Below are 112403 nucleotides of genomic sequence, written 5' to 3' on the forward strand. Positions count from 1 at the left end.
GGCTTTCGCTTGGTGATCCGCGCCACCGCGCGCACATCGCTCGTCCTGTTCCTCGCCGCCTTTGCCGCGTCGGCGGTGGTGAAGCTGTGGCCCGGCCCCGTCACGCGCTGGCTGCGCCGCAACCGGCGCCAGCTCGGGCTGGGCTTTGCGATGTCGCACTTCATCCACGCGCTCGCGATCATCGCGCTGTGGAAAACCGATCCCGGCACCTTCTGGGTGCTGACGAACCCCAAATCGATCGCGACGGGCGGCACCGCCTATGTCTTCATCGCGCTGCTCGCCGCGACCTCGTTCGACCGCATGGTCAAGGCGCTCGGCCCTAAGGCATGGGGCCGCCTCCACTGGTGGGGCGTATGGATCGTCGCGCTCAGCTTCATCTTCACCAACGGCAAACGCATCCCGGTGAGCGGCTGGTACGCGCTGCCGGTGGTGCTGGTCCTGGCGGTGATCGTACTGCGCGTCGTTGCCGGGCGGAAACAGCGGCGCGCGGCGGCGCTGGCGTAGGCGCGGTGCGCTCCCCCCCTCGACTTCGCGGTGGCTCGGCGACAAGGTACCGCCAAACCACCGCGAACGAGAGGCTGCGCATGACGCTTACCACCACCAGTAGCTGGCCCGCCGAGGCCGAAACGCTGCTCGACGATCTTGTCGACCTGCGCCGCGCCATCCACCGCGAGCCTGAACTCGGGCTGCAAAACCCCAAGACGCTGGCGAAGATCAAGACCGCGCTCGCCGGGCTGCCGCTCGAGTTTCGCGAGGGGCCGTCGACCACCGGGCTGGTCGCGATCCTGCGTGGGCCGGCGAACGGGCGGACCGTGCTGCTGCGCGGCGACATGGATGCGTTGCCGCTGCTCGAGGAAACCGGGCTCGATTTCTCGTCGGAGATCAGCGGCGCGATGCATGCCTGCGGACATGACACGCATGTTGCGATGCTCGTCGGCGCGACCAAGCTGCTCTGCGCCGCGCGCGACCGGCTGCCGGGGACGGTGATGTTCATGTTCCAGCCGGGTGAAGAGGGCCATCATGGGGCGCGCTTCATGCTGGATGACGGGATCATCGATCCGTTGCCCGATGCCGCCTTTGCGCTCCACATCATGCCCAACGCGCCGCACGGGATTTTCGCCGGACGCGCGGGGCCGCTGCTTGCTTCGTCCGACGTGCTGTCGATCACGGTCAAGGGCGCGGGGGGCCACGCGTCGATGCCGCACGATGCGGTCGACCCGATCCCCGTCGCCTGCGCGATCCTCACCGCGATCCAGACGATGGTGACGCGCCGCATCTCGGTCTTTGACCCCGCCGTCGTGACGATCGCGAAGATCGCGGCGGGGACGACGAACAATATCATCCCCGAAACCGCCGAGATGCAGGGCACGATCCGCACCCTGTCGCCCGAGCGCCGCGCGATGGTCGCGCGCGAGCTGAAACGCCTCGCCCCCGCGATCGCCGAGGCGCATGGCTGCACCGCCGAGGTCGAAATCGTCGAGGGCTTCCCCGTCACCGTCTGCGACGCGCGCGCGGTGAGTTTCGGCCAGTCGGTCGTCGAAGCGACCTTTGGCGAAGCGGCCTGGCTGACGATGGACCATCCGGTGATGGGCGCCGAGGATTTCTCCTACGTGCTCGAAAAGGTTCCGGGCGCGATGTTCTGGCTCGGCGCGAGCGAGGCGGGGAGCGACTGGCGGCAATGCTGCGGGCTGCACAGCAACCATATGGTGCTCGACGAAAAAGTGATGGCGCGCGGCGCGGCACTGCACGCGGCGCTGGCCGAGCGGTTTTTGCATGAAGGGTTTGGCACATGATCAACATCATCGGCGCGATCATCTCGGGCCTGATCATCGGCGCGCTGGCGCGCTTCCTTTATCCGGGCGCGGTCGAGATGGGATGGATCGCGACGATCCTGCTCGGCATCGGCGGCTCGCTGCTCGCGGGGCTGGTGACGACGCGCGGCGTTCGCGGCGAATTCCACCGCGCGGGATGTTTCGCGTCGGTGATCGGGGCGATTGTGTTGATTCTGGTCGGGCGGTTGTTGGGGATAGGTGGGTAGAAAATTATCTCACACAAAGACACAAAGCCACGAAGAAGATCAGCGGGCCAAATTACCGTTGGCGATCCGGCAGACACCCTCTTTGAAGGTGGCACCGCCAAAATTCATTAAGAGCCCTAGAGGCAAATCGAGAAGGCGAAGGTAGGTCAGGACTTGTTTTTGATGAAGTGGCGAAAGCCGTTCAACAGATTTTAGTTCGATCAGCAGCTTGCCATTCAACAACAGGTCCGCGCGAAACCCTTCGGCGAGTTCGATTCCGTCATAATGTATCGGGATCGGTCGTTGGCGCTCTACAAACAGCCCCTTTCGGGTTAGTTGATCGGCAAGGATCGCTTCATAAACAGATTCGAGCAGACCCGGTCCCAAGTCGCGGTGCAGCCGAAACCCGCAATCCACTGCAATTGTCGCGAGCGCTTCGGTTTCGGAGCTCATCCCAACCCTTCTTTGTGCCTTTGTGTCTTTGTGTCTTTGTGTGAGATAATTCTTTTTACGGCACCAGCACCGTATCAACCGCCTCCGCAAGCATCGCCGGATAATCCAGCGTGTAATGCAGCCCGCGGCTTTCCTTGCGGTGGAGCGCGCTGCGCACGATGAGCTCGGCGCATTGGAGCAGGTTGCGGAGTTCGATCAGGTCGGTGGTGACGCGGAAGTGGCCGTAATAATCCTCGACCTCGCCGGTCAGCAGGCGGATGCGATGCTGCGCGCGCTCCAGCCTTTTGGTGGTGCGCACAATGCCGACATAATTCCACATGAAGCGGCGGATTTCGGTCCAGTTCTGCTTGATGATCACCTCTTCATCGGAATCAGTGACGCGGCTTTCGTCCCACGGGCGGATCGCGGGCGGCGGCTCGAGCTGGTCCCAGCGCGCGATGATGTCCTTGACCGCCGCCTCGCCGAACACGAAACATTCAAGCAGGCTATTCGATGCGAGGCGATTAGCGCCGTGCAGGCCACTTTCGGTGCATTCGCCCGCGGCATACAGCCCCGGCAGGTCGGTGCGGCCGGCGAGGTCTATCAGGATGCCGCCGCAGGTATAATGCTGCGCGGGCACCACCGGGATCGGCTGCTTGGTCATGTCGATGCCCAGCGTCAGCAGCTTGTCGTAGATGTTCGGAAAATGCCCGGCGACGAAATCGCGGTCGAGGTGGCTGATGTCCAAGTGGACATAATCGAGCCCGAAGCGCTTGATCTGGTCGTCGTTGGCGCGCGCGACGATATCGCGCGGCGCGAGTTCGGCGCGGGCGTCATAATCGGGCATGTAACGATGGCCGGTGACGGGATGCTTGAGGATACCGCCCTCGCCGCGCACCGCCTCGGTGATCAGGAAATTCTTGACGTCGAGATTGTAGAGGCAGGTCGGGTGGAACTGCATCATTTCCATGTTCGACACGCGGCATCCCGCGCGCCAGGCCATCGCGATGCCGTCGCCGGTGGCGCCCCGCGGTGCCGTAGAGAATTGATAGACGCGCCCCGCGCCGCCGCTCGCGAGGATCGTCGCGCGACCGACATGGGCGTGGACCTTCCCGGTTTTTTCATCGAGCGCATAGACGCCCCAGACGCGGCCCGAGCCCGAATAGCGCTCCTCGTGGCGGCCGGTGATCAGGTCGATGCACGCTTGCCCCGGCAGCAGGGTGATATTCGGATGCGCCTCGGCGGTCTTCAATAATGCCGCCTGCACCGCCCAGCCGGTCGCGTCGTCAACATGGACGATGCGGCGGTGCGAATGCCCGCCCTCGCGCGTCAGGTGCAGCGCGTCGCTGTCCTTGTTGAACGGCACCCCCATCTCGACGAGCCGCTCGATCGACGCGGGGGCGTTCTCGACGACGAACTCGACCGTCTCGCGCCGGTTGAGCCCGGCGCCCGCGACCATCGTGTCCTCGATATGATTCTCGAAGGTGTCGCCGGCATCGAGCACCGCGGCGATCCCGCCTTGCGCCCAGGCGGTCGACCCGCCGGTGAGCTCGCCTTTCGCGAGCACGAGCACGCGACAATGATCGGCGAGCGCGATCGCGGCGGTGAGCCCGGCAGCGCCCGAGCCGACGATGATGACGTCGTGTGAAGAATCAGCGGCCATCAAAATTCCGTTCGTGTCGAGCGAAGTCGAGACACCCCGCTGCCTCGCGCCATTCCGAAGGGCATCTCGACTTCGCTCGATGCGAACGGAAAAGAGAGGCTAGGCATTCGCCGCGCGCGTCAGGTTGAGGAAGACGTCCTCGAGATCGGCCTCGCGGGTCGAGACGTCGACGATGCCATGGCCCATCGCATTGACTGCGGCGAGCACCTCGCCCGCGTTCATGCGGTCCTTGTTGTAGCTGATCGCGAGCCCGCGCTCGCCCTCGCGCTCCACCTTGTCGAAGGCGGGATGCGACGGCAGTTGGACGATATCCTGGTCGAGCGTCACCACGACGATCTTCTCGCGCGCCATGTCGACCAGCTCGCGGGTCGGCTTGTTCGCGATCAGCTTGCCATGGTTGATGATCGCGATGCGGTCGCACAGCTCCTCGGCTTCCTCCAGATAGTGCGTCGTCAGCACCACGGTGACGCCGCGGTCGTTCAAGGACTGCACATATTCCCAGAGCTGCTGGCGCAGTTCGATATCGACCCCCGCGGTCGGCTCGTCGAGCACGATGATCGGCGGCGAATGCACCATCGCCTTGGCGACGAGCAGGCGGCGCTTCATGCCCCCGACAGCGTGCGCGCATAGGCATCGCGCTTGTCGGTCAGATGCACCGCGGCGAGCAGCGCGTCCGAAATCCGCTTCGCCCTGGGCACGCCGTACAGGCCGGCCTGATTCTCGAGCGTCTCGAACGGCGTAAAAAACGGATCGAAGACGATTTCCTGCGGCACGATGCCGATCGAATATTTGGCGTTTCTGGGATCGGCGTCGATGTCGAAGCCCCAGATGCTCGCGCTGCCACTCGTCTTGTTGACCAGCCCCGCCAGGATATTGATCAAAGTCGACTTGCCCGCCCCGTTCGGCCCCAAAAGCCCGAAAATCTGGCCGCGCGGGACGTCGAAGCTGACATTGTCGAGCGCCTGCTTGCCGCCGGCATAGGTTTTGGAGACGGCGTCGATGCGGATGGCGGCTTCGGTCATGGCCGCTTCCATAGCCGCGCACCCCGGCCTGTAAAAGCCTTCATCGCTGCCGCCGCTTTTCGTGGGCGCGGCGTTAACGCTATGTTGGATAATCGCCGCTAGGACCAATGTTGTGAGGACCAGACACACCCAAAACCCGCAGTTCATGCTGCGCGGCATCGCCGCTTGCGCGCTGCTGATGGCCCCGGCCATTGCGGCGCCGGCCCATGCCCAGCAAACGGCGCAGGCGCAAAGCGAAGCCATCGTGCTGCGCCCCCTATCCTTCTTCAAGGTCAACGACCTCAGCTTTGGCGACATCATTCCGTCGAACGTCGCGGGAACGGTGACGCTGGCGCCCGACGGGTCGCGCAGCCGCACCGGCGGCGTCACGCTGGCCGGTAACGGCGGCGAACCGGCGCGTTTTGCCGGGCTCGGCACGGTCAACCGCCAGGTCAATATTTCGCTGGGGTCGAACACGATCTGGCTGACCGGACCGGGGGTGCGCATGCGCGCCCGCACCTTTGAAATCGGCAGCACCCCGACCGCGATCCTGTCGACATCGCCGACGCGGTTCCGGATCACGTCGGCGCTCGGCAACTACAACTTTCCAATCGGCGCGACGCTGGAAGTCGGCGCCAACCAGGCGCCCGGCGACTACAGCGGGACGTTCACGGTCACACTCAACTATCTCTAGAGCTTCTGTGGGGGAAGAAGCGGCACCGGATGACCACCTGTATTCGCAAGAATATTGGCCGGTGCCGCATGTCCCCTGCCGGTCGTTCGACGGCGCAGACCCCGATTGCTCCCGCCCCGCGCGCTTGCTATGGGCGCGATCGATGACCCAGCCCGCGCCCGAAACCATCCGCACCCCGAAAACCCGCATCGCCTGCGACGGCACCGGCGACGGCCTTGCCAACGCCGCGCTCGGCCACCCGCGCGTGTGGCTGGAAATCGACCCCGACGCGGGGTTCGCCGACTGCGGCTATTGCGACCGGCGCTTCATCCTGATCGGCGGGGTCGCCGATAAAGCTTAGGCATCGGCGGGGTCGCCGACGGGACTCAAGCGGCGCGGCGCGCGACCGGCGCGCGCAGGTGTAAACAGCCGCTTTACCACGCCCGTGCATCAACCACTCACGTCCCGCTGGCATAAATGTGCCAGACAGGAGCAGAATCTGTGGGGATTCGAGGGACCAGAAACTGTCGGGATGGCGCACGCGCCCTGACCATTGCCGCCGCCATTGCGGCAGCCATGTCGTGCGCGCCCGTACAGGCGGCTGACACCAACGTCACCGCCAATGCGGCGATCGTGCGCCCCAACACGCTGATCAAGACCGACGATCTGAACTTCGGGACGCTGGTCAGCGGCCCGACCGGCGGTACCGTCACCGTCAACCCGGTCACCAATGCGCGAACCTCGGGCGGCGGCGTGACGCTCGTCGGCACCACTGCGCAGCGCGCCACATTCCAGGGAACCGGGGGGATTTTCCTGATCACCGTATCGGGCAGCACGTCGGTGACGCTGGCGCGGGTCGGCGGCGGCGCGCCCAACATGACCGCCAGCCTGGTGCGCGCCGCCAGTACCAGCGGCGGCGGCATCGCGCTGCTGGGCGCAACGCTGCTGCCCAGCGGGGTGCAGACCTATTATATCGGCGGCACCCTCACGGTCCCGGCAAACCAGCCCGCGGGCGATTACAGCGGCACGTTCACGCTCACCGTCAATTATCTCTGACGGCGGTTTGCGCGCGCGACGCGCCATGCCTATATCGGCCGCATGACCAGTCTCTCCGACCCCCGCCGCTTCCTCTACCGTGCCGACGCGCTCGACCCCGATCTGGCACAGGCGCTCGCGCGCGAAGCGCTCGCCAAGGCCGACGACGGCGAGCTTTACCTGCAATATCGCGCGACCGAGAGCTTCGGGTTCGACGACGGGCGGCTGAAGACCGCCGATTATTCGACCGACGCCGGGTTTGGCCTGCGTGCGGTGTCGGGCGAGATGACGGGCTTTGCCCATGCCAGCGACATCAGCGCCGGGGCGATCCGCCGCGCCGCCGAAACGCTGGCGCTGCTCGACCCCGCCAGCCAGCCGCACGCTGCGCCGCCGCCGCGCACCAACCGCCATCTCTATGACGAAGCAAACCCGCTCGACCTGATCCCCTTCGCGAAGAAGGTCGCGCTGTGCCAGGAAATCGACGCCGCCGCGCGCGCGCGCGACCCGCGCATCGCGCAGGTGTCGGTCAGCCTAGCGGGCAGCTGGTCGGTGGTCGAAATCGTTCGCGCCGACGGGTTCCTCGCGACCGACATCCGCCCGCTCGTCCGCCTCAACGTCTCGATCGTGGTCGAGGAAAATGGCCGCCGAGAGAGCGGGGTTTTCGGGCTCGGTGGGCGTTACATGTACGACCATCTGTTCGAGCCCGCGCTGTGGAACCGCGCGATCGACGAGGCGCTGGCACAGGCGCTGGTAAACCTGCGCGCCGTCGACGCCCCTGCGGGCGAGTTTACCGTGTTGCTCGGCCCCGGCTGGCCCGGCGTGCTGCTCCACGAGGCGGTCGGCCACGGCCTTGAAGGTGATTTCAACCGTAAGGGCACCAGCGCCTTTTCGGGCCGCATCGGCGAGCGCGTCGCGGCGCCCGGCGTCACCGTGGTCGACGACGGCGCGATGGAGAGCCCCGTCGGCGGCGGTCGTCGCGGGTCGCTCAGCATCGATGATGAAGGCACCCCGACCGGGGAGACGGTGCTGATCGAGGACGGCATTTTGAAGGGCTATATGCAGGACCGCCTCAACGCCCGCCTTATGGGGGTCGAACCGACCGGCAACGGGCGGCGCGAGAGCTTTGCCCACGCGCCGATGCCGCGGATGACCAACACCTTCATGCGCGGCGGCAACGACGATCCCGCCGAACTGCTCAGCCGCGTCAAGAACGGCATTTTCGCCAAGAGCTTCGGCGGCGGCCAGGTCGACATCGTGTCGGGCAAATTCGTCTTCAGCTGTACCGAGGCGTATAAGGTCGAGAATGGGAAGCTGGGCGATTCGATCAAGGGTGCGACCCTGATCGGCGACGGGCCGAGCGTGCTGACCAAGGTGATGGGCATCGGCAACGACATGGCGATCGACGAAGGCATCGGCATCTGCGGCAAGGGCGGCCAGAGCGTCCCCGCGGGCGTCGGCCAGCCGACCTTGCTCGTGAACGGGCTGACCGTCGGCGGGACGGCGTAAATTCCTTCTCCCTTGATGGCAGAAGGATACGGAGCCTCATCGCGAAGCGATTAGGCGGAGTTGGATGAGGGTGAAGGCGCGTCCATTCGCCCCCTGTTTCAGGACGCGAGAGCACCCCCACCGCGGCGACTAGCCAGCAGGCTGGCAAGTCTCGCTGCCTCCCCCATCAAGGGGGAGGATTTGTTAGGTGTGACGCACCTCACTTGGCGGGCCGCTTTTGCGCGCCTATAGTCCCTTCAAACAGAAAAGAAATCGGGCCGCATTGTCCGCCGGGTCTTCCCCGGCAACAGGGAGGATATTCATGCGTTCGAGTCTGCGTTTCGTTTCCGTCGCCGCCATTGCCGCGATGCTCGCCGCCGTGCCGGGTTCGGCGCAAAAGACCACCGGCCCCGTCGAGCGCTATGAAATGGACGTCGCAACCGCGTCGGGCTTTGCCGCGATGGCGGCGGGCGGACGCGGGGTCGGCAACATGATGGGGATGATGTTCGGCGGCGGCCCCGACGGCAAGGTCGCGCACACGCTGGAGCTGCGGCTGGGGTCGAACCAGACGCCGACCGCGCCCCCGGTCAAGGCCGATCATTTCTTCCTGCCGCAGGCCAAGCTGGGCAAGTCGGTGCCGCTGCTCGGCCCCGAACCCGGCAAGCCGCGCGAGCGCGAGGATGGCAATGAAATGCCGAAGGATTTTGAGCGTCCCAAGGGCCGCCTGCTGCTGTTCTGGGGCTGCGGCGCCAAGGCCGGGCCGGGGCAGCCGGTGATCATCGATTTCGCCAAGGTCGCCGCGGGGCAGATGCCGCCCAACCTGTTCACCACCACCGTCCCGCGCATCCGCGAGGTGATGGCGTCGAACGGCAAATCCTACGCCAGCTGGCCGAACAGCAAATCGTCGAAACAACCATCGTCGGGATCCTCGCTGCTCGGCGCGCACCGGATCGCGGGCAACGTCGGGCCCGAGATCAACTTCACCCTCGCGCAGGATTATATGCCCGGGCTGAATGCTTCGACGACGATGCAGGGCGACGGATCGGTGATGATCCGCTGGAACCAGCTGGTTCCCGCCACCGGCTATGTCGCCTGGGCGTTCGGCGGCATGGACCGCGGCAGCGCGGGGGGCGACATGGTGTGGTGGACGAGCAGCAACGCACGCGAGTTCGGCGGCGGACTGTGGGACTGGCTGCCGCCCGCGACGGTCGCGGGACTGGTGGCGAAGAAGGTCGTGATGCCGCCCGCACAGACGAGCTGCGCGATCCCCGCCGAGGTCAAGAAGGCTTCGGGGGAGATGATGATCGGCAACCTCAATGCCTTTGGCCCCGAGGCCAATTTCTCCTATCCGCCCAAGCCCGCGGGCAATGCGGTATGGAACATCGACTGGACCGCCAAGGTGCGCTTTCGGTCGCACACCATGCTGATGGTCGGTGCCGATTTCGGCGGCATGGGCGGGTCGGGCAGCAGCAGCACCCCTGCCGAGCCCGCGAAGAAGAAGAAATGCAAAGGTCCGCTCGGCATCCCGTTGCCCGACGGGGCGTGCTGATCCGCGCCGGTCAGCCCCTGTTCACGCGCGTTGGCGTAGGGCGGCGGCGGGTAGGATATGTTGAAGACAGGAGTCGAACCATGCGTCTGCACATTCCGATGATTTTGGCCGCTGCCGCGCTCGCCGCAATCCCCGCGACAGCCAGCGCGCGCGAGCGGCTCGCGCCCGAAGATCAGCTGGCCAAGCTGCTCGAAGGCCGCGTCGCGGGCGAACCGCAAAATTGCATCCCGCTGTCGATGGCGCGCAGCAGCCAGGTGATCGACAAGACCGCGATCGTCTATCGCGTCGGCAGCACGCTGTGGGTCAACCGGCCGGAAGGCGGGGCGTCATCGCTCGACGACGACGATATATTAGTCACCAGATTGTCGGGCAGCCAGCTGTGCAGCATCGACGCGGTCCAATTGCACGATCGCAGCAGCAACATGTACAGCGGCTTTGTCTCGCTCGGCAAATTTGTGCCGTATCGGCGCGTGAAGGGCGAATAGTCGCTCCACCTGTCATCGTCATCCCGGCGCGGGGTGTTGGGAGGCACGTGACTCCCAACACCCTGCGCCGGGATGGCGAATGTCTCTAGCTGAGGATTTGACGGCGCGTGACGCAAAGTAATTCCACCCCGCCCGCCGACTGGCCGCAACAACTCCTCGCCTTCTGGTTCAACGCGCATGGGATGGACGACTGGTACGGCGGCGGCCCCGATTTCGATGCCGAAGTGCGCGACCTGGCCGAGGAATGGCACACAGCGCTCCGTTCGCAGCCCGCCGAAACCTTCCTTGCCGACCCCGACACCGCGCTCGCCGCGGCGATCCTGTTCGACCAGGTGCCGCGCAACATCTATCGCGACCACGCCGACGCCTTTGCCACCGATTCCCTCGCCCGCGCCATCGCGCGTGGGATTGTGGCCAATGGATGGGATCAGCAATGGTCCGACGAGCGGCGCCAGTTCGCTTATCTGCCCTTCGAGCATAGCGAAGACATCGACGACCAGCGCGAATCGCTGCGGCTGATGAACCAGCTCGCCGATCCGGTCTTTCATGATTATGCGCAAAAGCATTTCGATATCATCGACCGGTTCGGCCGCTTTCCGCACCGCAATGACGCACTGGGTCGTACGACCCGGCCCGAGGAGGAAGCCGCGATAGAAGAGGGCAAGAATTGGTGATAGGACGGCGCCGACACGGAGACGAGCCATGGCCGAATTCACCGATACGCTGACCGACAAACATATCGCTTTCATCGAAAAACAGCCGGTTTATTTCACCGCGACCGCCGCTGCCGACGCGCGGATCAACCTGTCGCCCAAGGGCTATGCCGACAGTTTCCGCGTGCTGTCGGAAAATCAGGTTGCCTATCTCGACCTTGCCGGGTCGGGCAACGAAACTCACGCGCACCTCGCCGCCGACGGGCGCATCACGATCATGTTCTGCGCCTTTGATCGCAGCGCGCTGATCCTGCGCATCTATGGCCGCGGCCGTCCGGTGTTGCCGCAGGACGATGAATGGGACGCGCTTGCGGCACATTTCACCCTGCTGCCCGGCACCCGCCAGATTTTCGTGATCGATGTGGAAAGCGTCCAGACCAGCTGTGGCTGGGGGGTGCCGATGATGGAGCTGCAACAGGAGCGCGACACGCTGCAAAAATACCATCGCCAGGCCGATCGCGCGCTGTGGGTCGAAAAGACGCTCGGCCGCACCAAAAGCATCGACGGCCTGCCGACGCGTCCGACCGACCGCTTCATCGAGGGCGAGACCGCCTGATGCCGCTGGTCGAACTCGTCCGCATTCCGAACGGCGCCGAGGCCGAGCTGCTGCGCGGGCGGATCGAAAGCGCCGGGGTGCATGCGGTGTGTTTCGACGCCGGGATGAATATCGCCGAAAGCGTCGGCCTGATGATCCCGGTGCGGATCATGGTGCTCGACGAGGACCTCGACGAAGCGCGCGCGTTGCTGGCGGAATTTGAGGATCCGGGGAACGGCTTGGCGGCTGGAGCGCTAGACCGCTGAGACCATGATCAAAGTTGCCAGTTACAATATGCGCAAGGGCATCGGGCTCGACCGGCGCCGCGATCCCGGGCGGGTGCTGGCGGTGCTCGGCGAGCTCGACGCCGACATTGTGGCGTTGCAAGAAGCCGACCGCCGTTTCGGCACTCGCGCCAGCGCGATCCCGCCGCATATGCTGGACGAGCATAGCGATTATGTCGCGGTCGCCCTCGACAATCGCCCGCACAGCATCGGCTGGCACGGTAACGCGCTGCTCGTCCGCAAGGGCGCGGAGGTCGAGGAAAGCCATGCGCTCCACCTGCCGACGCTCGAACCGCGCGGCGCGGTTGCGGCGACGATCCGCATCGGCGGCACAAGGTTGCGGGTGGTCGGCATGCACCTCGACATTTCGGGGCTGCGCCGCCGCCATCAGGCGCGCGCGATCCTGAACCATGTCGCGGAGGGCGAAGATCTGCCGACGATCCTGATGGGCGACTGCAACGAATGGCGCGCGACGGGCGGCTGCCTGCATGATTTCGGCGAGCGCCACCGGCTGGTCGACACCGGCCACAGCTTCCACAGCCGCCGCCCGGTGGCGCGGCTCGACCGCATCTTCGCCTCGCCCGATCTGGAAGCGGTCGACGCCGGGGTGCATCGCAGCGCGCTCGCCGCGCGCGCGTCGGACCATCTGCCGATCTGGGCGCAGTTCAGGGCGGCGGGGTAAAGCCGACGGCTTTGGATTGCTGCTTTGGGATGGGAGCGGACGGTCAATTTTTTGTCGTCACCCCGGCGAAGGCCGAGGTCTCACCCTCTCGGTTTACCGCACCGGCGAGATCGTGTTTCAGAGTCACGTGCCTCTGAACACCCTTCGCCGGGATGACGATGCTATGGATCCTCCCTGTGGCGAAGCCATGGGGAGGGGGACCGTCGCCGTAGGCGATGGTGGAGGGGCGGCGACGTTGCGCGAGAGCCCCTCCGTCAGCGCTTCGCGCTGCCACCTCCCCATCGCTGCGCGACAGGGAGGATCGATGTCCGCAACCGGTCGCTACCAGACCCTCGTCATCCCGGACTTGATCCGGAATCCATCGCAGCGCCGAAATCATGGATCCCGGATCAAGCCTGTCCTGAGCTTGTCGAAGGGCCCGGGATGACGATGTTTGAGGGGCTATCTTCGGTCTGGGGCTGTCATTGCCAAGACGTGAACTATCGTCGCACAATGCCTAAATTTTAGGCAAACCCCTGCCTCACCTGCCCAGTAAACGACCGATTATTCGTCTGATCGCAGAAAACCCGTCACAAAATGTTAACTTTTCCGCGCCGTGCGTAATCTGGCACGGCTGTTGCACTGCAACATGATGCTATTGGGCAAAAGGGGGCATCATGAAGCTGATCCTGGCAATCATTAAACCATTCAAGCTCGACGAGGTGCGCGAAGCGCTCACCGGCTTGGGTATCGCCGGCATGACCGTGACCGAGGTCAAGGGGTTCGGTCGGCAAAAGGGGCAGACCGAAATCTATCGCGGCGCCGAATACGCCACGAACATGGTGCCGAAGGTGAAGATCGAGCTCGTCTGCGATGACGCGCTTGCGCCGCGGGTGGTCGAAACGCTCCAGCAAAGCGCCGGCACCGGGTCGATCGGCGACGGCAAGATTTTCGTTCTCGACGTGGGTCAGGCGGTGCGCATCCGCACCGGCGAGACCGGCGAGGCGGCACTGTGATGACAAAGGGGGAAAGTATGACGTTCGCAAATAAATTTGCGGCGGGCGCCGGGGCCATGGGCCTCTCGCTGTTCGCCGCGCTGCCCGCCTGGGCGCAGGAAGCCGCGCCTGCGGTCGCCGAAGCCGCCGCGCCGACGCCCGACAAGGGCGACACCGCATGGATGATCACCGCGACCGTGCTGGTCATGGCGATGATCGTCCCCGGCCTCGCGCTCTTCTATGGCGGCCTCGTCCGTACCAAGAATATGCTGTCGGTGCTGACCCAGATCATCGCGGTCGCCAGCTTGGCGATGATCATGTGGGTGATGTTCGGCTACAGCCTGGCCTTTGGCGGCGACGCCAACCAGTTCATCTCGTCGGGCAAGCTGTTCCTCGCCGGGGTGACCGCCGATTCGACCGTCGCGACCTTTACCGACGGCGTCGTCATCCCCGAATTCGTCTTCATCGCGTTCCAGATGACCTTTTCGGCGATCACCGTCGCGCTGGTGCTCGGCGGACTCGTCGAACGCATGAAATTTTCGGCGGTGATGGTCTTTGCGATCGTCTGGCTGTCGATCGTCTATTACCCGATCGCGCACATGGTCTGGTATCTGGGCGGCACCGACGAAGCCACCGGCCTGATCTTTGGCTGGGGCGCGCTCGACTTTGCCGGCGGCACCGTCGTCCACATCAACGCGGGCGTCGCGGCGCTGGTCGGCTGCCTGATCATCGGCAAGCGCAATGGCTATCAGAAGGACATCATGGCACCGCACTCGCTGACCATGACGCTGATCGGTACCGGTCTCCTGTGGGTGGGCTGGTTCGGCTTCAACGCCGGCTCGGCGCTCGAAGCCAATGGGTCGGCGGGTCTGGCGCTGATCAACACCTTTACCGCCACCGCCGCCGGCGTGCTGTTCTGGATGCTCACCGAACGCGCCCTCGGCCACAAGGGGTCGCTGCTCGGTGCCTGTTCGGGGGCGATCGCCGGCCTGGTCGCGGTTACCCCGGCGGCGGGCAATTCGGGCCCGTTCGGCGCGATCCTGCTCGGCGCCGTCGCGGGTGTCGTCTGCTGCATCGTCGTGATGAAGCTGAAGGCCAAGCTCGGCTTTGACGATTCGCTCGACGTGTTCGGCATCCATGGCGTCGGCGGCCTGATCGGGTCGGTGCTGACCGCGGTCACGATGCTGCCCGCGCTCGGCGGTCCGGCAGGCGACGATTATGTCCTTGGCAGCCAGCTGTGGATCCAGATCAAATCGGTCGGCGTCGCCGTCCTCTGGTCCGCCGTCGGTTCGGCCATCGCCTTCTATATCGCCAAGGCCGTTACCGGCGGACGCGTCGCGGCAGAGGTCGAACGCGAAGGCCTCGACCTCGGCGAGCATGGCGAGCGCGCCTATAATTATTGACGAGACAGGATACCCGTCGCCGCACGTCTCTCTCTCCTTTCAAACGGCGGCGGCGGGATCCTCACCAGGTTCCTCCTGCGAACCACTGGCCGGGGTTTATCCCCGGCCATTTTTTGGGTGCGGACGCCCCAAGCTTGCATTCTACTACTGTGGCCGCCGCGCAACAGCCCTCGGTAATTTTGTTGCGCGGGGGTTCGCGGACCATTGCGAATTTGCGGCAAGAGGCGCACCTCTTGCCTCGCGACGCGGCAACATAGCCGCGCGCAGTACAGAGAGGATATCACCATGCATGCTCGCACTATGCTGCTGGCCGGGCTTTCGACGCTCGCGCTGGTGCCCATTGCCACGCCCGCCCTCGCACAGGAGGCCGGCGCTGCCGAAGACGACAGCAACATCATCATCGTCACCGCGACCAAGCGCGACGCCAATCTTCAGGACATTCCCTTCTCGATCAACGCCCAGACCGCCGAAGACATCCAGAAATCGGGCGCGGTGACGCTGGAAGACCTGTCCCGCAACGTCGCCGGCCTGTCGGTGCAGAACCTCGGCCCCGGCCAGAGCCAGGTGTCGGTGCGCGGCGTCTCGGCGGGGCAGGTCGTGCGCGACCAGCCGGGGGTCAAGGAACAGGTCGGCGTCTATCTCGACGAAAGCGTCATCTCGCTCTCGCTGTTCACCCCCGACATCGACCTTTACGACCTCAACCGTGTCGAAACGCTGCGCGGGCCGCAGGGCACCTTGTTCGGATCGGGTTCGGTCGGCGGCACCATCCGCTACATCACCAATCAACCCAAGATCGGGGTGATGGAGGGCAGCGTCGAGGCGAACCTCAACCTTGTCGACGGCGACGACTTCGGCGGCCATTTGAAGGGCGCGGTCAATGTGCCGATGGGCGACACCGCGGCGCTGCGCGCGGTCGGCTATTACACGCGCTATGGCGGTTTCATCAACGCGATCGGCCCGGCGGGCGGCGATGACGTCAACAGCGGCGAGCGCTACGGCGGCCGGCTCGCGCTGACGTTCGAGCCCAGCGACAATTTTTCGATCACCCCGCGCGTGGTGTATCAAAAGGTCACCGCCGACGGCTTCAATCGCCAGGACATCTATAATCTGTACGGCAACCGCTTCACGACGACGCGGCCGCAGGTGACCTTCGACGAGCGCGAGCAATATCTGTTGCTGCGCGAAGGGTTCGAGGACGAAACGCTGATCGCCGACCTCAACCTCAACGTCGGGCTGGGCGGCGCCAAGCTGACCTCGGTCACTAGCTATATCAACCGCGACATATTGGTCAGCCGCGACGCAAGCGCGCTCACCGGGTCGGTGTCGGTCGATCTCGGCTTCCCGGCCGCCGGTGTCCTGCTGCCGTCGAACCTGGTCGACACCACCGACCTTGAAACCTGGTCGCAGGAAGTGCGCATCGCGTCGGACAATGACAGCCCGTTCCAGTGGGTGCTCGGCGCCTTCTATTCAAAGGTCGACCGCGTCTATAGCCAGACGCTGCCTACCCCCGGTTATGACGCGGTGACCGACGCGGTGCTCGGTGCCGGAACGTCGGCGGCGGTCGCGAACGGCTTTGCCGCAAACTCGCCGTACAACGCCTTGCTGCCCTATGACATCAAGCAGTTCGCGCTGTTCGGCGAGGTCAGCTTTGACCTCAGCGATGCGTTCACGGCGACCGCGGGCGGGCGCTATTACGACTTCAAGGAAACGCGCAGCTTCAAATCGGGCGGGCTGTTCGCCAATGGCGACAACCGCACCGACAGCACCAAGTCGAGCGGTTTCACCCCTCGCTTCCTCTTGTCCTACGACCTCAGCGACAGCGTGACGGTCAACGCGCAGGCGTCGAAGGGCTTCCGCCTTGGCGGGGTCAATGATCCGCTCAACCTTCCGCTCTGCACCCCCGCCGACGCGGCGCTGTTCGGCGGGTTCCAGGACTATGACGACGAAACGCTGTGGAACTACGAGCTGGGGATCAAGTCGCAGGGTCGCGGCTTCACCTTCAACGCCGCGGGCTTCTACAACGACATCAAGAATCTGCAGGTCACGCTCGATGCCGGCAGCTGTTCGTCGCGCATCGTGTTCAACGTCGACAAGGCGCATTCGATGGGGGTCGAATTCGAACTCGGCCTGTCGCCCGCCGACGGGCTCGATTTCAACCTGTCGGGCAGCCTGATCGAGGCCGAATTCGACACCACCCTGCCCGGCGTCCTCGCGACCGCGACGGGGATTCGCGAAGGCAATCGCCTGCCGTCGGTGCCGAAATTCCAGCTATCGGCGTCGGGCAGCTATGAATGGCCGATCGGCGATGCCGCGAACATGTATGTTGCGGCATCCTTCCAACATGTTGGCACCCGCTACACCCAGCCCGCCGATCAGGAAAACAACCCGCGGACCTTCGTCCACGGCTTGCCGTTCGGCGGTGCACCGGCGGGGTCGTCGACGACGGTCGACCTGCAATTGCCCGATTATCAGTTGGTCAATCTGAGCGCCGGGGTCGACTTCGAGGGCGGCCTGTCGCTGATCGCGTACGTCAACAATCTGTTCGACGAAAACGCGCTGCTGTCGTTCGATCGCGAGCGCGGCGGACGGGCCCGGCTCGGCTATACGGTCGGTCAGCCGCGCACATTTGGCATCACTGCGCGCAAGACGTTCTGAGCGCTATCGGACGCAAAAAAGGGGGTCGGTTCGGCAACGAACCGACCCCCTTTTTGCTGCACGCTGCGCTGCACAATAAATAGGCAGGCTTGCCGCAAATTTAGGCCTTCCCAACATGACATTAATATGGCATTCATTGCGTCAACAGTTTCAGGAGGGGAGAGCCTGAAAGGCTGGGCCGGGACGCAAGTCCCGGCCCTCTTTTTTTGCCCGTACTATGGAGTTCGCCAGAACGTGGCGGTTTTCAAGGGGTTCGCTGAAAGCGAAGCGTCGCGAACACGCGCCAGCTGCCGTCATCTTTTAGAACCGAATCGGTGACAATCATCTGATCGGGTGTTTCCAGCACATAGGTCGAGCGGCCAATCTCGACGTCGGCACTGCCCCAATGATTGTGCCATTCGGACCCGGCAACCCGTCCCCCGATCGGCCGCGTCCGACCGCTGCCGTCGGTCCAGCCGCCGCGCACCCGGCTATTGGCATCGACGCGGTAAATCGCTTCCGCCACGTAATCGATCGGCGGCGTTCCGGGCACCGCCAGCCGATAGGCGAGCGCCGTCGCTTCGCCATCGGGCGTCGCCTTGATGATCAGCGTCGCGGTCGCCGCTTTTCCGAACGCGGTTCCCTCACCGCTCCAGCTTCCGTGCCATGCGGCCAACGAAGATGCCGGATCCTCGGCCGCAGCGGGGGCCGCGATCGGCAGCAGCGCCGCAACGACCCAGCGCGCCGTCATGCCGCCGCCTCCGAGCGCGAAAACATGAAAGCGTTGCCGTCGGGGTCATAGAAGGTGATCAGTTTGACCAGCCCCGGGATATGCTGGATATCGCCGTCCTGCCGCACGCCTTCGGCATCGAGATGCGCTTTGGCAGCGTCGATGTCAGCGACCTCGAACACATTGGTCGCGCCGCCGCCCTGCACGACGCTCTCGACCTGGCTAAGGCCGATATTGACCCCTGCCATCGGCGTCGCGAGCTCGCACCAGCCGATCTCGTCGGCGCGGTAGAGCAGCCTGCAGTGCATTACGCGCTCGTACCAGGCGATCGCCGCGGTCATGTCGGTCACCCCCATCGAACAGGTGAGTTCGGATCCGAATTCGAGTGTCATGTCGTTCCTCCCACAGCCAAGGCGCTTGCGCCTATAGTCTGGTTTGTATAGTTACTGGCAAATGCCGTCAAGCGCGCCCGATCCGCTCCTGCTCCAGCTCGGCAGCCACCGCTGGCTGGTGCCATTGCTCGCCGATCTGGCGGCGCATCGCGGCGCGCGCTTTGTCGAGCTGCTGCACCGGTTGGAACTATCCCGCGACAGCCTGACACGGACGTTGAATGCCGCCGCCGCGCAGGGCTGGGTCCAGCGCAACCCCGGCCACGGCCACCCGCTGCGACCCGAATATATCCTGACCGAAGCAGGCAAGGCCGCCGCGGCGCGCGCGGCGACGATCGCTGCGGCGCAAGGCGCGATCGGCCTGCCCCGCGGCGCCACGACACGCTGGAGCCTGCCGCTAGTCGCCGGGATTGGTGCGGGTCACGACCGCTTCAACGCGCTGTCGCGGCTGCTCACCCCCGCGACCCCGCGCGCGCTGTCGCAGGGGCTGGCGGCGCTCAGCGAGCAGGGGCTCGTGCGGCGCGAGGTGATCGATATGCGGCCCCCGACGAGTCTGTACGGGCTCACGGGGAAGGGACGGGTGCTGGCAGAGGCGTGCTTGATTTAAGCTCCCCTCGCTGAAAGGGAGGGGCTGGGGGTGGGTTGCGAGGTATAGCCTCGCTGCTCCCTTCAAGCATGAGAGTGCGCCTGCGGCGACCCACCCCTAACCCCTCCCTTTCGGGGAGGGGAATCAGGTCAACGCCGCCTTCACAAAATCAGCCGCGCGCTCGCCGATCATGATGCTCGGCGCGTTGGTGTTGCCGCTGACCAGCCGCGGCATGATGCTGGCGTCCGCCACCCACAGCCCGTCGATGCCGTTGAGTTTCAGCGTCGGATCGACCACCGCATCGCCGTCGCTGCCCATCCGGCATGTCCCCACCGGGTGATAGACCGTGTCGGCGCGGCTGCGGATCAGCGCGTCGAGCGCCGCGTCGTCGTCCAGGTCGACCGGATGGCGATCAACCCCGGCATAATCGGCCAGCGGCGGCGCCGCGACGATGCGGTGCATCATCCGCACCCCGGCCCTGAGCGTCGCCATGTCGCGCCCGTCGGTCAGGAAGCCCGGATCAATCGCGGGGGCCGCCGCGGCGTCAGGCGATGCCAGCCGGACCGTGCCGCGGCTTTCGGGGCGCAGCACACAGGCGTGGCACGAAAAGCCATGCCCCTTGACCTTGGTCCGCCCGTGATCCTCGAGCATCGCGGGCACAAAGTGATATTGGATGTCGGGCGCGGGCAGGTCGGGACGCGATTTCCAGAAGCCCCCCGCCTCCGCAAAACAGGTCGTCATGATGCCGGTGCGTTTGGTGCGGTGCTCGAAGATCGCCTTCACCATCCGCCAGGTGCCGCCCAGGCTGTTGCCGAGCGGGTCGGTCGAACGCGTTTCCCAGCTCGACACATAGTCGATATGGTCCTGCAGATTGTCGCCGACCGCGGCGCGGTCGAGCGTTACCGCGATCCCCTGCTGCGCCAGGTGCGCGGCGGGGCCGATCCCCGAGAGCATCAAGATCTGCGGGCTGCCGAACGCCCCCGCCGACAGGACAACCCCGCCGCGCGCGCGCAGCGTTTCGCGCTGCGATCCGCGCCGAATCACGACGCCCGCCGCGCGGCCATCCTCGACGACGATCTTCTCGACCAGCGCGCCGGTGCGGATGTCGAAATTGGCGCGGCCGCGCAGCGGCTCGACATAGGCGCGTGCTGCTGACCAGCGTTCGCCCGCTTTCTGCGTCACCTGATACAGGCCAAAGCCTTCATTGTTTGGCCCGTTGAAGTCGCCGGTCCGCGGCAGTTGCAGCGCTGCGGCGCTTTCGATGAAGCGGCGGCTCGTCACATTCGGCCAGCGCTGGTCCATCACATTCAGCGGTCCGTCGTGCCCGTGATGCTCGTCGCCGCCGCGCTCATTACCCTCGCTGCGCTTGAAGTACGGCAGCACGTCGGCATAGCTCCACCCGGTCGCGCCAAGCGCCGCCCACTGGTCGTAGTCGAACGCGTGGCCGCGGATATAGACCATCGCGTTGATCGCGCTCGACCCGCCCAGCCCGCGCCCGCGCGGCTGGTACCCGATCCGCCCGTTCAGCCCCTTTTGCGGCAGCGTGTCATAGCGATAATTCGACTTTTCGGGGATGAAGGACATGAACCCTGGCGTCTTGACCCGCACATCATCATTGGTCCCGCCCGCCTCGATCAGGCACACGCTGCGCGTCCCGTCCTCGGCGAGCCGCCCCGCCGCCGCGCTCCCCGCGCTGCCGCCGCCGATGACGATGATGTCGAACTGATCCATATCCGCCGCTCCCCTCGCCACCGGTTCGGTGGTCAATCGCGACTTACATGAATGTCATTAAGCGGTGTGGCAAGCCCATACGTCGCCCCCGCGAAGGCGGGGGCCGCGATCGGCTTTGGTCGGCGAGGAAGGCGTAAACCTCCAGCGGCCCCCGCCTTCCCGGGGGCGACAACATTACTCTACAGGTTCCTCAGGCCGCCCCGCCGCCCAGCGTTCCTTGATCATCGCGCTCGTCGCGCGGCTGCCGTCGTGGCTCCAGCCGGGCTCGCGCCACAGATAGCTGAGCTTGTGCCGCCACGGCGCCGCCCACACATCCTTGGCAATCCCGACCCACTCATGCACCGCGGCCCACAATATATTGAAGCTGCCGAGCTGTTTGACGATCCCGTATCGCACCGGTTCGTCATCGCGCTCGGCAACGAAACTGCCGAACATCTTGTCCCAGATGATGAACACGCCCGCATAATTGGCGTCGAGATAGCGCGGGTTCACGCCGTGATGGACGCGGTGGTGCGACGGGGTGTTCATCACCGCCTCGAACCATTTGGGCAGCCGCTTGATCGCCTCGGTATGGATCCAGAACTGATAGATCAGGTTGAGCCCCGCGCAGAAGAACACCATCGCCGGCGGAAAACCGATCATGAACAAGGGCAGGCGGAAAATGAACGCAATGCTGATGAAACCCGTCCAGGTCTGCCTGAGCGCCGTCGACAGATTATAATGCTGCGAGCTGTGGTGAATGACATGGCTCGCCCAGAACCAGCGCACCCGGTGCGCGCTGCGGTGAAAGACATAATAGGCGAGGTCATCGAGGACGAAGCAGAGGATCCACGCCCACCACCAGCCCTTGAAGTCGATGCCGATGTCGAACAGGCGGAACTGGTGCAGCCACACCGCCAGCGCGACCACGATCCCGCCGACGAGCGCGCTCGCGACCTGGCTCCCCGTGCCCAGCATCAGAGAGTTCAGCGTATCGCGTGCCTCGTACCGGCTTTTGTCGGCGCGGCGCGATACGATCATTTCGGCAATCAGCAGCAGGATGAAGGCCGGAATCGCATAGGTGACCGGATCGGGCAGCTTATCCACAGCGCAGCTCCCGCATCCGCGCCGCCCACATCCCGGCATCCTTGCCGAGGTGCAAAGTCACCGCGCCGAACGTCCGTTCGGGCATCGTCAGGGTCAGGAAATCCTTGTCGAGCCGTCCGATCACCTGTCCGTCGATCGGCCGCGCGGCAAAATGATTGCCATGCGCGCGCACCAGCATCTGCCGCCCCTCGGCATTGCGGACGATCGCGGCAAAACCCGCCCGGTCGCGCGCGACTTCGATCCCGCCAAATCCTACCTCGGCCTCTTCGGCGAGGCGAATTGCATGCGCATCATCCTCGATCCGCGGATCGGCGCCGAGCCCCATCTTGCCCACCAGCCACACCACAAGCAGCACCGCGACCACCGAGCCGCCAAGCTGGATCAGCTCGGCCAGCGTCACCGCTCGCCCGCCAGCGCATCCAGCATCGGGCGCAGCCCCGCCAGGTCGTACCCCGCGCCCGCCGCGGCCGCGCAAATCGCATCGACATCCTCGCCCGCCCGCGCGCGCGCCAGCGCCCAAAGATGGGTCGATCGCGTCCCCGACCGACAATAAGCGAGCACCGGCCCCGTCGCCCCCGCCAGCACCGCGTCGAGCGCATCGAGCTGCGGATGGCTGAACCCCGCATGGCCCACCGGGATCGCGGCATAGGCGAGCCCTTCAGCGGCGGCGGCCTCGGCGATGTCGCCGCCTTGCGGCGCAGCGGGTTCCTCGCCGTCGGGCCGGTTGTTAACGATCATCGCAAAGCCCGCCGCCTTTGCCGCGGCGACATCCTCGATGCTGATCTGCGGGGCGACGCTATAGTCGGCGGACAGGGGTCGAAAATCGTTCATGGTCGCGATGTATAGGACAGCCGGTTTCGCTGACAAGCGCGAAAGCGGCTGGCCTCAGACGGCGGCGGCGCGCTCGTCGCTCGCCATCGGCTGCGTCGTTGGCCCGGACACGACGGCGTGAAAACGCTCCACATAATCGGGATGCTCGGTCCCCATCATCCGGTCCCACCAGGTGAAGTAGAGCCCGTAATTGCGGTTGAAGCCGCCGCTGTGGTGCAGGTCGTGGTGCGTCGTCGTGTTGATCCAGCGGGTCAGCGGCGTCGATAGCCACCAGCGCGGGTGCAGCTCGAACCCCGCATGCCCCATCGCGTTGCGGATGATCTGAAACGATATCCAGGTCAGCATCACCCACACCGGGGTCGCGACGAAGGCCAGCCAGATCGGCACGAAGGCGATCATCACAAAGGCTTCGGGAATGGCGAAGCTATATGCTGCCCAAGGCGTCGGAGTGATCGAGCGGTGATGCGCGCGGTGAAAGATCTTGAACAATCTGGGATGGTGCATCGCGCGGTGGACCCAATAGAAATAGGCGTCGTGGGCAACGATCAGCACCGCGAGCAGCGCCAGATCACCCGCCCAGCCATAGCTGCCCTCGAACCGGTGCAGCACCCCGGTGTCGACGCCCCAGATGATGAACGCCGACACCAATGTATAGACCCCCACCGTCTGGACCGACTGCGCGAATTCGCGGCGCTGATCGGCCCGAGTCGCCTCGCGCGTCTGGATCTTGCGCGTGCGAAGCGGGGTGCGGCGCAGTCCCCAGACAATCGCCGCGACCACTGCCGCCGCGACCAGGTAGCGCCCAAAGTCGAAGGCGAACACGAACGGTCCCTTGGTCAGCAGGATGTGGAGCGGCGGAAAGGCGTCGAGCATCGAACAATCCTGTCGGTGGCGGATGCCGCGGTAGAGCACGCCCGCTGCGTCCCCGCTCCGCGATGGTAAAAATCGGCTAGTCGATTTCGGAATCGCCCAATCGCGCCGCCGCGGCCCGGGCGCGATAATCGGTTGGCGTCATTCCCTCGGCATCGCGAAAGGCGCGGTTGAACGGGCCGAGCGACCCGAACCCCGCGTCGAGCGCGATGGTCAGGATCGGCACCTCGCGCTGCGCCGGGTCGGCCAGCGCCGCGCGGATCTCGTCGAGGCGAAAGCTGTTCAGAAAGGCGGTGAAATTGCGAAAGCCCATCTCGCCATTGATCGCGCGGCGGACGCGATATTCGGGTTCGCCCAGCCGGGCGGCGAGCATCGCAATCGAGAAGCCTTCGGCGCGATAGGCGCGCTCCTCGGCCATCAGCGCGCGCAGCCGCTGCGCGAGCGGCGACGGCGCAGCGGGCGGTCTGGCTGGCTTGGGAGGCGGCCCCATCGCCGCGAACAGGTCGGGCGAACGAAAACGATAGAGACCGATCGACACGATCAAGGTCGCAACATGGATCGCGGTCAGCATGACCATGTGCCAACGATCGCTGTGGCTGTTGGAGCCTTGAAACATCTCGACGAAGGTGGCGAGCAGGATGAAGACGCCAATCGCACACACCAGCCCGACGCGAAAACGGCGGCGCATCTCGATCAGGTCGTTGGCGCGCCCGCGCCACGCCACCCACATCGCCGTCACGGCAAAACCGAACATGCCGATGCGCACCAGCACCCAGATTTCGATGCTGAACGATCCCGTCGCGACAATCATCACCGTCTGGATCAGCAGCGCGGCGCAAAACGCCGTGACGAGTAGCCAACTGCGCCAGCCGATCCGTTGCTGGTCATCGAACCACAACCGCACAAACAGCCAAAAAAGTGCTGGCACCATGGCCGACAAGGCATCGCAGATCGCAAAAGGAAGGAAGCTGCGATCGTCAGAATGAAAGCCGTGCGACAGCAGATAGGCGATGATCGCCACATGCATCGCGATTGCCACGCGCGCCGCCAACGCCGCGCGGTGGTCGCGCCACAGGATCGCGATCCACAGCAGGAACAGCGCGATGGCGCCGCCACGAATCATCGGATCGAGGATCAGCAGCGCCGTCATCGCGCCCTGCTACTGCAAGCAGTGCCGGGGCGCCACCATCGGCACCGCGCCCGGCATCGATGGGCGCCGATCATTGCGCGGCGAATTGCGGCTGCTGCCGGGCGCGCAGCTTTTGCAGCGCCAGCCCGCGCATCGTGTCGCGGCACTCGCGCGCCGACTGGCGCGCCTTGATGGTCAGATGCTCGATATCGTTCCGGCACGCCGCCTTTACCGCGCGCGCGATCCGGCGCTGCGCCGTCGCCACATCGGCGGGCGCGCTGAGATCGAGCGCGCGCATATCGACGCGGACGGTCGTGGAAGCGTCGGACGCCTGCGCGGTCATCGGCAGCGCAGCAAGGCAGGCCGCGGCCAGGGCGCAAAGGAGGGGAGAGCGCATGGTCATGATCCTTTCATTGACCGGCGCCGCAAAAGGAGCGCGACCCCGATGAAAGGCGAGATGACGGCGGCAGCGGCGGCGATCGCGCCGCGTTCCGAATTTGACTAGTCGTTTGCGAAATCGACCAGCCGCGCGCGCAGCGAACCTGTCAGAACTGCCGGATCACCGCCAGAAACGCATCGCCCCACGCCTCGAGTTTCTTGGCGCCGACCCCCGGGATCGTGCCCATCGCTTCCAGTGTCGCGGGCCGCTCGGTCGCCATCGCGCGCAGCACCGCGTCGTGAAAGATCACATAGGGCGGCACATTCGCTTCGGCAGCCAGCTCGCGCCGCGTGGCGCGCAGCGCGTCGAACAGCGGATCGCCGATCGGGTTGGCGGCACCCGCGCCACCGCGCGCTTCCCGCCGCGTACGCTTCACCGGCGGCTCGGCGATCAGCACCGCCGCTTCGCCCTTCATCATCGCGCGCGCGGTGGGGCCGAGCATCAGCCCGCCATGCTCGGTCGTCTCCAGCGCCTCGCGCGCCACCAAGGTCCGCACCAGCGGCTTGATCAACCGCGCCTCGTCGCCTTCGACGATGCCGAACACCGACAATTTGTCATGGCCACGCTGGGCGATCCGCTCGTCGCTGCGCCCGGTCAGCACCGCCTCGATATGCCCGGCGCCATAGCTTTGCCCGGTGCGATAGACCGCGCTGAGCAGTTTTTGCGCCAGCACCGTCGCGTCGATCTGCGCCGCGGGGTCGAGGCAATTGTCGCAATTGCCGCAACGCGGCGGCGGGCTTTCGCCGAAATGACGCAGCAATTGCGCGCGGCGGCATTCGACCGTTTCGACCAGCGCCGCCAGCGCGTTGAGCCGCACCCGCTCGCCCGGCACCCGCGCCTCGGGCAATTCGGACAGCCGCATTCTGGCCTTGGCGAAATCGTCGGCACCCCACAGCATCATCGCCTCGGCGGGGTCGCCGTCGCGGCCGGCGCGGCCGGTTTCCTGATAATAGCTTTCGATCGATTTGGGCAGCGCGGCGTGTGCGACAAAGCGCACATCGGGCTTGTCGATGCCCATGCCGAACGCGACCGTCGCGGTGACGATACCGTCCTCCGACGCGACAAAATCATGCTGGACCCGCGCGCGCACCTCGGCATCGAGCCCGGCGTGATAGGCGGCGACCGGCCGCCCGGTCGCCTTCGCCAATTGTTCTGCCAGCCGCTCGGTGCCGCTGCGCGTCGGGCAATAGACGATCCCCGGCCCGGGGTTGGCGGCAATGAATTCGACCAGCTGGCGCGCCGGGGTGATCCGCGGGCGGATCGCATAACGGATATTCGGCCGGTCGAAGCCCGCGAGGATCAGCCCGTCGTCGGGAATCCCGAGCTGAACCAATATGTCCTCGCGCGTATGCTTGTCGGCGGTGGCGGTCAGCGCCAGCCGCGGTACCGCCGGAAACGCATCGAGCAACGGGCGCAGCAAGCGGTAGTCGGGGCGGAAATCATGCCCCCATTCGGACACGCAATGCGCCTCGTCGATCGCGAACAGCGCCGGGGTGCGTGCCTCAAGCAGCGAGCGAAACCCCTCGCCCGTCGCGCGTTCGGGCGCCACATAAAGCAAGTCGAGCTCGCCGTCGCGGTACCGCTGCCGCGTCTCGGCGCCATCGGCATCGACGCTGGTCAGGCTCGCCGCGCGAATCCCCGCCGCGCGCGCGCCGCGCAGCTGGTCGTGCATCAGCGCGATCAGCGGTGACACGACGACGACGCAGCCATCGAGCGCGACCGCGGGCAGCTGGTATGTCAGCGACTTGCCCGCGCCGGTCGGCATCACCGCCAGCGTCCGCTCGCCCGCCATCACGCGGGTGACGACGTCGGCCTGCCGACCGCGAAAGGCGTCGAAACCGAAGGTGGATTTCAGGAGGGGGAGAAGCGCGTCGGCGGACATTGGGACGGGCGATAGGAAGTTTGACGCGGTGGGGGAAGCCCCGACCTCAACCATTCCAATCCTTTTCCCGTTCGCATCGAGCGAAGTCGAGATGCCCTTCGCCCTCGCGCGCCGCTGAGGGGTGTCTCGACTTCGCTCGACACGAACGGAATGAAGGTTGGGTTATACCAAAGTCAGCATCGCCCGTTCCGCCATCCGCGCCGCCGTCTCGCGTTCGGCCATCACGACATGGTCGGCGCCGCGCCGCACCAGATCGTCGACCTCTTCGTCCGAATGCGCGCGCGCGACGATCACCAGCTTCGGATTGATCGCCCGCGCCCGCCGCACGATCGCCCCCGCCTCGACCCCCTCGGGGATCGCGATCAGCAGCGTCGAGGCCTCGTCGAGCCCGGCCTGCCGCAACACGCTTTCCTTGGTGGCGTCGCCGACGATCACCGTCGCGCCCGCCGCGCGCGCCGCCGCCGCCATGTCCTTCTGGTCCTCGATCACCGTCAGCCCTTCGCCGCGCCCGCAGATTAGCCCGCCGATATGGCTGCCGACGCGGCCATAGCCGATCAGCACCACCCCGGCGTTGCACGGCGCGGGCGTTTCGGCCTCGCCCGCCGCGACCGGTTCGGGCACCGCATCGGTACGGATCCGCTTGACCGCCAGCGTGAACAGGATCGGATTGACCAAGATCGACAATAGCGCGCCCGCCAGGATCAGGTCGCGCCCGGTTTCGGGCAATACCTCCAGCCCGACCCCCAGCCCCGCCAGAATGAAAGAAAATTCACCGATCTGTGCGAGACTTACCGACACCGTCAGCGCGGTCTGGTTCGTGTGACCGAAGGCCCGGACCAGCGCGAAGGCGGCGAGCGATTTGCCGACCACGATGATCGCGACGGTCGCCAGCACCGGCCCCGGCTGTTCGACCAGCACATTGGGGTCGAACAACATGCCGACCGACACGAAGAACAGCACCGCAAAGGCATCGCGCAGCGGCAGCGTTTCCTCGGCCGCGCGGCGGCTCAATTGCGTTTCGCCGAGGATCATCCCGGCAAAGAACGCACCGAGCGCGAACGACACGTCGAAAATCACCGCCGCGCCGAACGCCACCCCCAGCGCGATTGCGAGCACCGCCAACCGAAACAGCTCGCGCGATCCGGTGTGCGCGACCCAGTGCAACACCCAGGGCAGGATGCGCCGCGCGACGACAAACATGAAGGCGACGAAGCCGACAACCTTGAGCAGCACGATCGCCGCCGATTGCAGCAGCCCAGCACCGCTGCCCTCATCTCCCCGGTCGCCGAACATCGCGGGGAGCAGCACCAGCGCGAGCACCATCACCAGATCCTCGACGATCAGCCAGCCGACCGCGATCCGTCCCTTTTCGGTCTCGACCATGTCGCGCGCTTGGAGCGCGCGCAGCAGCACGACGGTCGATGCCACCGACAGCGCCAGCCCGAACACCGCGCTGCCCGCGACCGACCAGCCGAGCCAGAGCCCGAGCATGATGCCCAATGCCCACGCCACCGCGATCTGCGCGATTGCCCCCGGCACCGCAATCTTGCGAACCGACAGCAGGTCCTTTAGCGAAAAATGCAGGCCGACCCCGAACATCAGCAGGATGACGCCGATCTCGGCCAGCTGCATCGCCAGCCCGGTGTCGGCGACGAACCCGGGCGTGAACGGGCCGACGAGGATGCCCGCGAGCAGATAGCCCGCAATCGGCGAAATCCGCAGTCGCTGTGCCAGCGCCGCCATCAGGAATGCAACGCCAAGCCCCGCAACGATGGTTCCGATCAGGGTCGTGTCGTGCGGCATGGTTTCTGCCTAGGGGGCGGGAGCGCCTGGGGTCAACCCGTGCGCCTGATTGGGGCGGCGCTATACGCCGGTGGCCGCTTCGTCGTCCCCCGCCGCGAACAGCCAGCGTCCGCACGCCCAAGCCGCGACGGCGCCACCAAGCTGCGCCGCGATGAACGCCGGTACGTCGGCGGGCGCAATCCCCGCGAAACTGTCCGAAAGGCTCCGTGCGATGGCGATCGCGGGGTTGGCGAAACTCGTCGAGGAGGTGAACCAATAGGCCGCGGTGATATAGAGCGCGACGCTCGGTGCGATCCAGTCGGGGCGATGCCGCACCGTCCCAAGGATGGTCAGGATGAGGCCAAAGGTCGCGACAAACTCGCCCGCCCATTGCCCGCCGCCCGTCCGCGCCCTTGCCGAAAATTGCAGCAGCGGCAGGTCGAACATCAGATGCGCCGCCCACACGCCGAGGATGCCGCCCGCCAGCTGTGCGGCAACATAAAGCAATGCGGTGCGGGGCACGATGCTTCGGCCCATCGCCATCACCAGCGTCACTGCCGGGTTGAAATGCGCGCCCGATACCGGACCCAGCATCGCGATCAGCACGAACAATATCGCCCCGGTCGCGAGCGCGTTGGCGAGCAGCGCGACCCCGACATTGCCGCCCGACAGCGTCTCGGCCATGATTCCCGACCCGACCACGGTCGCGAACAGGAAAAAGCTGCCGATCGCCTCGGCGGCGAGCGCGCGCGTCACGCCGCGCCCTCCATCGCGCCGATGCTGTTCAGTGCCGCGCGCCGCTCGGCCGCCGACATGGTTTCGAGCGGCAGCGCCAGCATCGCGCGCACCCGCATGTCGAGCAGGCGCCAGGTTTCGGCAAAGGCGGCGTCGACCGCTGCCTCGTCGCCCGCGACATCGGCGGGATCGGGCAAGCCCCAATGCGCGCGCACCGGGGCGCCGATGAACAGCGGGCAGGCCTCACCCGCCGCATTGCCGCACACGGTGATCGCGATGTCGATGCGCGGCGCGCCCGGAACGGCAAATTCGTCCCAGCTTTTCGAGCGGAATGCCGCCACGTCATAGCCTTCGCGCGCCAGCAGGCGCAGCGCGCCGGGGTGCGGCGCGCCCTTGGGCTGACTACCCGCACTGAACGCGCGCACCCGTCCCGCGCCCTTGCGGGCGATCAGCGCCTCGCCCAATATGCTGCGTGCCGAATTGCCCGTGCACAGCACCAATATGTTCAACCCCCCGGTCGCACTCATGTCAGCAGCAGCCGACCTTGACCGGCGCCGCCTGTGGCATGGTCGGAACGCAGCACGCGCCCTCGGCGGCATTGTCCGACGCCAGGGGGGCAAAGTCGGGGCTGTCGCCGTACACCGTCGCCTCGCCATTGGTCAGGAAGGCTTCCCACACCACGCCGTCGGGATCGGCGATCCAGCTTTTTTCCGACTTGGCGTAACAACAGGTCGTCGCGCCCTCCTCGAGCACCGGCGCCCCGGCATCCTTCAGGCGGCCATAGACTGCCGCCAGTTCGGCCTCGTCTTCGACTTGCAAGCCGACATGCTCGATCCCGCGATGCGCCCCGTCGCGCACCGAAATCGCAAAATTGATCCGCGGATCGTCGAGCATCCATTTGGCATAATCGGGCTTGGTCACGCTTGGCGACGTGCCAAACAGCCCCGAATAAAAGGCGATCGACTTGTCGAGGTCAGCAACCCCGACATGCATATGAAAGCGGCTCATGCAGCAGTCCTTTCCGTCTTGTCCTTGGTGTCACAGGGTACAGCGGGCGCACAGACTGCGCCGCCGCAGCAATTTTCCATCAGGAAGCCGAGCAGCGCGGTCATCGCGCCATAATCGGCGCTATAGATCAGCGACCGCCCGTCGCGGCGCTGCGCGATCAGCCCGGCGTTGGTCAGCTGCGCGAGGTGAAAGCTGAGCGACGATGCGGGGACACCCAGCGCCTCGGCGATCGCCCCCGCGGCAAGCCCATCCGGACCCGCCTGCACCAGCAGCCGGAACAGCGCGAGCCGATGCTCCTGCGCCAGCGCGCCCAGCGCGCGAACAACGGTTTCCGACTCCATCGCAGCCTCCATGATTCGATAATCATCGAAATATGGAAATCAGGGCCGGGCGTCAACAGATATTTCGATAATGTTCGAAATGAAGAGCCGGTCTTAAACCGTCCCCTCTTCCTTTTCCGCCTGCTGCCGCGCCCACATGTCGGCGTACAGCCCGCGCATCGCCAGCAATTGGTCGTGCGTCCCTGTTTCCGCCACGCGGCCCTTGTCCAGCACGATGATCCGGTCCGCCCCCGTCACTGTCGAAAGGCGGTGCGCGATCACCAAGGTCGTGCGCCGCGCGGCGATCCGCTCGAGCGTGTCCTGGATCGCCGCCTCGGTGCGGCTGTCGAGCGCGCTCGTCGCTTCATCCAGGATCAGCACCGGCGGGTTCTTCAGCAATGTCCGCGCAATCGCGACGCGCTGTTTCTCGCCGCCCGACAGCTTCAGCCCGCGCTCGCCGACCTCGGTGTCATAGCCCTGCGGCAGGATCGCGATAAAGCCGTCGATCGCCGCGCCCTCGGCCGCCGCCGCAACCTCGGCAGCGCCGGCGCCCTCACGGCCATAGGCGATATTGTAACCGATGCTGTCGTTGAACAGCACCGTGTCCTGCGGCACGATGCCGATACTGGCGCGCAGGCTGGCCTGCGTCACCGCGGCAATATCCTGATCGTCGATCGTGATCCGCCCGCCCTGCGGATCATAGAATCGGAACAGCAGCCGCGCGATCGTCGACTTGCCCGCCCCCGACGGTCCGACGATCGCCAGCGTCTCGCCTGCGCCGACCGCAAAGCTGACCCCGTTCAGGATCGTGCGGTCCGCCTCATAACCGAAGACGACATTCTCGAACGCCACCGCGCCGCCGTTGACCGCCAGCGGCGCCGCGTCCGGCGCATCCGAAATCTCCGGCGGCGTATCGATCAGGCGGAACATCGCCTCCATGTCGATCAGCCCCTGGCGGATCACGCGGTACACCATGCCGAGCATGTCGAGCGGGCGGAACAGCTGCGCGAGCAGGGTGTTCACCAGCACCACGTCGCCGACCTTATACTCGCCGACCGACCACCCCCACACGGTATAGGCCATCGCCCCCGCCAATGCGGCGTTGGTGATCAGGCTCTGCCCGATGTTCAGCCACGCCAGGCTGTTCTCGCTCTTGACCGCGGCGCGCGCGTAGCGATCGGCAACGTCGCGGTAGCGCGCTTCCTCGCGGGCTTCGGCGCCGAAATATTTGACCGTTTCGTAATTGAGCAGGCTGTCGACGCTGCGCCCGATCGTCAGCGTGTCGAGGTCGTTCATCTGGGTGCGCAGCGCGTTGCGCCAGTCGGTCACCTTGCGCGTGAAGATGATATAGACGACCACCATCAGCGCGGTGGCGCTGGCGAGGCCAAAGCTGAACTTGGTCCAGAAGATGATCAGCACCGCAGCCAGCTCGATGATCGTCGGCGCGATGTTGAACAGCAGGAAATAGAGCATCGTGTCGATACTCTTGGTCCCGCGCTCGATCACCTTGGTCACCTCGCCGGTCCGCCGCGCGAGGTGAAAGCGCAGGCTCAGCGCGTGCAAATGGCTGAAGGTCGCGATCGCCAGCTCACGCGTCGCATCCTGCCCGACGCGCTCGAACACGACGTTGCGGAGATTATCGAACAACACCCCGGCAAAGCGCGCCCCGGCATAGGCGAGCACCAGCCCGATCGCCAGCGCGACGCCCTCTTCCATCCCCGGCGCCATCCGGTCGATCGCCGCGCCATAGAGAAAGCCCATCGACAGCTGGACGCCTTTCGACGCCAGCACGATCAGCCCGGCCCCGATGATACGAACCTTGTGCCCGCGGTGCCCCGCTGGCCACAGATAGGGCAGGAAACGCTTCAGCGTATCGAGAACGGGGGGTTCCTTGGCCGCATCGGCGGAAGTGAGCGTATCGGGCGGCATGTGCGCCCCATGTAGGGGGGCGGGGGCGGAACGCCAAGCAAACTGAATGACAAAGGGAAGCAATCCCTAATATTCGTCATTCCGGTGAAGGCCGGGATGACGACTGTGGGAGCCGCCTTGCCAGGGTATGTCCTGCTGAGGTTGAATCAAGTCACCCTAGCCCTGAGCCTGACGAAGGGCGCTTCTCGCCGATAAACGCCCTTCGACAGGCTCAAGGCTACGGATCAATTTGAACAGGACAGACTCTAGAGTTTCTCGCGCGGCCCCAGATGCCGCATGATCCGTTCGATCAGGCGCCGTTCCTCGCTCGTCGGGGTCGGGATGATTGCCGCGGGCGGCTCGGCGCGGCGGCCGAATGATGGACGGCGCGGGGGAACAAGCGGGGAGAAGCGCATCGGGGGCTCGCCTTCAATGTGCGGCGTCGCCCCCCGGCACCGCGATGGTTCTGGTCCCGCCGCCCATGGTGAAGGCACATGGTTGCAGAACCGTATAAGGCGCTGGTTACTGCTTTCTTTCCGGTACCGTGAAGGTGCCGGTGACGCGCCCGCCGGTGCCGCCCGCGATCGGATTGCCGTCGGGACCGCGCGCCGCGCCGCGCCCGTCGACCGTCGCGCGGCCACTGTTGAGGTCAATCACCAGCCGCCCGCCGCGCAGATTGTTGCCGCGCTGGCGCAGCTCGACATTGCCGACCATCGTGATCAGGCGGCGGTCGAGATCGTAGATCGCGACATTGCCCGACGCGCGCTCGTCGCCCTTGGTCACCACCACCCCGCCGGTGGCGTCGATGCGGTTGACGTCGGTACCGCCACTACGGGTGTAAGCCGCCGTCAGCCGGGCTGCCGTCAGCGTCAATCCCGCCTGATCCACCCGCACGTTGCCCGAAAAAATGGCGCGATCGGCGCGATCCTGGACCTCGAAGCGATCGGCTCCGAACGTCACCGGCGCGTTGCTGTTGTGATTGGCAAGCGCCTGCGCCTGCGCGACATCCCCGCCGCTGCCCGTCGACAACAGGGCCAGGCTGGTGAGCGAAAAGCCTGCCCCAACCAAGGCCACGCTTTTCATCAACGATAGCCGGTTCATTTGATCACTCCCTGATTGATCCGCAGCCGCGCATTGCCTTCCAGCCGCACGATCCGCTGGTCGAGGTCAGCCGAAAGGCGGTTGGCGGAAAACGTGCCGATGTTCAACGCCCCTTGGACTCCGCCCTGTCCGGTCAAGGTTCGTGTCTTGAGGTCGATCGAAACATTGCTGGCATCGATGCGATATCCGTTGGCACCCCTGACCTGCACCATGCCCGGCACCGCGACCTTTTCGGTTTCCATATTATAGGCGCTGTCGCGCGCGACGATCGTCGCCGGGCCGTCGTCGAGCCGGATCGCACCCGACAGGTCGGTCATCCGCACCACCGGTTCGGCCGAACTTTTCTGCACCGCGCTGCCCGCGAGCAGGGCAAAGGGCTGGCCCTTGGCATCCTGGCCGCGATATTCGGCGCGCGTCACCTTCATCCGCTCGCTCGCCATGTCGACCTTGTCCTTGGCGAGCAGGAAGCTGATCTCGGCACGCTGGGTAAAGGGCGAAAAGACCAGCACAGCCGCGACGACGCCGATCACCAGCGGCAGCCCGTAGCGCAGGATGCGCACCACGCGGTCATGGCTCGATCCGCTGCGCGCCCACATCTGGCGCATCGTGCGGTCAAGGTCGGCGCGTTCGGACATCGAATCGGTTTCCGTCAGCTATGCGCGAAAATGTCGGTTTCGGGCCAGCCGGCAAGGTCGAGCGCGGCGCGCGTCGGCAGGAAATCGAAACAGGCCTGCGCCAATTCGGTGCGCCCCTCGCGCGCCAGCCGCATATCCAGAACCTCTTTCATCGCGTGCAGGAAACGCACGTCGCTCGCAGCATAATCGCGCTGCGCGTCGCTGAGTTCGGCGGCGCCCCAGTCGCTCGACTGCTGCTGTTTCGAAACTTCCTGACCCAGAAGTTCGCGCACCAGCTCCTTCAGCCCGTGGCGGTCGGTGTAGGTGCGGACCAGCTTAGATGCGATCTTGGTGCAATAAACGGGCGCGGTAACGACGCCGAGCGCCTGTTGCAGCGCCGCAATGTCGAAACGCGCAAAATGGAAAAGTTTCAACCGGTTGGGATCGGTCAAAATAGCCTTCAGCACTGGCGCGTCATAACGGCTGCCGGGCGCGAAGCGCACCAGATGCTCGTCGCCCGATCCGTCGCTGATCTGGACCAGGCACAGCCGGTCGCGCAGCGGGTTCAGCCCCATGGTTTCGGTGTCGATCGCGACGGCGCCCGGACCCAATGCGCCGGCGGGCAAATCTTCTTCGTGGAAATATACGCTCATTCGCCCGCCTTAGGCCAAGCCGCCTTGCCGCTCAATGACTGGTTTTCCCGGCGCTGGCCGATCCGCCGCCAGCCCGCGGCAAAGCGCGGTTCGTCCGGCATCGGCGGCTTGAATTTTCCGTTCGCAGATGCAGAATGTTTAAGCTATATATTGCGTCGTTAGCGGCATGGGGCGAGTCTGTGCCCGTGGTGAAGTGCGTCCCCGTCCGACGCAAGGCGCCGATCATATGGGGTATGGACGAACCGAAAGCGACTATTAGACAATGAGTTTCAACAAGGATCGCCGCGGCCAGCGGGGGCGCGGCAAGCGCGATGATTTCGGCAATTTCGACAGCTTCGAACCTGCACCTTATGGCGGCGACAGCTACGGTGGCGGTAACCGCGGTGGCGGTTATGGCGACCGCGGCGGCTTCGGCGGCGGCGATCGCGGCGGTTTTGGCGGTGGCGACCGCGGCGGCTTCGGCGGCGGCGATCGTGGCGGCTTCGGCGGCGGACGTGGCGGCGGCATGCCGGCGCAGGTCGTTGGCGAAGGCCAGGGTACGGTCAAATTTTTCAACGCTTCCAAAGGTTTTGGTTTCGTTGCCCGTGACGATGGCGGCGAAGACGTGTTCGTGCACATCAGCGCGGTCGAACAGGCCGGGCTGCAAGGTCTGGCCTCGGGCCAGCCGCTCGGCTTCACGCTGGTCGAACGCAACGGCAAGGTGTCGGCCATCGATCTGAAGATCGAAGGCGAACCGATGCCGGTCGAAGAATTCGCGCCGCGCCAGCGTGACGATCGCGGCGCGCCGGGTGGCGCCCGCGGGCGTCGCCAGCTGACCGGTGAACGCACGTCGGGCACGGTCAAATTCTTCAACACGACGAAGGGCTTCGGCTTTATCGCGCGCGACGACGGACAGGCCGACGCCTTTGTCCACATCAGCGCGGTGCAGCGCGCCGGCATGGCGGGCCTCGACGAAGGCGACCGCGTCGCTTTCGACATCGAAGTCGACGATCGCGGCAAGTTCGCCGCGGTGAACATCCAGCCGCATCAGGACTGATCGGCCGATAACCGGATATGAAAAGGGCGGCTTGCGGGCCGCCCTTTTTTGTTTGGCTGCGGTTGGGTTTCCGGCCGAAACTAGCCGTCGCCCCCGCGCAGGCGGGGGCCGCTGTCGGTTTACGCCGCTATGCAGAAATAGGCCGCTAGAGTTCTGTCCAGTTCAAATTGATCCGTAGCCCTGAGCCTGTCGAAGGGCGCTTCTCGCCGATAATCGCCCTTCGACAGGCTCAGGGCTACGGTGACTTGATTCAACCTGAGCGGGTCAGACGCTAGCGGCCCCCGCCTTCGCGGGGGCGACGGTTTAGGTGCGTCCGCTCCCCACCCCCAAATCCGGCGGGTCTCAATAGCCCAGCGTCGCCTCCAGGAACCAGATCCGCTGCTGCGTCTCGTCGGCCCAGGTGTCGACCAGCCCGCTCGTCGCGATGTCGCCGTCGGCCTCCGCCGCGGCCTTGACCTCTTTCAGCTGGCCCAGCAAAATCTTGTTGTCGTCGGCCAGCGTCCGGATCATCGCCTCGGCATCGGCGCCCGCCGTATCATCGTCGCGAATCGACGCACGGCGGCCGATGTCGCCGATCGACTGGAGGGTCCGCGCGCCATTCTTGCGCACCCGTTCGGCGATCAGGTCGGTGGTCGCGAAAATCTGTGCCGCCTGTTCGTCGAACAGCAGATGCAGTTCGCGAAAGCGCGGCCCCTGCACGTGCCAGTGATAATTTTTGGTCTTGAGATAGAGAGCAAAGCTGTCGGCGAGCAGCGCGTTGAGCGCGTCGGCTACCGCCGGTTGGTTGTTCTGGGACATGGGAATATCCTTTCTGCTGCCCCTATATAGGGACTGCCGCGCCGTTTGCCATGAAAGCTGTCGGTTGCACTCATCGGCAAAAGCGATGAAGCATGGACTGCAAAACGCGTCAGCCGATCAAACCAAATGCGCCCATCGCGGTGCGCAGCCCCCAGATCGTCAGGATCACGGCGCTCGCCCAGCGCACGACATGCGCCGCACGCCGATCGGCCAGCGTCGGGCCAAAAGCAAGGAATGGCAGCATCGCCAGCGTCCAGCCGACCAGCGCGCCCGCCGCCGCCCATTGCCCCGCGCCGCTGGTCGCCGCCAGCGCGCCGATCAGGAAATGGCTGCGGTCGCCGAACTGCGCAATCAGCAGCCGCCCCGCCAGCATCGTCGGGGTCGCGGTCAAAGCCTTGTCGTCAAACGACAACCCCCGCCCGCGCCACAGCAGCGCCGCGGCGGCCGAAAGCATCGCGAAGGCCACCAGCAGCGCCGCGACGCCCTGTCCGATCATCCGGTTGGCGATCGCCCCCGCGGTTGCCGCGATGATGGCATTGAGCAGGAAGGCGCCAAAAGCGATGCCGAAGACGACACGCCGGTCCGGGCGCGCGCTGAGCAGCCGCGACAGCAAAATCCCGCTGCGCCCGTCGGCATTGGCCAGCAGCACCGCCACCAGCGCGAGCATGATTGCATCCATGAAAACCCGTCTGAATTGTCAGGCGGGAACCGTCAATGACCGAGCCGCATCGCGACCGATGCCAGCCACGCCTCTTGTGCGGCAGCAGGCAGAGGGCCGCGGGGCACCGTCGCGGCGTCGCTCATCGCGTCAAGATAGGTCAGGATCGCGGCGCGATAGCCACCACCGGCGACCGCCGATTCGAGCCGGCTCGCCAGCGTTTCGACCGCAGCAAAGCCGTTGTCGCGCGCCAGGCAGCGGATGTCATCGATGCCCTGGACGATCTGGGCCAGCGCGCAATGCGGCAGCGCTTCGGCCAGCGCGCCGATCTGCCCGGTAATCCGGTCCTGAATGTCATGATATGGGTCGGCTTGGGTACGCATCACTCACCCCCCTTTTCGGACAATGAATGTCCTGACGGGACGATGCGCTCATTTGGTTAATGGCGGGTTAGCGGTGACCGAGGGCCGAACCCTGCCCCTGCTTGTTGCGATACATATCACGGTCGGCGGCAGCCAAAATGTCCGATTCGGTCATCCCCGACTGGAGCATCGCGATCCCGAAACAGGCCGACAGCGCGATTTCGTGCCCGTCATACGCCGCGGGTGCCGCCGTCAGCACATCGCCCAGCCGCGCGATCTGAGCGCGCGCGCCGTCTTCGCTCGACTGGTCGAGGATCAGCCCGAATTCGTCGCCGCCGATGCGCGCCGCAACGTCGGTGGCGCGGATCGATTCGGCGAGCCGCTTGGCAATCTCCATCAGGGCGAAGTCGCCCGCGGCATGGCCAAAGCTGTCGTTGATATATTTCAGCTGGTTGACGTCGACAAACACCACTGCGGCGCGCTCTGCATGGCGCTCGAAACGTGCGATGCGGTGATGGATCGCGGTCAGGAAATAACGGCGGTTGAACAAGGGGGTCAGCGTGTCCCGTTCCGACACGCGCTCCAGTTCGGCCACGGCGATCTTCAACACGCGGTTTTCGCGGCGCAGCGCGTCGCGTTCCCGGCGGATCTCCCGCAACTGATCTTCGATGGAGTCGACGGCGACGGAGCCGAACTGGTCGACCGCGATCCGTGCCCCCCCTACGCTATCCATTCAACGTCCCCGCAAACGAACCCTTATTCATCGGCCCGATGCCGACGGATATTGCGCGGCAACCCTAGCTGCGACTTGATACCAATCGGTAAACGCGCGAGTCAGTATTGCATGTTCGGTGCCGTTGCCCGCGCGCGGCGCAGTCGCTAGGGGGGTGCGGCGGCGATTCATCGCGCGAATAACGGCCGCTGTGTGGAGGGTTGGGTGATGGGCGACGAAGCGCCGCAAGTCGGTGTTATCATGGGCAGCCAGTCGGACTGGCCGACGATGGCCCATGCGGTCCAGATCCTCGAACAATTCGGCATCGCGCACGACGTCCAGATCGTGTCGGCGCACCGCACCCCCGATCGCCTCGTCGACTATGCTAAAGGCGCGGCGGCGCGCGGCCTGCGGGCGATCATCGCCGGCGCGGGCGGCGCCGCGCATCTGCCCGGCATGGTCGCGGCGATGACGCGGGTGCCGGTGCTCGGCGTCCCCGTCCAGTCGGCGGCCCTGAATGGGGTCGACAGCCTCTATTCGATCGTCCAGATGCCCGGCGGCGTGCCCGTCGCGACCTTTGCAATCGGCAAGGCGGGGGCGACCAACGCGGGCCTGTTCGCCGCCGCGCTGCTCGCCAATAATGACTCCGATCTGGCGCAAAAACTCGATGCCTGGCGCGCCGAACAGACCAACAGCGTCGCCCCCCACCCAGTACGCGAGGGCTGATCGCTTGCTCGCACCCGGTTCGACGATCGGCATCCTCGGCGGCGGCCAGCTCGGCCGGATGCTCAGCGTTGCGGCGGCGCAGCTTGGCTATCAGGTGCATATCTACGCCCCCGACCATGAAAGCGTCGCAGCCGAGGTCGCGGCGCATCACACGCAGGCGGCATGGGACGACGAACCGCGCCTCGCCGCCTTTGCCGCGGGTTGCGACGCGGTGACGATCGAGTTCGAAAATGTTCCGGTCGACACGGTGCGTTTCCTGTCGGGGCATGTGGCGGTGCGCCCCGGCGCGCAGGCGCTCGAGATCGCGCAGGATCGGCTGACCGAAAAGCAGTTCGTGACCGGGCTCGGCGGGCGCCCCGCCCCCTTTGCCGCCGTCCCCGACCGCGCTGCGCTGGGCGCCGCGCTCGCCGAAATCGGCGCGCCCGCGATCCTCAAGACGCTGCGCATGGGCTATGACGGCAAGGGGCAGGCGCGGCTCGCGACCCCCGCCGACGCCGACGCCGCGTGGGACGGCATCGACCGCCATGCCGCGATCCTCGAAGGCTTTGTCACCTTCGCGCATGAATTTTCGGTCATTCTGGTGCGCGGCATCGATGGCGAGACGCGCTTCTGGGACAGCAGCGTCAACGTCCACGAAGGCGGCATCCTCGCCACCTCCAGCCTGCCGCCGCCGCAAATCGTCCGCGACCAGCAGGACGAAGCGCGCGCGCTGATGGCGCGCATCGCCGACGATCTCGACTATGTCGGGGTGCTGACCGGCGAGTTTTTCGCCACCGTCGACGGCCCGATCTTCAACGAGATGGCGCCGCGCGTCCACAACAGCGGTCACTGGACGATCGAGGGGGCGGTGACCAGCCAGTTCGAAAACCATATCCGCGCCGTCGCCGGTCTCCCGCTTGGCAGCACCGCGACCACCGCGCTGCCCGTCACGATGCGCAACCTGATCGGCGCCGACATCGGCGCCGTCCCCGCGCTGCTCGCCGACGGCGCGTGCCACGTTCATCATTATGGCAAGACCGACGTGCGTGCCGGCCGCAAGCTCGGCCACGCAACCTGGGTCGGAATTACGCCGGCATGAATCACCCCGAAATCACCCTGATCCTCGCGCGCGCCGCCAATGGCGTGATCGGCGCGGATGGCAAGATGCCCTGGCACCTGCCCGCCGACCTCCGCCGGTTCAAGCAGCTCACCATGGGCCGCCCGATGATCATGGGGCGCAAGACCTTCGACAGCCTGCCCGCAATTCTGGAAGGGCGCCGCCACATCGTCCTCACCCGCGATCCCGACTGGCAGGACGAGGGCGCCGAGCCCGTCGCGACGATCGAGGAAGCCCTGAAGCTCGCCAATGCGCCGCACGTGATGGTGATCGGCGGTGCCGAAATCTATCGCCTGTTCCTGCCCCAGGCCGACCGCATCGAGCTGACCGAAGTCGGGCTCGAACCGAAAGGCGACGCGGTCATCGCCTATCCCGACCCCGCCGAATGGCGCGAAGTCGCGCGCGACGATCATCCCGCCGACGACGCCGGGCGCCCCGCATACAGTTTCGTCACATTGACAAGGATCTAGACCGATGCGCCGCTGGCTGACCGGAATCCTGCTCGTCATCGCTCTCGCCGCACTCGCCTTTTTCGCGCTCGCGCCGGGGATCATCGAGCGCGGCACCAACCAGATCGACGGCAAGCCGCTGTCGCAAGTCAGCGAGCGCGCCAAGGCGCTGCACAAAACGCTGACCATCGTCGACCTGCACAGCGACACCCTGCTGTGGAAACGCGACATCCTCGACCGCGCGACCCGCGGCCATATGGACCTGCCGCGGCTAGAGGACGGCAATGTCGCGCTGCAAATCCTCGCCAGCACGACCAAATCGCCCAAGGGGCAGAATTATGACGCCAACAGCGGCGACACCGACAATATCACCAGTCTGGTGATCGCGCAGCTCCAGCCGGTGCGGACGTGGAACTCGCTGCGCGAACGCTCGCTGTGGCACGCCGAAAAGCTGCACCGCGCGGTGGCGGCGTCGGACGGCAAGCTGCGCGCGGTCGCCACCGCCGCCGATCTCGACGCGCTGCTTGCGGCGCGCAGGGGCAAGCCGCTGACCACCGGCGCGCTGCTCAGTATCGAAGGCCTGCACCCGCTCGAGGGCAAGCTCGCCAATTTGGGCAAGCTCTACGCCGCGGGCTTCCGCATGGCGGGGCTCACCCATTTCTTCGACAATGACCTCGCGGGATCGATGCACGGGCTCAAGAAGGGCGGGCTCACCCCGTTCGGGCGCCAGGTCGTGACCGCGATGGAAGCGAAAGGCATGATCGTCGATATCGCGCATTGCTCGAACGCCTGCGTCGCCGACATCTTAAAAATGGCGCGGCGCCCCGTCGTCTCGAGCCATGGCGGAGTGCAGGCGACGTGCAAGGTCAACCGCAACCTCTCCGACGAACAGATCCGGGGCGTCGCCGCAACGGGTGGCCTCGTCGGGATCGGCTATTGGGACGCCGCGATCTGCGACACGTCGCCCGCGAGCATCGCGAAGGCGATGAAGCATGTCCGCGACCTCGTCGGCATCGACCGTGTCGCGCTCGGCAGCGACTATGACGGCGCCACCACGGTGCGCTTTGACACGTCGAAGCTGGTGCAGGTGACGCAGGCGCTGATCGACGCTGGGTTCAGCGACGCCGAAATCCGCGCCGCGATGGGCGGCAATGCGGTGCGCGTGCTCAAGGCGGGGCTGGTTCCGCTGACGCCGCCCTCGCCATGACCGTGCGGCGTATCGGTGCAGCGCTGATCAAGCCCCTCCCCTTCAGGGGAGGGGTTGGGGTGGGGGCCAGCGGTCTTGCGCAGCGTTCGCAGCCCACCCCGCTGCGACTAGCGAACAAGTCCGCAAGTCTCGCTGCCCCTCCCCTGAAGGGGAGGGGTTGGCGATGATCCGCCTCGACGGCCACGCCCGCATCGATGCTCCGCTGCGCGGCGGCGTCCTTGCGCTCGGCAACTTCGACGGCTTCCACGCCGGGCACCAAGCGGTCGTCGGCCGCGCCGTCCGCCACGCGAAGGACGAAGGCCGCCCCGCGATCGTCGCGACCTTCGATCCGCATCCGGTGCGCTTCTTCAAACCCGACGTCCCGCCCTTCCGCCTCACCACGCTCGACCAAAGGCAGGAACTGTTCGCCGCGGCGGGCGCCGACGCGATGCTCGTCCTGCCCTTCGACGCCGCACTTGCGGGCACCACAGCGGAGAATTTCATCACCGGCCTGCTGCTCGACCGCTATGGCGCCGCGGGGGTCGTCACCGGCGCCGACTTCGTGTTCGGCAAGGGCCGCGGCGGCGATGTCGTGACGCTGGCCGACCACGCCCGCCGCCTCGGCTTCTTCACAGAGATGGTCGCGCCGGTCGAGGACGACGCGGTGATCTCGTCGAGCCGCATCCGCGAAGCGCTGCAGGCAGGTGACTGCACGACCGCCGCGCGCCTGCTCACCCGCCCCTTCACCGTGCGCGGCCGCGTCGAGCATGGAGACAAGAACGGGCGCCTGCTCGGCTTTCCCACCGCCAATATCGACATGGGCAATTATCTGCGCCCGAAATACGGCATCTATGCCGTAACCGGGAAACTGCCGGACGGGCGGATCCTGAAAGGCGCCGCCAACCTCGGCATCCGCCCGAGCTTCGTGCCCCCGAAGGAATTGCTCGAACCGCATTTCTTCGATTTCGCCGAAGACTTGTACGGACAGGAAATCGACGTCGCTTTTCGCGCCTTCATCCGGCCCGAGGCAAAGTACGACAGCATGGACGCGCTGATGGCGCAGATCGCAGCGGATTGCGACGAGGCGAAGGCGCTGTTGGCTGACCTATAATTCTTCGTCACCCCGGACTTGATCCGGGGTCCATGCGGCGCGGCGGGAATGGACCCCGGATCAAGTCCGGGGTGACGATTGGGGGGACGAAATGACGCACGACGACTGGGCCACCGCCCTCGAAGGCCCACCGAAAAAGCCCCTGCGCCGCCGCACCAAAATCGCGCTGTGGCTTTTCGCCGCGCTCGTCGCCTGGCTCACCCTCAGCAACGCGAGCTGGCTTGCACCCGCCCCCGCCGGCAAGCCCAAACTCATCGCCCACCGCGGCGTCTATCACCTCTATGACAAGCGCGCCGCGGTTGGCCGCGACACCTGCACCGCCATCCACGCCTATCCGCCCGACCATGAGGTGTTCGAAAACACACCCGAATCGATGCGCTGGGCGGTCGGGCTCGGCGCCAACATGGTCGAGGTCGATGTCGCGCCGACGAAGGACGGGCGCATGGTGCTGTTCCACGACTGGACCGTCGATTGCCGCACCGACGGCAAGGGGGACACCCGCGACCTGACGCTGGCCGAGCTCAAGGCGCTCGACATCGGCCATGGCTATACCGCCGACGGCGGCAAGACCTTCCCCTTGCGCGGCAAGGGCGTCGGCAAGATGCCGACCGTCGAGGAAGGGCTGGCGGCGCTCCCCGTCCATCCGATCCTGTTCAACTTCAAGTCGAAAAATCCCGCCGAGGCCGACCAGCTGTTCGCGATCCTCCGGGCATCGGGCCGCGACAGCCAAAAGCTCGGCGACGCCTTTTACGGCCACCAAGCCCCGGTCAAGCGGATGCGCGAGCTGCTCCCCGCCAACTGGTCGTTCGACCTTAAGCGCGAGGGAATGGCCTGCACCAAGGATTATGTGATGTACGGCTGGACCGGCATCGTCCCCGAAAGCTGCCGGAACGGCGTTCTGGGTATCCCGATCAATTATCAATGGGCCTTCTGGGGCTGGCCCGACCGGCTGATCGCCCGCATGGACAGCGTCGGCGCGCGCGTCATCGTCTTTGGCCCCTATGAACGCGGCAAATCGAACGAAGGCCTCTCCACCCCGCAGCAACTCGCCAAGATCCCGGCGAGCTTCAACGGCTATATCTGGGTAGAAGACATCCGCGCGGTCGGCCCGGCGCTGCACCCGCGACAGAAATAAATCCCCTCTTCCCTTGTGGGAGAGGGTTGCGCAGCCTTGGCAGCTCGCTGCCTAGGCGAAGCTGGGTGAGGGGTTCATTCCTCGCGACAGCACCCGCCCCCCTCACCCGCTGCGACTAAGCCAGCAAGCTGGCAAGTCTCGCTCCCTCTCCCACAAGGGGAGAGGGGTGTTTGCGCCCGCGCAAAACTGCGCTAAGCGCCGCGCACCATGACCGACAGCACGCCCACCGCCGAACAGCGCGACTACCGCGACACCGTCTTCCTGCCCAAGACCGACTTCCCGATGAAGGCCGGCCTGCCGCAGAAGGAGCCGCTGATTCTGGCGAAGTGGCTAGAGGGCAACCTCGAAGGGCAGATTCGCGAAAACCGCAAGGGCCGCGACCAGTTCATCCTCCACGACGGCCCGCCCTATGCCAATGGCGACATGCACATCGGCCATGCGCTCAACCATATCCTCAAGGACATGGTCGTCCGCACCCAGACGCTGAAGGGCAAGGACGCGCCTTATGTGCCCGGCTGGGACTGCCACGGCCTGCCGATCGAGTGGAAGGTCGAGGAGCAATATCGCAAGAAAAAGCTCAACAAGGACGAGGTTCCGGTCGAGGAATTCCGCGCCGAATGCCGCGCCTATGCGCAGCATTGGGTCGACACGCAGCGCGAGCAGCTCAAGCGCCTCGGCATCGGCGGCGACTGGGATCATCCCTACCTCACGATGGATTATGAGGCCGAAGCCACCATCGTCCGCGAGCTGCTCAAATTCGCCGCGAACGACATGCTCTATCGCGGCGCCAAGCCGGTGATGTGGTCGCCGGTCGAAAAGACCGCGCTCGCCGAGGCCGAGATCGAATATGAGGACATCGTCTCGACACAGATCGATGTCGCGTTCGAGATCGTCGAGAGCCCGGTTCCAGAACTGGTCGGCGCACATGCGGTGATCTGGACGACGACGCCGTGGACGATCCCGGTCAACCAGGCTTTGGCCTATGGGCCCGAGGTCGAATACACCCTCCTTCAGGTCGTGGTGAACTATGAGGAAGGAGCCACGGGTAACCTTGCCGAGGGCGGCAAGTATCTCGTCGCTTCGGCTTTGCTGGACTCGTTCAAAAATCGTCTCCAGCTTCAGTCGCCCGACCTGTTCGATTGGATCGAACTTAAGACGATCAAAGGATCCGACCTCGCCGGCACCATCGCCCGCCACCCGATGCACGCGCTCGGCGGCTTCTTCGCGCGCCCGCGCCCCTTTCTGCCCGGTGATTTCGTCACCACCGACAGCGGCACCGGGCTCGTCCATATGTCGCCCGACCATGGCGAGGATGATTTCGACCTCTGCAAGGCGAACGGCATTGACCCCGTGTTCGCGGTCGAGGGCGACGGCAAATATCGTGAGGACTGGGGCTGGCTCGGCGGTCAGGGATCGGTGATCAACCCGAAGTTCAACGCCCCCGACGGCCCGATCTGCACCGACCTGCGCGAAGCCGGCGGGCTGCTGGCGGCGTCGGCCGACTATAAGCACAGCTATCCGCACAGCTGGCGCTCGAAGGCGAAGGTCATCTATCGCTGCACCCCGCAATGGTTCGTGCCGATGGACAAGGTGATGACGCATATCGAGCCCAAGGCGCCGCGCGAGCAGCGCTGGGAAAGCGAAGGCGGCGCGATCAACCCGGCCGAGGAGGATCTGTGCGCCGCGCCAACGCTGCGGCAGGCCGCGATGCACGCGATCGACCGCACCCGCTTCGTCCCAGAAAAGGGGCGCAACCGCATCGGTAGCATGGTCAAGGACCGCCCCGACTGGGTGCTGTCGCGCCAGCGCGCGTGGGGCGTGCCGATCACCCTCTTCGTCGATCGCAAGACCGGCCAGTATCTCAATGACCCGCTGGTCAACGACCGCATCGTCAATGCGGTGAAGGAAGGCGGCGTCGACGCATGGAACGACGCGCGCGCGCAGGAATATCTGGGCGATAGCTACAACGCCGCCGATTACGAACGCATCACCGACATCCTCGACGTCTGGTTCGATTCGGGCTGCACCCACGCTTTCGTGCTCGAAAGCGGCAAATGGCCCGCGCTCGTCCGCCACGACGGCGGCACCCACAGCGCCGACCTGTATCTCGAAGGCAGCGACCAGCATCGCGGCTGGTTCCAGTCGTCCTTGCTCGAAAGCTGCGGCACACGCGGGCAGGCGCCGTACAAGGCGGTGCTCACCCACGGCTTCACGATGGACTCCAAGGGTCTGAAGATGTCGAAGTCGCTCGGCAACACGATCAGCCCCATCGACCTGATGCGCGACTATGGCGCCGACATCCTCCGCCTGTGGGCGCTGTCAGTTGACTTCACCGAGGATCACCGCATTGGCAAGGAAATCCTCGCCGGCGTCGCCGACCAGTATCGCAAGCTCAGGAACACCTTCCGCTACCTGCTTGGCGCGCTCGAAGGGTTCAGCGATGAAGAGCGCGTCACCGACGTGTCGGCGATGCCCGAGCTGGAGCGCTATATGCTCTCGCTGCTCGCCGATCTCGACGCCAAGCTGGCGCAGGCGGTCGATGATTTCGACTTCAACAGCTACACGCGCCTGCTCGCGGATTTCTGCAACGAAGACCTGTCGGCCTTCTATTTCGATATCCGCAAGGACAGCCTCTATTGCGACATCGGCCCCGCCGCGCCGCTCGGCACCGACAAGCGCCGCGCGTACCGCACGGTGCTCGACACGCTGTTCCACGCGCTGATCCGCTACGCCGCGCCGGTGCTGGTGTTCACCAGCGAGGAAGTGTGGGGGACGCGCTATCCCGACGAAGGCAGCGTGCATCTGCTGGAGTGGCCCGAGCTTCCGGCATTCGAGCGCGACAAGGCAATGGTGATCCGCAATACAGAGCTGCGCGCGCTGCGTGGACAAGTTACGGAAGCGATCGAACCCTTGCGCCGCGATAAGCAGGTTCGATCAAGCCTTGAAGCCGAAATCACGATGAGCGATCTCGACGTGATTCTTCGAGACTTGGATCGCGATCATCTCGCGGAAACATTCATCTCAGGGACTGTGCATCTGGTTCCGGGCCATGAAGGCATCACCATCACCCCCACCACCGACCACAAATGCGGCCGCTGCTGGCGCCACCTCCCCGAAGTTACCGAGGACGGCAACTTGTGCAATCGCTGCGAAACAGTATTGAACCCGGCATGACAAATTCCCGTTCGCCGCACCTGCGCTTTGGCCTGTTGGTTGCCGCCTTCGCCTTCATCCTCGATCAGGTGACCAAATGGGTGATCATCACCCCGCTGTCGCTGGAAGCGAAGCGCGAGATCGAGCTGATGGACATCTTCAACCTGACCTGGGCCGAAAATTGCGGCATTTCGCTATCGATGTTCGCCAATTGCAACGACACGACGCGCTGGACGCTGGTAGCGGTCACCGCGCTGGTCGCGGGCGCGGTCGCGATCTGGATGACGCGCGAACAGGCCAAGGGCGACGTGATCGCGCTCGCGATGATCCTCGGCGGCGCGCTTGGCAATATCGTCGACCGGGTGCGCTACGGCTATGTCGTCGATTTCGCCGACCTGCATTTCGGTGATTTCCGCCCCTTCATGATCTTCAACGTCGCCGATGCCTGCATCTCGATCGGGGTGCTTTTGCTGGTTGCGCGCGCGCTGCTCTTCGGCGAAAAGGCCTCCGATGCGGACGCCAAACCGTCCGCGAAGTAAACGGGGCGCATAGGAGTTATTTGCAGTGAACCGGACCAAAGTCATCCTGGCCGCCTCGATCCTGGCCACCACCCTGTCGGCCTGCGGGTCGAACAATTTGTTCAGCCGCGACCGGCCCGATGAATTTGCCGTGTCGCGTCAGGCGCCGCTCGTCGTGCCGCCCGATTTTGCACTGACCCCGCCCGCCCCCGGCACCGCGCGACCGGGCGGCGAAACCACCGCGGAACAGACGCTGCGCGCGCTGTTCGGCGGCCCCTCGGCGCGCAGCCCCAATGAAGCCGCGGTGATCAGCAGCGCCGACGGCGCCCGCGCCGACCCCGGCATCCGCAGCCAGGTCGGCAGCCCCGACACGCAGGTCGTCGACAAGGGACTGGTCGTCCGCGATATCCTCGCCGCCCCCGAAGGCGACGGCCGCGACGCACAGGCGGCGATCCCCGGCGCTTAAGCCAGCGTTTCCCGATCAATAGATTCCCGGCCCGGCATCGCCCGGGCCGTTTTCTTTTGGCGCCCGCGGCAGCCATGTATCGCCCCACGTCTTGATCGCGTCATAGGTCGGGCGCAGCGCCTCTCCCGCAGCGGTCAGACGATAGGCGGCGCGCTTGCCGTCGGGCGGCACCCGCTCCATCACCCCCGCCTCGACCATCCAGCCGAGCCGCGAGGTCAGCGCCGCGCGCGAGATGTCCAGCCGGCTCACGAAATCCTCGAAACGGTCGAAGCCCAGGAAGGCCTCGCGCAGGATTAGCAGCACCCAGCGGTCGCCGAGCAGCCGCGAGGCGCGGCCGACGGCGCAGGGAGAACGCGATGGCACATATTCCTTCACAAGTCTGGATTTAAGACTTGACGCCGTGATGCGCAAGCGACGATAAGGTCTGTAATTCAGACTAAACAAGGCTCTCCCCATGCGCGGACACCGTTTTGCCAGCAACGACGAAGCTGTCGCCTATATGAAAAGCGTCGCGGTCGACGCATCGGGTTTTACCGCCTTCCTCGGTGTCGAGCCGATCCGCTGTTTCGACGGCGAGGCCGAACTGCTGCTCGCGCTGCGGCCCGACATGACCCAGCATCACGGCTTTGCCCATGGCGCGATCGTCGGGCTGATGGCCGACAATGCGTGCGCCTGGGCGGCGTCGAGCGTGATCGGCGACGTCGTCACCGGCAGCTACACGATCAACTTCCTCGCCCCCGCCAAGGGCAGCCATCTGCGCTCGCGCGGTACGGTGATCAAGGCGGGCAGGCGTCAAGCGATCGTCCGCGCCGACGTCTGGGCCGAAGGGGGCGGCGAAGAACCGCGCCGCTGCGCGATCGCGCAGGCGACGATCGTCCCGGTCAGCTAGCGGAAAAGCTGCGACACAATAGTGAACAGCACCAGCGCCTCGACCATCGCGCGCGAAGCATGACCGGCGGCGCGCCAGTAACCGGTGCGCAAATGGTGCGCGAACCACAAAATCTGCAACGTGCCGAACCACAGCAGCGCAAAGACGAGCAGCCCGAGCCCGGCCACCGCCCACACCCCGTCCATCCGCATCAGGATCGACGCGCCGCTGACCATCATCGCGAATGGCGCGGTGACATAGCATTGGCTGTAAAAGGGCGGCTTGAGCGGTCCGCGGTCCAGCTTCATATGCCGCGCGCGCACCATCCGCGCCGCCATGATCAGCGGGAAAATACTGAAAAAGGCGACGCGCACCAGAATCAGGCTGCTGTCGTCGCTGACAAAGGCGCTGAGCCCGGTCTTTCCCGTGACCAGCTCGTCCTGCCCGACCAGCGACAGTTCGGCGGCGTGGGTCAGCGCGATCGTCAGCAGCAGGAACAGCGGCGGCGACAGCGTATCGGTATATTGCCGCGCCGCCGGATCGCCGAGTTCGCTGTCGGCATAATCCATCATCTTGAGCGGCTTCGTCAGCGCGCGCCACAGCGTGACCGGATAAAAGATCAGCCACGACATGATCTCATAGAGCAGCTCGTCGAGCGACTGGATGAGTTTCAGGAAATCCATGCGCTCGACAATCCCCTCAATGCCGTTCGCCCTGAGCTTGTCGAAGGGCCGTCCTTGTCTCCGGCCGCATCAACTGAGAAAGCGGTGCTTCGACAGGCTCAGCACGAACCGGGCATTTGAGATACGCCGCCGCTCAAGCCCGCGCACCCGCTTCCTCGACCCCCGCGCTGTTGTGGCGCAGCGCCTTCAGCACGCAATCGACAATCTGCGGCGCGTTGAGCCCCGCGGCGTCATATTGCAGTTCGGGCTTGTCCTGATCCTGGAACATGTCGGGCAGGCGCAGCGTGCGCAGTTTCAGTCCCGCGTCGATCAGCCCCACGTCGCTCGCCAAGGTCAGCACATGCGCGCCGAGCCCGCCGATGCTGCCTTCCTCGACCGTCACGCACACTTCATGGCTCGCGAGCGTCTTGCGGATCAGCTCCTCGTCGAGCGGCTTGGCAAAGCGCAGGTCGATGACGCTCGTCGACAGTCCGCGCGCTTCCAGCGTATCGGCGGCCTTCAGCGCTTCACCCAGCCGCGTGCCGAGCGAGAAGATCGCGACCGTCTTGCCGCTGCGCACCACCCGGCCCTTGCCGATCTCCAGCTTTTCGGGAACCGCGGGCAGCGCCACGCCGGTGCCGTTGCCGCGCGGATAACGGAACGCGATCGGCCCCGCGTCATATTCGGCGGCGGTATAGGTCATATGCACCAGCTCGGCCTCGTCGGCCGCCGCCATCACCACCATATTGGGCAGGGTCGCCAGATAGGTGATGTCGAACGAGCCCGCGTGCGTCGATCCGTCCGCGCCGACCAGCCCCGCGCGGTCGATCGCAAAGCGCACCGGCAGATTCTGGATCGCCACGTCATGCACGACCTGATCGTAAGCGCGCTGGAGGAAGGTCGAATAGATCGCCGCGAACGGCCGCATCCCCTGCGCCGCCAGTCCCGCGGCAAACGTCACCGCATGTTGCTCGGCAATCCCGACGTCAAAGCTGCGCGTCGGATGCGCCTTCGCGAATTTATCGACGCCCGTCCCCGACGGCATCGCCGCGGTGATCGCAACGATGCGCGGGTCGGTGTCGGCGAGCTTTGCCAGCGTTTCGCCGAAGACATTCTGGTACGCGGGCGGACCCGGCGGCGCCTTTGCCTGCTCGCCGGTGATGACGTCGAATTTCTGCACGCCATGATATTTGTCGGCGGCGGCCTCGGCGGGGGCATAGCCCTTGCCCTTCTTGGTCACCGCATGGATCAGCACCGGGCCATGTTCGCTGTCGCGGACATTTTCCAGGATCGGGATCAGATGGTCGAGATTATGCCCGTCGATCGGCCCGACATAATAAAAGCCGAGTTCCTCGAACAAGGTGCCGCCCATCGCCATGCCGCGGGCAAATTCGTCGGTCTTTTTCGCCGCCTTGTGCAGCGGTTCGGGCAGCTTGCGCGCAAAGCGCCGTGCGATTTCGCGCAGCTCGATAAACGGCCGCGACGACACCAGCTTGGCGAGATAGGCCGAGAGTCCCCCAACGGGCGGCGCGATCGACATGTCATTGTCGTTGAGGATGACGATCAGCCGGTTGCCCGCCTGCTGCGCATTGTTCATCGCCTCATAGGCCATGCCCGCCGACATCGACCCGTCGCCGATCACCGCGATCGCGCGGCCCGGCTGGTCCTTCAGCTTGTTGGCGATCGCAAAGCCCAGCGCGGCGCTGATCGAGGTCGACGAATGCGCCGCGCCGAACGGATCATATTCGCTCTCGCTGCGCTTGGTGAAGCCCGACAGCCCGCCGCCCTGGCGTAGCGTGCGGATGCGGTCGCGGCGCCCGGTGATGATCTTGTGCGGATAGCATTGGTGCCCGACGTCCCACACGATCTTGTCGCGCGGCGTGTCGAAGACATAGTGCAGCGCGGTCGTCAGTTCGACGACGCCCAGCCCGCTGCCCAGGTGCCCGCCGGTGGTGCCCACGGCAGAAATCATCTCGGCGCGCAGCTCGTCGGCGAACTGGCGGAGGTCTTCGGGCTTCAGCTTGCGGAGGTCGGCGGGGACATCCACCGTGTCGAGCAGCGGCGTATGCGGTCGATCAGTCATCGGGCGGTCATACTGGTAACCACCGATACTGTCGAACGAAAAGGATTTACCCTTCGCCGCCCTCGTCGCGTTTCGCCGCATCGACCTGCGCGTAAAGGCCGCGCACCATCAGGTCGGTGAACACGAGCATCACACCGATCATCCCGACCAGCAGCGCGACCGCGGCAACCGGGAATGGCCCCAAACTGTCGATCGCGCCGCGCCGCAACGCGACCGCCAGCCCCGCCGCCAGCACCATCAGCGCATAACCGATCAGCCTCGGCGTGCGGTTCATGCGCGTGCCACCGCGGGCGCGCCATATTCGCAGAGGTCGATCGCCCCAATATCGGCGAAAATGTCGCGTTTTGCGATATAGCGCGTCGCCTGCGTCAAATCATGGGCAAGGTGCGGTTTGAGATAGGGCGCTGCCGCCATCGGGTCGCGGCCTGCGAGCGTCTCGCTGATCGCGAGCGCGGTCATCAGCGCCCGCTCGCACAAATAGCCCTGCGAACCCGCGACGAACCACCCGCCGTATTGGGTGCCGAGTTCGCCTTGCGTGTGATGGCTAAAACGTGCGGCGTTGCCGAGAAAGATGCCGAAACCGAAGAACACAGCCGCCAAGTCGGTCAGCAGCTCGTGACAATCCTCGCCGCCCGGGACCGGCCGTTCGGTGCTGGAGAGCAAATAATGCACGACCTCGTGCGCCAGTGTCGCAACCAGCGCGGCCTCGTTGCCGATTTGCTGGCGACTCGCCACAATCTCGGCAAGCCAGCCGCCCGCGCCATCTTCGACCATCTGGAATGTCCCCATCGCCCAGCCGGTTTCGGGGGTCAGCGCATGCATTTGCGACACAGCGCGCAATTCGGGTTCGCCATCGTCCAGTACCAGCCGCACCGGCCAGTCGGCGATGTCCGCTATCGTCATGATCTGGGCGAGCAATTCTGCCGCGCGCGCGTCGCCGGTCTGTTTGCTGTCGGGGAAACAGGCGCCATCAGGCGTTGCGAGTATGCCCGCGCGATGCTTGTCGAGTCCCTCGAACTCCTCGAGCAGCCAGCGAAAGCCTGCCAGCTGCCATTCCCATTCTTCTGCCGCCAAGGGCCGCTTCGGACCGAACAGGTTCATGCGCGCGACAGCATGGCTTGAGCAGGATCGATCGCCACGCGCCGGGAACCAATGGCGACGCGGCGCGATAGGCAAGCGGAAGGACCGTAGTGATGCATGAAAAGCACGATGCGGCCAAAAGCTTGTTTGGGCAAGACGAAGCCTTTGCAATATCTGGACCTTCACCTACACCCCGGGGCAAGAGGGGCAAGAATATAGGATGAATATGCCCGTTTTGACTTCGCGCTCCCGCCCGCTTCGCATCGCTTCCCTGCTTCGGCTGTTTGCTGCACTGGCGCTCGGCGGCGGCGCTGCGGCACCCGCGATGGCGGAAGAGGCGCCAGTCCCCGCGGCACCCGTTGAAACGCCGGCCGACGGACTGATCCCGGACGCCGACGAGCCGGCACGCCATCTGCAGGACGTCAGCGACATCGACGACGAAATCCTGCTCCCCGCGGCGCGCGACGACGATGACGACGGCGAACGCAAATGGTCGCGCAACTATATTTCGGTGGCCGGGGGCATATTGAGCTCGCCCGACTATAACGGCTCGGACGAGCGCCGCCTGCTCCCCGCCTTTTACGTTCGCGGTCGTTATGACGGCTATTCCTTCTCGACCCGCGGCACGAATCTTCAGGTCGACCTGATCCGCCATCGCCGCGGACAAAAGACCGACTTCAAATTCGGCCCGATCATCAGCCTGCGCGCCGACCGCACCGGCAGCATCAAGGATCCGCAGGTCGAGGCGCTCGGCAAGCGCAAGCTGGCGGTCGAGGCGGGCTTTTTCACCGGCGTCACCCACACCGGAGTGATCACCAGCGACTATGACCAGATCGGCCTGCGCATCGTCGCATTGAAGGATATTTCGGGCCGCCACGGCAGCTGGGCGGCATCGCCGACGATCGATTATGGCACCCCGCTGTCGAAACGCGCCTTTGTCGGCGTGTCGGCGTCGGTCAATTTCTACGGCAAGGGCTTTGGCCGCTATTATTACGATATCGACGCGCTGGGCAGCGCGGCGAGCGGCCTGCCCGTCTATACCGGCGCCAGCGCCAAGGCGGGCGCGGGCAAATATACGATCGGGATGGCGGGCGCCTATGCGCTGTCGGGCGACCTGCGCAAAGGATTCGTGCTGATCGGCGGCGCCCAATATGGCCGCCTCCTCTCGCGCCTCGCCGATTCGCCGATCGTGAAGGACGTCGGCAGCGCCGATCAATGGCTGTTCGGCGGCGGGCTGGCGTATCAGTTTTGACGAATGGCGGACGTTAATCCTCCCTGTGGCGTAGCCATGGGGAGGTGGCAGCGCGAAGCGCTGACGGAGGGGCTATTGCGCTGACGTCGGCGCCCCTCCACCATCCCCGCTTTCGCGGGGACGGTCCCCTCCCCATGGCTTCGCCACAGGGAGGATCAGGATAGATGCCTCACCCCAAACCCGCGGCCCGCATCCGCCCCTTCATCGCCTCGACGAACGACCGCACCGCGGGCAAAGCCGCGCGCGACGGTTCGAACAACAGGTGCACGGGCAGCGCCGGCGGCTGTTCGTCGGTGAGCAGCGCGATCAGCCGCCCCGCCGCCAGCGCATCGGCCAGCTGGTAGCTCAACAGATTGGCGATCCCCAATCCCGCCTCGGCCGCCGCCAGCGCGCCATCGACGGTGTTGAGCACCAGTCGTGGGCGCGGGTCGAGCCGCCATTTGCCGCGCGCGAGCTGCCATTCGCCCGCCGCGCGCGGCCCCATCGTCCCGATCAGGTCATGCTGCGCCAACTCACTCATCGCCTGCGGCGCCCCACGCCGCGCCAGATAGGCAGGGCTCGCCACCAGCATCTGGCGCACCCACCCGATCCGCACCGCTTTCAACCCCGAATCGGCGAGCGCGCCGATCCGCACCGCAACGTCGATCCCCTCCTCGACGATCCGCACATTGCGGTCGATCAGCATCATCCGCACCATCAGCTCGCGGTGCTCGGCCATCAGCTTGCCGACAACGGGCAGCACGTGCAGCCGCCCGAACATCACCGGCGCGGTCACATACAGCTGGCCGCGCGGCTGCGCTGCCGCCCCGCGCAGCTCGCGTTCGGCCCCGGCAAGGTCAGCGAGGATACGCCGCGCCTGTTCCAGAAACGCCGTGCCTTCGTCGGTCAGCGCGACGGCGCGCGTCGAACGGTGGAACAAGAGCGTCCCCAGCCGCGCCTCGAGCGCCGCGATCCCGCGCGTCACCGCCGGCGGCGAGCTGTTCAGCTTGCGCGCGGCGGCGGCAAACCCGCCCTCGCTCGCGACCGCGACGAACATTTCCAGCGTCAGCAAGCGGTCCATTGATTATTCCACTTTTCGGAACAGAGTCGTTCAATATTTGCCCGTTATCGCATCCATTGCAACGATCTAGATCGGGTGCGGCGAACGAAGCTGTCCCCTCTCGGGCTTCGTTCGCCCCCCACTTGCGAAGGATCGGTCATGGCCCGCAATTACCGGCACACCCTGTTCAGCGACGCGGTCAAGGCGCTCCAGGAACGCCATGGCTCGCGCGCCTCCTATCTGAAGATGGACGCGGGCGCCGACGGCACCCCCGACGCGCTGACCGCGAAGGAACTGGATTACATTGCGCTACGCGACAGTTTCTACATGGCCAGCGTCACCGCGCATGGGTGGCCCTATATGCAGCATCGCGGCGGCCCCGCGGGGTTCCTGCGCCACATTGCGGGCAACCGCATCGGCTTCGCCGATTATCGCGGCAACAAGCAATATATCAGCACCGCGAACCTCGCTGGCGACGACCGCGTCTCGCTGTTCCTGATGGATTATCCGAACAGGGACCGGCTGAAACTGGTCGGCCATGCGCACAGCGTCGAGCTCGCCGACGATCCCGCGCTGGTGACGTCGCTGATGCCCGCGGGCTATCGCGCCACCCCCGAACGCGCCTTTCTGATCGATGTCATCGGCTGGGAATGGAATTGTTCGCAGCACATCACCCCGCGCTTTACCGAGGCCGAAATTTCCGCCGCGATCCAGCCGATGGCCGCCGAACTGGGTCAACTGCGCGCCGAAAACGCCGCGCTCCACGCCCGCCTGTCCGGAGACCGCCGATGATCATGCTCTACGCCACCCCCCGCTCGGGCAACGCCCACAAGGTCCGGTTGGCGCTCGCCTTCCTCGGCCTGTCATGGGAGGAGCAGCCGACCGACGCCGCGGCGCGCCAGTCCGCCGCCTTTGCCGCGATCAATCCGATGCGCCAGATTCCCCTCTATGTCGAAGGTGATCGCACGCTGCGCGACAGCCAGGCGATCCTCGCATATCTCGCGGCGCGCCACCGCCCCGGAGACTGGGACGGCCGCACCCCTGAAGAACGCGGCGAAATCGCGCTCTGGCTGTCACACGCCGCCAATGAAATCGCCAATGGCCCCGCGACGCTCCGGCTCGCGCGCCAGTTCGGTACGCCGATCGCCGAGGAGCATGCACAGGCGGTCACCGCGCGCTTCCTCCCCGTCATCGAGGCACGTCTGGCGGCGCACCGCTGGCTGGTCGGCGACCGACTGACCATCGCCGACCTTGCCGCAAGCCCCTATCTGGCGCTCGCGGGCGAGGCCGACATCGACCTTGCCGACTGGCCGGCAATCGGCGAATGGACGAGCCGGATCGCCGCACTGCCCGGCTTTCCCGCAATGCCGGGCTGGCCCGCGCAAATCGCCAGCTGAGGAGCCCACCGATGCCCTATGTGAACATCAAGATTACCCGCGAGGGCGCGACGCCCGAACAAAAGGCCGAACTGATCGGCGGCGTCACCGAATTGCTCCAGCGCATCCTCGGCAAGAACCCCGCGACCACCGTCGTCACCATCGACGAGGTCGACCTCGAAAATTGGGGCATCGGCGGGCTGCCGGTGGCCGAATTTCGCGCCGCGCAGGCGGCCAAGCTGCCCCCGCAATGACCAGCAGCAACGCCCCCACCTTTGCGATCGTCATGCTGCTCACCGGCATCGGCATCCCGATCCTCGCCGCCTTGAACGGCGGGCTTGGCGCGCGGCTCGGCAGCCCGCTGGCGGCATCGACGATCCTGTTCGGCCTCGCCTTCCTGATCGCCGCGACCGGCGCGCTGGCGACCGGGACGCTCGGCCAGATCCGCTTTTCGTCGGACATCCCGTTTCATTTCTATTTCGGCGGGCTGTTCGTCGCCTTCTATGTGATTTCGGTGACCTTCATCGCCCCCAAATTCGGCGTCGGCAACGCAATCTTCTTCGTCCTCGTCGGCCAGCTCGCCAGCGCCGCGGTGATCGACCATTTCGCGCTGTTCGGTTCGATGCGTTTTCCGGTCGACGCGAAGCGCCTCGCCGGCATCGCACTGATGGTTGCGGGGGTCTGGCTGGCGCGGCGGACCGGTTGAGGGGCTAGCGGAAGGAATTGTCGCCCCCGCGCAGGCGGGGGCCGCCATCGGCCTTATACCACATCTCCAGCGGCCCCCGCCTTCGCGGGGGTGACGGATATCCCGCGAACGCCCCCGTCACATATGCCCCGTCACCTCCGGCGCATTCCACCAATTATTCCCCGCGCCGTCCATATGCTGCACCGGCAGCGCCGCCATCGCGGCATGATCCAGATCGTCAAGGCACGCGATCGCGACCGACACATAGGCGCCGCCGATCTCCTCGACATATCCCTGGCCATAGGGCGAAACCCCGCACGTCTTGCAGAACAGGTGATGCACGCTCGCCGATCCGAACTGATAGTCGGAAAGCGCTGCCGGATCGGTCAGCAGGCGAAAGGCGTCGGGCTTGATCTGCGCGCTCCAGCCGCGCTTCTTGGTGCAAATCGAGCAGTTGCACTTGCCCGTCCCGGCGTCGAGGTCGATGTCGGCTTCGAATTTGACCGCGCCGCAGTGGCACGAACCATGGTGGGTCTTGAGCATATTCTATCCTCCGGTCTGGCGGCGCGGTGCGCCCTCACCGGCGAATAGCCCAACCCCCTGACAGAAATTGTCAGGAGGCCGCCTCCAGCCCATTCTGCCGCCACCAATCGGCCATCAGCACCGCGCGCCGCCTACCGAAACCTTCGCTGCCGATCCGCGCCGACGCCACCCGGTCAATGCGAAAACTGCGGAAATCCTCGCGCAGCAGGCACCAGGCAGCGATCACCTGCTTGTCCTCGAAATAGGCGAGCGCCGCAGGCCAGATCGCGCGTTCGGTGGCCGCGCCGCTTTCATCGGCATAGGCGATGTGCAGCGTCTTTTCGGCGCGCATCGCCTCGCGCACCGTCGCCAGCAGCGGCGCGTCGGTTTCGCGCCAGCGGCTGTTCACCGGCCACAGCCCCGCCTCGTCGATGCGCTGCTTCAGCGCATCGGGGCTCGCCGCCGCGATCTTCGCCAGCGCCAGCCCCGCGGCGCGCGACAGGCTGCCGTCCTGCCGCCCCTCGACCCAGCGCGCGCCCAGCACGAGCGCCTCCAGCTCATCGGCGGTGAACATCAGCGGCGGCAGGAAAAATCCCGGGCGCAGCACATAGCCCACCCCAGCCTCGCCCTCGATCGGGGCGCCGAGTGCGATCAGCGCCTGGATGTCGCGGTACAGCGTGCGCACCGACACGCCCTGCTCGTCGGCCAGTATCTCGGCGGTCACCGGCCGCCGGCGGCGGCGCAGGCTGTCGATGATCGCAAAAAGCCGCCCCGTCTTGTCCGCCATGATGCCCGTCGCCCGTCAGCGCCGCCGATAGGTCCAGCGTCGCGGTTTCGATCCGTCGATCGCTGAAATCGTCGCGGTCAGCGTGTCGCCGTCGCGGGCATAATGAATACGCTGCGGATAATCATGTGCCGCATTTTCAAAGGTCGCGCTCGCCGCATCGCGCCGCACCAGCGCGAACGACACCGGCGCCCCGCCCTGCGGCTGCGCCACATAGGCGAGCGTGCCGTCGGCGCCGGGCGCGATGCGCAGAAATTCGAATTCGCGCAAGGCATCGCCGCGCCCCGATCTACTGTGCCCCAGCATCACTCCGCCGCGTGGGTCGGTCCAGCTTTCCTCGGTCCAGCGATCGCCCGTCTCGCTGATCCATTGCCCGGCCAGCCAGCCGAGATCGTCGACCCGCGGCGCCGGGCTTGCGGCGATCAGAAACAGCGCCAGACCCGCTGCCAACCCCGATTTCACCGCCATCGCTTTCCTCCGCCGCGCCCGCCATCACCCTGTCGACCCGGCCCCTTCTGATCGAAATGCGCCGCCGACGATAGCCCCATCGCGCGCGCCCGGCGCAGCACTGGTACACCGGCGCATTGTAACCTGGCCGCCACCGCTGATATGACGGCGCGATGATCCTGCGCCTTGCCCTCGGCCTGTTTGCCGCCCTCGCCCTTGCGCTGTTCGTGCAACCGCAAGCGGCGCGCGCCGCCTATCCCTGCCCCGGCGGTCCGGGTCCGGGCGAAGTCCAGGTCGGGGTGTCGGGCGGCAGCCACGGCGTCGCCGCGGTTCCGATCTGCGATCGCGCCCAGGGCGGCGGGGGAGGCGGGGGCAGCGAGGTTTATTACCGCTATGGCTCGATCGCCTGGCACCCCGACGCCGATGATGTGTGGATGGAGGGCAGCTACGACGGCCCCAACACCGCCGAACGCACCGCGCTCGCCGCATGCAATCAGGCGATGGGCGGCGGCTGCACCTCGATCGGCGAATGGCATAATTCGTCGATGCGGATCTTCCGCGACCGCAGCGGCGCGCTGTGGTCGGGATGGCATGGCGATGGCGGCGTTCACAGCAAAAAGACGCTCGCCGATTGCAGCGCCAAACAGCTGCTGCCGTGCGAGGTGCTCGGCACCTATTCGTCGAGCAAGAACCGCCATCTGCCCAAACCCACGGCGCGCAAACTCTATGCGGTCGGCGCCTGGGTCGAGGGGACCGAAGGCTTCGACAGCCGCCTCTATATCGCCAGCGGCCAGCGCGACGCCGCAACCGCCGAACGTCTGGCGCTCGATGCCTGTACCAAGGCGACCCGGCAACGCTGCGCAATCCTCGCCTTTGTCGGCAACGGCGTGATCCAGACCTACCGCCTCGGCACCGGCGACCAGAGCGCCACCGTCGAATCCAATGCCAAGCGCGCCGCGCAGGCGGCGCAGGCGAATTGCAAGAAGCGCGGTCAGGCCTGCACCCTCCAGCGGGTTTACGACAGCCGCACCCCGGGCGAATTCGTCCACGACTTCATGGCGCCCGCGGCCAAATAGCCGCCGCGCGCTGGGGCAACGCCCAGCGCTGCACCCCGAACCCTTAACACTCGCAGCGCCGGATTCGCGCGCCCGCGCGTCTGCGCGCCAATTGCCGACACCAATATAATGACCCGGGTCTTTGGCCCGGTTTTCATCGTCCAAGGGGCGCGGATATAGAAATCATCCTCCGGGGCATAATAATAATAACAAAGTGCATAAAATATAATTTCCCCCAAAATCACTCAGGAGGTCGTGTGACTGTTTGCATCAAGGATCTTATCGAAGAATCACTGAGCCATCGCGCTGTAAATCACCCCTATCTTGCGGCACTTGATGTCGGCGATTTTCCCGATACCGATTGGGCGTTGCGCGACTTTGCCGAACATTATTACGGATATTCGCTGCACTTTCCGCGCTATCTGACCACCGTAATTTCCAAACTCGAAATCCCGGCGCATCGCCATAGCCTGCTTCAGAATCTGACCGAAGAATCGGGCATTTATGATGACGAGGAATATGCCGAACTCGCCGCGGTCGGCGTCGAACGCGAATGGATCGAGGGCATCCCGCACCCGCAATTGTTCCGCCGCTTTCGCGAGGCCACCGGCGTCACCGCCCCCTATGTCCCCGAAGACGACGCGATCGAACTGGTGTGCTGGCGCGAATCCTTCCTGACCACGCTGACCCATGGTTCGGCCGCCGAAGCGCTCGGCGCGCTGGGACTCGGCACCGAAAATATCGTCAGCACCATCTATATCCCCTTCGTCAACGCGATAGCGCGCACCGACCTTCACCCGCGCGACACGGTCTTCTTCCCGCTGCACACCGCGGTCGACGATCATCATCAGGAGGCGCTGGAGGACATCTCGCTGGCATTCGCCGCTACCCCGACGGGCAAGGGCGATCTGCGCCGCGGGATGATCAAGGCGCTGTCGCTGCGCTCGTCCTTTTGGGACTGGCTCTACGAACGCGCGATGGCGCGCGCCGAACGCCCCGCCCTGGCGATGGCCGTCTGACCGATCCGACGCGGGGCCGCGCGGCGATGGCATCGCCCGCGGCCCCGCGCTTCAACAGGACAATATCCGCATGAACCCCGACCTTCTCGCCCTCATCACGAATATCGAGGCGCGCCAGCCGCTCGCCACCGACGCGCCGCTCGCCGCCTTTCACGCCGACCCGGGCAACAGCCACCGGCAGATTTATCGCAACTGCAACGCCAAGCTGGGGATCGATTTTTCCGTCGACGTGCTCGATTTTCCCGGCACCCAGGCGTTCGATGCCCGCGTCGTGCGGATCGCCGCGGGGTGCAACAACGAACTGCACAAGCACGCGCATGAATCGCTCTTCTATGTGATCAGCGGCACCGCCGAGGTGCGCATCGGTGACGCCACGCTGACGCTGAACCCCGGCGGGCTCGCCTTTGTCCCGCGTTGGGTGTTCCACCAGTCGAAAAACCTGTCACCCACCGACGAGCTGGTGATCCTGGCGGTCACCGATTTCGGACTGACCAAGGCAGTGCTCGGCGATTATGACAAGCGCACCCGGCTCGCCGCAAACGGCGCCGATGTGCTCGACCATGTCTGATTAAAGGCCGCAGCCCGATCAGGGCTGCGGCATCGGGTTGCGCACATCCTCGACCAGTTCCCAGCACGTCTCGGTCGGGAAGAACAGCAACGTCCCGCCGCCGCCCGTCGCGCGCACCAGCTCGCCCAAGCCCTCTTCCAGCTCGGGCGGCGGCGGGGTCTGGTGCTTCTGGAAAATCCCCGGCAGCCAGTCGACCCGGCGGCGATTGTCGTTCGCGGTGTTGAACTCCAGCTGGACATAGGACAGGTCGCGCCACGATGCATCGGGCTTGCCCTCAAACGCTGCCGCCGACGCGGCAGTGACATAATCATAGTCCATCGGCGCGATCGGAAAATCATTCAGGGCCAGATAGTCGCGGCGCGGCAAGGACCGGCTTTGGCCGGTCATCCCGTGCGTAACCGTCGCCGCGGTATATTTCGCGCGCACCGCCCACGATCCGGTAAATGCCTTGAAAAAGGACGGAAAATCCACGGCGTTGCAGGCGCCGTCGGCCATGTCGAGGAACAGGCGGTCGCTTTCGGTCATCACCTGCTCCGCGGCGCCGCTGGCGGCGGCAGCGGCACCCACAGTACCGGCACCGGTCTGCGACGCTGCGCTCGGTGCCACGCTGTCCGCCGCATCGGCGGTCCCCGCCGCTTCGCCGCCGCACGCCGCCACTGCGAACAGCGCCAGCGTGGCCAGCGACAGCTGTCGTCGCTTGAAACGGGGTTCGATCATCGGCGCTGGCTCCATGTGCGTTGATTGTTGGTTCGGGGCGCTGCCGCAGCCCGATTGCGTCCCGGGATAAGGGCTCTAGCCTAACACAGCAATCGCCCGTCCGTCGCACCGCCCGATTGTACCAGTACCCCGTGGCATCGCGCCATCCGGCGCGGCAAACCCTATAGTGTCGGCGCATGAGACCCTCGACCGCCGCTCGCGCTGCTCGCTGGCCCCTTCTTCTGGCGCGCATCGCCGCGGCGGTCCTTTTCCTGCTCGCGCTGCCCCAGCCTGCCCGCGCCGCCTATCCCTGCCCGAACGGCCCTGGGCCCGGCGAGGTGCAGGTCGGCATGGCCGACGGCGGCCATGGCATTGCCACCCTGCCGCTGTGCAACCGTGTCGGCAGTACGGGCGATGCGCCGGGCGACCTCGGCGCGCCGGGCGACCCCGTGATGATACCGCGCGGCGCCACTTACACCTATGGCTCGATCGCGTGGCACGCCGACGCCGCCGACGTGTGGATGGTCGGCAACAGCGGCGCCGCGAGTATCGTCGAAGGCGAAGCGCTGGCGGCGTGCAACCGCGCCATGGGCGGCGGCTGCACCTCGATCGGCACATGGCATAATTCGGCGATGACAATCTTGCGCGACCGGCACGGCGGGCTGATCTCGGCGTGGGATGGCGAGCAAGGCGTCCACAGCGCCGCGACGCTCGCCGCATGCAGCGCCAAACAGCTGTTGCCCTGCGAAATACTCGGCACCTTCCCGGCAAGTCGACGGCGGCACGCGCCCACCCCGGCTGCGGCCAGAAATCCTACGCCGCGGGCGCATGGGTCGATGGCACCGACGGGTTCGACGGCCGCCTCTACATCGCCAGCGGCCACAGCGATGCGGCGACCGCTGAACGCCGCGCGCTCGCCGCCTGCGCTGCGGCGACCAAGCGGCCGTGCGTCATCCTCGCGCAGGTCGGCAATGGCGTCATCCAGCCCTATCGCCTCGGCGACGACAATGAACAGAGCGCCACCGTCGAAACCAGCGCCAGACGCGCCGCGCAGGCGGCGCAGGTGAATTGCGAACGGCAACGCCAACGCTGCGAATTGCAGCGCAGCTACGACAGCCGCGTCGCGGGCGATTTTGTGCATGAATTCAACCCGGCGTCCCGTTGAAGGTCGAACAATGATGCGCTCCCTCCTGTGCCTTGCCCTGTTCTTCGCGGCGCTGCTGGTCGCGGCACCGCAGCCCGCCAACGCCGCCTACCCCTGTCCGAACGGCCCCGGCCCCGGCGAGGTACAGGTCGGCGTGTCCGGCGGCAGCCATGGTATCGCCGCGGTCCCGATGTGCGAAAGCACCGGCGGCGGAGGTGACAGCGGCGGTGGCGGCGGCGGTGGCGGCGCCTATTATGTCTATGGTTCGGTGGCGTGGCACCCAGACGCCGACGACGTCTGGATGGCGGGCAAAAGATTTAGTTCCGGCTTTGCCGAACATCTGGCGCTCGAAGCCTGCAACCGCGCGATGGGGGGCGGCTGCACCTCGATCGGCGAATGGTATAATTCGTCGATGACGATCATCCGCGACAATCAGGGAACCTTGTACCGCGGCTGGAACGGCGAAGGCGGCGCCGAGCGCAAGCAGGTGCTCGCCGAATGTTCGCTTGCCCAACAACTGCCGTGCGAGGTGTTGCACAGCTTCGACGCGGGCAAATCCGGCCATACGCCGAATCTGGCCACCGCGCGCAAGCGCTACGCCAGCGCCGCCTGGGCGGCGGACCAAAAGGATTATGCGCGCGCCTTTATCGCGAGTGGCTACCCACAGCTCACCGCCGCCAACGACGCGGCGCTGGCCGCGTGCAGCCGCGCCACCGGCCAGACCTGCGTGGTCGCCACCTGGGTGGCGAACGGGCTGATCCAGTCGTACCGGACCGACAAGAACTGGGGTCTCGTTGTCGAACGCAACGCCAAACGCGCCGCCCGCATCGCGACGGCGGCCTGCAAGAGCGATGACGGCAAATGCGTCCTTCAACGCGCCTACGACAGCCGCACCGCCGGTATATTCGTCCACGATTTCCACGCCGCCGCCACGAAATAATCGGCAACGCTCGACAGCGACGCACCGGCCCGCTACATCTTTGCCATCCCCGGGGAGCCTGCCGCGCAAACGCAGGTTGAGAGCGGAATAGACCGCGACCCGTTGAACCTGATCCGGATAATACCGGCGGAGGGAGGGTCGGTATTCCAAGCCCGGAATCCCCATTCTCGCTCCGAACCTTTGGAGCGAACAGACATGGCCGACATCGACAGCCGCCTCGACAAGACGCAAGCCCAGCCCATCGGCGTCACCACCGGACCCATAAGAGGCAGCCGCAAGATCCATGTCGCGACCCAGACCGGCAGCGGCATCCGCGTCGCGATGCGCGAGATTCTGCTCGAACCCTCGTCGGGCGGGCCCCCGGTGCGCGTCTACGACACCAGCGGGCCGTACACCGACGCCGACGCGGTCATCGACATCGCCAAGGGCCTCCCCGAACTCCGCCGCGACTGGATCCGCGGCCGCGGCGACGTCGAAGAAGTCACCCAGCGCGAGGTTCGCCCCGAGGATAACGGCCAGCTCGGCCCCGACCGCAGCGGCGGCGTCCCCGCCTTCCCCAACGTCCGCCGCAACGTTCTCCGCGCCAAGCCCGGCGCGAACGTCAGCCAGATGCACTACGCCCGCCGCGGCATCATCACCCCCGAGATGGAATATGTCGCCGAGCGCGAGAACCTCGGCCGCGCCCGCCTCGCCGAATACCGCCGCGACGGCGAAAGCTTCGGCGCCAGCATCCCCGATTATGTCACCCCCGAATTCGTCCGTGATGAGGTCGCGCGCGGCCGCGCCATCATCCCCAGCAACATCAACCACCCCGAAAGCGAGCCGATGGCGATCGGCCGCAACTTCCTCGTCAAGATCAACGCCAATATCGGCAACAGCGCGGTCGCATCCGACGTCGCATCCGAAGTCGACAAGATGGTCTGGTCGATCCGCTGGGGCGCCGACACCGTCATGGACCTGTCGACCGGGCGCAACATCCACGACACGCGCGAATGGATCATCCGCAATTCGCCCGTCCCGATCGGCACCGTCCCCATCTACCAGGCGCTCGAGAAGGTCGGCGGCATCGCCGAGGACCTGACCTGGGAAATCTTCGCCGACACGCTGATCGAACAGGCCGAACAGGGCGTCGACTATTTCACCATCCATGCCGGCGTCCGCCTCCCCTACGTCCCCCTCGCGGCCAAGCGCATGACCGGCATCGTGTCGCGCGGCGGCAGCATCATGGCGAAATGGTGCCTCGCGCATCACAAGGAAAGCTTCCTCTACGAACGCTTCGACGAGATTACCGAGATCATGAAGGCCTATGACGTCGCCTACAGCCTCGGCGACGGCCTCCGCCCCGGCAGCATCTATGACGCGAACGACGAGGCGCAGTTCGCCGAGCTCTACACGCTGGGCGAGCTCACCAAGCGCGCCTGGGCGCAGGATGTCCAGGTGATGATCGAGGGGCCGGGTCACGTCCCGATGCACAAGATCAAGGAGAATATGGAAAAGCAGCTGGAGGCGTGCGGCGAGGCGCCCTTCTACACATTGGGGCCGCTAACCACCGACATCGCGCCGGGCTATGACCATATCACCAGCGGCATCGGCGCCGCGCAGATCGGCTGGTACGGCACGGCGATGCTTTGCTACGTCACGCCCAAGGAGCATCTGGGCCTGCCCGACCGCGATGATGTGAAGGTCGGCGTCGTCACCTACAAGCTCGCCGCCCACGCCGCCGACCTCGCCAAGGGCCACCCCGCCGCGCAGGTCCGCGACGACGCGCTATCGAAAGCGCGCTTCGAATTCCGCTGGCGCGACCAGTTCAACCTGTCGCTCGACCCCGACACGGCGGAGCAATATCACGACCAGACCTTGCCCGCGGAAGGCGCCAAGACCGCGCATTTCTGCAGCATGTGCGGCCCCAAATTCTGCTCGATGAAGATCAGTCAGGAGGTGCGGGAGTTCGCGAAGCTGCAGAATCAGGACAGCGCGGGCTTCATCGCGGCGGAAGAGGCCGAGAAGGGAATGGCCGAAATGAGCCAGGTCTATGAGGAGACCGGCCGCGAGCTGTATATGGGCGCGGGTGGGCGGGAGCATGATTGAGAGATGAGCTGATATCGGAGCATACCAGTTCAGGAGGGATTGAAGATTGCTCCCCTCGACGGCACAAAGCCCAGATGAGGGGAGCAAGCTGTGGAACTAAAATCGGTAAAGATCGATAAGTTTAAGCGGATCGATAATATCGAGATTCCGTTATCCGACTTGAACATTCTCGTCGGTTCTAATGGTAGTGGAAAATCTTCGATCCTTCAGGCCCTCCATCTAGCCTCTTGCCTATTAAGGCAGGTAAATCGTATTCGATCAAATTCCACGGAAATGGTCCGCATCAGCGACCTCGATTATCTGCCCTCAGACGAATACTGGCGACTTGGCCATGGTGCAGATTGGGGGAATTTGGCGTCAAGCCCATCATCTAAGGTCGAATTTTCTTTTCAAGACGCTGACCAAAACGACGCGCTAGTCGAATGCCGCATGCGAGCGGCTCGCAATGCGGGCATTTCGGTGAGCGGCGAACTACCCGAGCAGATTAGAGACCAGTTCCGAGGAATAGATACGTTCTTTAGCGGGTTTATTCCTGGAATTTCAGGAATTCCAAACGTCGAACAAAAGAACTCGAAAAGGGTTGTTTTGAAAGCGTGCTCGTTCGGCGACTCGAATGTTTACCTTCGGAACGCATTGGACCTCCTGTCTCCAGAAGAAATATCTCAGATCGAAGATTGGCTAAAACCACTTCTCGGAGACGTAAAAATAAAAGTTTCATTTGATGAGACAACTGACTTCCAGATTAAATCGGATGTTGAAATTAGTGGCCGAGACATTCCTCTTGAACTTCTTGGAACAGGGTATCTTCAGCTAATACAGATTTTTTGCTATATACTTCTTTTTAAACCAAAAATTTTGCTGATAGATGAACCAGACATTCACCTTCATCCGAACGTACAGGAGAAATTGGCAGTAAATCTGCTCCAGATCGCGCAAGCACAAAACCTCAAAATAGTGCTCACCTCCCACTCACCGTTTATTGTTCGAGGCGCCCCGGCAGGAGCGAACGTCATATGGCTGTCAGATGGGCAAAAAATAACTGAGAACCGTGAGGTTGTAGAGCTAGCATTGGGATGGGGCGCATTTGGGAAAAAAGTAATTGTTGTCAGCGAAGATTCGAAAAATGATCTCTTGAAAAAGCTGATACGGCAATGGCCTGATATCGAAAAATCAGTCACCGTCTTGCCCGGAAGAGGATACTCGCACCTACTGACGAAAGAAGAAGCAGTTGAATTAAAGAACTCTCTTGGAGGTAAGTTCAAAATTCTGGTCCACCGCGACCGCGACTCCTTGACCGACGATGAAGTAAATACGCTTTCTCAGGCGTATAACGAAGACGGAATTCGACTTTGGTTTACAGAACAATCTGACATTGAAGCCGAATTTTGCGACACATCGTTTTTGGCAGCCTTGACGGGACAGCCGCTCAATGACTGCCAAACTTGGTTAGACGAAACACTGGCACAAAATCAGGCCCCTATCGAACAACAATTTGCTTCGCAGCGAGCAGCGCATAATCGAGAGTTGCATGGCGCAGGCGGTAGCCCGACAAATAACGACGTTTGGGCCGCCTTCCAAAACCGCCCGCTACGGGGAGCCAAAGGCAAGTATGTTTTTGGTCAGCTTAAGAATAAGGTACCTGCAAATGCCTTCTCAGAACAGACGGTTGCACAACTGACCACCTTCCCAGAGCGAGCAGCTACGCTAAGGGCTAATCTGGAAGATTTGTTGGCTTGAGGACCCCGGCCACGCGGCCGGTCAATCATCTCACCCCCATTCCATGCTACACTCCCGGAATTCCGGAATTACGGTGACAGGTGCGACATCCCCGGGGAATTACGGGGGAATTACGGTGACAGGTGCGACATCCCCGAAACTCCCGAATCCCTGACAATTACTCCACCACCATCAGTTGCGATGGAAACGGCACCGCCAGCGCCGCCGCTGCCTCGGCATCGCCGTCCAGCCATGTCGCATAATCATCCTCGGCCAGGATCACCGGCATCGCCTTCGGATGCAGCGGCGCGACCAGCGGGTTGGGGGCGCAGGTCAGGAATGCATAGGCATCGCCGACCGCACTCGGGCGCCACAGCCCCGCGAACGCCGCGACCTCGCGGTCCGCGACGCGGAACCAATGCTCGTCCTTCGTCCCCTTGCCATCCGGTCCCAGCTTCGGTTCGGCAAAGCGGCTGAACGGCACCAGGCACCGCTGCGCCGGGCGTTTCAGCATATTGGCCCAGAACGGGCTGGCCAGGTTGCGGACGTTGGTGACATATTTGGTCACCGTCGTCCCCGGCCGTTTGCCGGGCAGCGTCAGCGGCACCCCCCACGCCATCTCGCCCGCGACGCGCTTGCCATCCACCGTCCGCACGACCTCGCCCATCCGCCGCGGCCACACGTCGATCCGCGTCTCCGAAAAGGGCGGATCATAAACATGCGGGTCGATCCCGATATATTGCCGCCACGTCGGCAGCGCTTCGGGATGGTTCTGATAATGGTTGCACATGGTGGCGGCATCATGCCCGAAACCTGCGTTTTGCCAAACCCCTCGCCCCCGGCATATCCGCCGCATCAGGCGCGATGGCCGTTTTCCACCAAATCGCCGTCTCGTTGAAAACGACGCCCCGATTTTCAACGCGCGTTGAAAACTGCCACGATCCCCTTCGCGCCTTTGCGCCTTTGCGTGAGTCCTCCCTTTCTCAAGCGGTGCCGATACGCGCGAATGGCGCGCGCGCCGCTTTCACGCCTTTCTCCCCATCCGCCCCCGATGACCCCGCACGGATTTGACAAGTCCGCCGCCGCGCGCTTGGCTGGGCCGCCTTTCCCCTTGCTGCGAGTCTCCCCCATGACCGACACCGCCACCCCCACCGGCCCCGACGCCGACGCGACCTTTTTCCACGGCACCCGCGCCGACCTTGGCCCCGGCGACCTGCTCATGCCCGGCCGGGCGGGCAATTTTGCCGGGGGTCGGCCGCTGTCGTGGATCTATTTTTCCGCCGCCTTGGAATCGGCGATCTGGGGCTGCGAGCTCGCCGCGGGTGACGGGCGTCAGCGCATCTATATCGTCGAGCCCACCGGCGACTGGTTCGACGATCCCAACCTCACCGACCAGAAATTCCCCGGCAACCCGACGCGCAGCTATCGCAGCCGCGCGCCGCTACGCATCGTCGGCGAGGTCGAAAGCTGGGCCCCGCACCCGCCCGAAGTGCTGCAAGCGATGAAGGACGGGCTTGCGCGGCTGAAGGCGGAGGGGAAGGATGTGATCATCGACTGAACGCGCGCCTCCGCCGCGCCGCGCGGAACCATGCTCGCCACCGCGGGTCTATCAACCAGAGGGGTAACCACCACATGGCGCGTGTCCGGCACGCGTCCGAATGGAGCGACCTCGATGAACCGACTGATGATGATCCCCCTCGCCGCCGCGACCGCCACACTCGGCGCATGCGCCTCGACCGGCAGCTATGGCTCGAACTATGACGACGGCGGTTACGGCTATTATGACCGCGGCTATTACGACCGTTACGGCGCCTATGACTATAACCGCCCCGACCCGCGTCATGGCGGCTATTATGCCGATCAATATTACCGCAGCGACCGCCGCTACCGCGAACGCCGCCTGTCGGCGGGTGACCGCATCTATCGCGGCCGCGACGGCAAATATTATTGCCGCCGCAACGATGGCACCACCGGACTGATCGTCGGCGGCATCGCGGGCGGCGTCGCGGGCAATGTCATCGCGCCCGGCGGGTCGGAAACGCTGGGCACCGTGCTCGGCGCGATCGGCGGCGCGGTCGCCGGACGCGCGATCGAACGCAGCGGCAACAACGACGACGTGCGCTGCCGCTGACCGATGCGCGCCGCTACCCCGCGATCTCGGCGGTGGCGGCGCGCTCGATCGCCGGGCGCCAGCTGCGCTCGACCGGCAGCAGGAAAATCTCGGCCAGCGTCCGCTCGATTTCATCGGCGGTCAGATAGCGCCGGTCGGTCCGCCCGTCGCTCAGCCGCACCGTCAGCCGGTTGTCGCGCAGCGCGTAGCGCGCCTCGGCGGTCGTGCGCGCCGCGACCAGCTGCTGGGTGAAATGCGAATCGGGGTGGGTCGAGGTGTACCAGTTGCCGACGATGCGATCGATCGGCGGCGCCGGGGCGTCGTCCAGCCGGTACAGCGCCTGCCAGGCATCACCGATCCGTGCCGCGACCTCCCACCCGAAATTGCCGCGGCGCACGCGATAATCCTCGTGCCGCGTCGGCTGCACCCCCTCGCGGTCCATCGCCAGCGGCTGCGGCGGCACCGCGGCGCCGAACCCGACATCGGCCAGCCACGGCCGACCATCGAGCGTCACCAGCACGACCTGGTGCGTGCGCGGCGTCGGCGGCGCATCGTCCGCCAGCATCCAGCGCACCCGGCCCAACATCGCCTCGGCCTCGAACCCGATTGCCAGCAGCACGCGCAGGAACAGGCTGTTCTGTTCGAAGCAGTAACCGCCGCGCCGCCGGTCGATCAGCTTCGCCTCGATCGCGGCATCGTCGATGGCGATCCCGACCCCGGTCAGCGCGTCGATCGCCTCGAACGGGATCGCGGCGATATGCGCGGCCTGAAGCGCCGCCAGCACTTCAGCAGTGGGCGCCACCGGCCCGGCATAGCCGATCCGCGCCAGATAGCGCGTCAGCAGCGGCGCGCGTTCGACGGGCTCCGGATCGCCGTCGTCGGCGCTTGAGGTGGGGGCAGCGGGATAGTGCAACATCGGCAAGGGACTCCGTTCGCGAATCGACTGCCCACGCTTATGAAAGCTGAAGCGCGGTTGAGATCAAGCGGCGATCATGCGTTCGTCGCCCGCCCGCTGGTCGGCGCCCGCACGCAGCTTGTCGAACGCGGCGCGACAAGGCGCGGCGCCGCAGCGATGGTCGCCATCGTCGGAGTACCAGCCGCGGCCCGTCCCCGCGGCAGGGCTCCGGCGCAAATTTGCTTCGCAACCCTGACGGGAGGCTCTCGATGCGTTTCGCCCTGCTATCTCTCGCCCTGCTGGCCGCCCCCGCGGCGGCGCAGGATGACGCCCCGATCGTCGTGACCGGCTACAGCGAGCTCGAACAACAGATCAAATCCTTCGTCGGCGCGCTGACCCCGGCGTCGCCGCGCGGCCAGATCGCGCGGTTCGAAACCGCGGTGTGCCCGGGCGTGTTCGGCATTCCCGAAGCGCAGCGCGCCGCCGTGCGCGAGCGCCTCCGTGCGGTCGCCAAAGGTGTCGGCCTCGATGTTGCGAAGCCCGACTGCACCCCGAACCTGCTCGTCATGGTCGCCGCCGACAAGAACGCCTTCGTCAAGGCGCTCGGCAAGGATCATAATTATATGTTCGGCGACCGGACCCCGGCGCAAGTCCGCAAGATCCTCGCCGAACCGGGACCGGCCACCGCCTGGCAGATCCAGACGATGGTGAACGCCGACGGTCGCGCGGTCGCAAACGAGGGCGACATGCCGGTCAATCGCACCACGCGCAACCCGTCGCGGATCACCGCGGCGGCGCGGCCCGCTTTCCTGGCCGCGGCAGTGGTGATCGACGGCGCCGCGCTCGACGGGCTCACCACGACCCAGCTCGCCGACTATGCCGCCATGCGCGCGCTGGCGCGCATCGATCCGGCGCGGATCGACGCCGCCGCGCCGTCGACGATCCTGCGCATCCTTGATGCAGCGTCCGACAGCGAAGTGCCGGTGACGCTGACCCAGTGGGACTTTGCCTTTCTCAAGGGGCTTTATTCCAGCCCCGACAACCTCTACGCCCCGTCGCAGCGTTCAGAGATCGAACGCACGATGAACGAGGAATTTGATCGGGCGGGCGGCGAAGGCGCACCCCCGCGCGACAAATCCCCGGGTTAGACACAATGGGAATGACAGGCGGCCATGGCGACATTTGAACCCGATCCTATAGCCGCCGCGAAACAGCGACTGGCGCTGGCGCTGCGGCCGCGGATCGCCCTGATCGGCTTGACCAGCTGCGCGCTCGCGCTGCCGGGCGACACCGAGGATCGCATTTCGGTGACCGACCGTATCTCGCATGCCGATGCCGCCGGTCCCGGCGCCGAAGCATGGCGCGCCGCGACGGTCGCGCTGGTGACGGCGCTCGACGCCGATCCGGACCTGCGCGCGCTGCGCCAGCGGCTGTTCGACGTCGGGGTAGCGTCAGCGTTCGAGGGCGATCATGACGAGACCGCCCTGTGGACCAGCCTGGTGCTGCGTTGCCCGCGCACCAGCCTGTCGACCCTCGAAACGCTGGCCGCCGACGACGCCGGGATTGCCCCTGCGGACCGCAATGAGGTGTCGGCGCAATTCGCGATCTACATGCTGCGCAACCACCACCGTGATTGGCAGGCGAACCGCACCAAATTGCCCGACGTCGGCGAAAGCCCTTATACCCCGCCCGAGGAATGGAACCTGCTCGTCAGCACCTGAAGCGCAGGGGTTAATTTTCCAGGCTGTGCTCCAGGGTGATCTCGCAATCGAGCAGCTTCGACACCGGACAGTTCATTTCGGCTTCCTTGGCGATCCGGGCAAATTCATCGGCGTCGATGCCGGGCACTTTGGCGGCCAGTGTCAGCGCCGACTTGCTGATCTCGAACCCGCCGTCGACCTGATCGAGCGTGACCGCCGCGCTGGTTTCCAGCGTGTCGCCCGCATAGCCCGCGCGCGCGAGCCCGAACGACAGCGCCATGGTAAAGCACGCCGCATGCGCCGCGGCGATCAGCTCCTCGGGGTTCGTCCCCGGCACCCCCTCGAAGCGCGTCCCGAACCCATAGGGCTGCTTGTCGAGCACCCCCGATTTGGTCGTGATCGACCCCTTGCCTTCCTTGCCGAATCCTTCGTAGCGGGCGGATGCGCGATTGACGGTCATGCGGTTTCTCCTTGGCTTGCGAATGGTGAAGCGGTGGAGCCGCGCGTCAGCGCGCCACCCCCGCTTTGTCGAGTTCCGCCCCCAGCCGCCCGGTGAGCCACAGCCCCCACATTCTGAAATCGGCGGCCACGCTCCACAGCGGATAGGTAAAGGTCGCGGGCCGGTTCTTCTCGACCCCGAAATGCGCCACCCACGCAAAGAAATATCCCGCCAGCGGCAGCGCGATCAGCCACCCCCAGCGCCCGCTCACCACCGCCGCGATCGCGATCAGTACGACCAGCGTCGTGCCGACATAATGCAACGCGCGGGTCGATGCCTTGCTATGCTCGCGCAGGTAAAAGGGCCAGAATTCGGCGAAGCTGGTGTAGAGTCGGGCCATCGACGCAGGATGCGGCGCGGCGGGCCCGGGGTCAATCGGTGTCTGCGCCGCTACCCGCGCTTCAACCGCACCAGCGCCGCGTCGAGCGCCTGCAAAAATTGCGACCGGTCGGCCCTCGAAAAGGGCGGCGGCCCGCCCGTCCGCCCGTCCATCCCGGCGCGCAGGTCGGCCATGATCGCGCGCGTCGCGATCGCGGGGCCGATCGACGCCGTCGTAAAGGGTTTGCCATTGGGGCCGAGCACGATCGCCCCCGCCTTCAAAGCGCGGTCGGCGAGCAATATGTCGGCGGTAATCACGACGCTCGCCGCATCCGCCGCTTCGGCAATCCAGTCGTCGGCGGCATCAAAGCCATCCGACACCACCACCCGCTCGATCAACGGATGCTCGGGAACACGCAGCCGGCTATTGCTGACCACCTTCACCGGCACCTCGTGGCGCCACGCGACCTTGTAGATCTCGTCCTTTACCGGACAGGCGTCGGCGTCGACCAATATCGTCGGGGGAGGCATGGCGCGGCGCGGTTACTTCTTCATATTGTCGAGGCCGGCAACCACCCCGACCTTGGTCGACGGATTGCTCGCATTCGGCTTCTTGGGTTTTTCGGCCTTGGGCTTGCGGACTTCGCGGTTCGTCTTTTTCTGGCCTTTGGCCATGGTCAATACCTTGAAAGGGGACGGACGCCTCTGCCCGTCGCCCCGCAGCCTACGCGCTTTACCACCGCAAGTCGCCCCCTATCCCGTCACCCCGTCCCACAGCAGCTTGGCCCCGAGCAGCACCATCAGCAGATAGATGATCACGTAAAAGCGCGCGCCATCGATCCGTTTCAGCCAGCGTACCGTCAGCAAGGTCGACACGATCGCCAGCGGCATCAGCAGCGCCGCCGCCACCAGCACCTCGCGCGGAAAGGCGCCGAGCGCGATATAGGCGGGCACCTTGATCCAGTTGATCGCCGCGAACAGTATCGAACTGGTGCCGACGAAGGCGAGGTGCGGCAGGCGGCGCGGGGTAACCCACATCTGGAACGGCGGCCCGCCGGCGTGCGCGATCTGGCTTGTAAAGCCGGTGGCGACCCCGAACAGGCTGCCGACCCAGCCCGGCGAACTCGACGCCGCAACCACGCGTCCGCCGCGCTCGACCCACGGGCGATACAGCCCGAACGCCAGCGTGATCGCGCCCAGCGCCGCCATCAGCTTCGCCTCGTCGACCTGCTCGGCGTAGAAATAGCCCGCGGCGATGCCGATCGCAGCGCCGGGCAGCATCCAGCCGATGATCCACCCGTCCCATGTCTTGCGGAACGACCACACGCTGACGACATCCTGCACGATCAGGATCGGCAGCAGCAGCGCCGCGGCAAGCGTCGGCGGCAGCACCAGCGCCACGATCGGCGTCGCAAGCGCCCCGACCCCCGCAAGCCCGCCCTTGGCCAGCCCCAGCAGGATCACCGCCAGCGCCAGCACCGCGAACGTCAGCGGATCGCTGAGCAGGTTCATGCGCCGGGTTCGTCCGGCAGGCGCCAGTCGATCGTCCCGCGTCCCTGCGCCGCCAGAAAATCATTGGCCTGACTGAACGGCCGCGACCCGAAAAAGCCGTTGTGCGCCGACAAGGGCGAGGGGTGCGGCGAACGCAGCACCAGGTGCCGGGTACCCGAACCCAAGCCCGCGACGTTGGCCGCCTTCTTCTGCGCATGGCTGCCCCACAGAATGAACACCTTCGGCGCCGGATCGGCGGCGACCGCCGCGACGACCGCGTCGGTGAATTTCTCCCACCCCTTGCCCTGATGCGACGCCGCCATGCCGCTTTCGACCGTCAGGCAATTGTTGAGCAGCAGCACGCCTTGGCTTGCCCAGGATTTGAGATAGCCGTGGCGCGCACGCGCGATGCCAAGGTCGCTTTCCATTTCCTTGTAGATGTTGACGAGGCTCGGCGGTACCCGCACCCCCGGCTGCACCGAAAAGCAGAGCCCATGCGCCTGCCCCGGCCCGTGATAGGGGTCCTGCCCCAATATCACGACGCGGACATCCTGCGGCGGCGTCGCATCGAGCGCCGCGAACCAGTCGCGCGGCCGCGGAAAAATCGCCTTCCCCTTCGCGCGCTCGCCCTCCAAAAATTGCTTGAGCGCCGCCATATAGGGCTGCGCAAACTCGCCGCCGATGCGGGCGAGCCAGTCGGGATGCAATTTGACGTCGGCCATGTCGGCGCTTCACCAGAGGCGCGCGGCCTTGTCCAGTGCTGGCGCCGGGTGAATGGCGGCTAGCGACCGATTGCGGACGTACGTCATTTCCTCTCTCCCCTTGTGGGAGAGATACGAAGGCTTGGCAGCTTTGCTGCCTAGCCGCAGTTGAGAGGGGGTTTGCGCGTGCTGGCGTCCGTCCCCTCACCAAGCTTCGCTAGCTCCTGACGGAGCAAGCTGCGCTATCCTCTCCCACAAGGGGAGAGGAGCTTGTGACCGCTCTCCTCCCCAAAGCAGCCCGCCCTAAATCCTCCCCCGCACCCCCACGAAGAACCGCCGCCCCAAATAGTCATACTGCGTGCCAAACGCCGGTGCCTGCCCGATCACCGGCGGCGTCGCCGTCACCACCGTCGAAACCCGCGGCGGCGGGGTGTCGAGCAGGTTCGCGACGCCCAAGGTAATCCGGAACCGGTCGGCAACATCGCGGCTCAGCGACAGCGAGTGATAGAAGGTCGCGGGCACGCTGACGTCCGGGCAGAAGCGCCCGCCGGGACGGAAACTCGACGTCCGGCACGCATCGCCGCCCTGCGCACGGAGCAGGTCTTCCTTGTTCGACGCCGCACCGGTGACGTCGAGCCCGTAAAACAACGTCCAGCCCCCCTTCATCCAGCCCAGGTTGAAATCGCCGACCCATTTCGGATTGCCGATCTTGCCATTGTCGTCGATTTGGGTGCCGGGGAACAGCGCAACCTTGTCCTCGATCTGCCAGACCATCTGCGCGCGGAACGCGAGCGACCCGAGGCGGCCAAGCTCCTGATCGAGCGCGAGCGACAGGTCGACGCCGCGACCCCGCTGGCGGCTGATGTTGACATAGCGGTCGGTGACGCTCGCGACGCTCTGCCGGTCGGGGCCGGCGGCGACGCGCGTGAACAGCCCGCACAGCGGCTCGCCCGTGACGTCGGAATCGTAGCAGCCGCGCAGGATATTGCCCGCGCCAAGCAAAGTGATCTCGTCTTTCACCTTGATGTCGAAATAATCGACCGCGAGCCGCGCCTTCAGCCCGCCCCACAGCGCGCCCGACACATCGGGGGTCAGGATGACCGACACCGTCTTTGCGATCGAAGTCTCGGGCTTCAGCCGCCCGATGCCGCCGCCCGACACGATCGTCGCGGGGCTGATCCCGCCCGCATAATTGGGCGCAATGCCCTCGGCGGCGCAATTGTCGAAGATACGCTGGCTGATCGCCCCCGCCGCCAGCCGCGCCGCGGTCTGGATGCACGGATCGATCGCCTGCTGGCCGAGGAAGCCCGTCTGGTCATTGAGGAAGAGTTCGAACAGCGCAGGCGCGCGGAACGACGTTCCCCAGGTGCCGCGAAACCGCAGCCAGTCGGTCACTGCCCAGTCGGCGCCGACCTTCCACGTCGTATCGCTGAAGCTGTCCTGCACCCCGTCGCCGCGCGTCGCCTCGACATGTGTATAACGCGCCGCGCCCGACAGGGTCAGCCGTTCGGCCATCGGCACATCTTCGAGCAACGGCACTTCGACCTCGCCGAAGACCTCCTTTGCCACGGTGCGTCCGGCGGTGATGCCCGATGTCGTGAAATTGGCGACATTGCCCGCGAGCGTCGCCTCGCCCGGCGTGTCGTCGATTTCGTCGCGGCGGATATTCGCGCCGACCGCGACACCGACCGGCCCCGCGGGCAGATTGAACAGCTTGCCCGTCAGCAGCGCCTCGGCCGACGTCTGCTTGAACAAGGTCCGCCCCGTCTCGCGCCCCGTCAGGAACGCGCGCTCGGCCGACGTGAAATCGCCGCGCAGCACGCGCGGGTCGGTGAAGTCGATGTCGATGCACGGAACGCCGCGGATCGCGGTCGTGGTTCCAGCGCACGATCGCGTGCGCAGCGTCTGCGACGCGAGCGCGTCCTGATAGATCACGTCCTGCGTATAGCTCGCGTCCGATCGGCTGTGCTGGCCGTGGACGTCCCATTTCCAGCCGCCGAATGTGCCGCGCAGGCCGAGCACGCCGCGATAATAATCGACGTCGGCGCTGCTCTCCGATCTCACCAGCACTTGCGGGCGCAGGATGATGTTGCCTCCGAACTCCGCGTTGAACGGATCGCCCATGTCGCCCGGATCGCAATTGTTCGCCGCGGGATTGCAGAGGAAGAAGGGCAGCATCGACGCGCCGGTAAATTGCTCGAGCGCCATCAGCTGGAAGCCGCTGTTCTGCGACTTGCGATTGCTGAACAGCGCTTCGCCATAGATCGTAACCCCGCCCGCCACCTCATAGGCGGCATCGGCGAAGGCGCTGATCCGCTTGACCCCCGAAAACACGTCCATATCCTGCTCGGCGGGCTCGAACTTGTTGAGCGCCCCGGTTGACGGGCCATCGAAATTGAGCCCGAAGAAATCGGCCGGGCCGAACACCCCGATCGGATTATAGGCGTTGATCGGCATGCCGACGCCCGCGAATTCGGCGCCATATTGGCCCGAAGCGATCAGCTGGCCGTTCGGCGCGATCAGCCCGGGACCAAAGGTCGGGAAACCATTTTGGTCGACCCCGGAAAAATCGCTGAAGGCGATCGCATTGCCCAGCGTGCCGCTGCACTGCGGCCGCGCGGTACGAAAATCGACGATGTCGGCGCGGCTGCCATCGGCCTCACGCTTCAAATATTCTTCGGCGCAGAACAGGAAGCCGCGGTCGCGGCGCGTCAGATTCTGCTGTTTGAAATAGTCGACCGTCGCGAAAAAATGGCCGCGATCGAATGTCTTGCCGAAGCTTGCATCGGCGCCATAGCTTTCGCCGCCGCCATGTTCGGTGATCGACGAAAAACCACCGACTTCGGCGCCGTCTAGATCATTGCGCGTCAGGATGTTGACCACCCCCGCGACCGCGTCGGAGCCATAGATCGACGAGGCGCCGGTTTTCAGCACCTCCACCTGCCGCACCACTGACAGCGGCAGCACATTGAGGTCGAAGGGGGCGACCGACCCGCGGATACCCGCCGGACCCGCGCGGCGGCCGTTGATGAGAACGAGCGTGCGCTCGGCGCCGAGCCCGCGCAGCGACACCGTCTGCACATCATTGCCGCCATTGGCGATCACGCGGTTCGACAGCGCCGAATTGATCTGGATCGACCCCTGCGCTGCGAGCGTCGATTGCAGCACATCGGCAAGCTGGACCTGCCCCTGCAGTTTGGCGCTTTCGGAGTCGATGATCTGGATCGGGTCGGCGCTGGTGAATTCGCTCTTCGCGATGCGCGATCCGGTGACGACGATGTCGTCCTCACCGCTCTGCGCGGCAGCGGGGGTTGCGATCAAGGCGATCGCCGAGGCCGTGGCGGCCAGCAACACCTGGGGGCGGGTGCCTGATTTCATGACATTTTTTCCGAACGTAAAAGTTGATCTCGCCCCCCGGCGGCGAAAAAATACGGCAAACCGCGTTTCGATATGGTTACCGACGCCTAAAAAATCGCCGCTGCGGCCTTCGTGCCGCACCCGCCGACGCTTGTCGCCGCCCGCCCGCGCCGCTAGTCACGCGCACAAAAGGAGCGTGTCGATGAGCAAGGCAATGGGTGAAGCGCTGGGGCGGCTCGAGGCCGTCATCCACGACCGGCTCGCCGCGGGCGAAGCTGAAGCCTCCTATGTCGCGAGCCTCGCCGCCAAGGGGCGCGGCAAGATCGCGCAAAAGCTCGGCGAAGAAGCCGTCGAGGCGGTGATCGCCGCGGTCAGCGAGGATGATCCGGCGCTCATCGGCGAAGCGAGCGACCTCGTCTTCCACCTCTCGATCCTGCTCGCCGAACGCGGGCTCACGTGGGACGCGATCGCCGCCGAACTCAGCCGCCGCCACGGCACCTCGGGCCACGCCGAAAAAGCCAGCCGCCAGTAAGGACATCTGCATGCCGATCGACGCCACCCAGCCCTATGACGACAATAATATCTTCGCGCGCATCCTGCGCGGCGAGCTGCCGTCGAAGACCGTCTATGACGACGACTATGCCCTCGCCTTCCACGACATCAACCCGCAGGCGCCGCTCCATCTGCTGGTGATCCCCAAGGGCGCCTATGTGAGCTGGGACGATTTCTCCGCGCGCGGCAGCGACGCCGAAATCGCCGGTTTCGTCCGCGCCGTCGGCCAGGTCGCGCGCGACGCGGGGCTCGTCGCCCCCGGCTACCGCCTGCTCGCCAACACCGGTCCCGACAGCCATCAGGAGGTTCCGCACCTCCACGTCCATATTTTCGCCGGGCAAAAGCTCGGCCCGATGCTCGCGCGCTGACTTTTCGCGGTCGTCTATGACCGCGGTCACAGCCGTTTCCCGAAACGCGGCTAAGCGTTCCCGGGACACGGCGACGGGTGGACAGCAGCGCCTGTTTCCAGCAGGATAAGCGCGCGAGTTTAGGCGGGGAGACGGCGGGATGAAAATGGGTTGGCGCGCGCTGGGAAAACGCCTGGCCGGCAGGGCAAAACTGGCGCTGCTTATCCCGCTCAGCCTCGCGATGGCGGCGACCGCGACCGCCGACACCGTGCCGCAGGTCACCCTTGCCACCCCCGGCAGCAGCAGCACCGGCGACGGCACGATCACCCGCTTCACCTTGCGCTTTTCCGAGGACATGGTCCCGCTCGGCGATCCGCGCGCCGCCGCCCCCGCGACCAACGATTGCAAATTGCCCGCCACCGGACGCTGGGTCGACACGCGCACCTGGGTGCTCGAGTTCGACAAACCGCTCCCCGGCGGGCTGCGCTGCCATGTCGAGCTCCGTAATGGCCTCAAGACCGCGCGCGGCATCGCCGTCGCGGGCAACGACCGTTTCGCGCTCGACACCGGCGGCCCTTCGGCGCGCGCCATCCTCGCAGGCGGCATCTACGACGGGATCGAGGAGGAGCAGATTTTCCTCGTCGCCACCAACGTCGCCGCCGACCGCGCCTCGGTCGGCCGCTTCGGCTATTGCGCGGTCGACGGCATCGGCGAGAAGATCCCGATCGACGTCCTGCCGCGCACCACCGCGACCGAAATCCTAACCGGGCTCGGCGACGCCAACTGGTCGCGCCAGTCCTTCACCTATGACGCCGGATTGCCGCAGCGCTTCCCCGCCGCGGGCGCCGACCGCGAGGCGCTGCTCGACCGCGTTGTCCCGGTCAAATGCCGCCGTCCGCTGCCTCCGGGGCGCGAGATGGCGGTCGTCTGGGACGCGCGCATTTCGCAAGCCGGCGTGTCGTCTCGCACCGCCGGGCGCGACCAGCGCTTCGATTTCGACGTCCGCCCCGCTTTCACCGCCAAAATGTCGTGCAGCCGCGTCAATCCGCAGGCGGGCTGCAACCCCGTCAAGGATGTGACGCTCAGCTTCGCCTCCCCCGTCGCGCGCGACACCGCGCTCGCCGCGACGCTGACCACCGCCGACGGCAAGCGTCTGACCCCCAAGGTCGACGACGACGACAAGAATGACGCCTACCTCACCAGCGTCCGCTTCGCCGGGCCGCTGCCGCAAAATGTCGACGCGACGCTGCTCCTTCCCGAGGGCGTCACCGACCAGAGCGGTCGCAAGCTCCAGAACCAGTCGAATTTCCCGCTGAAATTCCACATCGACCGCGCCCCGCCGCTCGTCAAATTCGCCGCCGAATTCGGCATCCTCGAGGCGGGCGAGGGCGGCGTCCTGCCCGTCACCGTGCGCGGGGTCGAAGGGACGATGGTGCAATCGAACCTCAAAATGCCCGCCACCGCGCTCCGGGTCGGCGACGACGATGCCGCGATCGCGCGCTGGCTGAAACGCGTCGATGACGCCGACGACACCGATTATCGCGAGGAAAAGGACCGCACCGGCAAGGACATCCGCGTCAATTACACCGGCAGCAAATCGGTGTTCGCCGATGCCCCCCCGGGCGGCGAGCGCCGCGCCCTGCAACTGACCCCGCCCGGCGGCGGCAAGGAATTCGAAGTCGTCGGCATCCCGCTTTCCGAAAAAGGCTTCCACGTCGTCGAAATCGCCAGCCCCGAACTCGGCGCCGCGCTGCTCGGTCGCAAGGCGACGCGCTATGTCGCGACCGCGGCGCTCGTCACCAACATGGCGGTGCATTTCAAATGGGGCAGCGAAGGCTCGCTCGCCTGGGTCACCGCGCTCGACACCGGCCTCCCCGTCGCGGGCGCCGAAATCCGCGTCTCGGACGGCTGTACCGGCCGCCTGCTCGCGCGCGGCACCGCCGACAAGGCGGGCCGCCTCGCCTTTGCCGGCGGGCTGCCCCAGCCCGAGACATATTCGAGCTGCGAAGAAACCCCCGATCCGACCAAGAGCGAGGGTCATGCGTTGATGGTCAGCGCACGGTCGGGCGACGATTTCAGCTTCACCCTCACCGATTGGGGCCGCGGCATCCGCCCATATGATTTCGACCTTCCTTACGGCTGGTCCGAACGCGAGGATATTCTCCACACCGTCTTCGACCGCGCGCTCGTCAAGGCGGGCGAGACCGTCCATATGAAGCATATCCTGCGCCGCCCGGTCGGCACCGGCTTCATGACGCCGCAGCCGCTCGCGGGCAAACTCCGCCTCGTCCACCGCGGTTCGGACACCGAATTCGAAATGCCCTTCGCGATCGCCGTGACCGGCAGCGGCGACAGCGTCTGGAACGTCCCCGCCTCCGCCCCGATGGGCGATTATGAGCTCGTCTTCGTCACCAAGGACAAGGACGGCGAGGACAAGACGATCTGGTCGGGCCAGTCGGTCAAGGTCGACGAATATCGCCTGCCGACGATGAAGGCCGCGGTCACCGGGCCGAAAACGGCGCTCGTGCGCCCCGCCGCGGTGCCGCTTTCGCTGTTCGTCGGCTATCTGTCGGGCGGCCCCGCCGCCAATATCCCCGTCGAACTGCGCACCAATTTCCGCTCCAGCTGGTCGCCTCCGCAAGATTATCGCGACTGGGATTTCGACGGCCAGCCGGTGAAGGAAGGCGTGATCCAGCTCGACGACAGCGGCGACGAGCCCGCCGCCGAGCTGCCGCTCGCGCGCTCGGTGCCGCTCAAGCTCGACGCCAATGGCGGCGCCACCGCCAATGTCACCGTCGACCAGCCGATCACCGAACCGACGGTGATGGCGGCCGAAATGGATTATGAGGACGCCAATGGCGAAACGCTGACCGCCAGCCGCCGCATCACCCTCTATCCCTCCGCCGTCCGCCTGGGACTCAAGACGGACGGCTGGCTGATGCGCGACAACGACCTCAAGCTCAATTTCATCGCGCTCGACCTCGAAGGCAATCCAATTTCGGGCCAGCGCATCTCGGTCGCGCTCTACAACCGCGAGATCATCACCGCGCGGCGCCGCCTTATCGGCGGCTTCTACGCCTATGACAACCAGATGCGGACGACGAAGCTCGCCGCCAGCTGCTCTGCGACCACCGACAAGCTCGGCCGCGCGCGCTGCGCGATGGCGCCCGGCATCTCGGGCGAAGTGACCGTGGTCGCAACGACGCTCGACGCCGACGGCAATGAAGCGCGCGCCGTCCGCTCGGTCTGGCTCGCGGGTGACAATGAATGGTGGTTCGGCGGCGACAATGGCGACCGCATGGACGTCATCGCCGAAAAACCGCGCTACGCCGCGGGCGACACCGCCAGCTTCCAGGTCCGCATGCCGTTCCGCGAAGCGACCGCACTCGTCACCGTCGAACGCGAGGGCGTGCTGTCGAGCTTTGTCGTGCCGCTCAAGGGCACCAACCCGGTGGTCAAGGTCAAGCTGCCCGCGACCTACGCCCCCGACGTCTATGTCTCGGTGATGGCGGTGCGCGGGCGCGTGACCGGCGAGGAAAGCTGGTTCCGCAAGATGAAGCGCGCGGTCGGTTTCAAGATCGAGAATAGCGAAGGCGCCCCGCCTACGGCTCTGGTCGACCTCGCCAAGCCCGCCTATCGCATGGGCATTGCGCGGATCAAGGTCGGCTGGGAAGGCCATCAGCTTGGCGTCAAGGTCAAGGCCGACAAGGCGAAATATGCAGTCCGCGAAACCGCCAAGGTCGCGATCGAGGTCAAGACTCCGGGCGGCAAGGCGCCCAAAAACGCCGACGTCGCCTTTGCCGCTGTCGACGAAGCCTTGCTCCAGCTCGCCCCCAACGACAGCTGGGAGCTAATCGAGGCGATGATGGGCGAACGCACCCTCGACGTCCTCACCTCGACCGCGCAGATGCAGGTCGTCGGCAAGCGGCATTATGGCCGCAAGGCGCTCGAACCCGGCGGCGGCGGCGGCGGCGACCTGTCGGGACTGACCCGCGAGGATTTCCGCCCCGTCCTGCTGTGGAAGGGCAATGTCCCGCTCGATGCGAAGGGCCGCGCCACGGTCGACGTGCCGCTGTCGGACAATCTTTCGGGCTTCCGGCTCGTCGCGATCGCGACCGACGGATCGCAATTCTTCGGCACCGGCGAAACCAGCGTCCGCACCGTGCAGGATCTCGGCATCTATTCCGGGATGCCCGAACTGGTGCGCACCGGCGACACCTATGATGCGCGCTTCACGCTCCGCAACGGCACCGATCAGGCGATGGAGGTCACCGCGACCCCGTCGCTGTCGCCCGCCGTCGCGACCGCGCCGCCGCTCACCGTCACCATCCCGGCGGGCGGCGCGGTGCCGATTAGCTGGTCCATGACCGCCCCCGAACAAACCGGCCCGATCGAATGGACCGTCGATGCGGTGGCGAAGGGCGGCAAGCAACGCGACCGGCTGGTGTTCCAGCAGGTCGTCGAACCCGCGGTGCCGGTCGAAACCTGGGCCGCCAGCCTGTTCCGCGTCGGCCCCGCCACGACGCTGCCGATCGCTATCCCGGCGGGCGCGTTGCCCGGCGGCTATGTCGACGTCGCGCTCGCCGGAACGCTCGCACCGCCCTTGTCGGGCGTGCGCGACTATATGGCTGCCTATCCCTACACCTGCTTCGAACAATCGACCTCGCGCGCGATTGCGCTCGGCGATCTCGGCCGCTGGCAGGCGCTCGCCGAAGCGATGCCGACCTATCTCGATGGTGACGGCCTGCTGCGCTACTGGCCCAATGAGCGGCTGGAGGGGTCGATCGAACTCACCGCCTATGTGCTGAGCATCACCGCGGCGAACGGCTATGCGATCCCCGAGGCGTCGAAGGCCAGGATGGTGGCGGCGCTACAGGCGGTCGTCGAAGGTCGCCTCACCCGCCGCGGCTATGGCCCGTGGGACATCCGCCCCGTCCGCATCGCGGCCTTGGCGGCGCTCGCCCGCAACAAGGCTGCCAGCCCGGGGCTCGTCGCCGCGATCGACGTCGCGCCGGTCGACATGGCGACCGGCACCCTCGCCGACTGGCTGGTTGCGATCGAAAAGGCGCCCGGGGTGCGCAACGCCCCCGCGCTGCGCACCGCCGCCGAAGCCGAGCTGCGCAAGCGCCTCGTGTACGAAGGCACGCGCCTCGACCTCGTCGACGACGCCCGCGCCCCCTGGTGGATGATGACCAGCGGCGACGAAATGGCGATCAAGGCATTGGAAGCCGTCCTCGGCCGCAAGGGTTGGGAGGATGACGCGGGCAAGCTGATGGTCGGGGTCGCCCAGCGCCAGCGCCGGGGCCATTGGGACACCACCCCCGCCAATGCGTGGGGCGCCGTCACCGTCCGCCGCTTCGCCGAGCTGTATCCGGCGAGCGCGATCACCGGCGTCACCAATATCAGCCTTGCCGGCGCCAGCGCCTCGCAAAGCTGGCCGCTGCCCGCCGAAACGCCCTCACCGCTCCGCGTCGCGCTCAACGCCGCAACGATGAGCCTTCAGCATCAGGGTAGCGGCGCGCCCTGGGCGACGGTCAGCGTCAAGGCCGCCGTGCCATTGAAGGAACCGCTCAACGCCGGTTACCGGATCAAGCGCTCGGTCAGCATCGTCAAGGCGGCGAACAAGGATCGCCTGACCCGCGGCGACGTGATCAAGGTGCGGATCGAGGTCGTCGCGGCGGCGGGCCGCACGTGGGTCGTGATCAACGATCCGATCGCACCCGGCGCGACGATCGTCGGCAACCTCGGCGGCCAGTCCGAAATGCTCGCCAATCAAGCAGGCGGATCGGGCGCGCAGCCGAGCTATGTCGAGCGCGGCCGCGACAGCTGGCGCGGCTATTTCGGCTGGATGCCCGCGGGCACCCACGCGGTCGAATATGTCGTGCGCTTGAATGGCTCAGGCCGCTTCTCGCTCCCCCCGACACGCGTCGAGGCGATGTACTCACCCGCGATCCGTGGGCAATGGCCGAACGCGCCGCTGACGGTGGCGAGTGTGGGGCAGTGATGGGACACTCGCCTTCCTACTCTCCGTTCGTGTCGAGCGAAGTCGAGACACCCCGCGGGCGCGCGACATCCCGACGTCGCTCGATGCGAACGGAATTAGTGACATGCAGGCGGTTTCATAAATTCGTCACCCTGAACTTGTTTCAGGGTCCATGGCCTGCCCTCGCCGCCAACGCCGCGCCAAAGGCAACCTCCGGCCATGGATGCTGAAACGAGTTCAGCATGACGAAGTTCAAAGAAGGCGCGGCTAGCCTCCCCCGCCAAGGCCGCTGGCCCCACGCCCTCGCATGGCTCGCCCTTGCCCTGCTCATCCTGACCACCGCCGCCCACCTCGCCACCAAACCACCCCCCATGCCCACCTACGCCGCCGTCCGCGCCGACTGGCAGCCCAGCGAAGCCTGGCTCTACGACCGCGACGGCCGCCTCCTCGACAGCGAGCGCGTCAATTTTGAGCGCCGCCGCCTCGCCTGGGTGCCGCTGCAAGACATCAGCCCCGCCGTCCGCGATGCGGTGGTGAAAGCCGAAGACCGGCGCTTCTGGTCGCACGGCGGGGTCGACTGGCTCGCGGTCGCCAGCGCCGTCCGCGCGCGGCTCAAGATCGGGGGCACTGGCGACCGCTCGCGCGGCGCCTCGACCCTTCCCATGCAACTCGCCGCCTTCCTCGACCCCGGCCTCGCGCAGCCGGGCCAGCGCGACTGGCGCACCAAGCTCCGCCAGATGCGCGCCGCGCAGGCGCTCGCCGCCACATGGTCGCACGACCAGATGCTCGAGGCCTATTTCAACCTCGTCCCCCTGCGCGGCGAGGCGCAGGGGATCGGTGCGGGCGCGCAAAGCCTGTTCGGCAAAAAACCCGCCGACATGACGCGCACCGACGCCGCGCTGTTCGCAGGGCTGTTGCCCAATCCGACCGCGGGCGCCGAGGCGCTCGGCCGCCGCGCTTGCCGGGTGGCGCAAACCACAGACTGCTCCGCGATCCGCGCCGCCGCCGCGACCCTCGTCTCGGGTGAACATGCCGCGCGGTTCGACCCCGCGCTGGCGCCGCACCTCGCCGTCCGCCTGCTCCACCAGCCCGGCAAGCGCGTCACCACCACGATCGACCGCCGCATCCAGACCGCCGCGATCGTCGCGCTGCGCCGTCAATTATCGGGTCTGGGATCAGATCGCGTCCGCGACGGCGCGGTCGTTGTGCTCGACAATGCGACTGGCGAGGTGCTCGCCTATGTCGGCGGCGTCGGCCTTAAATCGACCGCCGCATCGGTCGATGGTGCCAATGCGCGGCGGCAGGCGGGTTCGACGCTGAAACCGCATCTCTATGCGCAGGTGATCGAACATGGCTGGCTCACCGCCGCCTCGATCCTCGACGACAGCCCGGTCCAGCTCGACACCGCGTCGGGGCTGTACGTCCCCAAAAACTACGACCGCAGCTTCAAGGGGCCGGTCAGCGTCCGCCACGCGCTCGCCGCCTCGCTCAACGTCCCCGCCGTCCGCGCCCTCGTCATCGACGACGTCCAGCAATTCCGCGACCGCCTGTGGGCCTTGGGCTATCACGGCCTTGTCGAGGACGGCGAATATTACGGCTTCTCCCTCGCGCTCGGCTCGGCCGAAGTTTCGCTCGCTGAGCAAGCTAACGCATTCAGAACATTCGCCAATATGGGAAAGTGGTCGCCCGTCACCTTCAACGCTGCGCGGCACCTTCGCCAGCTTCCGCCGCGCCAGGTCGTCAGCCCCGCCGCCGCCTTCATCGTCGGCGACATCCTCGCCGACGCCGCCGCGCGCACCGACGCCTTCGGCGCCGACAGCGCGCTCCGCCTCCCCTTCTGGGCGGCCGCAAAGACCGGGACCTCGAAAGGCATGCGCGACAATTGGTGCATCGGCTGGTCCGACCGCTTCACCGTCGCCGTCTGGGTCGGCAATCTCGAGGGCGATGCAATGCGCGCCGTCTCCGGCACCTCGGGCGCCGCCCCCGTCTGGCGCGACGTGATGCTCGCGCTCCATGCCGGCCGTCCCGGCAAGGCTCCAGCGATGCCCGCGGGCGTCGAGGCACGTCAGATCGCGCTCCCCGGCACCCGCGAACCGCCGCGCCGCGAATATTTCCTGACCGGCACCGCGCAAACCGAAATGGCCGCAGCGCCGCAAGCCGCGCGCCGCCCGCGCATCACCAGTCCGGTCAGCGGCAGCGTCTATGCGCTCGACCCCGACATTCCGATCGACCGCCAGCGGCTCGCGGTCACGGTCAGCGGTTCGGTCGCCGGATACCGGCTGCTGCTCGACAAAAAGCCGCTCGGTGACGCCGATGCGGGGCAGCAAATCCTGCCGCGCCCGGGCAGCCATATGCTCGCGCTGGTCGATCCCGGCGGACGGATGATCGACCGGGTGCGCTTCACGGTGCGATGAAGCGCTTGTAACAAGCCTGAAATTAAGTTGCGCTGGCGCGCGAAGCGTCTAGTCTGCGCGGCAGGAGAATGGCGGCAAAGTCGCCAAAAAGGGGAAGTTCACATGATATTTGGTCGCGTCAAACCGATCGACGCCATTTTGGCCACGGCCGAAAAGAAATCGCTCCATCGCTCGCTCGGTGCCCTGCAACTGACCCTGTTCGGGATCGGCTGCGTCATCGGTACCGGCATTTTTGTGCTGACCTCGGCAGGCGCGCAAAAGGCCGGTCCTGGCCTGATGCTCGCCTTTGCCATCGCCGGGGCGATCTGCATCGTCGCGGCGCTCTGCTACGCCGAAATCGCCGCCATGATGCCCGTCGCGGGCTCCGCCTACACCTACACCTATTCGGTGATGGGCGAAATTCTCGCCTGGTCGGTCGGTTGGGCGCTCGTCCTCGAATATGCTGTCGCGGCGAGCGCGGTGTCGGTCGGCTGGTCCGGCTATTTCTCCGGGACAATATTGAACGAGTTTCTGGGCATACAATTGCCCGCCTATCTGGCGGCCGGACCGCTGGCCCTGGGCGGCGCGCCCGGCGGTCTGATCAACTTGCCCGCCGTCGTCATCGCCTTGCTGGTGACCTGGCTGCTGATGATCGGCACCACCGAATCCGCCCGCGTCAACGCCGTTCTGGTCGCGATCAAGGTGACCGCGCTCACCGCCTTCATCATCCTGACGCTGCCGCAGGCCGAAATGGACAAGTTCAACCCGTTCCTGCCCGCGGGCGTGTTCGGCGGGCTTGGTTCGGGGATCGGTGCCGTTGGCGCCGCCGCGACGATCTTTTTCGCCTATGTCGGGTTCGACGCGGTATCGACGGCTGCCGAAGAAACGCGCGATCCGCAAAAGAATGTGCCGATCGGCCTGATCGGATCGCTGCTGATCTGCACCATCTTTTACATCCTCGTCGCCGCCGGCGCGATCGGCACGATCGGTGGCCAGCCGATCATGGGGCCGAACGGCATTCCCTTCCCCGCCGGTTCGGCCGAGCTCGCACGCCAGTGCGCGCTGCCCGAATATTCGGGGATGCTGGTCTGCTCGAACGAAGCTTTGGCGCATGTTCTGCGCGAAATCGGTTTCTCGGGCATCGGCAACATGCTGGGGATCGCAGCCTTCGTCGCACTGCCGTCGGTGATCCTGATCCTGCTGTTCGGCCAGACGCGCATCTTCTTCGTGATGTCGCGCGACGGCCTGCTGCCCGAAGGCCTGTCGAAAATCCACCCCAAGTGGAAAACGCCCTATGTCGTCACCGCGATCACGGGCAGCGTCGTTGCCTTTGCCGCGGCGTTCCTGCCGGTGGGGCAGCTCGCCGATATCGCCAATGCGGGGACGCTTTATGCCTTCTTCATGGTCGCGCTCGCGGTGATGTTACTCCGCAAAACCGAACCGAGTCGTGTGCGGCCGTTCCGCACACCCGCGCTCTGGTTGATCGGGCCGTTGACGATGGCAGGCTGCGTGTTCCTGTTTCTGAATCTGCCTTTTGAAGCGATGCTGGTCCTGCCCGGCTGGGCAGCAATCGGCTTTGTGGTCTACTTCGCCTACGGCTACCGCAAGAGCCACCTCGGCCAGGGTCTGGTCGAGGTTCATGAAGGCGAACTGGAACCAACGGCGCCGATCCACGACTAAGGCCTGGTCGCAGACCGGGTTTGGAAGAGCCGCCGCAGCCTGTGCTGCGGCGGCTTCTTCATTTTTGTCAGTAAGGCGTCTTGGGCGCGGTCCCCGGCCGGGTGAACAGCTTGCCGCGCTCGGCCCAGAACACCAGCGCAAGGCCGACGATCGCGCTGATCAGAAAGGCAAAAGCGAGCGGCAGCGTCGTGCCGTCATATTGCTGGCCGATCAACGCCCCGACCGTCGCGGCAAGCAGCGTCTTGGCAAAGCTTTGGTACGATGAGGCGACCCCGGCCATATGACCGAAATCCTCCATGGCGATCGATCCGAAATTGCTGCCGATAAAGCCGATCAACCCGACATTGACCATCATCAGCACGGTGAACATCCACAGCGTTTCGGCGCCGCTGAGCGCCGCGGCGATCTGCGCGATCGACGTCGCCATGAAAGCGAACACCGCGCTTTGCGACACACGTCGCGCGCCGAACCGCTCGACGATCGCCGCGTTCGAGAAATTGGCAATCGCGATCCCCACCGCGACGCAGGCAAAGATCAGCGGGAACCAGCTCTGCGCATCGAAGACTTCGTCGATGATCTGCTCGCTGCTGTTGAGATAGCCGTAGAGCGCCCCCTGCATCATGCCCGACGCGATCATATACCCTGCGGCGCGGCGATGCCGCGTCACCGTCGCCCAGCCGCTGACCATCGTCCGCCAGTCAAGTGGGCGCACGTCGGCGGGCTCGAGCGTCTCGGGCAGACGGCGCAGCCACGCAATCATGGCCAGCCCCATCACCGCGAGCACGATGAAAATCGCGCGCCAGCCCGCCAGCGCCGCGACCCCCGCTCCGATCGTCGGCGCGATGATCGGCACGATCATGAAGACGAGGAAGATCAGCGACAGCCGCTTCGCCATCGCATCGCCCGCGAACAGGTCGCGGATCACCGCGATCACGATCACCCCGAGCGCCGCGCTGACCAGCCCATGGCCGAAACGCAGCGCGAGCAGCATCGGAAAGCTCGTCGCCAGGCCGCAGCCGATCGAAAAGGCCACATAGGCGAACAGCGCCGGAACCAGCACGCCCTTGCGCCCGAACCGGTCGGCCAGCGGACCATAGATAAGCGATCCGAAACCGATGCCCAGCAGATAGAGCGAGATGACATATTGCCGGTCATTGGCAACAAGCACCCCCAGCCCTTTGCCGATAGCGGGCAGCGCGGGCAGCATGGCGTCGATGGCGAGCGCGTTGAGTGCCATCACCATCGCCATCATGACCACCATTTCGCGGTCAGCCGGCAGGGTCCGCTTGGGGGGTGGGGCCGGGCTGTGCATCGGGGCAGCCTATGCGCCGATGCAGTTGCTTTGGCCACCCCCAAGGCAAAAAGCATTGCTATGCAAAGCAAAAGGGCCGCTCCCTTTGGGAACGGCCCTTCGCACGTCTCTGCCGGAAAGATCAGCCCTGACGGGTGCCCGTCATCGCCATCGATCCGAACGCACCAGCCTTGATCGTCCCGGTCAGCGCGTCGCCGTCGATCGTCGCTTCGCATTCGAGCGTCATCGGCATCGGCACCTTCATGTTCATGGTCCAGGTCAGCTTGTTGCCGTCGACCTTGCCATTTTCCACGTCGAGCGCGCCCATCGCGCCGGCGTTCGATCCGGTGAAGCTGTCGCCGTCACTCTTGACCGTGAACACCGATTTCTGATCGCCCATCGGCGACTTGGTCACGCAATCATAGCTGCCATCTACGGACATCGAAGCTCTCCTTACTGAAATCAATGTTAGTTAATCGGAGTCGCTGTTTCCACCGGCAAACCCAATCCGTCAAGCTGCGGTTTGACGACCGCGGCATCGCCAACGACGACATAGACCAGATCATCGGTGCTCAGCGCCTTACGCGCCGCGGCATCAATTTCGGCCGCCGTCATCGCTTCATAGGTCGCGGGCAGCGTCTCGTAATAATTGTCGGGCCGCCCGAACTTCACGATATTGCGCAATCCCGCCAGCACATCGGCCGAGGTTTCGAAGCTGCCCGGCAATTCACGGACGCTGCCGTTGACCGTGCGTTCCAGCTCTTCCTTGGTCACGCCCTTGTCGGCGAGGAAGCTCTTGAGGTCGCTCTGCAGTTCCTTGATCGAATCGCCGGTGCGATCGGCCTGCACCGGCGCCACCGCGACCCAGCTCAGCCGGTCGGTTTCCCCCGAAATGCGGCTGCGCACGCCGTAGGACCAGCCCTTGGTCTCGCGCAAATTGGTGTTGAAGCGCGACAGGAAATTGCCGCCGAAAATGTCGTTGGCCGACCGCAGCACTTCCAGGCTGTCGCCGCCCTTCGCATCGAGCACCTTGCCCGCCAGAATGATCGACTGCGGCGATTTGGGGCGGTCGAAGAACAGGATGCGCGGCTTGGGTGCAGGGATTGCGACGGCGAAATTCTTGACCGGCTTCGCGGTTTTCGGCGCCTTCCACTGGCCCAGCGTCGCGTCGAGCTGTTTCTTCACTTCGGCCAGCGTCGTATCGCCGACGACGAACACGCGTGCGTTGTCGGGACGGATCCAGGCGCTGTGGAACGCGGCGAGCTGATCGCGCGTCGCCGCCTCGACCGCCTTCGCGTCGCCCAGCCCCGACGGCGGAATGCCATAGGGATGGTCGGCGCCATACAACATCGGCGCCATCAGGCGCGCCGCGATCGCATTCGGATTGTTGAGTTCGGCCTTCAGCCGGTTGAGTTGCTGCGCCCGCACACGCTCGAGTTCCTTGGCATCAAACGCCGGATTGCGGATATAATCGGCAAGCAACGACAGCGATGCGCCAAGATTGGGCTTCAGCGCGAACAGGCTGAACACCGTTTCATCGGCGTTGGCGGTCGCATCGATCTGCGCTCCCAGCCGTTCCTTTGCTTCGGCAAAGGCGATCGAGTTGAGGCTGGTGGTGCCTTCGTCCATCAGGCTGAGCATCAGCGACTGGGTGCCGAGCGCGCTATGCGGATCGGCGGCATAGCCCGCATCGAAGCTGACCGCGACATTGACCGTCGGCACCGTGGTACGGCGCGCGAAGACGACCTCGACGCCGTTTTTCAGCGTCGCCCGCTCGATTGCCGGAAAATCGAGCGCGGTAAGATCAGCGACCGCCGGAAACTGCGACCGGTCGGCGATCGAGGTCGCCGCGCCGATACCAGTATCGGGACCGATATCGCCGAGCGCCGGATTCCAGTAGCGATCAGGCGCCACCGCTTCGACCAGCTTGCCTGCGGTCACCGCGCCGCCGCGATTCTCGCCGCCTTCGGTGCGTTCGCCGGGGGTGTAGGTCAGCGAAAAGGCCGGGCGCGACATCCATTTGCGCGCGACGGCGGCGACCTGTTCGGGTGTCGCCTTCGCCATCCGGTCGAGCTCGACCTTGTAATAGGCGGGATCGTTCGAATAGAGCGCGCCCTCCGCGAGCGCGACCGCCTTGCCGCCAAAGCCGCCGACCGCTTCAAGCCCGGCGATCGTGCCGCCCAGATAGCTGGCCGCGGCGCGCTGAAGCTCATCGGCGGTCGGCCCGTTCGCGAGGAACTTGGCGATTTCCGCGTCCAGCTTCTTGCCGACGGTATCGACATCGGTACCGGGCTTCACATCGGCCTGGACGACCAGCAAGCCCGCATCTTCAAACGTCTGCGCAAAGGCACCGACGCTCACCGCCACCGGATCGGTGCGGACCATCGCATTGTCGAGCCGCGACGACGACAACCCGCCGAGCACCGCGGTCGCCATCTGCAACGGCACCGCTTCGGCATCGTTGAGCCCCGGAATGGCCCACATGCGATAGACGCGCGGGGTCGGGATCAGGTCCTTGACCTCTTTGGCGAGCGGGGCGGGCAGCGTCGGCACCGACGCGGCGGGCGCCTGAACCGCAGTCCCGCGCGGGATGTCGCCGAACCATTGCTGGACCTTCGCCTTTGCGGTTGCGACGTCGATGTCGCCCGCCAGCACCAGCACCGCATTGTTCGGCCCGTAATTGTCGGTGAACCACTTCTTCACATCGTCAAGGCTCGCCGAATTGAGGTCGGCCATCGAACCGATGGTGCTGTGGTGATAGGGATGCCCCTTGGGGAACAGATTTTCGAAGATTTCGTAGCGCAGCAGGCCATAGGGGTTATTGTCGCCCTGTCGCTTTTCATTTTGGACGACCCCGCGCTGGTTATCGAGCTTTTCCTGCGTCACCGCGCCGAGCAGGTGCCCCATGCGGTCGCTTTCGAGGAACAGTGCGAGATCAAGCGCGCCGGTCGGAACCGTCTCGAAATAATTGGTGCGGTCGACGTTGGTCGTCCCGTTGAAATCGGTCGCGCCAACCTGCTGCAAGGGCTCGAAAAAGTCGTTCGGTGCATTTTCCGACCCGTTGAACATCAGATGTTCGAACAGATGCGCAAAGCCCGTCTTGCCCTTGGGTTCATGCTTCGATCCGACGCGGTACCACACCGACACCGCGACAACGGGCGCCTTGCGGTCCTCGTGGACGATGACGCGCAGACCATTGTCGAGCGTGAAGTCTTCGTGCGGAATATCGACCGCCTTCACCAGATCGGCGATCGGCGCCGGATCGGCGGCCTTCGACTTGGCGAACGCGGGGCCGGCAGCGACGAGCGACGTGGTCGCCGCCAGGGCAAGGGCGAAACGATGGAAACGGGGCATGGACTTCCTCTTGGATTACGAACGCAGAAGTTTTTGCGCCTGCGCGCGACCGCGTACCGGACGGCACTGTATCAGGGGTTTAGGACAGCCGTTCGCGGCTTTCAAGGCCGATAGAAGCGCGCCCCGCTGGCCTTCAACGCCGCCGGATCGAACAACACGGGTTTCAGCTGGTGTCGCACGAACAGCGGCGCCTGATCATTATAATGCGGGCTTTCGGGCCGCGTCGTCGCCGACCCGAACGGCTGGATCGATTCCGAGCGCACCCGGCCCGCCGCGTCCCACGTCACGAACATGATGAAACTGTCGCCGTGGCGCACTTTCAGGCGCCCGTCGGGCTCGGCGTCCCACAGTGTCGACGCGCGCACCGTGTCGTTGCCGCCGTCGAGCGGCAGGTCGATCCGCGACGCGCCTTCGCCGTGACGCAGCCGCAGCACGGTCCCGAGTTTCGGATCGAGCCCGCCGAAATGTTCCTGCAAATGCGCCACCGTTTCGGCCAGCACGGTGCGCGGATCGGGACCGGCGCGGCGCTGGTAATGACTGCCGTTAGCGGGGCGCAGCACCATCAGCGCCAGCGCGTCGCCCTTCCCCTTGCCGTCGAGGTTCCAGTCCCAGCGGCGGAGCAAATTTTGCGCCGCGACCAGCGCCGGATCGTCCTTGACGTTCAACGCGAGCAGGCGGTCCATCCACGCCTTGGCGTAACCCGACCGTGCATAGGCGGTGTCATATTTGATCGCCTTCAGCCGCGCCTCGTCGATCTGCCCCGATGCTTCGAACAGCTCGATCAACCGCGTCGCGCGATTGGTCATATCGTCCTCGACCCCCAGCAGCGGCGAGAAAGCCGCGGCGTCGAGCTCGTCGCCCGGGCCCGCGGCGACCCACGGCGTGTTGTTGGCGTTCATGACATATCCCGAGCGTGGATTGACCAGCGCCGGAACGCGATCGAACGGCAGTGTCTTTGTCCACAGCGCCGCCGAGCGATCGCCCGGCAACACCCCGCGCCAGTTGAATCCGTCGGGCCGGTCGGGGAACATCGCATTATAGAAAAGCCCGATATTCCCCTTGGCATCGGCGTAGATGAAATTGGTCGCGGGGACGCCCTGCCCCGCCATCGCGGCGCGCCATTCGGCAAAATCCTTTGCCTTGTTCAGCCGATAATATTGGGTGACCATCGCCGCCTGGTCGATCCCGGCATAGCGAATGGCAAAGGCGCCCTTGTCGTTCTTGACCACGGGGCCGTGGATCGATCGATAAACGGTCCGCGGCACCGGCAGCACGAACGGGCCGAATTTGACCTTCAGCCAGACGCGCTTCGCCTCCAGCGGCCGCCATGCGCCATCGTAGCGATATTGCTCGCCGCTCTCATCGAGCACCAGCTTGTACACGTCGATCAGGTCGGGACGATTGACCGTGTTCGTCCACCCCAGATATTTGTTGTGCCCAAGGAACGGATAGGGCGAACCGGGGAAGTTGGCGCCCGCAAAGTCCCAGCCTTCCTCGCTATGGACGACGAGTTCGTACCAGGCGACGCCGCCCGTCCATGGCTGGTGCGAATTCGACACCAGCCGCGTCGCGCCATCGGTCGAGCGCGCGGGCGCGACTGCCATCGCATTCGATCCGTTGCTGGCGGGATCGCTGCCGACCGGCGTATCGGCGCGCGGCACGATCTTCCCCGTCGCGTCGAGCGCGGGTCCGCCCTCGCGGTGCATACCCTTGCCCTCGACCAGTTGGCCGAGCACCGAATCGAGACCGAAAAAGAAGGGCGAGCGCAGCACGAAACCCGCGACCACATCCTCGCCGGTCACCGGGAACAGCCCCGACAAGCGCACCTTGTCCGGATGCTTGTCGGCATAATGATTGAGCCCTGCGGCATAGGCGGTGAACAGCGCTCGCACATCGGCGGGAAGGCGCGGCCAGTCGCGCGCTGTCGTCGCGCGCACGTCGAGCAGGGCCGCGGCATAATCCACCTTCGCGCCATCGGCGCCCAGCATCGCCCCCGCGCGCCCGCGCGTCATCGCCAGCACTTCCTGCAGGGTCGCAAAATCATCCTCGGCATGCGCATAGGCAACGCCATAGGCGACGTCGGCGTCGGTCTTGCCGAAGATATGCGGTACCCCGAACTTGTCGCGCGCGATGCGGACGTCGGCAGGCTGGTAGGCCGGTGCGGCTGGCGCTTCGGCAGTCAGCGGTTCCCACAGCGCCAGCGACGCGGCGGTAACGACGAGCAACAGCAAAAATCCCAGCAAAATCCGTCGCAACATCTCTGGTCCCTTTTATGCGCTCGATCCGCGCCTGTCTGACCGCCATGTCGTCCGATGGCAAGCAACTGTCGTTCGTCGAGCCGAATTTGCGATCAGGCGCCACTTGGTTATGCAGGGCGCCATAACTTCAAACGGGGAATTTCCATGAATCACAAAAGCCTGCTTCTTGCCGCGTGCCTATCGTTCGCCTTGGTCCCGCCCGCTATGGCGCAGACGGTGACCGGGTCGGGCGTGATCCCGGCGACCGCCAGCAATAGCGCCGAACGCGCGATCGGCTTTGCGGCGAGCGCCCCGGCAAGCGGCGCGCTCGTCATCGCGATGACCGACGCCGCGCTGCCGCCGCTCGACGGGATCGCGCTCGGCGCCGCCGAACGTCAGGCGGTGACCGCCGCGATCGCCGCCGCGACCTTCGACGGCAAAGCCGGATCGACGCTGTCCCTGCGCGGGATCGGCACCTATTCGCGCATCCTGCTGGTCGGCACCGGCGCCACCCCGACCTCGCTCGCGCTCGCCGAAGCAGGCGGCAAGGCGGCGCAGGAACTGAAAAGCGAAGCCCAGCCGGTGACGATCGCCGGCGCGTTCGGCGATGCGTCCGCCGCCGATGTCGCTTATGGCTTCGCGCTCGGCCAATATCGTTTCGACCGGTACAAGACGGTCGACAAAAAGGCACCGCCGAGCGGCGCCGTGACCGTCGTGGGCGCCAATCCGGCTGCGGCCGAAGCCGCCTTCAACGGGCGCTGGAAACCGCTGGTCGATGGCGTCCGCCTGTCGCGCGACCTCGCCAACGAACCCGCGAACATCATCTATCCCGAAAGCTTCGTCGCCCGGGTGCGTGAAGCCTTTGCCGGCACCGCCGGGGTCAGCATCGAGGTGCTCGACGAAGCCGCGATGCGCAAGCTCGGCATGGGGACGATCGTCGGGGTTGGTCAGGGCAGCCCGCGCGGTTCGCGCCTGATGCTGGTGCGCTATCGCGGCGCCAATGCCCCCGCCGCGCCGATGGCATTTGTCGGCAAGGGGATCACCTTTGATTCGGGCGGCATTTCGCTGAAGCCCGGCGCGGGCATGTGGGACATGAAGGGCGATATGTCGGGCGCCGCCTCGGTCATGGGCGCGGTGCTGTCGCTCGCCAAATCGCGCGCCTCCGCGCATGTCGTCGGGGTCGCGGCGCTTGCCGAAAACATGCCCGACGGAAATGCCCAGCGTCCCGGCGACGTCACCCGCACGATGTCGGGCAAGACGATCGAGATGCTCAACAGCGACGCTGAAGGGCGCCTCGTCCTCGCCGACGCCAACGAATATGTCGCACAGGCGTACAAACCGCGCGCGATCGTCAATATCGCGACGCTGACCGGCGCGATCGTCGGCGCACTCGACGATCAATATGCCGGGCTGTTCGCGCGCGACGAAAAGCTCGCCGCGGCGCTGCTCGCCGCCGGAACCGCGAGCGGCGAGGAAGTGTGGCGGATGCCGCTGCACAAAAATTATGCCGAAAAGATCAAGTCGGACATCGCCGACATTCGCAACATCGCGCCAAGCCAGGGGCCGGGCGCCAGCATCGGCGCGCATGTCATCGGCTATTTCGTCGACGAAGCGACGCCCTGGGCGCATCTCGACATCGCCGGGGTGAACCAGGCCGACAAGGCATCGCCCTTGGTTCCCAAGGGGATGAGCGGCTTCGGTGTCCGCTTGCTCGATCAACTGGCACGCAGCGGGGAGTAACGGCCCTCAGCTCCGTTCGTGTCGAGCGAAGTCGAGACACGCTGAATGCGTGTGCGGCGGATGGGCATCTCAACGTCACTCGATGCGAACGGGAACTGGTACCAGCCCCTTGTGTTGCCAAATGGCAACACTATCTTGGTCTGCGAGAAAGGGGCTTTCCGTCATGAACCTCGAAAAATTCACCGACCGCGCCAAGGGATTCCTGCAAGCCGCGCAGACGATCGCGATCCGCATGAACCATCAGCGGATTTCGCCCGAGCATATCGCCAAGGCGCTGCTTGAGGACAGTGAAGGCATGGCCGCCGGCCTGATCGCGAAGAGCGGCGGGGACGCCGCACGCGCGGTCGCCGGCATTGACGCCTTGCTTGCCAAGGTTCCCGCCGTATCCGGATCGGGCGCGCAGGCAACGCCGGGTCTCGACAATGACGCGGTGCGCCTGCTCGATCAGGCCGAACAGGTGGCCACCAAAGCAGGCGACGGCTATGTCACCGTCGAACGGCTGCTGCTGGCCATGGTGCTGGCGAGCGGCACCCCAGTCGGCAAGGCTTTTGCCGATGCCGGGCTCACGCCCGACGCGCTGAACACCGCGATCAACGAGCTGCGTGGCGGGCGCAGCGCCGACACCGCGAGCAGCGAAGATCGTTATGACGCGCTCAAGAAATTCGCCCGCGACCTCACCGACGTCGCGCGCGAGGGCAAGCTCGACCCGGTCATCGGCCGTGACGAGGAAATCCGCCGCACGATCCAGATCCTTGCCCGCCGCACCAAGAATAATCCGGTGCTGATTGGCGAACCCGGGGTCGGGAAGACCGTGATCGCCGAGGGGCTCGCGCTGCGTATCGTCAACGGCGACGTGCCCGACAGTCTCAAGGATCGCCGCCTGCTGTCGCTCGACATGGGCGCCTTGATCGCAGGCGCCAAATATCGCGGTGAATTCGAGGAGCGGTTGAAAGGCGTGCTCGATGACGTCAAGGCCGCCGAGGGCGAGATCATCCTGTTCATCGACGAGATGCATACGCTGGTCGGTGCGGGCAAGGGTGAGGGCGCGATGGACGCGTCGAACCTGCTGAAACCCGCACTCGCGCGTGGGGAGCTGCATTGCATCGGCGCGACGACGCTCGACGAATATCGCAAGCATGTCGAAAAGGACCCCGCGCTCCAGCGGCGCTTCCAGCCGGTGTTCGTGGGCGAGCCGACGGTCGAGGATTCGATCTCGATCCTGCGCGGGCTCAAGGAAAAATACGAGCTGCACCACGGGGTGCGGATCACCGACGGCGCGATCGTCGCCGCCGCGACGCTGTCGAACCGATACATCTCGGACCGCTTCCTGCCCGACAAGGCGATCGACCTGATGGACGAGGCCGCGAGCCGCATCCGTATGGAGGTCGAATCGAAGCCGGAGGAAATCGAGACGCTCGACCGCCGGATCATCCAGATGAAGATCGAGGAATCGGCGCTGTCGAAGGAAAGCGACGCCGCGTCGAAGGATCGGCTGGCCACGTTGCAAGCCGAACTCGCCAACCTCGAACAGCAATCGGCCGAACTCACCCAGAAATGGCAGGCCGAAAAGGACAAGATCCACGCCGAAGCGAAGATCAAGGAAGAGCTCGACGCTGCGCGCTCGGCGCTTGAACAGGCGCAGCGCGCGGGCGACCTCGCGAAAGCAGGCGAGCTAAGCTACGGCACGATCCCCGCGCTCGAAAGGCAGCTCGAAGAGGCGCAGGCCATCTCGAGCAACGCAATGTTGCGCGAGGAGGTCACCGCGGACGATATCGCTGCGGTGGTCAGCAAATGGACCGGCATCCCCGTCGACCGCATGATGGAAGGCGAGCGCGAGAAATTGCTGGGCATGGAAGCAACCCTTGCCAGCCGCGTCATCGGTCAGGACGAGGCGGTGCGCGCCGTATCGACCGCGGTACGGCGCGCGCGCGCCGGGCTGCAGGATCCCAATCGCCCGCTCGGCAGCTTTCTGTTCCTCGGCCCGACGGGCGTCGGCAAGACCGAGCTGACCAAGGCGCTGGCGCGGTTCCTGTTCGATGACGACAATGCGATGGTCCGCATCGACATGTCCGAATTCATGGAAAAGCACAGCGTTGCGCGGCTGGTCGGCGCGCCCCCGGGCTATGTCGGCTATGAAGAAGGTGGCACGCTGACCGAAGCGGTGCGCCGCCGCCCCTATCAGGTCGTATTGTTCGACGAAGTCGAGAAGGCGCATCAGGACGTGTTCAACATCCTGCTCCAGGTGCTTGACGACGGGCGGTTGACCGACGGACAGGGACGCACGGTCGATTTTACCAACACGCTGATCATCCTGACTTCGAACCTCGGCAGTCAGGCGATCGCCGCGCTGCCCGATGACGCCCCGGTCGAACAGGCCGAACCCGCGGTGATGGAGGTGGTGCGCGCGCATTTCCGGCCCGAGTTCCTGAACCGGCTCGACGAGATCGTGTTGTTCAATCGCTTGGCGCAGCAGCATATGGCCGGGATCGTCGATATTCAGGTCGCGCGGGTGCAGAAGTTGCTGACCGACCGCAAGGTGACATTGGAGCTTACCGATGCGGCACGCGCGTGGCTGGGCCGGGTTGGTTATGATCCGGTCTATGGCGCACGCCCGCTGAAGCGCGCGGTGCAGAAATATCTGCAAGACCCGCTTGCCGATCTGATCCTGAAAGGCGAAGTGAAGGACGGCTCGACGATCCAGGTCGACGAAGGCGACGGCGCGCTGAAACTGACGCCGACATAAGGGCGGCGCAGGAGCGGTTGGCGTGAACGACGAGTGGGCGCGGCTTGACGCTGCGGCAGGGCGAAGCATCGCGCAGGGGCGCCACGCCGACGCCGCAGCGCTGCTGCAGCAAGCGATCGCACTCCGCCCCGATCACGCCGACGGCTGGTTCAATCTCGGCTATGTGCTGCGCCAGACGCGCGCCTATCCCGACGCGCTGAGCGCTTATGCCGAAGCGCTGCGCTTAGGGATCGGCGGCGCCGAGGCGGTACACGTCAATCGCGCCGCCATCCTGTCCGAATATATGGAGCGCACCGACGAAGCCGCGGCCGAATTGCGCGCCGCGCTCGCGATCAATCCCGGCTTCTTGCCCGCCTGGCTCAACCTTGGCGGTCTGATGGAAGATGTCGGCGACGCCGAAGCCGCGGCAGACGCCTATGCCGAGGTGCTGCGCCGCGCCCCCGGCAATGGCCGCGCCCGCGCGCGCCTCGCGGCGATCCGCGTTCACCGCGGCGACACCGCCGCCGCGATCCGCGACCTTGAACGCCAGTTGCAGAGCGGCGCCGACAGCCGGGACGACGCTGCCGAACTCTTCTTCGCCTTGGGCAACGCGCTCGATGCCGCCGGGCGTTATCCTGAAGCCTTTGCGGCGATCACGCAGGCGAACCGGATCAACGCGGCGCTGCGGCCGCCTTCGCGCCGTTACAATCCGGACCGGCTGGAGCGCCTCGTCGATGATCTGATCGCGGCCTTTCCCGCGCGCCCCCAAACTCCGCCGACAACCGATGGCCCCGAAATGCTGTTCATCTGCGGCATGTTCCGCTCGGGATCGACGGTGATCGAACAATTGCTCGGGCGACATCCGCTCGTCCGGATCGGCGGCGAGCTGGAACTGATCCCGGCGCTGGTCCACGAACGCCTGATGCCCTACCCCGCGGCGCTGCAATCCCTGGACGCCGACGCCAAATGCGATCTGCGCGACGCCTATCTGACGGCGGTGGCGGCAAATTTTCCCGGCGCCCGCTATACCACCGACAAGCGGCCCGACAATTTCCTGCATATCGGGCTGATCAAGACCCTCTTTCCCGACGCGCGGATCCTGTGCACCGAACGCGCGGCGCCCGACAATATCCTGTCGATCTATTTCCTGAACTTTGCGGATTCGATCAACTACAGCGACCGGCTGGAGGATGCCGTCCATTATTTCGGTCAGCATCGCCGACTGATGGCGCATTGGCGGGCGATCTTTGGCGACGATATTGTCACGGTTTCATACGACCAGCTGGTCCGGACCCCCGATCAGGTGCTCGCGGCAACGTGGCGCGCGCTTGGTTTGCCGCCGATCGACCCGACAGCCCCGCAAAGCAGCGCCGCACCGGTCATCCGCACCCCCAGCAACTGGAAAGCGCGATCGGCGCTCCACGCGCAATCATCGGGGCGATGGCAAAATTATGCCGCCGAACTGGCGCCGGTCATCGCGGCGCTCGACCGCTTTTAGAAGCGGGACCGCGACCGATCGCCGGGCGACGCGATCAGCCGGCCTGACTGGCGAAGAAGTCGACCAGCAACGCCTGTTCGCGCGATGACAGATGGGGATTCCACACGTCGAAGATCAGCACCAGGCGGTTCTCGTCGCTGCGATTGATCGCTTCATGTTCGATCGTGTCGTCGAACGCAAACGCCTCGCCCTCGACCCATTGCCGCGTCTCGCCGCCGACCCGGAACTCGCAGCCCGGCGGCACGACCAGCGGCAGGTGGATGATCGCACGCGTGTTGGTGACCCCGGTATGCGGCGGAATATGCGCACCGGGGCGCAGCATCGAAAAAAAGGCCGAAGGCGCCTTCCCCGGAATCGGTGCCAGCGGCGCCCGCGCCAAGGCGGCGGCGGTTGCCGGGCAACGATCCAGGACGCGCTGGTTCGGAACGCCATATTCCCACAGGAAACAGGCGGTCCAGTCGAGCGACTGATCGAGCGGCGACCATTTGCTTTCGGGCGCGCCCTCTTCCATCCGCACATAGGGGCGGAGATCCTCGCCGCCCTGTTCGATCAGCGCCAGTCCCTCGCGGCGAATATCCGCCGCCGCGGCCTCCAGCTCGGCAAACCAGGGGAACAGCCGCTTGTCGAAAAATTCATCGGCGGGAAGGAAGGGATAATAGAGCCCGTGACACTCGTTGCGATAGGTGGTGCCGCGCCCCAGGACGATGTCGAGACAGCGGTTGAACCGGCGCATATCGGGATCGGCGGCGCGATCGGCGCCGAACAGGGCGTCGTACCGATCGCTGAGCTTCCCCGCATGCGTGGCCATAAAGGCCTCACCCTGCCGGATCACGTCGAGCACGGGTTGCGGCGGGTTGCTGATCTGGCGACCGACCTGGATCACCGCCGCCCAGGCCAGCACCGCATCGCCCTCCGTCCCGGCGCGCTGTTCGAGTTCCGCCTTGCGAAACAGGGCGGTGAATTGAAAGCGATCGGCCGCCAGCGCGCGATCGAGCGCGGCGCGTTCGCCGGGCACGTCGTCCAGCGCACGCCGCGCCGTCGCCAGGTTGATCCACAGGATCGGTTCGCCCGGATCGGCAGCGGCGGCCTGCTTGAAAAGGTCCGAGGCAGCGTCCCAATTCTGATCCTGCAAATGATGCATCCCGCGCGCGTTCAACAGCTGCGGGTCGTGCGGCGCCAGCGCCAGCGCTGCGTCGAGATGGCGCAGTTCGGCGCCGCGATCGCCGCGCCGCCGCGCGTCGCTGAAGGCGGCCAGGTGTTGCTGGACTTTGTTGGCTTGCTCTGTCACCGTGACGCCTAATCATAGGTTCAAATCGAGCGCAAGTGCGGCGGGATTAGAGACGGATCATGGCCGACAACATCCTGGCCAGCCCAGCGGCATTGGGGGCCGAATGGCTCGCGCACCGGTTCGATGAAGCGACCGGGACGATCCGTTTCGTCGACTATGACCGGCAAACGCGCGCCGCCGTCCCCTTTCTGACCGACGACCATCTGCCGCGCCGGGATTTTCGGTCGATGACGCGCGACGAAGCGCGCGCGATTGGTCAGACGGCGCCGGTTCATTTCATTTTTCACTCGGGATTCTGCTGCTCGACGCTGCTCGCCGCCTGCCTCGACCGACCGGGTCTGGCGAGCGGCCTGAGCGAACCGGTCATCCTCAATGATATCGTCGGGTGGCGGATGCGCGGCGCGCCGCCCGAGGCGATCGGCCCGCTGCTCGCGGACGCGCTGCGCCTGCTCGGGCGGCCCTTCCCCGGCGATCAGGCGGCGGTGGTCAAGCCGTCGAATGTCGTCAACGGGCTGGCGGCGGCCATGCTGGTCATCCAGCCGCAAGCGCGCGCGATCGTCATGCATGCGCCGCTCGACGATTTCCTGACATCGATCGCCAAAAAGGGGCTCGACGGGCGCCGCTGGGTGCGCGAATTGTTCGTGAAGTTGCGTGCCGAAGGACGCGTTCAGGCGTTGGGCTTCACCGACCTCGATTTTCTGGGCCAGACCGATCTGCAGATCGCGGCGATGGCGTGGCTGGCCCAGCAGTCGTTGTTCAGCAGCCTGATCCTTGGCGCCCCCGGCCGCGTTCGCACCCTCGACAGCGCCGCGTTCATGGCCGCGCCCGACGCGGCGCTGCGCCATGCCGCGGCGCATTTCGGCCTGACCCTCGATCCCGCTGAGCTGGCGCAGATTCTCGCCGGGCCGCTGCAACGCAATTCGAAGGACGGCGCGCGCTATAGCGCGGCCGACCGCGCGGCGGATTATGACGCGAGCCGCGCCGCGCATGGCGACGAGATCGCCAAGGTCACCCTGTGGGCACAGGAGGTCGCACGCGCGGTTGGTATCGAAACCACGCTCGGCGCACCGCTGATCGCGCAATAGCCCAGCTTTTCAGCCCGGGCATCCAGCCAGCGGCCCCGGCGATCATGGTCGTCACCGTCTTGCGGCGTTGCGCCACGCGGGCCATCGCGATCGTCGCGAACATCGATCCCGACCACCGGCACCGACGCTGCCGCGCCATTGGCGCTTGATATTGTGCCTAGGCCACCCCCGCCAAAACGGCCGGAAGGATCGCGGACGTGCGCGGCCCGGTTATCCGCAGCCCATTGTCAGCACCTCGCCCACCGGCTCGGTCGTCAGACAAAAGAAAAGGGCGGGCCGCACGCGACCCGCCCTTTCCTGATTTGCGTCTGAAGCGATTAGAACTTCAGGCGTGCCGTGGCGCTGTAACGGCGGCCGATCACGTCGTAGGTCGACGGATAGGTGTTGCCGCTGTTGGCCGAGGTCGTACCGGCCTGACCACCAAGAAGCGGCGGCTTCTTGTCGAGCAGGTTGAACGCGGTCAGCGTCAGGTCGAAATTCTCGGTCACCGAGAACCGCGTCGTCAGGTCGAAATAATCATACGCCTTGATGCGGTTCAGGTTGATCGGCTGGCCGACAATATCGGGGAAGCGCGTGGCGTCGCCGCGCACGAACCCGGTACAGCCGTTGGCGGTGACGCCCGGACCGCAGAGGTTGCCGTTCTGCGAGCGGAAGCTCGACATGTGGCGCCACAACAGCGACACATCGACGCCGTCAAAGCCGAGCGTGGTACGCATCGTCCACGACCATTTCGGCTGCAACTGACCCTGGGCAATACCGCAGTTCACGCTGTAAACGCCGGCACAATTCGGGAAGTTGGTCACCGTTTCCGACGCCTGGAAGGTCGCCTTGCGGGTGTGGTTGCCCGAGAAGTTCAGCGTCAGGTCAGCAAAACCGATGTCGCGCTTGTAGTTCGCGATCAGGTCGAAACCGTCGGTGAACAGGATGCCCGCGTTGCTGAGCGGCGCGGGCAGGCCGCCCGTCGTCGCCGGCGAACCGCTGAGGCGACCCGTTGCCGGGTTGCGGCGGATAGCCGTACAGGCCGGGTTGGTCGCCGAAGCGGCCGACAGACCGGTAAAGCAGGCGGCGATGATGTCGCCCGGCAGCGGTGCGGTGATCGCGTCCGTGACCTTGATGCGGTAGTAGTCGAGCGACAGCGTCAGGCCGGGGATCAGGCCGCGCGGCGTGAACACTGCGCCAACCGTCAACGTCTTCGCCGTTTCCGGGCCGACGTTCGGGTTGCCACCAGTGGTCACGTTCGCCTGACCTGCGGCCGGCTGCTCGATGAAGCCGATCGAAGCTGCGGGCGCACCCTGGGCAAGACAGACAGCGGTCAGATTGGCGTTGCCAATCGGCGCTGCGCCGGCGCAAGGGTCGGTCGCAAGGTTGGTCAGCTGCACGTTGAGCGGCGCGAACAATTCGCCGATGTTCGGTGCACGAACGGCTTTTTGGTAGTTCGCACGGAACTTCAGCGCGTCGACCGGTGCCCAGTTGACGCCGACCTTCCAGCTCGTCGGGCTGAACTTCGGGTTGCCCGGTGCGTCGACCGAGTAACGCGAGTAGCGAATGCCGCCTTCAACCGTCAGATCGTCGAAGAAGGGCTTGTCGCTGACGAGCGGCACGACCAATTCGGCGAACGCTTCGGTGCTGTCATAGGCGCCCGAGAACGGACGGACCGCGCCACCTGCACCGCCGAGCTCGCCCGGAACCTGAGCAAGGTTATCGGGACGCTGCGCAGCGTTATACTTGCGATATTCGCCGCCAAGCGCGAACGACACTTCTTCGCTCGCCCACGGCGATCCGAAACCGGCCGAACCCGACAGCACGCCATGCACCTGCGCCAGCGACGCATATTGCTGGATCGAGCTGGTGATGCCGCCGATGAACGCACCCATTTCCGGGGTGATGCTGCCTTCCGGACCGAACAGGTTCAGCGGGACGCAGCCGTTGGCCGGGTTGGTACAAGCGGTGGTGCTGGTGGCAGCCAGCGCCTGGACAACGCGCGAACGCGAAACGTAGCCGCGGCGGGTTTCGGTGTTTTCCGATTCGCCATAGGCACCGTAGATGTCGAACGAGATATTGTCGGTGATGTTGAAGGTCGCACCGGCCTTGATGTCGAAGATGTTGGTGACATATTCCGACAGGCGCGGCCCGAGTTCCACCGAGCGGCGGTACACGGCGCCAAGCGGGATCGCCTGGTTCGTGTTACAAGCCGCACCCAGCGCGATACCGGCGAAGCCGCAAAGCTGGTCGCGAATGCCGGCCGGCAGATAGGGGTTGTCGCCGTTGATCGTCAGCGCTTCGCCGAAGATACCCGACGACGCGATTTCGGTTTTGACGGTGTTCTTCGAGAACAGGCCGCGACCATAGACGGTCACGCTGTCCGAAACGTCGTAACGGCCTTCACCGTAGAAGTTGAAGCGTTCGTACGGGGTGATGTAGATGTTCGCCGGGTTGAAGTTGTACAGCGAATATTGCGGCACGAGGCTCAGGCCATCGGCGCTGACCTGGCGGTTGCCGGCCACACCGGTGATGCCGAACGAGGTCGGGGTCGCGGTCGGCGAGTCGCCACCGCAGAAGCCCGACAGCGAGTTGAGCACGCACTGGCCGAAACCGCGCGAACCGAACAGCAGCTTGTCGGCTTCAATGTAACCGATCGAGATCACGGCGTTACCGCGGCCATCGTCGAAGTTGGCACCGATCACCAGGTCGGCGCGGAACAGATTGGCGTCGCCCTGTTCGCTGATCTGCTGGGTCGCCGAAAGGTCGATACCGGCAAAGTCGCGCTTGGTGATGAAGTTGACGACACCGGTCACGGCGTCTGCACCATAGGTGGTCGACGCGCCGCCGGTCAGAACGTCGACGCGCTCCACCAGGGCAACCGGGATGTTGTTAAGGTCGACCGCGCCGAAGAAGCTCGACGGCACGAGGCGGGTCGAGTTCAGCATGACGAGGTTGCGGTTGGCGCCGAGGCCGCGAAGGTCGACGCGTGCCGAACCCGCCGAACCGTTGTTGACGTTCGAACCGAGGTTGGGAACGATGCCGGGGGTTTCGCGCAGCAGCAGTTCAGCGCTGGTCGCCTGACGCAGCTGGATTTCGTCTTCGGTGGTGACGTTCACCGGCGACGACTGTTCGAGGTTGGGGTTACGGATCAGCGTACCGGTCACGACGATTTCGCCGGTCGTGGTACCCTCTTCTGCGGCGTCCTGCGCATAGGCAGGAGCCGAAACCAGGGCGACGCTCAGTACGAGCGGCGCAGCGCCTAGCTTCAGCTTAGAAAATTGGGTTTTCTTCACAGTGCAGTCCCTTGCTACTGGTGGATTGAGTTACCCGAGCCCCTGACGCGGCAGCACACAGCCGACGCGCAAACACCCCGATAGCGTGCGGAATGACCTTTCCCTTAGGGCGAGTAAAGGAATTTTCCGGGCTAATCCGCCGTTTCACAAGCCATTGTGACGTATTTGCAACAACCGTGACATTTGGCGAAATACAATATGTCCCAACCGATCATCTTCGACATATTGTTTCATCGGTAACGAATTGGCGCGGCGCGCAACAATATTCAGCTGCCTATCGGACCCGCCAACTTCGCCGGGTCGAGCCGCGCATCGCGCCATTTCAGTCCCCAATGCATGTGCGGCCCGGTCGCGCGGCCCGTGCGCCCGATCGTCCCCAGCACCTGCCCCTGCGCCACCCGATCGCCGACCTTCACGTCGAGCCGCTGGCAATGAAGAAAGGCGCTGGTCAGCCCCATGCCATGGTCGACAATCAGCAGATGGCCCTCCAATGTGAAAGGGGTCGTCGCGGCGAGTACCACCACGCCGTCGGCGGGCGCTACGAAGGGGGTTCCCGCCGGAACCGCAATGTCGGTACCGCTGTGATAGGCGCCGGGCTTGCCCTGATAGACCCGCTGCGCCCCGAAAAAGCCCGACAGTCGCCCGGTGACCGGCCAGCGGAAGCGCTGTTTCCAGCCGTCGGATGTCGCCTCGACGTTTCGCGCTGCCGCAATCTGGGCGAGTTCGGCGGGGCGACGGCGCTGGAAATCGGCGTCGTTTGCCGCACTGCCGCGATACGGCGCGTTGATCTGTTCGATGCGCCACGTCCCGGGCACCACCACAATTTCTTCGACGACCTGCCGCCCGTCACGAACCGTTGCGACAAGGCGCGCGCGGGGGGCCGCATCGCGGTCGAACGCGATCAGGAAACCGCCGTCGGCGGCGACCGGCACCGGCTGGCCGTCGAGCGTCAGCGAGCGGGTATGGCTGGGAACCACCCCCAGCAGCACCCCGCCCTGCTCGGCGCTTCGGCGCGAACCGCGAAAGACGAAGGGTTCGAGTGCCGCGGCCGGGGGCGGCACCGTCGAAGACACCGGCCCTGGCGATGCCCCGGCGGCGGGCGGCGGGGCTGCGACGTCGCGCGCGGCATCGGGCGACACACAGCCAGCGGCAACAAGCAGCAGCGGCAACGCAGCGATCGAGCGCCGCAAATACCCCGCCAGCGTCATGCCCCGCGCGCGGCGTCCAGTGCGGCCTGTACCGAAATGGCGGCGCCGGCATAGGGCTCCTGCCGCGCCACCGACCAGTAGCGCAGCTCGTCGAGCCCGATCGGCGCGCTGGTCACCGCGCACAGCACATGGTCGCCCGGCGACAGGACACGAAATCCATTCGGGCCATATTGGAGGCGGGCGAGGCGGTTGCGGCTGGCGATCAGCATGCGTTGAGTGTCCGTTCAAGAGTCGGTGATTGCGGCCACTATAGCAGCCGGACGCGCGGGGGCCACCCCGGGCGATTTCAGAACAGCTCGCCCTGTCCTCTTTTGGGCGGCGGGGCAGCGGGTCGCCGCGCGGGGCGGGGCGCCGCGGGGGGCAACGGCGCTACGTCACCGCCGGCGACCTCCACCGGAACCTCGCCGTCGGCAAATTGCAGCCGCAGACGCGCTGCCGCCTGCGCCCGCGCGGCGCTGGTAACGATCTCTCCCCCGGCATCGCGCACCATCGCATAGCCCCGCGATAGCAGCGCCCGCGGGTCAAGGCTGTCGAGCAACCGCCCCAACCCGCCCAGCCGCGCGCGATCGCGGTCCCAGCGCCGCGCGAGCAATGCGGGGCGCAGCGCAGCGCCGCGAGTCGCCAGCCGCTCGCCGACCACCGCCAGCCGCTGCCGCTGGCTGCGATCCAATCGGTCGGCACTATCGTCGAGCCGCTGGCGCTGCGGCGCATAGAGCCCTTCGCGCTTCGGCAGGTGGCGCGCCAGCGCGGCGAGCCGTTCGCGCGCCAGCGCCTGATGCCGGTTCGCCGCACCGACCATCCGTCCCGCCCGCTGGAGCAGCAATTCGCGCAGTTCGGCGCGCACCGGCACAGCCATTTCGGCGGCGGCGGTCGGCGTCGGCGCGCGGCGGTCGGCGGCATAATCGGCGAGCGTCGTGTCGGTTTCGTGCCCGACCGCGCTGATCGTCGGGATGCGGCAATCGGCGATCGCCCGCACCACGACTTCTTCGTTGAACGCCCAGAGATCCTCGATCGACCCGCCGCCGCGCGCGACGATGACCAGGTCGGGGCGCGGCACAGGCCCGCCGGGCGCGATGGCGTCAAAACCGCGAATGGCACCCGCGACCTGCGCCGCCGCACCGTCGCCCTGCACCAGCACCGGCCAGACGATGACATGCGTCGGAAAACGGTCGGCAAGGCGGTGGAGGATGTCGCGGATCACCGCGCCCGTCGGCGAAGTCACGACCCCGATGATTCGGGGCAGCCGCGGCAAATCCTGCTTCCGCGCCTGATCGAACAGCCCCTCGGCGCCGAGCCGCGCCTTCAGCTTTTCGAACAGGAGCATCAACGCGCCCTCGCCCGCGACCTCGAGGCTATCGACGACGAGCTGATATTTCGAGCGGCCCGGATAAGTGGTGAGCTTGCCCGTCGCGATCACCTCGATGCCGTCCTCGGGCCGGAAGGCGAGGCGCGCCGCCTGCCCCTTCCACATCACCATGTCGATCAGCGCATTGTCATCCTTCAGCGCCGCATAGAAATGGCCCGAAGCCGCGCGTTTCGCGCCCGACAATTCGCCGCGCACGCGCACGCGTGAAAAGCCGTCCTCGACCGTGCGCTTGATCGCCGCCGACAATTGGCTGACCGTCATGGCGGGCGCCCCCTCGCCGGACGGCGACTGACCAAGATTGTCGCCGGGCGAATGCTCGGCTAACAGCCGCGCCGCGGGGTCGGTTTCGGACGCCGTATCGGGAAAAGGGACAGACATGAACATCCTGCTGGTCGGATCGGGTGGCCGCGAACATGCGCTCAGCTGGCAGTTGGCACAATCGCCAAGCTGCGCCAAGCTCTATGCCGCACCCGGCAACCCCGGCATCGAAGCCCATGCCGAATGCGTCGGCATCGCCGCCGACG

Annotated in this window: 109 protein-coding genes, 3 pseudogenes and 1 riboswitch (2 of these 113 only partly in view); of the genes and pseudogenes, 55 read left to right on the forward strand and 57 right to left on the reverse strand. The window is 65.7% G+C overall.

Features of this window, described 5'->3' with window-relative positions; translation table 11 throughout:
• From SPYCW_RS14600 to SPYCW_RS14610, 3 genes are all read left to right on the forward strand, one after another.
• Positions 1-504, forward strand: partial view of a ferric reductase-like transmembrane domain-containing protein gene (locus tag SPYCW_RS14600; protein WP_120217397.1) — the 3' portion only. 135 nt of this gene lie to the left of the window's left edge; the window shows 504 of its 639 coding nt (coding positions 136-639); the start codon falls outside the window, past its left edge; the stop codon is at positions 502-504.
• A gap of 80 nt (positions 505-584) precedes the next feature.
• Entirely contained in the window at positions 585-1793 is a 1209-nt protein-coding gene (locus SPYCW_RS14605) for a M20 metallopeptidase family protein (RefSeq protein WP_120217398.1), read from the forward strand.
• A complete protein-coding gene (locus SPYCW_RS14610; RefSeq protein WP_120217399.1) occupies positions 1790-2038 on the forward strand; it encodes a GlsB/YeaQ/YmgE family stress response membrane protein in 249 nt (82 codons plus the stop codon). The genes SPYCW_RS14605 and SPYCW_RS14610 overlap by 4 nt, the downstream gene beginning before the upstream one ends.
• Positions 2039-2077: 39 nt before the next feature.
• On the opposite strand, the gene SPYCW_RS14615 is transcribed toward SPYCW_RS14610, so the two are convergent.
• The 4 genes and pseudogenes from SPYCW_RS14615 to SPYCW_RS19470 all read right to left on the reverse strand — a co-directional run.
• On the reverse strand, positions 2078-2470 hold the full coding sequence (locus SPYCW_RS14615; RefSeq protein ID WP_120217400.1) for a GxxExxY protein: 393 nt from the start codon (positions 2468-2470) through the stop codon (positions 2078-2080).
• 55 nt (positions 2471-2525) lie between these two features.
• A complete protein-coding gene (nadB, locus tag SPYCW_RS14620; protein WP_120217401.1) occupies positions 2526-4112 on the reverse strand; it encodes an L-aspartate oxidase in 1587 nt (528 codons plus the stop codon).
• 99 nt (positions 4113-4211) lie between these two features.
• Positions 4212-4895: pseudogene (locus SPYCW_RS14625) on the reverse strand (hypothetical protein); the annotation flags it as partial.
• Positions 4781-5326 (reverse strand): annotated as a pseudogene (locus tag SPYCW_RS19470) (ATP-binding cassette domain-containing protein); the annotation flags it as partial. The pseudogenes SPYCW_RS14625 and SPYCW_RS19470, both read right to left, overlap by 115 nt.
• Between SPYCW_RS19470 and SPYCW_RS14630 the strand changes: the two are divergent.
• The 13 genes from SPYCW_RS14630 (at position 5247) to SPYCW_RS14690 (ending at position 17586) form a co-directional block, all read left to right on the forward strand.
• Complete coding sequence (locus tag SPYCW_RS14630; protein ID WP_232014727.1) at positions 5247-5807, forward strand: DUF4402 domain-containing protein; 561 nt, start codon at positions 5247-5249, stop codon at positions 5805-5807. The pseudogene SPYCW_RS19470 and the gene SPYCW_RS14630 overlap by 80 nt on opposite strands.
• A 142-nt stretch (positions 5808-5949) precedes the next feature.
• Positions 5950-6147: a zinc-finger domain-containing protein gene (locus tag SPYCW_RS14635; protein WP_120217403.1), complete on the forward strand. Its 198-nt coding sequence runs from the start codon at positions 5950-5952 to the stop codon at positions 6145-6147.
• 215 nt (positions 6148-6362) lie between these two features.
• A complete protein-coding gene (locus SPYCW_RS14640; protein ID WP_172595513.1) occupies positions 6363-6842 on the forward strand; it encodes a DUF4402 domain-containing protein in 480 nt (159 codons plus the stop codon).
• A gap of 42 nt (positions 6843-6884) precedes the next feature.
• On the forward strand, positions 6885-8327 hold the full coding sequence (gene tldD, locus SPYCW_RS14645) for a metalloprotease TldD (RefSeq protein WP_120217405.1): 1443 nt from the start codon (positions 6885-6887) through the stop codon (positions 8325-8327).
• Between the two features lie 301 nt (positions 8328-8628).
• On the forward strand, positions 8629-9855 hold the full coding sequence (locus SPYCW_RS14650; protein ID WP_120217406.1) for a hypothetical protein: 1227 nt from the start codon (positions 8629-8631) through the stop codon (positions 9853-9855).
• Between the two features lie 80 nt (positions 9856-9935).
• The gene (locus SPYCW_RS14655) at positions 9936-10340 is read left to right on the forward strand and encodes a hypothetical protein (RefSeq protein ID WP_120217407.1); all 405 of its coding nucleotides are present in this window, start codon (positions 9936-9938) and stop codon (positions 10338-10340) included.
• Between the two features lie 107 nt (positions 10341-10447).
• The gene (locus SPYCW_RS14660) at positions 10448-11014 is read left to right on the forward strand and encodes a DUF924 family protein (protein ID WP_232014728.1); all 567 of its coding nucleotides are present in this window, start codon (positions 10448-10450) and stop codon (positions 11012-11014) included.
• A 28-nt stretch (positions 11015-11042) separates the two neighbouring features.
• Positions 11043-11609: a pyridoxamine 5'-phosphate oxidase family protein gene (locus SPYCW_RS14665; protein WP_120217408.1), complete on the forward strand. Its 567-nt coding sequence runs from the start codon at positions 11043-11045 to the stop codon at positions 11607-11609.
• The gene (locus SPYCW_RS14670) at positions 11609-11854 is read left to right on the forward strand and encodes a putative signal transducing protein (protein ID WP_120217409.1); all 246 of its coding nucleotides are present in this window, start codon (positions 11609-11611) and stop codon (positions 11852-11854) included. Before SPYCW_RS14665 ends, SPYCW_RS14670 begins: the two co-directional genes overlap by 1 nt.
• A 4-nt stretch (positions 11855-11858) precedes the next feature.
• A complete protein-coding gene (locus SPYCW_RS14675; protein WP_120217410.1) occupies positions 11859-12554 on the forward strand; it encodes an endonuclease/exonuclease/phosphatase family protein in 696 nt (231 codons plus the stop codon).
• 656 nt (positions 12555-13210) lie between these two features.
• Positions 13211-13549, forward strand: coding sequence for a P-II family nitrogen regulator (locus SPYCW_RS14680; protein ID WP_003043080.1), 339 nt, complete (start codon positions 13211-13213; stop codon positions 13547-13549).
• Positions 13550-13566: 17 nt separating this feature from the next.
• Positions 13567-14931, forward strand: a complete 1365-nt coding sequence (locus SPYCW_RS14685; RefSeq protein WP_120217411.1) for an ammonium transporter — start codon at positions 13567-13569, stop codon at positions 14929-14931.
• A 285-nt stretch (positions 14932-15216) separates the two neighbouring features.
• Positions 15217-17586 carry a TonB-dependent receptor gene (locus SPYCW_RS14690; protein ID WP_120217412.1) on the forward strand — a complete coding sequence of 790 codons (2370 nt, stop codon included), beginning with the start codon at positions 15217-15219 and terminating at the stop codon, positions 17584-17586.
• 244 nt (positions 17587-17830) lie between these two features.
• Here SPYCW_RS14690 and SPYCW_RS14695 read toward each other — a convergent pair whose 3' ends face one another.
• Both SPYCW_RS14695 and SPYCW_RS14700 read right to left on the reverse strand, forming a co-directional pair.
• Complete coding sequence (locus SPYCW_RS14695; RefSeq protein WP_120217413.1) at positions 17831-18316, reverse strand: hypothetical protein; 486 nt, start codon at positions 18314-18316, stop codon at positions 17831-17833.
• Entirely contained in the window at positions 18313-18687 is a 375-nt protein-coding gene (locus SPYCW_RS14700; RefSeq protein WP_120217414.1) for a VOC family protein, read from the reverse strand. The genes SPYCW_RS14695 and SPYCW_RS14700 overlap by 4 nt, the downstream gene beginning before the upstream one ends.
• 61 nt (positions 18688-18748) lie before the next feature.
• On the opposite strand from SPYCW_RS14700, the gene SPYCW_RS14705 reads away from it, so the two are divergent.
• Entirely contained in the window at positions 18749-19291 is a 543-nt protein-coding gene (locus SPYCW_RS14705; protein WP_120217415.1) for a winged helix-turn-helix transcriptional regulator, read from the forward strand.
• Between the two features lie 123 nt (positions 19292-19414).
• Here the strand turns inward: SPYCW_RS14705 and SPYCW_RS14710 are convergent, their stop codons facing one another.
• The 18 genes from SPYCW_RS14710 to SPYCW_RS14790 form a co-directional block, all read right to left on the reverse strand.
• Positions 19415-21001, reverse strand: coding sequence for a GMC family oxidoreductase (locus SPYCW_RS14710; RefSeq protein ID WP_120217416.1), 1587 nt, complete (start codon positions 20999-21001; stop codon positions 19415-19417).
• A gap of 174 nt (positions 21002-21175) precedes the next feature.
• Positions 21176-22087 carry a sterol desaturase family protein gene (locus SPYCW_RS14715; protein WP_120217417.1) on the reverse strand — a complete coding sequence of 304 codons (912 nt, stop codon included), beginning with the start codon at positions 22085-22087 and terminating at the stop codon, positions 21176-21178.
• On the reverse strand, positions 22080-22487 hold the full coding sequence (locus SPYCW_RS14720; RefSeq protein ID WP_120217418.1) for a hypothetical protein: 408 nt from the start codon (positions 22485-22487) through the stop codon (positions 22080-22082). The genes SPYCW_RS14715 and SPYCW_RS14720 overlap by 8 nt, the downstream gene beginning before the upstream one ends.
• On the reverse strand, positions 22484-22918 hold the full coding sequence (locus tag SPYCW_RS14725) for a TIGR01244 family sulfur transferase (RefSeq protein WP_120217419.1): 435 nt from the start codon (positions 22916-22918) through the stop codon (positions 22484-22486). The genes SPYCW_RS14720 and SPYCW_RS14725 overlap by 4 nt, the downstream gene beginning before the upstream one ends.
• Before the next feature lie 54 nt (positions 22919-22972).
• Positions 22973-23791, reverse strand: coding sequence for a sterol desaturase family protein (locus SPYCW_RS14730; RefSeq protein ID WP_120217420.1), 819 nt, complete (start codon positions 23789-23791; stop codon positions 22973-22975).
• Positions 23792-23867: 76 nt separating this feature from the next.
• A complete protein-coding gene (locus SPYCW_RS14735) occupies positions 23868-24938 on the reverse strand; it encodes an AraC family transcriptional regulator (RefSeq protein WP_120217421.1) in 1071 nt (356 codons plus the stop codon).
• A gap of 70 nt (positions 24939-25008) precedes the next feature.
• Positions 25009-25314 (reverse strand): UrcA family protein, encoded by a 306-nt coding sequence (locus tag SPYCW_RS14740; protein WP_172595515.1) that lies wholly within the window; start codon positions 25312-25314, stop codon positions 25009-25011.
• Between the two features lie 148 nt (positions 25315-25462).
• On the reverse strand, positions 25463-27238 hold the full coding sequence (recQ, locus tag SPYCW_RS14745) for a DNA helicase RecQ (RefSeq protein ID WP_120217423.1): 1776 nt from the start codon (positions 27236-27238) through the stop codon (positions 25463-25465).
• 162 nt (positions 27239-27400) lie between these two features.
• Positions 27401-29041 carry a YbaL family putative K(+) efflux transporter gene (ybaL, locus tag SPYCW_RS14750; RefSeq protein WP_120217424.1) on the reverse strand — a complete coding sequence of 547 codons (1641 nt, stop codon included), beginning with the start codon at positions 29039-29041 and terminating at the stop codon, positions 27401-27403.
• A gap of 60 nt (positions 29042-29101) precedes the next feature.
• Positions 29102-29776 carry an aquaporin gene (locus tag SPYCW_RS14755; RefSeq protein WP_120217425.1) on the reverse strand — a complete coding sequence of 225 codons (675 nt, stop codon included), beginning with the start codon at positions 29774-29776 and terminating at the stop codon, positions 29102-29104.
• Positions 29773-30282, reverse strand: a complete 510-nt coding sequence (locus SPYCW_RS14760; RefSeq protein WP_120217426.1) for an arsenate reductase ArsC — start codon at positions 30280-30282, stop codon at positions 29773-29775. Before SPYCW_RS14760 ends, SPYCW_RS14755 begins: the two co-directional genes overlap by 4 nt.
• A 1-nt stretch (position 30283) precedes the next feature.
• Entirely contained in the window at positions 30284-30763 is a 480-nt protein-coding gene (locus SPYCW_RS14765) for an ArsI/CadI family heavy metal resistance metalloenzyme (RefSeq protein ID WP_120217427.1), read from the reverse strand.
• Positions 30760-31104: an ArsR/SmtB family transcription factor gene (locus SPYCW_RS14770; protein WP_172595516.1), complete on the reverse strand. Its 345-nt coding sequence runs from the start codon at positions 31102-31104 to the stop codon at positions 30760-30762. The genes SPYCW_RS14765 and SPYCW_RS14770 overlap by 4 nt, the downstream gene beginning before the upstream one ends.
• Before the next feature lie 93 nt (positions 31105-31197).
• On the reverse strand, positions 31198-33012 hold the full coding sequence (locus SPYCW_RS14775; RefSeq protein WP_120217429.1) for an ABCB family ABC transporter ATP-binding protein/permease: 1815 nt from the start codon (positions 33010-33012) through the stop codon (positions 31198-31200).
• Between the two features lie 245 nt (positions 33013-33257).
• The gene (locus tag SPYCW_RS19050; RefSeq protein ID WP_172595517.1) at positions 33258-33407 is read right to left on the reverse strand and encodes a hypothetical protein; all 150 of its coding nucleotides are present in this window, start codon (positions 33405-33407) and stop codon (positions 33258-33260) included.
• Positions 33408-33513: 106 nt separating this feature from the next.
• On the reverse strand, positions 33514-34092 hold the full coding sequence (locus SPYCW_RS14780; protein WP_120217430.1) for an LptA/OstA family protein: 579 nt from the start codon (positions 34090-34092) through the stop codon (positions 33514-33516).
• A complete protein-coding gene (gene lptC / locus SPYCW_RS14785; protein ID WP_120217431.1) occupies positions 34089-34727 on the reverse strand; it encodes an LPS export ABC transporter periplasmic protein LptC in 639 nt (212 codons plus the stop codon). The genes SPYCW_RS14780 and lptC overlap by 4 nt, the downstream gene beginning before the upstream one ends.
• A gap of 14 nt (positions 34728-34741) precedes the next feature.
• On the reverse strand, positions 34742-35359 hold the full coding sequence (locus tag SPYCW_RS14790) for a ribonuclease D (RefSeq protein ID WP_120217432.1): 618 nt from the start codon (positions 35357-35359) through the stop codon (positions 34742-34744).
• 262 nt (positions 35360-35621) lie between these two features.
• Here SPYCW_RS14790 and SPYCW_RS19430 point away from each other — a divergent pair, with 262 nt between their 5' ends.
• Positions 35622-36395, forward strand: a complete 774-nt coding sequence (locus SPYCW_RS19430; RefSeq protein WP_120217433.1) for a cold-shock protein — start codon at positions 35622-35624, stop codon at positions 36393-36395.
• A 342-nt stretch (positions 36396-36737) separates the two neighbouring features.
• Here SPYCW_RS19430 and SPYCW_RS14800 read toward each other — a convergent pair whose 3' ends face one another.
• The 4 genes from SPYCW_RS14800 to SPYCW_RS14815 form a co-directional block, all read right to left on the reverse strand.
• Complete coding sequence (locus SPYCW_RS14800) at positions 36738-37193, reverse strand: Dps family protein (protein WP_120217434.1); 456 nt, start codon at positions 37191-37193, stop codon at positions 36738-36740.
• A gap of 109 nt (positions 37194-37302) precedes the next feature.
• Positions 37303-37860 carry a TMEM165/GDT1 family protein gene (locus SPYCW_RS14805; RefSeq protein WP_232014729.1) on the reverse strand — a complete coding sequence of 186 codons (558 nt, stop codon included), beginning with the start codon at positions 37858-37860 and terminating at the stop codon, positions 37303-37305.
• A gap of 44 nt (positions 37861-37904) precedes the next feature.
• Positions 37905-38234: a hypothetical protein gene (locus SPYCW_RS14810; protein ID WP_120217436.1), complete on the reverse strand. Its 330-nt coding sequence runs from the start codon at positions 38232-38234 to the stop codon at positions 37905-37907.
• A gap of 67 nt (positions 38235-38301) precedes the next feature.
• Positions 38302-38946 carry a GGDEF domain-containing protein gene (locus SPYCW_RS14815; protein WP_120217437.1) on the reverse strand — a complete coding sequence of 215 codons (645 nt, stop codon included), beginning with the start codon at positions 38944-38946 and terminating at the stop codon, positions 38302-38304.
• Positions 38947-39153: 207 nt separating this feature from the next.
• Here SPYCW_RS14815 and purE point away from each other — a divergent pair, with 207 nt between their 5' ends.
• From purE to SPYCW_RS14860, 9 genes are all read left to right on the forward strand, one after another.
• On the forward strand, positions 39154-39651 hold the full coding sequence (gene purE, locus SPYCW_RS14820) for a 5-(carboxyamino)imidazole ribonucleotide mutase (RefSeq protein WP_120217438.1): 498 nt from the start codon (positions 39154-39156) through the stop codon (positions 39649-39651).
• A 4-nt stretch (positions 39652-39655) separates the two neighbouring features.
• Positions 39656-40729 carry a 5-(carboxyamino)imidazole ribonucleotide synthase gene (locus SPYCW_RS14825; RefSeq protein ID WP_269461329.1) on the forward strand — a complete coding sequence of 358 codons (1074 nt, stop codon included), beginning with the start codon at positions 39656-39658 and terminating at the stop codon, positions 40727-40729.
• On the forward strand, positions 40726-41217 hold the full coding sequence (locus SPYCW_RS14830) for a dihydrofolate reductase (protein ID WP_120217440.1): 492 nt from the start codon (positions 40726-40728) through the stop codon (positions 41215-41217). Before SPYCW_RS14825 ends, SPYCW_RS14830 begins: the two co-directional genes overlap by 4 nt.
• Positions 41218-41221: 4 nt before the next feature.
• On the forward strand, positions 41222-42403 hold the full coding sequence (locus SPYCW_RS14835) for a dipeptidase (protein WP_120217441.1): 1182 nt from the start codon (positions 41222-41224) through the stop codon (positions 42401-42403).
• A gap of 163 nt (positions 42404-42566) precedes the next feature.
• Complete coding sequence (locus SPYCW_RS14840) at positions 42567-43493, forward strand: bifunctional riboflavin kinase/FAD synthetase (RefSeq protein ID WP_120217442.1); 927 nt, start codon at positions 42567-42569, stop codon at positions 43491-43493.
• A 91-nt stretch (positions 43494-43584) separates the two neighbouring features.
• Positions 43585-44628, forward strand: coding sequence for a glycerophosphodiester phosphodiesterase family protein (locus SPYCW_RS14845; RefSeq protein ID WP_120217443.1), 1044 nt, complete (start codon positions 43585-43587; stop codon positions 44626-44628).
• Between the two features lie 207 nt (positions 44629-44835).
• Positions 44836-47802, forward strand: coding sequence for an isoleucine--tRNA ligase (gene ileS / locus SPYCW_RS14850; RefSeq protein ID WP_120217444.1), 2967 nt, complete (start codon positions 44836-44838; stop codon positions 47800-47802).
• Positions 47799-48320: a signal peptidase II gene (gene lspA, locus SPYCW_RS14855; RefSeq protein ID WP_120217445.1), complete on the forward strand. Its 522-nt coding sequence runs from the start codon at positions 47799-47801 to the stop codon at positions 48318-48320. Before ileS ends, lspA begins: the two co-directional genes overlap by 4 nt.
• 25 nt (positions 48321-48345) lie before the next feature.
• Positions 48346-48765 carry a DUF3035 domain-containing protein gene (locus SPYCW_RS14860; protein WP_120217446.1) on the forward strand — a complete coding sequence of 140 codons (420 nt, stop codon included), beginning with the start codon at positions 48346-48348 and terminating at the stop codon, positions 48763-48765.
• 15 nt (positions 48766-48780) lie between these two features.
• On the opposite strand, the gene SPYCW_RS14865 is transcribed toward SPYCW_RS14860, so the two are convergent.
• A complete protein-coding gene (locus SPYCW_RS14865) occupies positions 48781-49128 on the reverse strand; it encodes a winged helix-turn-helix transcriptional regulator (RefSeq protein ID WP_232014730.1) in 348 nt (115 codons plus the stop codon).
• Positions 49129-49219: 91 nt separating this feature from the next.
• Here SPYCW_RS14865 and SPYCW_RS14870 point away from each other — a divergent pair, with 91 nt between their 5' ends.
• The gene (locus tag SPYCW_RS14870) at positions 49220-49654 is read left to right on the forward strand and encodes a PaaI family thioesterase (RefSeq protein WP_120217448.1); all 435 of its coding nucleotides are present in this window, start codon (positions 49220-49222) and stop codon (positions 49652-49654) included.
• Here SPYCW_RS14870 and SPYCW_RS14875 read toward each other — a convergent pair.
• The 4 genes from SPYCW_RS14875 to SPYCW_RS14890 all read right to left on the reverse strand — a co-directional run bounded on the left by SPYCW_RS14875 (position 49651) and on the right by SPYCW_RS14890 (position 53479).
• Positions 49651-50316 carry a hypothetical protein gene (locus SPYCW_RS14875; RefSeq protein ID WP_120217449.1) on the reverse strand — a complete coding sequence of 222 codons (666 nt, stop codon included), beginning with the start codon at positions 50314-50316 and terminating at the stop codon, positions 49651-49653. The two genes, SPYCW_RS14870 and SPYCW_RS14875, sit on opposite strands and share 4 nt — an antisense overlap.
• Positions 50317-50449: 133 nt before the next feature.
• A complete protein-coding gene (gene dxs, locus SPYCW_RS14880) occupies positions 50450-52378 on the reverse strand; it encodes a 1-deoxy-D-xylulose-5-phosphate synthase (RefSeq protein WP_120218331.1) in 1929 nt (642 codons plus the stop codon).
• Positions 52379-52424: 46 nt separating this feature from the next.
• Positions 52425-52652, reverse strand: coding sequence for a hypothetical protein (locus SPYCW_RS14885; protein WP_120217450.1), 228 nt, complete (start codon positions 52650-52652; stop codon positions 52425-52427).
• Positions 52649-53479 carry a hypothetical protein gene (locus SPYCW_RS14890; protein ID WP_120217451.1) on the reverse strand — a complete coding sequence of 277 codons (831 nt, stop codon included), beginning with the start codon at positions 53477-53479 and terminating at the stop codon, positions 52649-52651. Before SPYCW_RS14890 ends, SPYCW_RS14885 begins: the two co-directional genes overlap by 4 nt.
• Positions 53480-53684: 205 nt before the next feature.
• Between SPYCW_RS14890 and SPYCW_RS14895 the strand changes: the two genes are divergently transcribed.
• Positions 53685-54710, forward strand: coding sequence for a MipA/OmpV family protein (locus tag SPYCW_RS14895; protein ID WP_172595518.1), 1026 nt, complete (start codon positions 53685-53687; stop codon positions 54708-54710).
• Between the two features lie 169 nt (positions 54711-54879).
• Here SPYCW_RS14895 and SPYCW_RS14900 read toward each other — a convergent pair whose 3' ends face one another.
• A complete protein-coding gene (locus SPYCW_RS14900) occupies positions 54880-55770 on the reverse strand; it encodes a LysR family transcriptional regulator (protein WP_120217453.1) in 891 nt (296 codons plus the stop codon).
• A 138-nt stretch (positions 55771-55908) separates the two neighbouring features.
• On the opposite strand from SPYCW_RS14900, the gene SPYCW_RS14905 reads away from it, so the two are divergent.
• From SPYCW_RS14905 to SPYCW_RS14920, 4 genes are read left to right on the forward strand one after another with little or no spacing between them, the layout of a single operon-like run.
• A complete protein-coding gene (locus SPYCW_RS14905) occupies positions 55909-56541 on the forward strand; it encodes a pyridoxamine 5'-phosphate oxidase family protein (protein WP_120217454.1) in 633 nt (210 codons plus the stop codon).
• A complete protein-coding gene (locus SPYCW_RS14910) occupies positions 56538-57146 on the forward strand; it encodes a glutathione S-transferase family protein (RefSeq protein ID WP_172595519.1) in 609 nt (202 codons plus the stop codon). Before SPYCW_RS14905 ends, SPYCW_RS14910 begins: the two co-directional genes overlap by 4 nt.
• Positions 57147-57157: 11 nt before the next feature.
• A complete protein-coding gene (locus SPYCW_RS14915) occupies positions 57158-57379 on the forward strand; it encodes a tautomerase family protein (protein ID WP_120217456.1) in 222 nt (73 codons plus the stop codon).
• Positions 57376-57831: a DMT family transporter gene (locus tag SPYCW_RS14920; RefSeq protein WP_120217457.1), complete on the forward strand. Its 456-nt coding sequence runs from the start codon at positions 57376-57378 to the stop codon at positions 57829-57831. Before SPYCW_RS14915 ends, SPYCW_RS14920 begins: the two co-directional genes overlap by 4 nt.
• A gap of 117 nt (positions 57832-57948) precedes the next feature.
• Here the strand turns inward: SPYCW_RS14920 and SPYCW_RS14925 are convergent, their stop codons facing one another.
• From SPYCW_RS14925 to SPYCW_RS14935, 3 genes are all read right to left on the reverse strand, one after another.
• Positions 57949-58353, reverse strand: a complete 405-nt coding sequence (locus SPYCW_RS14925; protein WP_120217458.1) for a GFA family protein — start codon at positions 58351-58353, stop codon at positions 57949-57951.
• Between the two features lie 70 nt (positions 58354-58423).
• Positions 58424-59119: a helix-turn-helix transcriptional regulator gene (locus SPYCW_RS14930; RefSeq protein WP_120217459.1), complete on the reverse strand. Its 696-nt coding sequence runs from the start codon at positions 59117-59119 to the stop codon at positions 58424-58426.
• Between the two features lie 15 nt (positions 59120-59134).
• Entirely contained in the window at positions 59135-59578 is a 444-nt protein-coding gene (locus SPYCW_RS14935; protein WP_232014731.1) for a DUF6265 family protein, read from the reverse strand.
• 158 nt (positions 59579-59736) lie between these two features.
• On the opposite strand from SPYCW_RS14935, the gene SPYCW_RS14940 reads away from it, so the two are divergent.
• From SPYCW_RS14940 to SPYCW_RS14950, 3 genes are all read left to right on the forward strand, one after another.
• Positions 59737-60639, forward strand: a complete 903-nt coding sequence (locus SPYCW_RS14940) for a DUF4189 domain-containing protein (protein WP_120217461.1) — start codon at positions 59737-59739, stop codon at positions 60637-60639.
• A 236-nt stretch (positions 60640-60875) separates the two neighbouring features.
• Positions 60876-61637, forward strand: a complete 762-nt coding sequence (locus tag SPYCW_RS14945; RefSeq protein ID WP_172595520.1) for a TenA family transcriptional regulator — start codon at positions 60876-60878, stop codon at positions 61635-61637.
• Between the two features lie 70 nt (positions 61638-61707).
• Positions 61708-62205, forward strand: a complete 498-nt coding sequence (locus tag SPYCW_RS14950; RefSeq protein WP_120217463.1) for a cupin domain-containing protein — start codon at positions 61708-61710, stop codon at positions 62203-62205.
• An 18-nt stretch (positions 62206-62223) separates the two neighbouring features.
• Here the strand turns inward: SPYCW_RS14950 and SPYCW_RS14955 are convergent, their stop codons facing one another.
• Positions 62224-62922 (reverse strand): hypothetical protein, encoded by a 699-nt coding sequence (locus SPYCW_RS14955; RefSeq protein WP_145985997.1) that lies wholly within the window; start codon positions 62920-62922, stop codon positions 62224-62226.
• 500 nt (positions 62923-63422) lie between these two features.
• Here SPYCW_RS14955 and SPYCW_RS19540 point away from each other — a divergent pair.
• From SPYCW_RS19540 to SPYCW_RS14975, 5 genes and pseudogenes are all read left to right on the forward strand, one after another.
• Positions 63423-63596, forward strand: a pseudogene (locus tag SPYCW_RS19540) (hypothetical protein); the annotation flags it as partial.
• A 23-nt stretch (positions 63597-63619) separates the two neighbouring features.
• On the forward strand, positions 63620-64066 hold the full coding sequence (locus SPYCW_RS19365) for a hypothetical protein (protein ID WP_232014733.1): 447 nt from the start codon (positions 63620-63622) through the stop codon (positions 64064-64066).
• A gap of 10 nt (positions 64067-64076) precedes the next feature.
• Positions 64077-64985 carry a DUF4189 domain-containing protein gene (locus SPYCW_RS14965; RefSeq protein ID WP_172595521.1) on the forward strand — a complete coding sequence of 303 codons (909 nt, stop codon included), beginning with the start codon at positions 64077-64079 and terminating at the stop codon, positions 64983-64985.
• Between the two features lie 40 nt (positions 64986-65025).
• A riboswitch (TPP riboswitch) is annotated at positions 65026-65137 on the forward strand.
• A 43-nt stretch (positions 65138-65180) separates the two neighbouring features.
• Complete coding sequence (gene thiC / locus SPYCW_RS14970) at positions 65181-67073, forward strand: phosphomethylpyrimidine synthase ThiC (RefSeq protein WP_120217467.1); 1893 nt, start codon at positions 65181-65183, stop codon at positions 67071-67073.
• 90 nt (positions 67074-67163) lie between these two features.
• Positions 67164-68810 (forward strand): ATP-dependent nuclease, encoded by a 1647-nt coding sequence (locus SPYCW_RS14975; RefSeq protein ID WP_120217468.1) that lies wholly within the window; start codon positions 67164-67166, stop codon positions 68808-68810.
• Positions 68811-68967: 157 nt separating this feature from the next.
• On the opposite strand, the gene SPYCW_RS14980 is transcribed toward SPYCW_RS14975, so the two are convergent.
• A complete protein-coding gene (locus SPYCW_RS14980; RefSeq protein WP_120217469.1) occupies positions 68968-69579 on the reverse strand; it encodes an SOS response-associated peptidase family protein in 612 nt (203 codons plus the stop codon).
• A 339-nt stretch (positions 69580-69918) separates the two neighbouring features.
• On the opposite strand from SPYCW_RS14980, the gene arr reads away from it, so the two are divergent.
• The gene (arr, locus tag SPYCW_RS14985) at positions 69919-70347 is read left to right on the forward strand and encodes an NAD(+)--rifampin ADP-ribosyltransferase (protein WP_120217470.1); all 429 of its coding nucleotides are present in this window, start codon (positions 69919-69921) and stop codon (positions 70345-70347) included.
• A 114-nt stretch (positions 70348-70461) separates the two neighbouring features.
• Positions 70462-70920: a glycine zipper 2TM domain-containing protein gene (locus SPYCW_RS19055; protein ID WP_172595522.1), complete on the forward strand. Its 459-nt coding sequence runs from the start codon at positions 70462-70464 to the stop codon at positions 70918-70920.
• A 13-nt stretch (positions 70921-70933) separates the two neighbouring features.
• Here the strand turns inward: SPYCW_RS19055 and SPYCW_RS14995 are convergent, their stop codons facing one another.
• Together SPYCW_RS14995 and SPYCW_RS19060 are read right to left on the reverse strand one after the other, a co-directional pair.
• On the reverse strand, positions 70934-71815 hold the full coding sequence (locus SPYCW_RS14995) for an arylamine N-acetyltransferase family protein (RefSeq protein ID WP_120217471.1): 882 nt from the start codon (positions 71813-71815) through the stop codon (positions 70934-70936).
• Positions 71816-71878: 63 nt separating this feature from the next.
• Positions 71879-72031 carry a hypothetical protein gene (locus SPYCW_RS19060; protein ID WP_172595523.1) on the reverse strand — a complete coding sequence of 51 codons (153 nt, stop codon included), beginning with the start codon at positions 72029-72031 and terminating at the stop codon, positions 71879-71881.
• Between the two features lie 32 nt (positions 72032-72063).
• On the opposite strand from SPYCW_RS19060, the gene SPYCW_RS15000 reads away from it, so the two are divergent.
• Positions 72064-72942 carry a hypothetical protein gene (locus SPYCW_RS15000; protein ID WP_120217472.1) on the forward strand — a complete coding sequence of 293 codons (879 nt, stop codon included), beginning with the start codon at positions 72064-72066 and terminating at the stop codon, positions 72940-72942.
• Between the two features lie 24 nt (positions 72943-72966).
• Positions 72967-73515: a hypothetical protein gene (locus SPYCW_RS15005; RefSeq protein WP_120217473.1), complete on the forward strand. Its 549-nt coding sequence runs from the start codon at positions 72967-72969 to the stop codon at positions 73513-73515.
• Positions 73516-73525: 10 nt separating this feature from the next.
• Here SPYCW_RS15005 and SPYCW_RS15010 read toward each other — a convergent pair whose 3' ends face one another.
• The 7 genes from SPYCW_RS15010 to SPYCW_RS15035 form a co-directional block, all read right to left on the reverse strand.
• The gene (locus tag SPYCW_RS15010) at positions 73526-73954 is read right to left on the reverse strand and encodes an OsmC family protein (protein ID WP_120217474.1); all 429 of its coding nucleotides are present in this window, start codon (positions 73952-73954) and stop codon (positions 73526-73528) included.
• A gap of 46 nt (positions 73955-74000) precedes the next feature.
• Complete coding sequence (locus tag SPYCW_RS15015; protein ID WP_120217475.1) at positions 74001-74333, reverse strand: DUF962 domain-containing protein; 333 nt, start codon at positions 74331-74333, stop codon at positions 74001-74003.
• A gap of 50 nt (positions 74334-74383) precedes the next feature.
• Positions 74384-74842, reverse strand: a complete 459-nt coding sequence (locus tag SPYCW_RS15020) for a YaiI/YqxD family protein (protein WP_120217476.1) — start codon at positions 74840-74842, stop codon at positions 74384-74386.
• A gap of 12 nt (positions 74843-74854) precedes the next feature.
• The gene (locus tag SPYCW_RS19435; protein ID WP_269461330.1) at positions 74855-74986 is read right to left on the reverse strand and encodes a hypothetical protein; all 132 of its coding nucleotides are present in this window, start codon (positions 74984-74986) and stop codon (positions 74855-74857) included.
• Positions 74987-75064: 78 nt separating this feature from the next.
• Positions 75065-75823, reverse strand: coding sequence for a sulfite exporter TauE/SafE family protein (locus SPYCW_RS15025; protein WP_120217477.1), 759 nt, complete (start codon positions 75821-75823; stop codon positions 75065-75067).
• Positions 75820-76524 (reverse strand): uracil-DNA glycosylase, encoded by a 705-nt coding sequence (gene ung, locus SPYCW_RS15030; RefSeq protein WP_120217478.1) that lies wholly within the window; start codon positions 76522-76524, stop codon positions 75820-75822. Before ung ends, SPYCW_RS15025 begins: the two co-directional genes overlap by 4 nt.
• A 282-nt stretch (positions 76525-76806) precedes the next feature.
• Positions 76807-79881 (reverse strand): TonB-dependent receptor plug domain-containing protein, encoded by a 3075-nt coding sequence (locus tag SPYCW_RS15035; protein WP_120217479.1) that lies wholly within the window; start codon positions 79879-79881, stop codon positions 76807-76809.
• A gap of 181 nt (positions 79882-80062) precedes the next feature.
• Here SPYCW_RS15035 and SPYCW_RS15040 point away from each other — a divergent pair, with 181 nt between their 5' ends.
• From SPYCW_RS15040 to SPYCW_RS15060, 5 genes are all read left to right on the forward strand, one after another.
• Positions 80063-80392, forward strand: a complete 330-nt coding sequence (locus SPYCW_RS15040) for a phosphoribosyl-ATP diphosphatase (RefSeq protein WP_120217480.1) — start codon at positions 80063-80065, stop codon at positions 80390-80392.
• Between the two features lie 10 nt (positions 80393-80402).
• Entirely contained in the window at positions 80403-80780 is a 378-nt protein-coding gene (locus tag SPYCW_RS15045; protein ID WP_120217481.1) for a histidine triad nucleotide-binding protein, read from the forward strand.
• Positions 80781-80919: 139 nt separating this feature from the next.
• The gene (locus SPYCW_RS15050) at positions 80920-86763 is read left to right on the forward strand and encodes an alpha-2-macroglobulin family protein (protein ID WP_331852369.1); all 5844 of its coding nucleotides are present in this window, start codon (positions 80920-80922) and stop codon (positions 86761-86763) included.
• A 221-nt stretch (positions 86764-86984) separates the two neighbouring features.
• The gene (pbpC, locus tag SPYCW_RS15055) at positions 86985-89156 is read left to right on the forward strand and encodes a penicillin-binding protein 1C (RefSeq protein ID WP_120217482.1); all 2172 of its coding nucleotides are present in this window, start codon (positions 86985-86987) and stop codon (positions 89154-89156) included.
• Positions 89157-89258: 102 nt separating this feature from the next.
• Entirely contained in the window at positions 89259-90815 is a 1557-nt protein-coding gene (locus SPYCW_RS15060) for an amino acid permease (RefSeq protein ID WP_120217483.1), read from the forward strand.
• Between the two features lie 67 nt (positions 90816-90882).
• Here SPYCW_RS15060 and SPYCW_RS15065 read toward each other — a convergent pair whose 3' ends face one another.
• The 4 genes from SPYCW_RS15065 to SPYCW_RS15080 all read right to left on the reverse strand — a co-directional run bounded on the left by SPYCW_RS15065 (position 90883) and on the right by SPYCW_RS15080 (position 97718).
• Positions 90883-92127, reverse strand: coding sequence for a multidrug effflux MFS transporter (locus tag SPYCW_RS15065; RefSeq protein WP_120217484.1), 1245 nt, complete (start codon positions 92125-92127; stop codon positions 90883-90885).
• 121 nt (positions 92128-92248) lie between these two features.
• Positions 92249-92548 (reverse strand): hypothetical protein, encoded by a 300-nt coding sequence (locus SPYCW_RS15070; protein WP_120217485.1) that lies wholly within the window; start codon positions 92546-92548, stop codon positions 92249-92251.
• A gap of 26 nt (positions 92549-92574) precedes the next feature.
• Positions 92575-95460 carry a M16 family metallopeptidase gene (locus SPYCW_RS15075; RefSeq protein WP_120217486.1) on the reverse strand — a complete coding sequence of 962 codons (2886 nt, stop codon included), beginning with the start codon at positions 95458-95460 and terminating at the stop codon, positions 92575-92577.
• Between the two features lie 101 nt (positions 95461-95561).
• A complete protein-coding gene (locus SPYCW_RS15080; protein ID WP_172595524.1) occupies positions 95562-97718 on the reverse strand; it encodes an acylase in 2157 nt (718 codons plus the stop codon).
• Positions 97719-97862: 144 nt separating this feature from the next.
• Here SPYCW_RS15080 and SPYCW_RS15085 point away from each other — a divergent pair, with 144 nt between their 5' ends.
• The 3 genes from SPYCW_RS15085 (at position 97863) to SPYCW_RS15095 (ending at position 103657) form a co-directional block, all read left to right on the forward strand.
• Entirely contained in the window at positions 97863-99437 is a 1575-nt protein-coding gene (locus SPYCW_RS15085; protein WP_232014734.1) for a leucyl aminopeptidase, read from the forward strand.
• Between the two features lie 163 nt (positions 99438-99600).
• Positions 99601-102180: an ATP-dependent chaperone ClpB gene (gene clpB, locus SPYCW_RS15090; RefSeq protein ID WP_120217488.1), complete on the forward strand. Its 2580-nt coding sequence runs from the start codon at positions 99601-99603 to the stop codon at positions 102178-102180.
• A gap of 22 nt (positions 102181-102202) precedes the next feature.
• Positions 102203-103657 carry a tetratricopeptide repeat-containing sulfotransferase family protein gene (locus SPYCW_RS15095; protein ID WP_120217489.1) on the forward strand — a complete coding sequence of 485 codons (1455 nt, stop codon included), beginning with the start codon at positions 102203-102205 and terminating at the stop codon, positions 103655-103657.
• Positions 103658-103691: 34 nt separating this feature from the next.
• Here the strand turns inward: SPYCW_RS15095 and SPYCW_RS15100 are convergent, their stop codons facing one another.
• On the reverse strand, positions 103692-104945 hold the full coding sequence (locus SPYCW_RS15100) for an aspartyl/asparaginyl beta-hydroxylase domain-containing protein (protein WP_120217490.1): 1254 nt from the start codon (positions 104943-104945) through the stop codon (positions 103692-103694).
• 59 nt (positions 104946-105004) lie between these two features.
• Here SPYCW_RS15100 and SPYCW_RS15105 point away from each other — a divergent pair, with 59 nt between their 5' ends.
• Positions 105005-106030, forward strand: a complete 1026-nt coding sequence (locus tag SPYCW_RS15105) for a hypothetical protein (protein WP_120217491.1) — start codon at positions 105005-105007, stop codon at positions 106028-106030.
• Positions 106031-106347: 317 nt separating this feature from the next.
• On the opposite strand, the gene SPYCW_RS15110 is transcribed toward SPYCW_RS15105, so the two are convergent.
• From SPYCW_RS15110 to xseA, 4 genes are all read right to left on the reverse strand, one after another.
• Positions 106348-109305: a TonB-dependent receptor domain-containing protein gene (locus tag SPYCW_RS15110; protein WP_120217492.1), complete on the reverse strand. Its 2958-nt coding sequence runs from the start codon at positions 109303-109305 to the stop codon at positions 106348-106350.
• A 266-nt stretch (positions 109306-109571) separates the two neighbouring features.
• The gene (locus tag SPYCW_RS15115) at positions 109572-110513 is read right to left on the reverse strand and encodes a M23 family metallopeptidase (RefSeq protein ID WP_120217493.1); all 942 of its coding nucleotides are present in this window, start codon (positions 110511-110513) and stop codon (positions 109572-109574) included.
• The gene (locus tag SPYCW_RS15120) at positions 110510-110722 is read right to left on the reverse strand and encodes a DUF2093 domain-containing protein (RefSeq protein WP_120217494.1); all 213 of its coding nucleotides are present in this window, start codon (positions 110720-110722) and stop codon (positions 110510-110512) included. The genes SPYCW_RS15115 and SPYCW_RS15120 overlap by 4 nt, the downstream gene beginning before the upstream one ends.
• Positions 110723-110799: 77 nt before the next feature.
• The gene (gene xseA / locus SPYCW_RS15125) at positions 110800-112257 is read right to left on the reverse strand and encodes an exodeoxyribonuclease VII large subunit (protein ID WP_120218335.1); all 1458 of its coding nucleotides are present in this window, start codon (positions 112255-112257) and stop codon (positions 110800-110802) included.
• Between xseA and purD the strand changes: the two genes are divergently transcribed.
• A protein-coding gene (gene purD, locus SPYCW_RS15130; protein ID WP_120217495.1) for a phosphoribosylamine--glycine ligase crosses the window boundary here: on the forward strand, positions 112256-112403 show its 5' end (the start). 1130 nt of this gene lie beyond the right edge of the window; only the first 148 of its 1278 coding nucleotides appear in the window; the start codon lies at positions 112256-112258; its stop codon lies beyond the right edge, outside the window. The genes xseA and purD overlap by 2 nt on opposite strands.

The sequence above is a fragment of the Sphingopyxis sp. EG6 genome (genome assembly GCF_003609815.1).
In the GTDB taxonomy this organism is placed as follows: Bacteria; Pseudomonadota; Alphaproteobacteria; order Sphingomonadales; family Sphingomonadaceae; genus Sphingopyxis.

What these genes read in the sequence shown, in the direction of transcription:
- SPYCW_RS14895 (WP_172595518.1), top strand. Translation starts at nt 53,685, where the DNA reads ATGCCCGTTTTGACTTCGCGCTCCCGCCCGCTTCGCATCGCTTCCCTG.
- SPYCW_RS14790 (WP_120217432.1), bottom strand. Translation starts at nt 35,359, where the DNA reads ATGAGCGTATATTTCCACGAAGAAGATTTGCCCGCCGGCGCATTGGGT.
- SPYCW_RS15115 (WP_120217493.1), bottom strand. Translation starts at nt 110,513, where the DNA reads ATGACGCTGGCGGGGTATTTGCGGCGCTCGATCGCTGCGTTGCCGCTG.
- SPYCW_RS15025 (WP_120217477.1), bottom strand. Translation starts at nt 75,823, where the DNA reads ATGAACCTGCTCAGCGATCCGCTGACGTTCGCGGTGCTGGCGCTGGCG.
- SPYCW_RS14905 (WP_120217454.1), top strand. Translation starts at nt 55,909, where the DNA reads ATGGCCCGCAATTACCGGCACACCCTGTTCAGCGACGCGGTCAAGGCG.
- SPYCW_RS15015 (WP_120217475.1), bottom strand. Translation starts at nt 74,333, where the DNA reads ATGGCCCGACTCTACACCAGCTTCGCCGAATTCTGGCCCTTTTACCTG.
- thiC (WP_120217467.1), top strand. Translation starts at nt 65,181, where the DNA reads ATGGCCGACATCGACAGCCGCCTCGACAAGACGCAAGCCCAGCCCATC.
- SPYCW_RS15005 (WP_120217473.1), top strand. Translation starts at nt 72,967, where the DNA reads ATGGCGACATTTGAACCCGATCCTATAGCCGCCGCGAAACAGCGACTG.
- SPYCW_RS14775 (WP_120217429.1), bottom strand. Translation starts at nt 33,012, where the DNA reads ATGCCGCCCGATACGCTCACTTCCGCCGATGCGGCCAAGGAACCCCCC.
- SPYCW_RS15010 (WP_120217474.1), bottom strand. Translation starts at nt 73,954, where the DNA reads ATGACCGTCAATCGCGCATCCGCCCGCTACGAAGGATTCGGCAAGGAA.
- SPYCW_RS14870 (WP_120217448.1), top strand. Translation starts at nt 49,220, where the DNA reads ATGCGCGGACACCGTTTTGCCAGCAACGACGAAGCTGTCGCCTATATG.
- SPYCW_RS15085 (WP_232014734.1), top strand. Translation starts at nt 97,863, where the DNA reads ATGAATCACAAAAGCCTGCTTCTTGCCGCGTGCCTATCGTTCGCCTTG.
- SPYCW_RS19365 (WP_232014733.1), top strand. Translation starts at nt 63,620, where the DNA reads ATGCAGCGCCAAACAGCTGTTGCCCTGCGAAATACTCGGCACCTTCCC.
- SPYCW_RS14830 (WP_120217440.1), top strand. Translation starts at nt 40,726, where the DNA reads ATGAATCACCCCGAAATCACCCTGATCCTCGCGCGCGCCGCCAATGGC.
- SPYCW_RS14665 (WP_120217408.1), top strand. Translation starts at nt 11,043, where the DNA reads ATGGCCGAATTCACCGATACGCTGACCGACAAACATATCGCTTTCATC.
- SPYCW_RS14920 (WP_120217457.1), top strand. Translation starts at nt 57,376, where the DNA reads ATGACCAGCAGCAACGCCCCCACCTTTGCGATCGTCATGCTGCTCACC.
- SPYCW_RS15105 (WP_120217491.1), top strand. Translation starts at nt 105,005, where the DNA reads ATGGCCGACAACATCCTGGCCAGCCCAGCGGCATTGGGGGCCGAATGG.
- ybaL (WP_120217424.1), bottom strand. Translation starts at nt 29,041, where the DNA reads ATGCCGCACGACACGACCCTGATCGGAACCATCGTTGCGGGGCTTGGC.
- SPYCW_RS14995 (WP_120217471.1), bottom strand. Translation starts at nt 71,815, where the DNA reads ATGTTGCACTATCCCGCTGCCCCCACCTCAAGCGCCGACGACGGCGAT.
- SPYCW_RS14675 (WP_120217410.1), top strand. Translation starts at nt 11,859, where the DNA reads ATGATCAAAGTTGCCAGTTACAATATGCGCAAGGGCATCGGGCTCGAC.
- SPYCW_RS14615 (WP_120217400.1), bottom strand. Translation starts at nt 2,470, where the DNA reads ATGAGCTCCGAAACCGAAGCGCTCGCGACAATTGCAGTGGATTGCGGG.
- SPYCW_RS15065 (WP_120217484.1), bottom strand. Translation starts at nt 92,127, where the DNA reads ATGCACAGCCCGGCCCCACCCCCCAAGCGGACCCTGCCGGCTGACCGC.
- SPYCW_RS15080 (WP_172595524.1), bottom strand. Translation starts at nt 97,718, where the DNA reads ATGTTGCGACGGATTTTGCTGGGATTTTTGCTGTTGCTCGTCGTTACC.
- SPYCW_RS15035 (WP_120217479.1), bottom strand. Translation starts at nt 79,881, where the DNA reads ATGAAATCAGGCACCCGCCCCCAGGTGTTGCTGGCCGCCACGGCCTCG.
- SPYCW_RS14640 (WP_172595513.1), top strand. Translation starts at nt 6,363, where the DNA reads ATGTCGTGCGCGCCCGTACAGGCGGCTGACACCAACGTCACCGCCAAT.
- xseA (WP_120218335.1), bottom strand. Translation starts at nt 112,257, where the DNA reads ATGTCTGTCCCTTTTCCCGATACGGCGTCCGAAACCGACCCCGCGGCG.
- SPYCW_RS14725 (WP_120217419.1), bottom strand. Translation starts at nt 22,918, where the DNA reads ATGAACGATTTTCGACCCCTGTCCGCCGACTATAGCGTCGCCCCGCAG.
- SPYCW_RS15040 (WP_120217480.1), top strand. Translation starts at nt 80,063, where the DNA reads ATGAGCAAGGCAATGGGTGAAGCGCTGGGGCGGCTCGAGGCCGTCATC.
- clpB (WP_120217488.1), top strand. Translation starts at nt 99,601, where the DNA reads ATGAACCTCGAAAAATTCACCGACCGCGCCAAGGGATTCCTGCAAGCC.
- SPYCW_RS14770 (WP_172595516.1), bottom strand. Translation starts at nt 31,104, where the DNA reads ATGGAGTCGGAAACCGTTGTTCGCGCGCTGGGCGCGCTGGCGCAGGAG.
- pbpC (WP_120217482.1), top strand. Translation starts at nt 86,985, where the DNA reads ATGACGAAGTTCAAAGAAGGCGCGGCTAGCCTCCCCCGCCAAGGCCGC.
- SPYCW_RS14940 (WP_120217461.1), top strand. Translation starts at nt 59,737, where the DNA reads ATGATCCTGCGCCTTGCCCTCGGCCTGTTTGCCGCCCTCGCCCTTGCG.
- SPYCW_RS14780 (WP_120217430.1), bottom strand. Translation starts at nt 34,092, where the DNA reads ATGAACCGGCTATCGTTGATGAAAAGCGTGGCCTTGGTTGGGGCAGGC.
- SPYCW_RS14655 (WP_120217407.1), top strand. Translation starts at nt 9,936, where the DNA reads ATGCGTCTGCACATTCCGATGATTTTGGCCGCTGCCGCGCTCGCCGCA.
- SPYCW_RS14650 (WP_120217406.1), top strand. Translation starts at nt 8,629, where the DNA reads ATGCGTTCGAGTCTGCGTTTCGTTTCCGTCGCCGCCATTGCCGCGATG.
- SPYCW_RS19055 (WP_172595522.1), top strand. Translation starts at nt 70,462, where the DNA reads ATGAACCGACTGATGATGATCCCCCTCGCCGCCGCGACCGCCACACTC.
- SPYCW_RS14915 (WP_120217456.1), top strand. Translation starts at nt 57,158, where the DNA reads ATGCCCTATGTGAACATCAAGATTACCCGCGAGGGCGCGACGCCCGAA.
- SPYCW_RS14735 (WP_120217421.1), bottom strand. Translation starts at nt 24,938, where the DNA reads ATGACGGCGCTGCTGATCCTCGATCCGATGATTCGTGGCGGCGCCATC.
- ung (WP_120217478.1), bottom strand. Translation starts at nt 76,524, where the DNA reads ATGGCCGACGTCAAATTGCATCCCGACTGGCTCGCCCGCATCGGCGGC.
- SPYCW_RS14710 (WP_120217416.1), bottom strand. Translation starts at nt 21,001, where the DNA reads ATGGATCAGTTCGACATCATCGTCATCGGCGGCGGCAGCGCGGGGAGC.
- SPYCW_RS14890 (WP_120217451.1), bottom strand. Translation starts at nt 53,479, where the DNA reads ATGAACCTGTTCGGTCCGAAGCGGCCCTTGGCGGCAGAAGAATGGGAA.
- SPYCW_RS14690 (WP_120217412.1), top strand. Translation starts at nt 15,217, where the DNA reads ATGCATGCTCGCACTATGCTGCTGGCCGGGCTTTCGACGCTCGCGCTG.
- dxs (WP_120218331.1), bottom strand. Translation starts at nt 52,378, where the DNA reads ATGACTGATCGACCGCATACGCCGCTGCTCGACACGGTGGATGTCCCC.
- SPYCW_RS14605 (WP_120217398.1), top strand. Translation starts at nt 585, where the DNA reads ATGACGCTTACCACCACCAGTAGCTGGCCCGCCGAGGCCGAAACGCTG.
- SPYCW_RS14925 (WP_120217458.1), bottom strand. Translation starts at nt 58,353, where the DNA reads ATGCTCAAGACCCACCATGGTTCGTGCCACTGCGGCGCGGTCAAATTC.
- SPYCW_RS14930 (WP_120217459.1), bottom strand. Translation starts at nt 59,119, where the DNA reads ATGGCGGACAAGACGGGGCGGCTTTTTGCGATCATCGACAGCCTGCGC.
- SPYCW_RS14900 (WP_120217453.1), bottom strand. Translation starts at nt 55,770, where the DNA reads ATGGACCGCTTGCTGACGCTGGAAATGTTCGTCGCGGTCGCGAGCGAG.
- arr (WP_120217470.1), top strand. Translation starts at nt 69,919, where the DNA reads ATGACCGACACCGCCACCCCCACCGGCCCCGACGCCGACGCGACCTTT.
- SPYCW_RS14670 (WP_120217409.1), top strand. Translation starts at nt 11,609, where the DNA reads ATGCCGCTGGTCGAACTCGTCCGCATTCCGAACGGCGCCGAGGCCGAG.
- SPYCW_RS15050 (WP_331852369.1), top strand. Translation starts at nt 80,920, where the DNA reads ATGAAAATGGGTTGGCGCGCGCTGGGAAAACGCCTGGCCGGCAGGGCA.
- SPYCW_RS14765 (WP_120217427.1), bottom strand. Translation starts at nt 30,763, where the DNA reads ATGAGCCGCTTTCATATGCATGTCGGGGTTGCTGACCTCGACAAGTCG.
- lspA (WP_120217445.1), top strand. Translation starts at nt 47,799, where the DNA reads ATGACAAATTCCCGTTCGCCGCACCTGCGCTTTGGCCTGTTGGTTGCC.
- purE (WP_120217438.1), top strand. Translation starts at nt 39,154, where the DNA reads ATGGGCGACGAAGCGCCGCAAGTCGGTGTTATCATGGGCAGCCAGTCG.
- SPYCW_RS14730 (WP_120217420.1), bottom strand. Translation starts at nt 23,791, where the DNA reads ATGCTCGACGCCTTTCCGCCGCTCCACATCCTGCTGACCAAGGGACCG.
- SPYCW_RS15060 (WP_120217483.1), top strand. Translation starts at nt 89,259, where the DNA reads ATGATATTTGGTCGCGTCAAACCGATCGACGCCATTTTGGCCACGGCC.
- SPYCW_RS14635 (WP_120217403.1), top strand. Translation starts at nt 5,950, where the DNA reads ATGACCCAGCCCGCGCCCGAAACCATCCGCACCCCGAAAACCCGCATC.
- SPYCW_RS14805 (WP_232014729.1), bottom strand. Translation starts at nt 37,860, where the DNA reads ATGCTCGCGCTGGTGGCGGTGCTGCTGGCCAATGCCGACGGGCGCAGC.
- SPYCW_RS19050 (WP_172595517.1), bottom strand. Translation starts at nt 33,407, where the DNA reads ATGCGCTTCTCCCCGCTTGTTCCCCCGCGCCGTCCATCATTCGGCCGC.
- SPYCW_RS14955 (WP_145985997.1), bottom strand. Translation starts at nt 62,922, where the DNA reads ATGATCGAACCCCGTTTCAAGCGACGACAGCTGTCGCTGGCCACGCTG.
- SPYCW_RS15045 (WP_120217481.1), top strand. Translation starts at nt 80,403, where the DNA reads ATGCCGATCGACGCCACCCAGCCCTATGACGACAATAATATCTTCGCG.
- SPYCW_RS14685 (WP_120217411.1), top strand. Translation starts at nt 13,567, where the DNA reads ATGACGTTCGCAAATAAATTTGCGGCGGGCGCCGGGGCCATGGGCCTC.
- SPYCW_RS14695 (WP_120217413.1), bottom strand. Translation starts at nt 18,316, where the DNA reads ATGACGGCGCGCTGGGTCGTTGCGGCGCTGCTGCCGATCGCGGCCCCC.
- SPYCW_RS19430 (WP_120217433.1), top strand. Translation starts at nt 35,622, where the DNA reads ATGAGTTTCAACAAGGATCGCCGCGGCCAGCGGGGGCGCGGCAAGCGC.
- SPYCW_RS15020 (WP_120217476.1), bottom strand. Translation starts at nt 74,842, where the DNA reads ATGCCTCCCCCGACGATATTGGTCGACGCCGACGCCTGTCCGGTAAAG.
- SPYCW_RS14910 (WP_172595519.1), top strand. Translation starts at nt 56,538, where the DNA reads ATGATCATGCTCTACGCCACCCCCCGCTCGGGCAACGCCCACAAGGTC.
- SPYCW_RS15070 (WP_120217485.1), bottom strand. Translation starts at nt 92,548, where the DNA reads ATGTCCGTAGATGGCAGCTATGATTGCGTGACCAAGTCGCCGATGGGC.
- SPYCW_RS14800 (WP_120217434.1), bottom strand. Translation starts at nt 37,193, where the DNA reads ATGTCCCAGAACAACCAACCGGCGGTAGCCGACGCGCTCAACGCGCTG.
- SPYCW_RS19435 (WP_269461330.1), bottom strand. Translation starts at nt 74,986, where the DNA reads ATGGCCAAAGGCCAGAAAAAGACGAACCGCGAAGTCCGCAAGCCCAAG.
- SPYCW_RS14810 (WP_120217436.1), bottom strand. Translation starts at nt 38,234, where the DNA reads ATGCGTACCCAAGCCGACCCATATCATGACATTCAGGACCGGATTACC.
- recQ (WP_120217423.1), bottom strand. Translation starts at nt 27,238, where the DNA reads ATGTCCGCCGACGCGCTTCTCCCCCTCCTGAAATCCACCTTCGGTTTC.
- SPYCW_RS14885 (WP_120217450.1), bottom strand. Translation starts at nt 52,652, where the DNA reads ATGAACCGCACGCCGAGGCTGATCGGTTATGCGCTGATGGTGCTGGCG.
- SPYCW_RS14845 (WP_120217443.1), top strand. Translation starts at nt 43,585, where the DNA reads ATGACGCACGACGACTGGGCCACCGCCCTCGAAGGCCCACCGAAAAAG.
- SPYCW_RS15120 (WP_120217494.1), bottom strand. Translation starts at nt 110,722, where the DNA reads ATGCTGATCGCCAGCCGCAACCGCCTCGCCCGCCTCCAATATGGCCCG.
- SPYCW_RS14815 (WP_120217437.1), bottom strand. Translation starts at nt 38,946, where the DNA reads ATGGATAGCGTAGGGGGGGCACGGATCGCGGTCGACCAGTTCGGCTCC.
- SPYCW_RS14740 (WP_172595515.1), bottom strand. Translation starts at nt 25,314, where the DNA reads ATGCGCTCTCCCCTCCTTTGCGCCCTGGCCGCGGCCTGCCTTGCTGCG.
- SPYCW_RS14980 (WP_120217469.1), bottom strand. Translation starts at nt 69,579, where the DNA reads ATGTGCAACCATTATCAGAACCATCCCGAAGCGCTGCCGACGTGGCGG.
- SPYCW_RS14835 (WP_120217441.1), top strand. Translation starts at nt 41,222, where the DNA reads ATGCGCCGCTGGCTGACCGGAATCCTGCTCGTCATCGCTCTCGCCGCA.
- SPYCW_RS14840 (WP_120217442.1), top strand. Translation starts at nt 42,567, where the DNA reads ATGATCCGCCTCGACGGCCACGCCCGCATCGATGCTCCGCTGCGCGGC.
- SPYCW_RS15000 (WP_120217472.1), top strand. Translation starts at nt 72,064, where the DNA reads ATGCGTTTCGCCCTGCTATCTCTCGCCCTGCTGGCCGCCCCCGCGGCG.
- SPYCW_RS14950 (WP_120217463.1), top strand. Translation starts at nt 61,708, where the DNA reads ATGAACCCCGACCTTCTCGCCCTCATCACGAATATCGAGGCGCGCCAG.
- SPYCW_RS14965 (WP_172595521.1), top strand. Translation starts at nt 64,077, where the DNA reads ATGATGCGCTCCCTCCTGTGCCTTGCCCTGTTCTTCGCGGCGCTGCTG.
- SPYCW_RS14700 (WP_120217414.1), bottom strand. Translation starts at nt 18,687, where the DNA reads ATGACACTCGAATTCGGATCCGAACTCACCTGTTCGATGGGGGTGACC.
- SPYCW_RS14610 (WP_120217399.1), top strand. Translation starts at nt 1,790, where the DNA reads ATGATCAACATCATCGGCGCGATCATCTCGGGCCTGATCATCGGCGCG.
- lptC (WP_120217431.1), bottom strand. Translation starts at nt 34,727, where the DNA reads ATGTCCGAACGCGCCGACCTTGACCGCACGATGCGCCAGATGTGGGCG.
- nadB (WP_120217401.1), bottom strand. Translation starts at nt 4,112, where the DNA reads ATGGCCGCTGATTCTTCACACGACGTCATCATCGTCGGCTCGGGCGCT.
- tldD (WP_120217405.1), top strand. Translation starts at nt 6,885, where the DNA reads ATGACCAGTCTCTCCGACCCCCGCCGCTTCCTCTACCGTGCCGACGCG.
- SPYCW_RS15075 (WP_120217486.1), bottom strand. Translation starts at nt 95,460, where the DNA reads ATGCCCCGTTTCCATCGTTTCGCCCTTGCCCTGGCGGCGACCACGTCG.
- ileS (WP_120217444.1), top strand. Translation starts at nt 44,836, where the DNA reads ATGACCGACAGCACGCCCACCGCCGAACAGCGCGACTACCGCGACACC.
- SPYCW_RS14875 (WP_120217449.1), bottom strand. Translation starts at nt 50,316, where the DNA reads ATGGATTTCCTGAAACTCATCCAGTCGCTCGACGAGCTGCTCTATGAG.
- SPYCW_RS14705 (WP_120217415.1), top strand. Translation starts at nt 18,749, where the DNA reads ATGCCGTCAAGCGCGCCCGATCCGCTCCTGCTCCAGCTCGGCAGCCAC.
- SPYCW_RS14680 (WP_003043080.1), top strand. Translation starts at nt 13,211, where the DNA reads ATGAAGCTGATCCTGGCAATCATTAAACCATTCAAGCTCGACGAGGTG.
- SPYCW_RS14760 (WP_120217426.1), bottom strand. Translation starts at nt 30,282, where the DNA reads ATGAGTGCGACCGGGGGGTTGAACATATTGGTGCTGTGCACGGGCAAT.